Origin of the sequence: Campylobacter concisus, assembly GCF_003048905.1 — a bacterium.
In the GTDB taxonomy this organism is placed as follows: domain Bacteria; phylum Campylobacterota; class Campylobacteria; order Campylobacterales; family Campylobacteraceae; genus Campylobacter_A; species Campylobacter_A concisus_V.
The window spans coordinates 919,561-1,034,903 of the sequence record NZ_PIRO01000001.1 but is presented as its reverse complement, the minus strand read 5'-3'; the positions used below and the strand labels follow the sequence as shown (position 1 = coordinate 1,034,903).

Below are 115,343 nucleotides of genomic sequence, written 5' to 3'. Positions count from 1 at the left end.
AAACTGCGGTCTTAGGGCATATGCTAGTTGTTGCGATACTTAGCTATTTTTACTCGCTAAAAGCAAAAGCTTGCAAAAAACGGCTAGAAAATAACTTCTTTTGTGCACTATTTCACGACCTACCAGAGAGCCTCACAAGAGATATCATAAGCCCTGTAAAATACGGCGTAAAAGGGCTAAATGAGATCATCATCGAGTATGAGATGAGGCTTATTGATGAGAGGATTTTGCCATTTGTGCCAGAAAAGATCAAAGATGAGTTTAGCTATATCCTTGGTATCAGAAAAGATGGCGAGAAATTTATCAAAGATGAGTTTGAAAATAGGGCTTATGAGCGTAAAATCATCTGCCACGAAGGGACGATGGAAAACGTAAATGAGGATAAATTTAACCCAATCGACGGCAAAGCGCTAAAATACTGCGACAAGCTCTCAGCCTACATTGAAGCTGGAATTTCTATAAGCTACGGTGTCAAATCAAAAGAGCTAACTGATGGCTTTAATAATATGTATAAATTTTTTAGCGAAAAACCTAAGATCGACGGAGTGGATTTTTTAGAAATTTGCGATGATTTTAATGAGCATTTTGGTTTAGAAAGACCCCCTCTCAGATGACTGCGGCACACACTTAATACAAGTGCTCTGCTGTGTTCCCACCCTGAAGCGGTGCTCATAAAAAGCATTGCACAGGTCTAAGAAGGAGCTTCGCAATCATACAAAAACTATACTTAAATTTTGTTTTATAGTTACATTTTTAAAAATTTAGCTTTAAAAGTATATAATCAGCCAAAATTTCACAAAAAGTAGAGTAATGTCTGGAAAGTTTAAGCTTCGTTTTTTATCAGCTTTTAGAGATTTTTTTATCTATCATCACAAATCTTTAGAATTTCGTGCAAAAATTTTTGCCGCTATGATCTCTGCTAAATTTGACCCAGACGAAGATGATTTTTTTGTTTTAAATGACATTACAAATGAAATTTATGAAAATGATCAAACAAGAAAAGACTTTTTAATCCAAACTGTTAAAGAGTATGTAGCAAGAGTTAAAAGAAACGATAGGATCACACTTGATGCACTACTTTTAAGCATTGATAAAGACCTAAAAGATCACAAAAGATACTCCAAAAAGATAGATTTTTCTCACCTTCGTCGCTTGATGAGTGGCTGTGAGGAAGAGATTTTAGTTCAGCAAAGAGTTTATGAGTTTTTAATAAACGAAGTCAAACTCTATTCTTAAGATTATCATTCATTTTAAATTTTTAATCATCAACTAGTATAAAAATTATTTCTTCATCTGAATAGCAGTCTGGATCATCTCATCACTTGTTGTGATACTTTTTGCACTAGCCTCATAAGCCTTTTGTGTGACTATAACCTCACTTAGCGCTTGACCAAGATCGACATTGCTCATTTCAAGTTTATTTGCAAGAATTTGTGAGCCATAAATAGTCTCACCAGCTTTATTTTTATAAAAAAATGCTTCACCTGAATTTGGAGTTGCTTCATAGAGATTGTCACCCACTTTTGATACGCCCTGCTCATTTTGGAAGTGATATAGAGCTATTTTTGCAACTATAAATGAGCGAGAGTTGTCAAAATTTGCCATGATATTTCCACGGTCATCGACGCTATATTTTGTGAGATTTCCTTCGGCGTAGCCATCTGCTTTTATGACAAAATCTTTTTTTGAATTAGCCGAGCTTGTTATGCCATTATAGACATTTGCATCTCCATCGCCAAGAAAATTTAAAGCCACGTTTCCAACGCTTGTTAATGTATTTGTAACAAGCCTGCCGCTACCATCAAAGGTAAGTGTTCCCATAGCTGTATTTTGCACAACACCATTAGCATCGGTTATTGTAGCTGTAGCATTCCAGGTAGTTTGATTGCCACCTTGAGGGATTTGCTTTGTAAAATTTATAGTTACTAAGCTCTTTGTACCATCGCTGTTATATATCTCTGAACTTAGTTTTTCTTTATTGGCCACTTCAACTAGTGACGTAACTTCGGCTTTTACATCTAAGCTAGCAAAATTCATAAATTTTAGGCTTTTATTATTTATATGCCAGCTGCCATCGCTCTCTAGTGTAGTCGAAAACTCACTAAATTTACCATCACCGTCTTTTACTTTTACCACCACGCTGTCACCTGCTTTTGCACCAAAGTTCGTCTGACTTAGTGGGATTTGTCCATTTAGCGAGATAGTTTTGTTTGTATTATCGAGTGTATAGTTAAAATTTGCCGCATCAATGGCTGTTGTTCGCTTATCTGTTATAAGGCTTGAGTCTAGGTTGCCTTTTAAATTTATATTTTTTGTTTGCTTGGCTGGCATATATAAAAAATGAGGTAAATTTATACCTTTTTGTGAGCCAGTATCGCCTAGTTTTAGATCCTCTTCTTTTGCAGTAAATGCCTGCGTGGTACCTTTTGTTTGACCATATTTTCTAAGAGCATTAGCACTTGGGGTGACTGGAGTAAAACTTGTTAACGTACCAAGAAGCAAGTTGCCTTTATTATCTACTAAATTTCCAGCCCCATCTATATCGAAGCTACCTGTTCTTGTGTAGTAGTTTCTACCGTTTTTATCAACGACGCCAAAAAAGCCTTTACCGCCTATGGCTAGGTCAAAGTTATTATCAGTATTTTGAAAACTACCATTTGTCATCTTTAAAGCCGTCGTTTGTTTCGTAGCTCCAAGACCTACTTGATTGTTAGTTGGACCACTTCCAGCAAAAGCCATATGTTGATTGATTAAATTTTTAAACTCAGGGATTGAAGCTTTAAAACCTACGTTGTTGATATTTGAGATATTATTTGCCCAAACATCCATGCCAAAGCTTTGTGTTTTAATGCCACTAATTCCGTTGTAAAAACCTCTCATCATGGCTTTTATCCTTCGTAAAATTCAGATATTTTATCCATTGGGACATATTCGCCTGCGATTTTTATCATAGCTTTGCCGTCTACAAATTTTACTGCCTCGACTGGATAGCTACCTACTTGAGTTTTGTATGAATTACCGTCTTTTCCAGTGTAATTAACAGAGACTGTATATGCGCCATTTGGTAATTGTTTTCCAGAATCATCTTTGCCATCCCAAGATATTCTGCGAACTCCTGACTTTAGATCTTTTATATCGATTGAACGGACGACCTCTCCATTTGCATTTTTAATTTCAAGCTTACCATTTGCAAGATCTGATTTAAAATAAAGTGCAAAATTTACAGTTTTTTGCTCATCTGTTAGTAAAACCGAGTTTGAACCAGTTGAGACCATTTTGCCAAGAGCTGAGATAGCGTAGGCATTTGCATTTGATTTTAATTGATTTACAAGCTCTTTCATAGCTGAGTTTGTATTTTGTTGCATCTCTAGTGAAGCTAGTTGGCTAGTTTGCGTAAGCATCTTTTCAGTATCCATAGGACTTGTTGGATCTTGATACTGAAGCTCTGTTAAAAGTAGCTTCATAAATGCATCTTTATCTAGCTGCGCATTTGGGTTAGTTCCTGTGCCAGCTGCTGCATCTTGCTTTGCTTTTGCCTTTTTCTCGGCGTTTTTTTGTTGAGTTGTTTGTGTAGTTATATCTGAAACTGAAGCCATGATCTCTCCTAAATATATCTTGGTATTACTAGCTCAAGCAAGCTTTGTTCCGCTTGAGTGTTTTCGCTCTCGTCGCTTTGATTTGAGCTATATTTGTTCTTTGCTTGTTCTCTTTTTTCTTGTCTTTGGTTTTGATCTGAGAAATTCATCTCAAGCTCGGTAAACCCCATATTTACAAGGCTATTTTTAAACTCGGCTTGATTTTGTAGAAATAAATTCATTGTAGCCGTGGTTGAGTTAAAATTTACATGTAAGTTATTGCCGCGATTTACCATCGTGATCTCAACCTCGCCTAAATTTAGTGGGTTTAATGTGATGTTAAAACGAGTGATCGGCGCTTTGTAGTTTTGCACCTGCTCTTTTAGTGTAGAAGAGAAGTTACTAAGCGTCTCTTTTATCTCAGCCTTTGTTTGAAGCTGGTGTTTGGCACTACTAGCGATATCTTTTACCATTTGATTTAGCTCCGATTTATTATCGCTGTTAAATGTCTCTTTGCTCTCAAAATTTTCATTTTTTTGCTGTTCTCTTTCAGGGAAGAGTAGCGACTCAAGAGTTGGAGCTTTTTGTGCCTTTTTCTCTTGTAAATTTACCTTTACTTTAGGCTGCTCGTCCGGATCAACATCCACTATCTCATCATCAAGCTTTACTTCACTATCTAGCTTCTTAGGCTCTTCTTTTACTAAATTTTTAACTTCATTAGTTGGATTTGCCACTACCTCTTTTAATAAGGTATCAAGCTTTACGACCTCTTTTGGTTCATTTTTGATGATGGTTTGCTCGACCTCATTTTTTAGCTCTTTTAGGTAAAAAGGCTTCTCTTCGGTCTTTATCGGTGTAAAAAATTCTTTCTTACCTAAATTTTTAAACATCTCATTTAGTTTTGGCACATCTTCATTTGAAATTTCTATATTTTCAAGGCCAAGGTCAAATTTCTTAGCAAGGTCGATAAGATCGCTAACGCTTTTAACGTTGCTAAGCTCTTCAACGTTTTCAGGCACACTTAAAAAATTCGCTATTTTGTCGCTGAAATTTGGAAATTTACTTACTTTTTCATTGCCATTTAGAATTTCTAAAACTTGCAAAAGTTGCATGAAATTTGCATTTTCATAGAGCTCATTTTTTGTATTTTCATCCAAATTTTCTTCAAGTGCAGTTGAAATTTTTGCCGCACTTTCGCTTTGTGCTTTTTGCAGTGTCTCTTTTTGAGTTGTAACCGTTTTTACTATCTCTTTGACATCTTTTTCAGTGATTTTTTGGCCGCTATTTGCCTTGCTCGCAGCTGCATCTAAAACCATCGACAAAAATTCGCCGTTGTTTTGAGATCTTTTAGAAACAGAGGGCTTTTTACCTCCAGCAGGAGCCAGCAAATCTACGTTGTTTTTCGCTGTATAAGCTTGCATTTAAACCTTTCAAATTTTTAAACTTAATGTCAAACATGCAAAATCTATTCCAAAAATTAATTTCTTGATATCAGCTTAAAATTTATAAAAATTTGGCTATAATCTGCCCCTATTTTAAAACTGACAAACGAAAAATAGCAAACTAATAAACGGAGAAAAATTTGGAAAAGATACGAAATATAGCCGTTATCGCACACGTCGACCACGGTAAAACAACAATGGTTGATGAGCTTTTGAAACAGTCAGGAACATTTAACGAGCATCAAAACCTTGGCGAGCGTGTAATGGATAGTAATGACATCGAAAGGGAGCGTGGCATCACGATCCTTTCTAAAAATACTGCCATTCGCTACAAAGATACAAAGATCAACATCATTGACACCCCAGGCCACGCCGACTTTGGTGGTGAGGTTGAGCGTGTTCTTAAGATGGTTGATGGCGTTTTGTTGCTTGTCGATGCGCAAGAAGGCGTTATGCCACAAACTAAATTTGTCGTCAAAAAGGCGCTCTCACTTGGACTTCGCCCAATCGTCGTCGTAAATAAGATAGATAAGCCTGCAGGTGATCCAGACCGCGTTATAAATGAAATTTTTGACCTTTTTGTCGCACTTGACGCAAACGACGAGCAGCTAGAATTTCCAGTCGTTTATGCAGCTGCAAAAAATGGCTACGCAAAGCTAAAACTAAGCGATGAAAACAAAGATATGCAGCCACTTTTTGAGACTATCCTAGCTCACGTACCAGCTCCAAGCGGTAGTGACGAGAACCCACTTCAGCTTCAAGTATTTACTCTTGATTATGACAACTACGTCGGCAAGATCGGTATTGCAAGAATTTTTAACGGCAAGATATCTAAAAACCAAAATGTTATGCTTGCAAAGGCTGATGGTACAAAGACAACTGGTAGAATTTCAAAGTTAATTGGTTTTATGGGTCTTGAAAGAACCGATATTAACGAAGCTGGTACTGGCGACATCGTAGCGATCGCTGGTTTTGATGCGCTTGACGTTGGCGATAGTGTCGTTGATCCAAACAACCCTCATCCGCTTGATCCTCTCCATATCGAAGAGCCGACACTTAGCGTTGTGTTTTCTGTAAATGACGGCCCATTGGCAGGTACTGAGGGCAAACATGTCACATCAAACAAGATCGATGAGCGCCTTGCAAATGAGATGAAGACAAATATCGCGATGAAATACGAAAACATCGGTGAGGGCAAATTTAAAGTAAGTGGCCGTGGAGAGCTTCAGATTACTATTTTGGCTGAAAATATGCGCCGTGAGGGCTATGAGTTTTTACTTGGCAGACCTGAGGTCATCGTAAAAGAGATAAACGGCGTGAAATGCGAACCATACGAGCTTTTGGTTATCGACGCACCTGATGATACGACAGGTACAGTCATAGAAAAACTAGGCAAAAGAAAGGCTGAAATGGTCTCTATGAACCCAACAGGCGACGGACAAACAAGGATCGAGTTTGAGATCCCAGCGCGCGGCCTTATCGGCTTTAGAAGCCAGTTTTTAACTGACACAAAGGGCGAGGGCGTCATGAACCACAGCTTTTTGGAGTTTAGACCACTTAGTGGCACCGTCGAGCACAGAACAAATGGCGCGCTAGTTTCGATGGAAAACGGCGTAACGCTTGCTTATTCGCTATTTAACTTGCAAGATCGTGGTGTGCTTTTCCTTGATCCGCAAGCAAAAGTCTATGTGGGTATGATCATCGGCGAGCACAGCCGTCCAAACGACCTTGACGTAAATCCTATCAAGGGCAAAAACCTAACAAACGTGCGTGCAAGCGGCAGTGACGATGCGATCAAACTAGTGCCGCCTAGAAAGCTAAGCCTTGAGCGTGCTCTTGAGTGGATAGAGGATGATGAGCTAGTCGAGGTTACGCCTATAAATATCCGCGTTCGCAAGCGCTATTTAGATCCAACAGAACGCAAAAGAAAAGCAAAACTCTAATTAAAATTTGTCATCTAGCCCCTTTGTAAAGGGGCTAATAATTAAACTCTAAAAATAGCAAAAAAGATTTAAATAAATTCTTATATCTTTTTATATTATTTATTTAAATTGGCTTTGTTCAAGACGAAATAGAGCCATTCTCTCTCATCTAAAATTTATCAACCTTAAAACTATTTATGCTTTAAAATACCATACTTACTTTTCTATTTTTGCTTTTAATGTAATCAATACAAAAATGTTTAGTTTATGCTAGAATCGGCGAAAATTTAAAGGAAACTGATGAAAAAACTAAAATTTATCTTTGCTCTCGCCGCCGCGTTTATTTTTAGCGGCTGCTACGAGACGACGCTGCTTACTTGCGTGCCGATCTCCGCGCTTATTTCGGATAAAAGCTTGGACGTGAAATCCACGATTGTGCTAACGGATATAACGCCGCAGACGTACGTTACGAAAACGGTAACGGACAACGTGCGGGTTTTCGTCCCGGACGCTAAATTTAAGAACTTCCCGACCGGAGAAACCGCCTATGAGATGAGCGTTAGCGTCGGCAAGGGCGAAAAGGGCGGCAAAAACTCGGATAAGCGCGCCGTGCGGATATATCTAAGCCAAGACGGCGACGTCTACGGTAAGCTTAGCAAAAACATGCTCGAGCAGTACGCGGGCGCGGCGAAACAGAAAATGGAGCCGACACTAAAAGCGGCGATCAAATTTGAAAACGATACGAAGGACGTTTATGAGCTGGTCGTGGGCAACGAGTTTAAGGCGAGCGACGAGGTGCAAACGGGTGGCGTTTATACCTTGGCGCCTGGGCAGGTTACGGGCGCGATCTGGGCGGATAGTGCGGCGGTAAATACGGCGATCGCTGGCAAAGCGGTCAAAATCGGCACTCTAAAAAAGGCGGCGAAATGAAAAGCGTAAAAATCGGCTTCATTGGCGGCGGAAATATGGGCGGCGCGATGATGGAGGCACTTTGGCGAGCGCAACCTGACGAGGCTAACTCGGGACGAAACTCGGCCGAGGGTGAGCGAAAATTTGACGGCGGCAGCGAGACGCAAAGGGCGGAAAATTTAGCGCAAACGGATAAAAACGCGAGTCGGCGCGAATGCGAAAAAGAGGCAAAATTTGAAATCCTAGCCTGCGCCAGAAGCAAAAACGAAGCTTTGCGGCAGAGATTTAGCGTAAAAATAGCTGCGAGCGAAGCGGATCTAGCGCGTGAATCGGACGCGGTCGTACTGGCTACTAAGCCCGCTAGCTACGAGGCTATCTTGCGTCTGATCGCACCCGAGCTTGCGGGCAAAATTTTGCTTCTTTTGGCGCCTAATTTCGACATAAAACGCGCTAGGCAAATCGTAGGCGAGGGCGTTTATATCGCTCGCGCGATGCCAAATATCGCGGCTTACATCGGCACGTCGGCTACGGCTCTTTGCTTTGACGCGGGATTTAGTGAGGCTAAGAAAGAGACCGTGCGCGAAATAATCGCAAAAATCGGTAAAATTTACGAGATAGACGAGGCTGGGTTTGCCGCATTTACGGGTATCGCGGGAAGCTTGCCGGCGTATGCGTGCGCCTTTATCGAGGCTGCAGCCGATGCGGGCGTGCGGGGCGGACTGCCTAGGCGGCTTTGCTACGACGCCGTTGCGGCAGCCGTAGAAGGGACGGCGCGTCTGATCCAAAGCGGCAAGCACCCGGCCGCGCTAAAAGACGAGGTTTGCTCGCCGGCGGGAACCACGATCGAAGGACTTGCCGCGCTTGAAAACGGCGGATTTCGCGGCGCCTTGATGCAGGCCGTCGCCGCTTGCATCGCCAAAGCGCGGGGTTAGCTAAATTTAAAGGATAAAAATGAAAAATTTATTATTTGCGCTACTTGCGGCGATAAATTTATTCGCTAGCGAGCCGGGCCTTTCGCCATTGCTAGCTGCAGATACGCTAGAAAAGGTCAAAAAATGCAAAAATCCCGACCTAAACTCTACCAAAGAGTGCGTGCAAGCGGGCATGGTAGCAGCAAACTTAAAGCAAGACTACGGCGCGGCGGAGGGGCTATTTAGCCTAGCCTGCGCCAAAGGAGACGGCGAGGGCTGCTTTTATCTGGGCGAACTTTATAAAAACAACCTAGTAAAAGCCGCGGATAAGAGCGAGCGCGAGACCAAGATTAGCGCGTATTACAAGGCTAGCTGCGTCCTTTACGAGTATTTGCCCGGTTGCTTGGCGCTAGCTAATTTCATGCAAGAAGAGCTGGGCGACGAGGTGCAGTCGTTTGCGATAAACAATACCCTATGCAACAAAAAATACGCTCCCGGATGCTACAACGTGGGCTGGATGATAGAGCGAACGGGAGGCGATATAGGCGAGATGATGGAATATTACGAGCGCTCGTGTAAGCTAGGCTACGTAGGCGGCTGCGCGCGAGCGGCGTGGCTGTATGAGGGAAATTTCAACGAAAACAGATACGAGCAAGTAAAAAAAGACGCGAAAAGAGCAAAGCAAATGCGAAAAAAAGCGTGTGAGCTAGGTGATAAGCAAAGCTGCTAGATTGATAATAAGGCGTTTTGATAAAAAATTTAAAACGATAAAACTCCAGAAAATCTTAACATAGCTAGCAATGTAGAGTAGTAGTTTTTAGCATATTTATAAATACTGTAAGAAGTTTACTAATTTATATTTTTAAGTTTATAAAAGCTCTGCCATACTTTTTTTATATTAGCCAGTGAAGTAAAGTTAAATTTTTACTTCACTAGACTCAAAAGTAAAATTTTTATAGAGCTTGTGTTTGCTTATATTTTTAGCTATCAAAAACAATCGACAAAACCAATTGATAAATTTTCTGCTAAATCTTATTTCTAATAAAAGTAAATATTAACTTTCTTAAATAAAGCTAAATATAACAATGTAATTTTAAGTTATTAGGTTATAAAATTTTTTTAAATTTTATTTTTAAGGATTGCAACATGAAAATGCTATTTTTAGCCCCTGTCTTAGCATGTAGTCTTGCTTTTAGTGCCGATGTCATCGCAAAAGATGCCAATGTAACGTTAGATGGTAAAAATATTGGAAAGATCGAAGTTCTAACGCCAGTTGAGGTTATAGAAAAAGGTGAAAAGACGAGTAAGATAAAGGTTAATGGTGTGGTTTCAGGAAACTATTTAGCCCAACTTCAAAGAAGTATAGAAGATCCGGAAGTTTTTATTGCTTTTAATGATGAAAGTGGGACAAATTTTAAAAAAGTAAAAGATATTGAAGATGAGTATGGCGAAATATGGTACCAAACAGAGGGCGTTTATGAAGTGCCAAATGACGCACTTGGTGGCGACACAAAAAAGCTTTACGTAAAAGCACAACAAATTTACGAAGAGACTTGTTCCGCATGTCATAGACTTCATGAGCCAAATAGCTTTACAGCGGCTCAGTGGCCAGCAAATTTAGCTGGAATGGTCGATGCAAAATTTGTAGCACTAGATGAAACTGACCTAAATTTAGTGCTCAAATACTTACAACACAATGCCAAAAAAGTAAAATAAATTTTCATAAGGGAGAAAATATGAAAAGACGAGATTTCATAAAATTTTCTGCACTTGCAGCCACTGCGGCACAAGCAAGTAGGATTGAAGGCGTGACAAAAACCATTTTTGACCAAAAGAAAACTTTGGGAGCAAATAGATTTGGTCTATTTTGGGCAAATACCAACTCAAATCAAATCGTCTCCGTTGATCCATTTGAGGGCGATAAATTCCCAAATACCATGAACAACAGCTTGCCAGATCTCATCCAAAATGAAAGCCGCGTGCTCTATCCGTACGTAAGAAAAAGCTACTTAAAGGCAAAAGGTGCAGCAAAAAGTGAGCTTCGTGGCAAAGAGGAATTTGTGCGTGTTAGCTGGGATACGGCACTTGACCTTGCTGCAAAAGCCTTAAAAGAAAATTTTGATAAATATGGCCCTGAGAGCATCTACGGCGAATGCTACTGGTGGGGCGGCAGCGGTAAGATCAGTTGGGGTAGGACTGTTGGCCATAGGATGCTTAAGGTTTTAGGCGGATATGTTGAAGAGAGCGGTGACTACTCAACAGGCGCTGGTCTTGTCATCATGCCTCATGTCCTTGGAAATAGTGCAGTTTATGATGCTCCTACAAAATGGGAAGCTATGGTTAAAAATGCTAAGAACATCGTATTTTGGGGTACTGATCCGCTCGTAACTGGTCAAATTTCATGGCAGCCGCCAACACACGATGGTTATCTTGGCATCAAAAAGATAAAAGATGCTGGCATTAAAACTTATAGTGTTTGCGTCTTTAAAAATGATACCACAAGATACCTTGACTCTGAAACTATCATCGTTCGTCCAAATACCGACGTAGCAATGATGCTTGGTATGTGCCACTATCTATATGAAAACAAGCTTTATGACGAGGAATTTATCAAAAAATACACAGTTGGTTTTAATAAATTTAAAGATTATTTGCTTGGCACCACCGACAAAGTAGTAAAAGATATAAACTGGGCTAGCAAAATTTGTGGTGTAAAAGCCGAAGATATAGCTAAATTTGCAACAGCGCTTGCAAAAGAGCCAAGCACTATCATCGCTGGCAGATCACTTCAAAGACAAGATCACGGCGAGATGGGCTTTTGGGGTATCGTAACACTTAGTGCGATGCTTGGCCACATCGGTAAAGAGGGTCTTGGATTTGAGTTTAACCTCTACTACGGAAACGGCAGCACCGATAAGATAGCACCTGCTCTAAAAGGTATCAGCACTAGGATAAGCGAGAAATATGAAAACGTAGATGGCGCTCCATGGAAGAAATTTAAAAACGTAACCATCCCATCTTCAAGATCAATCGAAGCTTTGCAAAATCCTGGCAAAGAGATAGATTATGATGGCTCTAAGATCAAACTTCCACATATGAGAGTAGCTTATATGGCCTCTGGTTCGATGTTTACAAGACACCAGGACGTAAATAACGCCGTTAAAGCGTGGCGTAAATTTGACACCGTAATAACCGCTGAGCCATACTGGACAAGCACAGCTAAACTAAGCGACATCGTCTTACCAGTGGCACTTGAGGTAGAGAGAAATGACATCAACCAAAGTGTCCCATCAAGCGAATACATCGTGGCTTATAAGCCAGTAGTTGAGCCAATGGGAGAAAGCAGAAGCGACTACTGGATATGCTCACAAATTTGCAAACGCTGGGGCAGAGAAGAGGTCTTTACAGAAGGTAAAGATGAGCTTGGATGGGCAAAAGAATTTTACGCAGATGCGGTGGAACAAGCCAAAGCGCTAGATCTCAAAATGCCAAGCTTTGATGAGTTTTGGAAAGAAGGATATGTTAAATTTGACAAAGACAATGAAGAGACAAAATACTACACAAGGCTTAGTGCATTTAGAGAAAATCCACACAAAAATCGCCTTGGCACGCCATCAGGCAAGATAGAAATTTACTCTCCAACTATCGCTAAATTTGGCTACAAAGACTTTGCCCCACACTTTGCTTGGATCGAGCCTTTTGAGTGGCTTGGTAGTGAAAAAGCTAAGAAATATCCATTTAGCATCACAACCCCACACTCAAGATACCGCTTACACTCTCAGCTAAATAACTCAATAATCAGAAACTACGCTGAAGTTTGTGCTAGAGAGCCGATGCTAATAAATACAAACGACGCTAAGAAAAAAGGCATCGCAACTGGTGATGTAGTGAGAGTCTTTAACGACAGGGGCGAAATTTTAGTAGGAGCGCTTGTTACTGACATCATCCCAGAGCATGTCATCGCTATTTGCGAAGGTGCATGGTACGACCCTGAAGTGCTTGGCGAAAGAAGCCTTTGCAAGCATGGTTGTATCAATGTCCTAACACTCGACAAAGGCACATCTAGTATCGCTCAAAGCAACTGCGGACATACGATACTAGCGGATCTTGAAAAATATAAAGGCGAGATCAAACCAATAACTGCCTTTTCTAAACCAAAAATTTTACAATCTTTGTAGAATTTATATAAATTTAGCCCTCGCATGGGGGCTAAATTATTTTTAGGTCATTTATATCTTCAAATTTGATCCTAGTTTTTACAACCATAAGAGTTTCATTTTTGAAATTTACGTCAGAGATTAGCCCTCTAGCATTTGTATAGGTGTAGCCGTCATAGTAGTTTATATATACTTCATCAGCTGCTCTTAGCTCGCTTATCTTTTTAAAAATTTCATCGACCTTGCTCTCATCAAGCTCTAGTTTTTCGCATTTTTCTCGCTCTTTTTGTCGCAAGGCTCGCTCTAAGGTTGATAGGGGATTAAATGAGCTAAAAATTTTTGCTCTATCTTTACTCGCCACTTTTGTGCCCTCCGATCTTTTTATTTCGGTCTTGCCCAGTGGCTTCTGGTAGTAGATCGATCGCTCTTAAAACCGAGTTTTTACCAAATTTTTCTTTTATGAGATTTAGGGATTTTAAAACTGCCTTTTCTTTAGTATCATCCTCAAAAAGACTAGAGTGAGCTAGGCTCTCTTTTACTACGTCATTTGCACTAATGCTAATTTGCCTAATGAGCCCAACATTTTTTATCTTATTTAAGAGCAACTCTTCGGCTGAACTCATCAGCATGCTTGAAACATTTGTTGGTGTCTTAAACCGAACGCTTGCACGTTGTAGTGGCTCAAATTTATCGGCAAATTTTATATTTATCGTTATTCCACTTGCCATTACTTCTTTGTTGATCATCCTAAGTGCTAGTCTATCCGCCATTTCTTTTAGTACGACTACTGCCTCACAACGTTCGTAGTCTCTTGGTAAAATTTCAGAGCTAAAGTAAGACTTTGTACTTGGTTTATATGCTTTTATGTCAGCTATTGTCGTTGGCTCTATACCATTTGCGTGATCTATCGTTATATATGCATCAACTCCAAAAAATTTCTCAAGCAAGCTTCGCGGAGCATTTGCTATATCTTTCATACAAAAAATTCCATGTTTTTCCAGCTTTAGTCTAGTTTGCTTACCGATACGCCAAAAGTCGTCTAGCGGTTGATGCGTCCAAAGACGCTCTTTATAAAGCTGCTCGTCTAAAAATGCAATCCCATCATCACTGTGCTTAGCCAGAATATCAAGGGCGATTTTTGCAAGGTATAAATTTGTGCCCATGCCACAGGTGGCTGTCACGCCAGTAGTTTTTAAAATTTCATCCATTATCTTTTTGGCTATGGATTTTGCATCGGTATTATAAAATTTAACATAAGAAGTAAGATCGATAAAGGCCTCATCGATAGAATAGACATAGATATCATCTTTTGAGACATATTTTAGGTATATCTCATAAATTTTAGCCGCATAGTCGATGTAAAACTGCATTCTAGGCGGTGCGATGATAAATCTTATAGCCTTTGGTATTTCAAAAAGCCTGCATCTATTTTTCACACCTTTGGCTCTAAGAGCTGGACTAACGGCTAGGCAAACACTTCCGTTGCCACGGCTATCGTCAGCCACGACCAGATCGGCTTTAAACGGATCAAGTCCTCGCTCTACGCACTCAACTGAGGCATAAAAGGACTTTAGATCAATGACGGCATAAAATTTTTGTGCTTTGTTTTTCATGGGGTGATTATAGATGAAAATTAGTAAAAGTTCGTTTTTGAAAAATCGATCTTAAGGCTAAAATTTCTAATAAAAATTTTTTAGAAACAAAATAAGTAAAATGGATAAATTTTACTAGTGGAGCTAGGGTAAATACAATGCATAAAAGAGTTAATATAATTAGCCCTTCTATTGAAAAAAAAGTAGACAATCAGGTATTTATATTGGTTTAACAGATAGAAGTGATGTAAATTTTAGCAAAGTAAAAATAAAAATGGCGAGTCTATGCTTGGGGCTTTTGCTATACCAACATTTGATAACAGCGATGAAGATACCAAAATAGATGGTAGAGTTAGAAATTATGGACTTGGTATTTTTTCAAGACTAAATTTGCCACGTGATTTTTATATCGATCTCATGGCAAAAGCTGGCAGGAGCCAGACTAAGGTTGATGCGAAAGATGTAGATTATAAAATCTCGATGCCATACTACAATGCTAGCTTTGGCGTAGGCAAAAAGATAAAATTTGATAGCTTTATGCTTGATAGTGGGCTAAACTACGCACTCTCTTATGTCGGTAGCGATGAGGCAGATGTCGGACAAAGCACATTAAAATTTAGCAACGTTACATCAAGTAGAGCTAAAATTTACTCAAAAATAGCCTATGATGCTGGTAAATTTAATCCTTATGGAAAAAATTAGTGCCGAGTATAAATTTAATACCAAGTCAAAAAATAGCAGTGATCCAAGAAGACGAGGAGATAAGCCTAACTCAAAAAGGCACAAGCTCAGAGCCAACTTATGCAACACTCATAAATTTTGGCATAGCACAATCTTTTGGTAAAAAAGATCAAAGCAGCGCAAAACTTCAGTTTGCTTATAGATTGTAAATTTATATATTTATTTGGAAGTAGTATATAAGTATAACCAGAAGTAATACAATTATATTTTTTATAAAAGAATACGTTATAATCGTACTCTCATTATACTAAAAAGGAAGTATTAAAAAATGAAAGAAGAAGTAAGTAGTAATATAATAATACCAGAGCCATCTTTTGGAAGTAATTTGACTAATGTTATTTTAGATTTGGAAAAGCTAAGGACCAAAAGGCTTGGTGGTGATGTACCTCCATATATATTTTTTCAGCTTAAAAATATTTTTCAAATTTTAGAAACTTTAGGATCAGCTAGAATCGAAGGAAATAATACAACATTATCTGAATATGTTGAGAAGATTATAGATAAAAATTTTACAGATGAAAGCGATGATGAGATAAAAAGCTTAGAAAATGCCATAGCTTTTATAGAAGACAACACAGATGAAGAAACCATATTTGATCGTGCCTATATTTCAGAAATCCATAAAATTATTACAAAAGGCTTAACACCGCCGCCAAAAGGTGAAGGATCTAACTATCCTGGAGAATTAAGGCGACATGACGTAAGTATAAAAAAATCAGGACATATTCCACCAAAGCACTTTATATTGCCAGATTATTTTAATAAGTTTATAGAATTTATCAACGAAAAACATAAGGAGCAGTACCAGCTCTTAATGGTTGCTATTGCGCACCATAGGTTTGAGTTTATTCATCCATTTGACAATGGAAATGGTAGAATGGGTAGACTTTTAAATTATGCTTTTTTAATTAAGCTCGGATTTAAAGTTAAGCAAGGTAGACTTATAAATCCGTCTTCTGTTTTTTACGCAAATAGAGATCAGTATTACGATATGTTGTCGTGCGCCGATACTTTAGAGCCTAGAGATTTGTTAGCTTGGTGCGAATATTTTTTAATAGGATTAAAAAATGAGATCGAAAAAATAGACCATCTTTTAAAAAAAGAATATGTACAAAAAATTATACTTCTACCAATGCTCAAAATAGCACTAGATAGAGAACATATAACAAAACAAGAATTTGATATATTGACGTATATTGTTAAAAAAGATGATATGTGTATGAAAGCCGAAGAACTTGATAAATTTGGTATACGAAAATCAAAAGAAAAATCAAACATTATGACAAAACTGAAAGATAAAAAAATGGTTAGATCCATAACTGATGGTGGAAGAATTTACACTATCTATTTTGTAAATAATTATCTTTTGCGTAGCATTATGCATGTATTAAAAGATAGTGGTTTTGTCTCTGATTTTTTAAATAATAATATTTAAGGGCTTTTAGAGTCCTACCTAGACAGCTATTATAAAAAGCCAAAAAGGTATTTCTTAAGATTAGGCATTATCTCTAAAGAATATTACTTATACTTTTTTCCACCAGAGTGACAGTTTTTACCACTACCGCAACCGCAGTCTTTTTGCCTAAACTCTTTTGCGTAAACGAAATATCCCGCACCGACTGCCATTACAATCAAAATTGCAGCTTCATACCAAGCCATATTTTTCCTTTTAAAGACGTTTCGCCGCGTCAAATTTAAACATTTCGCGGCGAGTTTATTAATTTATTTTGAAATATCTTTTGACTCTACGATGACCTCGTGGCCTTCGCCCGCAAACATCCTAGCCTTGTATTCACCTTGCGGTTTTTTAAATGTATACATACTGTCCTTGTCAAATTTGCCCTCGATAACGACTTTGCCATCTTGAAGTACTTTAAACTCCACGCCACTAGCACTGCTACCGTCGCTAAATCCCGCCTCGCAAGTAACGGTATCGTCGCCGTTATCTATGCAGCTCATAAGCGCCGTATGCGCAAACGCAGGCAAGCTCACAAGAGCCGCTAAAACAGATGAAAATAAAATTTTCTTCATTTTTTCTCCTTTGATAAAGTTAAATTTACTTTTTGACGCCACCGCTCCAGTTTTGGCGTTTTTGCGGCATAAATCCTAAAACAATCACAAAAAACAAAAGTATAAAATAATATATCCCCATAGCCGTTAGACCGCCTATGCCAAATCTATTTGCGAGAGTGAAAAATAGCGACGAAACTACGAGCGCTAGAGTAAAAGGGAAAAATATCCCAAACGCCATCCATGCGTAGCTGTTCGTCTGCATTTTTACTACGATCATCGTAGCGATACAAGGCGGCGTAAGCAGCATGAAAACGATGATTGAGGCCGCATGAAGCGGAGTATAGCCGCTACTTTGCCTCATTGCTTCTTCAGGCCTCATCTCTTCGCCACTACTTGCTTCGGTGGCTTTACCGCTTTCATATATACTACCAAGCGTCGCCACTGCGGACTCCCTGGCGGCAAACGAGCTTAAAAATGCTACGTTTATCCTCCAGTCAAACCCTGCAAATTTAGACACGGGCTCAAGCGCGCGCCCAGCCATACCAAGAAGCGAGCTTTCTATCTTGTCGTTTTTTTGCTCTCTTAGGATCGTCTTTCTTTGCGTCGATAGCTTTCTAAGTGCTGAATTTATCGCTTTTGCGTCTTGATCGGTTTTTGGCATTATAAATTTGTAAAACTCTGGGTTCTCGGCCTCATATTTTTCGTCTACGCCCTTGCCTCCGCCCATCTTTTTAGCTTTGTATCCGTCGTAAAAATTTAGCAGCCGCGCGACCTTTTCTCTGCTATCTACGCTCGCATAGTAGCTTGATTTTTTCGCGGCCATGTCGAAATTTGCCAAAGCTTTGGCTTCCTCGCTTACATAATGTTCCTGTTTTTCGCTTGAAAGTCCCGGAAACTGTAAAAGCGCAAAGAGTATCACGGCTACGGCGATGACTATCGTACAAACCTTTTTGATATACAGCCACACACGCTCGCACGCTCTTATCACGACACCCTTAAACGTCGGCAGGTGATAAGGCGGTAGCTCCATCACGAAGGGCGCGGTTTCCCTCGTCTTTAAAATCGTCGAAGTTAAAAATTTAGCTATCAAAAGCGCCGATAACATCGTAACGGTCGAGATATAAAACATCATCACGCTCATTTGCGAAGCATCTATGCTTTTGCTCCCGTCTACCGCCACGATCGTAGTCGTATAAAACGCACCCAAAAGCAGCGTGTAAAAAGGCACCTTGGCTAGGCAGTTCATCAAAGGAACAGTGAGAATAGTCGCCATTCTCGCCCTATCGTCGGCGATACCCTTGGTAGACATGACGCCCGGCACCGCACAGCCTCCTACAAATGCCCCGCCAAGTACCAGCGGCAAGGTGCTTTGTCCGTGTAGACCGAATTTTTTAAAAATTTTATCTAAGACAAACGCCATCCTTGGCATATATCCGACATCCTCTAGAATCGCGATCATTGCAAAAAGTATAAAAAATATCGGTAAGTAGTTTAAAAGCGCGACGGCAGAATTTACCAACCATATAGCCGCATCGGTAATGAGCGGCACTTTAGCGATATCTGCCGCAGGCGTAATATCTACCACAAAGTTTTTAATAGCCGCAAGCAGTGGCCAAGTGTAGTTCGTGAGCTTATAACCAAAAACTATACTACTCTCGTAAATCGCAAAAATAATGGTAAAAAGGATCGGAAAACTAAGCCAACGATTTAGGATTATTTTATCTATCTTGTCCGTTAACGTGGCTTGATTTTTCTTGGTCTCTTTTACGCACTCGCTAAAGACTATGCTCGCGTTTTCGTATCTAAGCGCAGCCAAATAGCCCTCGATGCTTTTGCCCGTTTTTTTGCTAAATTTAGTCCTTTGCTCCGCCGTTAAATTTTTTATCTCAGTGTTAGAGTTTTTTAGCAAATTTAAAGCTGCAGCATCATTTTCAAGGGCTTTTACGCAAAGCCATCTCGTACTCACGCCTTTATCTAAAGATACGCTATTTTGTAGCTCTAAAACAAAAGGCTCCAACTCTTCGTAATTTACCTTAAATTCTTCATAGTTTTGTTTTAGATTTTTAGCATTTCTTAAAACGTCTAAAATTTCAGCCTTGCCCTCACCCTTTGACGCGCTAGCGTAGATTACGGGACATTTTAAAATTTTAGCTATTTTGCCGGCATCTATGATTATGCCGCGTCTTTTGGCTACGTCTAGCATATTTAAGACTATGACGACCGGGATGCCGATTTCAAGCAGCTGAAAAGTTAGGTATAAATTTCGCTTTAAATTTGAAGCGTCGATGATATTTAAAATGACGTCAGGTTTTTCTTTTACGATAAATTCTTTCGCGACTTTTTCTTCAAGCGAATACGAACTAAACGAATAAGTACCAGGTAGATCGACCATCTCGACGTCCACGTCTGCGATGCTAAAAAATCCCGATTTTTTATCGACGGTAACGCCTGGGTAGTTTGCGATATGCTGACGTATGCCGCTTATCATATTAAATACGGTGGATTTGCCGCAGTTTGGCTGCCCCGCAAGAGCTACTTTTATTTGCAAATTTCAACCTCCACTAACGCCGCTTCGCTTTTTCTAAGCGAAATAAGACAGCCTTGAATTTTAAGCTCTATGGGATCAAGAAGCGGAGCGAGTCTTACCGCCTCAACGACGGCTCCGTTTATAAAGCCCATATCAAGCAGCTTTTGAAGTAGTTTGCCTTCGGCTTTGAGCTCTTTTATCTTATATAAAATTCCAGCCTGTGCAGAGCTAAGATTCATACGCTTTTCCTTAAATATATAAATTTGACCGCCTCTATTTTGCTAAAGCGGTCAAATTTAATAAAACTTATTTTATCTCAAAAGCAAAAGAGGCTATAGCTGTCTCTTCGTCGCATTTTTTAGCGTCTGCATAAGGGAATTTATGTACTACTTTTAGTACCCATTTTCCAGGCCTAAGCGCTAAAACCTCGGTTTCTCCTTTTAGATCGGTTGTTGCATGAAACGCACTTTTATCTTTCAAAAATCCGTCAAAGGTGCCGTCAATCGTCGCGACCTTTAGCGGCTTGCCCTCAAATAATACTTTAACCTTAAACGGCTCGCCGACTTTAAATTTGGCCGGATTTGTTAGAGGTACGATTTCTAGGCGTTGTCCAGTTGATTTGGTTATAAAGTCGTCTTCTGTGCCGACATTTATGACGCTTTTTGCACTCATTGTAGCGCGGCGGCAAAATTTAGCATTTTTTATTGTTTCTTTAGTACCGCCCATGTGCCATTTGCCATCAGCATCTTCCGTCCAAAACGTAGGCTTGTATTCGCCGGTAATCGCGTACGTACCGTCTTTTAGCTTAGCGCCCTCATAGTGATAGTTCTCTCCGCTTTGTTTTAACGTGATTTTGCCCTCTTTACCAAGGATCACGGGCGCTTCAAAGTTATTTACGCGCTCAGCATCTATTGGTTCTGATTTCGGAAAATCATGCCCGAAACCTATATTTACGCTAGCTTTTTCACCGTTTTCACCAAATAACCAAAAATCATGAGCACTTACTACACTAAATGCACCTAAAATAGCTAGTAGAGCTAAACTCTTTTTCATTTTTTATCCTTTTAATAAAAATTTATTAGATTTAAAAACTATATTTTACGCCTATGCCAAAAGTTCTGCCTTTGCCGTAAGTAACAAGGGCGTTGCTACCTCTAGCTCTAGCATGCGTAAAGTACTCTTTGTCAGTTAAATTTTTGACATAAAGATATACATCAAAGCTATCTTTTAGATAGCCAACTTTTGCATCTGCTGTAAAGTAGCTCTTTTGAGCAAGCGTATTTTGCTCATCAAAATATGTCTTACCTATCATGTTTCCATCAAGTCTGGCATAAATTCCCATCGGAGCGTAATATGAGGCACCAAGAGAAATTTTATACTCTGGGTTTTTCTCGATTCTATTGCCTTTATTATTTGAGCCGTCTTTATTGATATAGTTGCCATATTTAGTTTTAAGTAGGCTTGCAGCCAAATTTATATCAATCTCCTTGCTGGCTTTTAGAGTGCCTTCAAATTCTACGCCCATAGATGTTGATTTATCGGCATTTGATATATAGTATATGTTAGAGTTGTTAGGGTCGGTATAGAATATGTGAGTACCTTTAATGGCCATATAAAATAACGCTGTAGAAAATCTGAAACTATCATATGTGCCTTTTAAGCCGATTTCGTAATCATCACTTGTCTGAGCGTCAAATTTATTATCTTTTCTACTACCACCAGTTGTATAAAAGTTAAAACCACCTGCTAAGTAACCTTTTGAATACATCGCGTAGATATTTAGCTCGTTGGTAAGATCGTATCCAAGTGCAAATTTAGGCAAAAATGTTCTAAAAGTCTCTTTTTCATCCATAGAAAACGCTGGTGTACCAGGAGTATGTCCTAGCGGATAAGAGAAATAATCAACCTTGGTATGCTTTTTGATCTGTTGTAGCCTACCGCCTAGTGTCACGTCAAATCTACTAGTAACTGGATAGATAATCTGACCAAACGTTGATATTGTCTGCGCACGATTTACAGACGGCCAATCCTCTACTATCGTGTTACCATGATAGCCATATTGATCTCCGATAGGGCCAAAAACTTGCTTTTCCTTTTCAAAGTATAATCCACCGACCCACTTAAAACTTTGCTCATCTGTACTGCTAAATCTAAGCTCCTGCGATAAAGTATCGTTTTTAGAGTTTAAAAAAGTAACTAGCCCGTAGTGGTCGGGATGTAGATAAGTTGCCTTGCTACCAAAGTCCTCGTCGTAAAGTCCATCTTTTTTAGCTCTACGAAAAGTCGTAGCCGATGTTACATCAAATTTATCAAATTCATATTTTAGATCTATCGCACCAGAGGTTGAAGTCTGCTTTACACGAGCTGGAGTTTCTAAATTTATATGCTTAGCTTCGCTTTTTGAGATATCATAAAATCTACTCTTTGGGATAAAAAGCTCATCAAGTGAGTCGTCTTGTCGGTGAAAAACGTCGCCACGAATTTTAACGGTAAGACGGTCAGTTGGAACAATCTTTAAATTTAAACCAAAGTTATAATTTTTCTTATCGTTGGCTTTATCTCCGTTTAGATCGTTTATGATCCAGCCATCTTCTTTGGATGCCGAGCCATTTAAGCCTAAAAATAGCTTATCATCTATTAGCGCACCGTTTGTTTCAAAAAGGCCCATCATGTATTTGTTCGATCCATATTCGGTACCAACACTACCTCTCCATTCATTTTCGGGCTCTTTTAAGACGATATTGATTATGCCACCGATAGAGTCTTTGCCATAAATCGCACTACTAGGACCTCGTAAAATTTCTACATGGTCAATGTTGGTTACTGGAATGTAGGCTACATCTTTGTTACTCTGTGCCACACCGCCTATGTAGACAGTTACTGGGTTTGAGCTAGTGTATATAGATGGGTTTAGTCCTCTAGTGCTGATACCCTCATACATTCCGCCTACACCGCTGATATTTGGTATAGTTTTTACCAGCTCTTCTACATTTTTTACGCCTCGCTCCTCTAAATCAACATCGCTAATTACACTGATGCTTTGAGGCACGTCTTTTAAATTCTCACTAATTTTGTTTGCGGTAACCGAAACTTCACCAAGCACTATATCTTCTGCGGCTACGGCTGAATTTGTAAGAATCAATAAAGCAGCCGTTAGTCTAGATAGAGAAATTCTTTCATATTTGCTCCCTAAACTTAAAAATTAATTGTAGAATTATAGGGAATTAGATAATCATTGTCAATACTATAATAATAAAAAATTTATATAAAAATAATACTCAGCTAATGTATAATTATCGTAAATTAGGGGATTATTTATCATATAATAAATTTATATTAAAAATACGTAATACTATATATAGTAGGATATTTTCATATATCATCATATAATTTATAATCATTTTCTAAAAAATTAACATTTGAATATAAAAATTTAATATTATAATAGTAAGTTTATATAAAATTAATAATTAGTTAATTTTATGCTCGCTATTTCTTTAGAATTTAGCGTATAAGCAAAACATACTTCAAAATTTAAGATATTTTCATAAGTCCATATTGTTAAATTAAGTGGGCTATGTCCAATTTTAGATTTAGCTTATTTTAATATCTTGGTTTGAAATCTTAGATATTGGCTAAATACAATAAAGAAAGATAGTATGAATTTTTTAAAAGAATCAAAATAAAAAGACTTTTTGTAGTATTGTTTTTTAAATGTTAAAGCCCTTATAGATCATCTTTTTGGTTACTTAAATTTAGCCATAAATTTTCTTTAAATTTTCAAGCTTTGTGCTAGCATTTAGTAGTAACATATCGGCGATAACTAGCCTTATCATCGCGGTTGCAACGACACTACCACGTATGCCTATGCATGGATCATGTCTGCCCCTTAGCTCAAAGTCTACCACTTCGCCAGCTAAATTTAGCGTCTTTTGTTCTTTAAATATCGAAGGTGTTGGCTTAAAATGGCTCTTTAACACGATCTCAGCGCCGCTACTTATGCCCCCAAGTATCCCGCCAGCGTTATTGCTCAAAAAGCCAAGCTCGTCCATCTCGTCGTTGTTTGCTGAGCCAAGCATAGAGCCTACATTCACGCCAGCACCTATCTCGACAGCTTTTACACCATTTATACCCATTAAAGCCGCTGCTAAGGCACTATCAAGCTTATCATAAAGTGGCTCTCCAAGACCAGCTGGGGCATTTTTAACTACGCTTAAAACAACTGCACCGACACTATCGTGGTCATTTCTAGCTTTATTTACCGCTTCTTTCATCGCTTCTTCGTTGCCAAGGGCGTAAATTTGAGAATTTTTAGCAAAGGTAAAGTCTATTTTGTCGCTAAAAACTTTACCGATGCCAAGTACTCCACTTAAAATTTCTATATTAAACTCATTTAAAAGCAGCTGCGCAAAAGCCCCACCAGCTACTCTAACGGCTGTTTCTCTTGCGCTTGATCGTCCGCCGCCTCTGTAATCTCTAAAGCCATATTTTTTGAAATATGTAAAATCAGCATGACCAGGACGGAAAATTTCACGTAAATTTTCATAGTCGTTTGACTTTTGGTTGTTGTTAAAAATGGCAAAACCTATCGGCGCTCCAGTACTCATGCCATCAAAGACGCCGCTAAAAATTTCTATCTTATCGGCTTCATCTCTTGCGGTTGTAAAATTGCTTTGTCCAGGACGACGCTTATCAAGCTCACTTTGGATAAGATCTGTATCGATCTTTAGCCCAGCTGGAAGTCCATCTATCACACCACCGATCGCCACCCCGTGGCTCTCACCAAAGGTTGTTAAGGTTAGTTTTTTGCCAAATGTATTCAAAATTTTTCCTATTTTTTGATTTTTTCTAGTGCGATTTTTGCTGCGAGCTGTTGGGCTTGCTTTTTAGAGCTGCCAACGGCACGTGAAATTTCTTTACCATTTAGTAGCAAGGCTATCTCAAATTCTTTCTTGTGATCAGGACCTGACGTGCCGATGAGTTCGTATGTTGGGATGACACCAAGACTGGCCTGAGTGACCTCTTGAAGAGCGGTTTTGTAGTCCTTTTCGAGGTGTGCAAAGTCGATCTGTGGATAGCAAAGTTCAAGCAGAGCGATCGAAATTTCTCGCACTTTATCAAGTCCAGCCTCAAGGTAGATAGCGCCCATCACTGCCTCAAACGCATCGCTTAAAATGCTATCTTTCTCGCGTCCGCCATTGTTCTCTTCAGCCGTGCTTAGCCTTAAAAATTTACCCATTTTTAGATGCCTTGCCATATTTGCAAAGCTTTTTTCATTTACAAGCGCAGCTCTTAGCTTACTCATGTCGCCCTCTGCGATCTTGCTAAATTTCTTAAAAAGATACTCAGCCACCAGCAGATCCATCACCGCATCGCCCAAAAACTCGAGCCTTTCGTTATTTAGGGCCTGCTTGGTACTCTTGTGGGTCAGCGCCTCTTCTAAAAGTTCAGTTTTTTTAAATTTATATCTAAGATCCTCTTCAAATTCTTCTAAAATTTTCATCTTTCATTCTCATCTTTTATTTTTAATGCCTCATCTCTTGCCATCTGGTCGCACTCCTCGTTTTCAGGGTGTCCAGCGTGCCCCTTAACCCAGCTTGCCACGACTTTGTGAGGCTTTGAAATTTTCAAATACTCCTGCCAAAGTTCTACATTTTTTACATTTTTAAAATTTCTCTTTTGCCAGTTTGCAAGCCACTCATTTATGCTATTTACTACGTATGAGCTATCGGTAAATAGTCTCACTTCGCAAGGCTCTTTTAACGCTTTTAGCCCCATTATCGCAGCTTTTAACTCCATTTGATTATTTGTCGTATATGCCTCTCCGCCGCTTGCTTTTTTCTGCGCTTCGTTAAATCTCAATATATATGCCCAGCCGCCAGCTCCAGGGTTTCCAAGGCACGAGCCGTCGCTAAAAAGTGTTACTATCTTCACTTGGTTTTTCTGTGATGTTGGATAAAATTTTGACACTTCCTAGCTCGTGACAGACTGGACATCGGTAAAAATGCATAGGAAATGAGTTTTTGCAGCTTTTGCAAACGTAGTTAAAGCTTAGCCCAGCCGCATCAAATTTAGCATCTTTTAGTTTTTTGATGACGTTTAGCTCAAAGCCATAAATTTCACATGACTCATCTATATCGCCCTTTGCATAAAAGAGTGATTTGTACTTTGGATTGCTTAAATTTATAGGCGTTTTTAGGTTGTAAAGCAGATCGATTACATCTTCAAAACGAGCAAAATCTTTTAAATTTTCTAAATTTTCATTGTGCCTTATGAAAAGTGCTAAGATCATACGTTTTAAAAGCTCAAAATTTTGGCTAAGGTGGGAGAGAATTTCTACCTTTTCATTAAAGCTTAAATTTCTATCATCAAGCGTGCTGATCGCCTTTATATAGGCCTTTTGATCTTTTACATTTACACCAAGCTCTTCAAGAGAATTTAGTGCGTAAAGAGCTTCTTTGTAGTTTTTAAGTTTTTCATCTATCATCGTTAAAAAGCGAAGTGCAAGCACATTTCTTGGGCTTAGTTCAAGCACTTTTTCAAAGACTTCGCTAGCTTTTTTTAAAAATCCAGCCTTAAAATAGACCTCTCCAAGCTCGTTTAGGATAAATTCTTTTTCATTTTTATCTCTAACTTTACCAAGTGCGATGAGATAAACACTAATTGATTTTTCAAAATCACCATTTTTAGCAAAAGTTTGCCCTAGCATGCAAAGGCTTTGAGCGTCTATCTCTGGGCTTTGTAGCATCTGTTTATGCTCGCTACTTATGCCATCTTTGCTATCAAATTTTCTTATAAATTTTTCAATGCGTTTTTTCTCATCTTTGCTTGAAAAGATACCCCAAGCGTAGCTTAGTGCGGCTATCATCAATATAATGCTAAATAAAATAATAAGGCTAAATATAGGATCTCTGTGCCCAATGAAAAAAATATCCACGCTCATACTTTGTAATAAAATTTTACTTTAATTATAACAAAGCGGTTGTATAATTTTGCTTATGATAGATCCAAAATCCATAGAAAAACTCAAAAATCAAATCGATATCGTTGACATTATAGAGCACTATTTGCCAGTCAAAAAAATGGGTGCAAACTACAAATGCGTCTGCCCATTTCACGATGATAGAAATCCTAGCATGAGCATAAGTCAAAGCAAACAAATTTTTCACTGTTTTGCTTGCAAGGCCGGTGGAGATGCGATCAAATTTGTAATGGATTATGAGAAATTAACCTATCCAGAAGCTATCGAAAGAATAGCTAGTCTTGTAAATTTTAGCCTCGAATATACAAGCGACAAAGCCCCAACACAAAAAGAAAATAAGCACATTTTAGAAAAGGCAAATGCCTTTTATAGGAGCGAATTTTTCAAGCATGAATCCGCTGTGAGATATATCTATTCTCGTGGCATAAATGATGCGATGATCGAGAAATTTGAGCTTGGCTGGGCAGGGGAGAGCGCTAGTACCATTAGACTTTTGCAAAATGAAAATATCGAGCCAAAAGAAGCACTTGAGGTAGGTATCATAAAACAAAACGAGAAGGGAATTTATGCTAGTTTTATCGAGCGTATTACATTTCCTATATATGCACATACAGCAAAGCTAGTCGGCTTTGGTGGCAGAACGATCTCAGATCATCCTGCAAAATATGTAAATTCTCCACAAAGCATGGTTTTTGACAAGTCAAAGCTGCTTTACGGCTATCATTTAGCTAGGCAAAGCATTTTTGAAAAGAAGCAGATCATCATCACAGAGGGATATTTAGATGTTATCATGCTGCACTTTGCTGGCTTTACAAACGCTGTTGCCGTGCTTGGGACTGCGCTTACGACCAATCACTTACCACTTTTAAAAAGAGGCGAGATAAGTGTAGTCCTTTGTTTTGATGGTGATGGAGCTGGCATAGGTGCAGCTATAAAATCATCTCGTCTTTTGGCTCAAAACGAGATAGATGGAAGCGTTGTAATCATAAAAGATGGTGCAGATCCTGCAGATATGGTATTTGCCGGCAGAAGTGACGAGTTAAAAGAGATGTTTGGCTCCGGGACTGAGCTTGGCGAGTTTTATATCGAGCAAATCGCTAAAAAATATGACATATCACGCCCAGTACAAAAGCAAAAATGCTTAGAAGAGATAGTGGAATTTACAAATTCTCTAAAGCCAATAATCGCAAAAAGTTACGAATTACTGGTCTCAAATTTACTCAAAATAGAGCTAAATACTTTTAGTCTTCACGGACAAAGATATATAAACAGACAAGATCAAAATTTTACAAATGCTACAACGACAAATAAACAAACGGCTCAAAAAAAAGATAAAACTGATATTTTAGAATTTAGTGTTTTAAAGAGCATGCTTGCAAATAAAAATTACGAAACTATTGTTTTAAACGAGCTTGAGGAGAAATTTTTCTTGCATCATAAAGATTATTTTCAGGCTGTTTTATTGCCAAATATTGAAGATAACGCGGTGCTTGTTAGAGAAATTTATGTTGATGAAAGCTCAAACGTAGCTTCGAGCGAAGATAGCCTTAAAGAGGCCATTTTAAAGCTAAAACTAAAATACTATGAGAAGTTTCGTGAAGATACCAGAAAATCACAAAAGCCAAATAAAATCGAAATAATGCAAAAAATTTCAGAGATCATTAAAGGCTTACACAACAAACTACAAAAAAATTAGATTTCAAAATTTAACACTTATTCAGCTTTAAATCATAAAACTAAATGTAAAATGTTCAAAGTAATAAATGTTTTTAAGATTAGTTTTATTTTTAAGGATTTATTATGATAAATTTTAAAAGATTTGAGGCGAATTTTAATGCTATAAGCAGATTTGGAGCATTAAAAGGTGGAGGGCTAACAAGGCTTGCATTTAGCAAAGAAGACTTGGAAGCTAGAAATTTTCTTATAAATTTAATAGAAGAAAATGGCTTTAAACTTAAAATTGACAATGTTGGCAATATCTATGCTGTATATGACGATGGCTGTAAGCCAGGCGAAAAGCCGGTTTGTGTGGGCTCTCATATCGATAGTGTGCCAAATGGCGGCTTTTATGATGGCACGCTTGGTGTCATGGCAGGACTTGAAGCACTAACCTCGATAAAAGAAGCTGGCATTAAACTAAAGCGCCCGCTTTGGTTAATTAACTTTTGCTGTGAAGAGTCAAGTAGGTTCAAGACAGCGACCATTGGTAGCAAGATAATAAGCGGCAAACTTGGTTTGCAAAGGCTTCATGAGCTAAAAGACGAAGATGGTATCTCACTCTTTGAAGCGATGAGTAAATTTGGACTTGAACCACAAAATTTAAATGATTCTATTTTAAAAGAACACTCACTTCATTCATATTTAGAACTTCATATTGAACAAGGTCCGGTGCTTGAACGAAGTGGTATAAGCGTTGGCATAGTAAGCGGTATTGCCGCTCCTATTAGATTTGAAATTATTATCCATGGCAAGGCAGATCACAGCGGTGCAACTCCGATGAATATGCGTAGTGACGCGCTGCTAGCTGCTTCACACATCATAATCACTGCCAATAAATTTGCTAAAAATAAAAAAACAGCTGTGGCTACTATTGGTTACGCACATGCAAAGCCAGGCGTTTTAAACGTCGTACCAGGCGAGGCGAGGCTTGGAGTTGATCTAAGAGATATTGATAAGGTAAGCTTAGAAGAGCTAAATTTAGAGCTTAGAAATTTTATAAAAGAGCTAAGTGGTGAGCTAAATTTTAGTTATGAGATAAGAGAACTAAGTAGTGACGAGCCAGTAAAACTAAGCGAGCATGCTATAAATTTACTAAGCAAAGAGGCTGCTAAACTGGGCATAAAAACGCTTACTTTGCCAAGCGGAGCTGGACATGATGCGATGAATCTAACAAAACTTGCAAGTAGCGTTGGCATGCTTTTTATACCTTGTGTCGGCGGTATCAGTCACAATACAGCAGAAGCTATAAATTTTGATGATGCTTTCAAAGCTACACAAATTTTAACAAATGCACTAATTAAACTATCAAATGAATAAGGAGAAACCTATGGATAAGATAGCAAATTTGGCTCTTTCTTTAAAAGATGAGCTGATCAAGGATCGCAGGTATTTTCACTCGCATCCAGAGACTGGCTGGTTTACATTTTTTACAACCGCCGTACTAGCAAAGAGACTTAGCGATCTTGGTTATGAAATAAGCCTTGGTGACAAAGTCGTTAAAGCTGATGCAAGACTTGGCCTTGGCTCAAAAGAGCAATGCGAAAAAGCAATAGAAAGAGCCAAAACGCTCCTAAGTCCTGAAGAGGCAAAATATCTTCCTTATATGAAAGACGGCTTAACTGGACTAACTGCCTTTATAGATACGAAAAGGCCTGGTAAATTTACAGCATTTAGATTTGACATTGATAGTGTTGATGTGACAGAGAGTGATGAGCCTACTCACAGACCTTATAAAGAGGGTTTTGGCGCAGATATCGCTGGTATCATGCACGCTTGCGGACACGACGGACATGCATCTATCGGTCTTGGTGTGGCAAAACTTATAGCTGAAAATTTAGATGAATTTAACGGCAAATTTAAATTTATATTCCAAACAGCAGAAGAAGGTACAAGAGGAGCTGTTGCTATGGAGGCTGCTGGTGTGCTTGATGGTATAGAGTACCTATTAGGCGGACATATCGGCTTTCAAGCAAAAACCAATAGAGGCATCATATGTGGAACAAACAAGCTACTTGCAACTTCAAAATTTGATGTGCATATCACGGGTCGTTCGGCTCACGCAGCTGGAGCACCACAAGACGGCGCAAACGCTCTTTTGGCTGCAGCACAAATGGCTTTAAATATGCATGGCATCACAAGACATGCAAAAGGTGTAACTAGGATAAATGTGGGCATTTTAAAAGCGGGTGAAGGCAGAAATGTCATCGCTCCAAATGGCTATCTAGCTTGCGAAACAAGAGGCGAAGATACAAATTTAAATGATTTTATGTATGAAAGATGCATGGATATCGTTAAAGGTGTGAGTGAAATTTATGGCGTAGAGAGTAAAGTCGTAAAAACTGGCGGCACAAACGGAGCCGATAGCGACAAAGAAGTAACTGAAATTTTCTATGAAGCTGCAAAGCAAAGTCCTTTTATAGATGATGATAAGATCGTAAAAGAACTTGATTTTGGTGCTTGCGAAGATTTTGCTCACTTTATGAGAGCTTTGCAAGATAGGGGCGCAAAGAGTGGCTATATGATGATAGGAACAAATTTAAAAGCAGGCCATCACAACTGCAAATTTGACTTTGATGAGGAGTGTTTGGTGGCTGGAGTCGATGTCTATCTAAGATCTGCTTACAAATTAAATGGAGTAAAAAAATGAAAAATGCTTTACTAATCAGTGCTTCAAGCTATCAAGATACTGGCTATTTAAGGCACTGCAAAAACTGGGTTAAGGAATTTTTAGGTGAATGCGGCAAGGAAGAAATTTTATTTATCCCTTACGCTGGAGTTAGGCGAACAAATGACGAGTATGAGCAAAAAGTAATTGATAGATTAAAAAATAGCAATATAAAATCAATCCATCACTACGAGGATAAAATTTCAGCTATCAAAAATGCTAGCAGTATCGCAGTTGGTGGCGGAAATACCTTTATGCTGCTTTACACGCTTTATAAGCTAAATTTAGTCGAGCCTATAAAAGAAGCTGTGGCAAATGGCGCAAAATATTTTGGCTGGTCAGCTGGTGCAAATATCGCTGGCAAGACGATGATGACGACAAATGATATGCCTATCATCATGCCAAAGTCCTTTGATAGCTTAAATATCTTCCCATATCAGATCAATCCGCACTTCATAAGTGGCAAGCTAGCAGGTCATAACGGTGAGAGCAGGGAGGAGAGGCTGGAGGAGTTTTTAATAGCTAATCCAAAAGAGACTATCTACGCTTTGCCTGAAGGCACGGCTTTGCTCATAGAGGGTAGCGAGGCCCAGGTCATAGGACACAGCGAAATTTTAAAATTTGAGTATCAAAAAGAGATAGAAAAAATAGAAGTTGGAACTAAATTTAAAATCTAAGCAAGGAGAGAGGTATGGAAACATTTAAGCTAATTGCTGCCATTCTTGGCATCGCAGCTGTTGTAGCACTTCTAGTCTTAAAAAAAGAGACAAGAACGGTGCTAATAGGTGTTGGTTTGGTGCTTTGTATAATCGCACTAAAACCGATGGGGGCACTAAGTGCTTTTACTGACTATATGACTAAAGCAGGGCTTATAAAAGCGATTTGTGCTAGTATGGGTTTTGCATTTGTTATGAAATATACAATGTGCGATAAGCACCTTGTTGCGCTTCTTACAAAGCCGCTTAAAAATGTGGGTTTTATATTGATCCCCGCAACAACCGTGCTAACTTACTTTATAAATATCGCTATCCCTTCAGCTGCAGGATGCTCCGCTGCTGTTGGTGCGACACTTATACCGCTTCTAATGGCCTCAGGTATCCGCCCAGCTATGGCTGGCGCTGCTGTTTTTGCGGGGACATTTGGTGGAGTTTTAAGCCCAGGATCGGCTCACAACGTCTATGTGGCTGACCTTGTTAAAAAGACGGTTGAGGGCTACACAGTTCAAGATGTCATAAAAGTGCAAATTCCAAGTGCATTTACTGCTCTTGTTATCGTAGTGATCGCATTAGTTATTGTTGCGATACTACTTAAAGACTATCAAAAAAATACAAATTTCACTCTTGAAAGTAGTGCTGCTAGCGAAGAGAAACCGCTATTTAAAGTAAATTTCATCTACGCCATTATGCCTCTAGTCCCACTTGTTATCTTGGTTATTGGCGGAACAAGCCTTGCGAAAGATTATAGCTTTCTTGCATGGACAAAAATGGGCGTTGCTGAGGCGATGATACTAGGTGCCATAATAGCTATCTTTGCTACGCTTACAAATCCGCAAAAGATCACAAAAGAATTTTTTAACGGAATGGGTCACGCTTATGCTGATGTCATGGGTATCATCATCGCAGCTGGTGTCTTTGTCGCTGGTTTAAAGGCATGTGGAGCCGTTGATGTGGTCATCGCATGGCTAAAAACAGATCAAAGTTACGTTAAATTTGGCGGAACATTTGTGCCATTTATCATGGGTATAGTTACAGGTTCAGGTGATGCTGCTACATTTGCATTTAATGAAGCCGTCACAACAAACGCCGCTGCACTTGGCTTTGAGCAAGATAAGCTTGGTATGGCAGCAGCTATTGCTGGTGCTTTAGGTAGATCAGCTTCTCCAATTGCCGGTGCTGCTATCGTTTGTGCAGGCATTGCGATGGTTAGTCCAGTTGAAATCGCTAAAAGAACATTTTTAGGTATGTTTATCTCTGTTGTGGCGATCGCATTTTTTGTCATCTAAAAGGATAAAAAATGGATATCGTAGAGAGATTTTTAAACTACACAAAATTTAACACAACAACAAATAAAGAAAATGGGTTAAAAGGCGTCATGCCTTCTAACCCAACCGAGTATGAGCTGGCTCTTTTTTTAAAAGATGAGCTTAGCTTGCTTGGTATCAAAGACATCATTCTGCAAGACAATGCTATCTTGATAGCAAAAATTCCTGCAAACTGCGAAAATGCTCCAAGTATCGCCTTTTTTGGGCATTTAGATACAAGTAGCGAGCAAAAAAACGACACAAAAGCTAAAATCGTAAAATACACAGGCGGCGACATCTGCCTAAACGAAGAGCAGGGAATTTATCTAAAATTTAGCGACAATCCAGAGCTTAAAAAGTACATGGGCGACGACATAGTCGTGACTGACGGCACTAGCTTGCTTGGGGCTGATGATAAGGCTGCGATCGCAAGTATCGTAAATATGGCTAGCTATTTTATGCAAAATCCTGATGTAAAGCACGGCAAGATCGTGATCTGCTTCGTACCTGATGAGGAGCAGGGCTTGCTTGGGGCAAAAGCACTTGATGTAAATTTGCTCGGAGCTGATTTTGGCTACTGCCTAGACTGCTGCGAGATAGGCGAGCTAATATATGAAAACTGGAACGCGGCTGACTGCATGATGGTCTTTAAAGGCGTTTCGGCTCACCCGATGAATGCAAAAGGCAAGCTTGTAAATTCACTACTTCTTGCGCATAAATTTATCTCGCTTTTGCCAGGCGGCGAAGTGCCAGAGTGCACCGAGGGTAAAGAGGGCTATTTCTGGGTAAAAGAGCTTAGCGGAAACAGCGCAAAAACGACGCTCAAGATCGACATAAGAGAATTTGATGAAGTGAAATTTCAAAAAAGGCTTGAGTTTTTAAGTGATATGGCAAATTCATTTAACAAAATTTATGGAGATCGTTGCGAAATCACGCTAAAAACACGCTATGAAAATGTCTTTAAATTTTTAAAAGATGAAAACTCACTGCCTATAAAATTAGCAAAAGATGCCTTTAGCGAGCTAAATATCACGCCAAATATAAAGCCAATGCGTGGCGGATATGATGGCGCTGTGATATCTGCAAAAGGTGTGCCAACGCTAAATTTATTCACAGGGGCAAATAACTTTCACTCCATCTACGAGTACTTGCCAGTTAGCAGTCTAAAAACTGCGAGTGAAGTCATTAAAAAAATCGTAATTAACGCTGCTAAATAAACTTCATAAAAGCCTAGATTTAGTAAATTTAGGCTTTAAATTTTACTTTCAGGATAAAAATGAAGGCTTTAGCTTTGTTTAGTGGAGGGCTTGATAGCATGCTCTCAATGAAATTAATAAGCGATCAAAACATCGAAGTGGTCGCACTTTATATGGATACTGGATTTGGAGTAGATGAAGAAAAACATGAAATTTTAAGACGCCGTGCAGCTTTGGCTGGAGCTAGCTTAAAAGTGGTTGATATGAGAAATGAGTATCTTCGTGATGTGCTTTTTAAGCCAAAATACGGCTATGGCAAGCAGTTTAATCCATGCATCGACTGCCACGGCTATATGTTTAAAACAGCTCTAAATATGCTAAAAAGTGAAAATGCAAATTTCATCATCACAGGCGAAGTTTTGGGTCAAAGACCGATGAGTCAGCGAAGAGATGCACTCTTTCAGGTTAAGCGCCTAGCTGATGACGAGGATGATCTAGTGCTTCGTCCGATGTGCGCTAAACTCTTGCCACCAACTAAGCCAGAGCGTGAGGGTTGGATCGATAGAGAGAAGCTGCTTGATATAAGCGGACGTGATAGAAAGCCGCAGCTTGCTTTGGCAAAGGAATTTGGCTTTGAGGACTTTGCAACGCCTGGGGGCGGATGTTTGCTAACGATCGAGAGCTTTGCTGTGAAGATAAAGGATTATCTAAATTTTGATAAAGAGATGCGAGATATCGATGTGACGTGGCTAAAGCTTGGTAGACATCTGCGCTTGCCAGATGGTGCAAAAATGATAATAGGTCGTGACGAAATCGATAATAACGCTCTTTTAGCACATCCAAATGATAAATTTGATCAAGTAAAATTTAAAGAGAGTGATGACATAGTAGGAGCTGTTAGTTTTATAAGTAAAAATGCTAGTAAAGCCGACAAAGAGCTGGCCGCAAGGCTTGCGCTTGCTTATACAAAAGCAAGCAGAGAAAATAAATTTGAAGTTAGTATCGCTGGAGAGAAATTTAGTATCACACCTGAGGATAAATCTCTAGCTCAAAATTATTTCATAAAATAGACGTTTTATTGATTCTTGGTGCTTTTACTTTGTGTTTGTAGATAAAGATGGTTTTTATCTACAAATAAGTTTAAAAATTATATAATCCGAAACTTATTTTAAAGTGTCACGGTAGCTCAGCTGGTTAGAGCGCTGGTCTCATAAGCCGGAGGTCGGGAGTTCAAGTCTCCCCCGTGACACCATAAATACCTAAACTACGATGTTTCTACAATATTATATTGCAGTTACCTTTCATTAAATATAGCTTAATGTTTGTAGCAAAACAAAATTTTATGTAGCAAATTTTTAAGCTTGCAGTAATTTTAACACGTTTTTTGTAAAATTTTAAAAAACAAGTAAAATTTTTTAACGAATCATCTACTATGATATAATCTGTCACTCTACTGGGTTAAATTTTTACCATAACTTAAATAAAATGAGTATAGATGTGTAGTAAAAATGGCGTTTATAGCTATTGAATATGGGCTAAAAAATATTTTTGATGATTATGATTTATTCATATTTCCTAGCAATAAAACACAAAATAGAGATAGGCTGCATAAGCATCACGAGATCCTGCGCGTGGTCAAATACCGGCTCACATTTATTAAAGGCTCAAGATAAGTTAAAAACTTTCAAAGGAGTTTTAACTATGATCCTGCCGATGAAAAATAAGTATATAGTCCGTTCCCGAATTTCGCAGAAGAAATTTAGAGAAATTCTCAAGTATTTTGCAGAGGATATAGAGGCTACTAAAATAGCAAATTTAACCGGGATTTCTAGAATTTCCATCAACAAAATTCTAAAAAACATCAGAATTTTAATGGCTAGTGAGTGTGAAAAAATAAGTAAGTTTTCAGGTGAGATAGAGATTGACGAAAGCTACTTCGGAGCTAAAAGAGTAAGAGGTAAGAGAGGTAGAGGAGCAGCAAATAAAACTCCGGTGTTCGGTATGCTTAAAAGAGATGGCAAAGTCTATACCCAAATAGTTAAGAACTGCTCTGCTAGTGAACTAATACCAATACTATCGCAATATAGCGAGCTTGATAGCTCTACTATATACTCTGATTGTTGGAAAGCTTATGATGGATTAGTAGATTATGCAGCTTTAGCTCATTATAGAGTAAAGCATTCTAAGAATGAATTTGCTAATGGTAAAAACCATATAAATGGCATAGAAAATTTCTGGGGATACGCTAAACATAGACTAGCTAAATTTAAAGGCATCAAGAAAGAGAATTTTTTACTTCATCTAAAGGAGTGTGAATTTAGATATAATACTAAAACTACACAGGAAAACTTATATCAGAAACTGTTGAAATTGATAAGAGAGAATCCGCCTAACTTATCTTGAGCCATAAATTTTATCAAGAGTGCGTAATAAAAAATGAAAAAGCCTAAAATCGGCGTGATAATAGCTTCATCTTTAAATAGAAACGATTTGCTTTTCTTGCGTTCATTGTATTCTGTTCTTAATCAAAACCGAAGTCCTGATTATGTCTTGATCGTTGACGATAATCAAAACGAGACAATAAGTAAAGATATACAGCGGAGAATTTTAGACCTAGAAAATAATAAAATTCACTACATAAAAAACCTACGAACTCCAAATATGAGTGGAACCGGAGCTTGGAACTCCGGGATTAAATGGTATGAAAAAATTTTTACTGAAGATGATTATATAGCTATTTTAGACGATGATGATAGCTGGTACGAAGAGTATATCGCTAGTTGTTATCGTGTGGTTACGTCATCGTCTAAAACACTTGATGCTGTGTTTGGTTTTATAAAACGAAGCGATTGCGAAATGTGTAATATTTTTGAAGTTAAAGACATAAACATTAATAACTTTTTAAAAGGCAATCCAGGCATTCAAGGTAGCAATATGTTTTTTCGTCTTGGCGCATTAAGAGCCATAGGCGGTTTTGATGAAACACTTGCAAGCTGTACGGACAGAGATTTGATGATTCGTTTTTTACAAAAGCACTCAAATGAAAATATAAAGATTATTCCAAAAATACTTGTCAATCACTTTGTTTCAAAAGATAGCGTTACTTCAAATTTTACAGCTAAAACAAATGGCTTAAATAGCTTTCACATAAAATATATTAGATTCTACTCTGAAGACTTGCTTGATCGAGCCTTGCAAAGAGCTAAAAGGCTTTTTAATTACCAAGAAACAGATAATATCAAGAAAATTTTTAACCTTACCCATAAATATGCCAAAACAGAAAAGATAGTAATTGGCGTTGCCATTCATAATAATAAAAGTACGATACGTCGTTGCTTGGAGTCGATCCTAGCGCAAAATGACCTAAAACGAGATGTTTGGATTTTGATAGTAGATGATGATTCCGGTGATGGTTGGAAAAATAGCGTTAGCGATATCCTTAAAAACGAAAAGGTTGTGGTGATAGATGTAAAAAATCACCACGCAGCCAAAACTAGAAATGATATAAACCGTCACATAAGAACACTTTTTGAAAATGTAGCATTTGTCGGTCGGTTAGATGCAGATGATGAATATGCTAGCCAAAATGTTCTTTCAAAGATAGAGCGTAAATTTGATAATATAAAGCCCGATGTTTTGGTAGCGGGAAACTACCTAAGGCTCGATGAAAAAGTTATTGATCGAGTTAATAAAGCAATGCCAAAGCTAGCTAATATGTCATATCTTTTAAATCGTTTAAAGCACATGAGTGATGGTATTGCCGAGGCAGAGCTTCCCTCTTGCAATCTTTTTATAACACCAAATAGTTTGCAAGACTATCCTGAAATTGCGAGCGCGGAAGATCATTTTTTACTTGTGCGGCTTTTACTCAATGATAAAAATTTAAAAATAGAATTTGCCGAGGATATTTTGCTTACGATTTATAATCTAAGCGGAACCAAAACAGCAGACAACAAGCAAACAGAAAAATACCTAAGTGCCAGGAAACAACTATATGAGGAAGCGTTACGGCTATGCAAAATGAAGCAAGAAAAATAAAAGCTAAAGATATCTTAGATGATATGGGGATAAAAGATATTCATTATCTCGGACAAGGCTTTGAAGGTGTCGTGTTTCATGATAATACGCATGTGTATAAAGTAATCATGCCGTTTTTTAAGGGTAAGAATAAATGGAATACCTATAGACATCTAACTTTTTTCTTTGAAAAAGAAGACTTTAAGTCATTTTATCATCTTGAAGAAGTAATAGAACACAAAAAGGTATTTATTCAAAAATATAAATACGAGCCGTCTACTCCAGTGGATAAATTTACGCAAAAAGATATTATTTTATTTTTGACTGAGTGCTGGCAAAAAAAGATTATAGTACAGGATTGCAAAAAAGAGAATTTTATTCGAGTAGGCGAAAATTTAAAACTAGTCGATATGGACGCTAGCGTATATTATAGCGATAATCTATTTTTAAATGCATGCATTAGAATGTATCTATTTTTACATGAGCAGGATAATCCGCAATTAAAAAAACTGCAAAGAAGCGCGGTTAATAATTTTGACCTACCCCAACTAGAGGGTGCGCGTGAATTTATAAACGAAGTGTTTTCTAGTATAATATTTGCAGAGTCGAAAATAGCATTTCAAGATATGCTAATAAATAAATTTTCAAATTTAGAGTATGAAATTTATAATGCAAAAACGCTCCCGCATCTTGAGGACTTATTTTTTTCAAAAATAAAAGAAAATCTCTATCTTTGCGATATTCAAATTTCGGATATTATTTTAAACGAAAACAATGATTTTGAACTACAGTCGATCGCTATCGGCTATAAAAGTTTGTTGCCGTTGAAAGAGAAGATTTCTCTACTTATAAAAACATGCGCGCAAGATGTTCAGACGATAGAAGCAAATATTAAACACATCGTCAAGCAACTCTCTTGCCCAAACGGTTTTTATGAAGTCGTAGTTTCTATCGATACGAAACAGAGTGATTTTGCTAGGCAGTTTACAGACAATGCCGACCTTCAAAAACTTATAAATATCGTTGAAAATTTACGTCAAAAACGCATAATTGATAGGTTTGTGATCTATGATACTAGCCAAACGGCCAGGATAAACAAAGAGTGGTTTAATATTGAAACTAATCAAACACACTCTGTAACAAATATCCCTATAAGCTCACAGCTTTACGCCTTTGAAAAATGCGAAGGTGATTATGTTTTACAGATGGATAGCGATGTGCTTATCGGTAGGTTAGATATCAACCACTCATTTTTAACCGATATGATAAGCGAAATTCAAAAAAATAAAAGTGTCTTATTTGTCGGTTTTAATATCTATAATCAAGAATCCAAGGCTTATTTTGGCTTTGAAAACGGCGGTTTTGTGCCAGAAGTTAGAATGGGGCTTTTTGATAAAAGGCGACTTTTTAGCGTTAGGCCTCTGCCAAATGAGATTGATGAAAATTTAAAATTACAACTTACTTGGTACCGTTCATTAGAAAAACTGCAAAAAGATACTGGATTTTGCTCTATAAGAGGCGGAGATAGGCGCAGCTACTATATCCATCCGCAAAATTACCGAAAAACAAACGCTTATAGCTGGATGAATATCTTAGATAGAGTGGAGCAGGGCTGTATACCGAATTTACAGTTTGGCGAGTTTGATTGCAATGGGTCGTTTTATGAGTGGTGTGCACCTAAGCGTAGTGAAAAGATGATAGTGCTCTCTTGTTTTAAGGATTTGTCTATCCATAAATTTTTACGCATGTGGTTTTCTTTGATTAGTCAAACATTTCAAGAATTCGGAGTTATTTTTTATGACGATTGCTCAAACTCCGGTATTTCAATATTTATCGAGCAAATCATTAAGCCCTATAAAGATAGGGTAACTTTCATCAAAGGTCGCACCTTGCAAACAAAAATGCAGTGCGAATATCTAGCAATTCATTATTATTGCGATAACCCAGAATCGATCATAGTATGTGTTGATACTGATGATGCGCTAATAGGCAAAGAAGCTCTTTTTGATATTTATAAAAAGTACGATATGTGGGGCGTAGATGTGACTTGCGGTCGCGTTCATCAGACGTATAGGCTTGAGCCGCACTATCGTTATCCGGTAAATTTTATAGAGCCGCGAAAAACTGGTGGTAATGTATGGCAACATCTAAAAACATTTAAAAAATATCTTTTTGACTCGGTTCCGCTTTCTTATTTTATGTACGAGGACAAAGAAGCAAAGTTAAGTAAGCGAAAATGGATAGAAAAGTGCGATGACTACGCCATGATGGTTCCTATAGTTGAAATGAGTTCGTCACCATTGCAGATGGATTTTATTAACTACTATTACGAGCGTGATTATGATAAAAAAGACGCAAATAGAGAAATTAAAGAGCAATCCATAAAAGAGATTCTTGAAAAACCGCCGCTATCGTCAAAAGATATAGTCAAAGGGCGAAAAAAGTTTCTTTCTAATTTGGATATGATCGAAATCGATATAACATTCGAGTGCAATCTAAAATGCAAGGGGTGCAATAGATCTTGCGGACACGCACCCTCGGCTGAGGCCATGACGATCGATGATATAAGGCATTTTGTTAGCGAGAGCAAATTTTTAGATAAAAAATGGAAGCTTATTAATATTTTGGGTGGCGAGCCTACTTTGCATAAAGATTTTTTGTGTATTGTTGAAATTTTACAAATAGAGTATGCGGATAGTTTTTATTCTGATGTTATTATTCAGGTTGTTTCAAATGGCTTTACAAAACAAGCAAAAGAGCTTTGTAAACAAGCCGAGCTATTTAAAAATGTTAGGATCGATTATGGTTCGTTTAAAACTAAAAATTTGGTTGATTATTTTACTCCTTTTAACGATGCGCCGATTGATGATATAAATTTTAAAGATGCCGACTACTCTACAGCTTGCTGGGTTGCTTCTTATTGTGGTATAGGCCTAAATAAAAACGGCTATTACGGTTGCTCTGTTTGTGGTAGTATTGATAGGGTTTTGGAAGGCAACAAGGGGGTAAAAAGTCTAAAAGAAGTAACAGCCGAAAAGCTACAAGAGCATTTTAAGGAGTTTTGTAAATATTGCGGGAATTTTAAAGATTACGCACCAAACCGAGGCGACTTTATCCCAAGATGTGAAAAGGCACCATTTAAAGAGAAAATTTCTAGCTCATGGAAACAAATATACGATAAATACAAGAGGCGTTATGAATAAAACTATTTTAGTTACCGGCGGGGCCGGCTTTATCGGGTCTCATTTATGCACAAGGTTTGTAAAAGAGTATCATAATGTGCTATGTCTTGATGACTTAAGTACTGGAGCGAGCGAGAATATAGCCCATCTAAAAAATTATCCAAATTTTACTCTTATAGAGCATGATATTACTAAGCCGTTTGATTATTTTATCGATGAAATTTATAATCTAGCATGTCCGGCTTCGCCCGTAAAATATCAAGCAGATCCTGTGAAGACTATTGAAACTTGTGTGTTTGGCGCAACAAATTGTTTGCGTCTTGCAAAAAAATACGGAGCGAAGATATTGCAAGCCTCAACCAGTGAAGTATACGGCGACCCAAAGCAGCATCCACAAAAAGAGGACTACTGGGGGAATGTAAATCCTATCGGTATTAGAGCTTGTTATGACGAGGGAAAAAGAGCTGCCGAGGCCTTGTGCAGTAGTTACAAGCAACAATATTATGTCGATGTAAAAATTGTGCGTCTTTTTAACTGCTATGGTCCAAATATGGCTAAAAACGATGGACGAGTAATCAGTAATTTTATAGTGCAAGCTCTTAAAAATAGCGATATAACGATCTTTGGTGATGGGTCGCAAACGAGAAGCTTTTGTTATATTGACGATACGTTGGATGTGCTTGTGAAATTTATGAACACAGATATAATGGGCCCAGTAAATATCGGCAATCCAGAAGAATATAGCATAAAAGAGATAGCACATATAATTATATCTTTGACGAATTCAAAATCACCCATCATATACAAAGAACTTCCGTCCGATGATCCTAAAAGGAGAAAGCCGGATATTACTCTCGCAAAAGAACTACTTGGTTGGACACCTAAAATAGGTATCAAAGACGGGCTGGAACGCACAATAGCATATTTTAAAAATTTAAACTTGTGTTAAATTTAGACCAAGCGGATTAGCTCCGCTCACGTCAATATAATTAAAGGCTCAAGATAAGTTAAAAACTTTCAAAGGAGTTTTAACTATGATCCTGCCGATGAAAAATAAGTATATAGTCCGTTCCCGAATTTCGCAGAAGAAATTTAGAGAAATTCTCAAGTATTTTGCAGAGGATATAGAGGCTACTAAAATAGCAAATTTAACCGGGATTTCTAGAATTTCCATCAACAAAATTCTAAAAAACATCAGAATTTTAATGGCTAGTGAGTGTGAAAAAATAAGTAAGTTTTCAGGTGAGATAGAGATTGACGAAAGCTACTTCGGAGCTAAAAGAGTAAGAGGTAAGAGAGGTAGAGGAGCAGCAAATAAAACTCCGGTGTTCGGTATGCTTAAAAGAGATGGCAAAGTCTATACCCAAATAGTTAAGAACTGCTCTGCTAGTGAACTAATACCAATACTATCGCAATATAGCGAGCTTGATAGCTCTACTATATACTCTGATTGTTGGAAAGCTTATGATGGATTAGTAGATTATGCAGCTTTAGCTCATTATAGAGTAAAGCATTCTAAGAATGAATTTGCTAATGGTAAAAACCATATAAATGGCATAGAAAATTTCTGGGGATACGCTAAACATAGACTAGCTAAATTTAAAGGCATCAAGAAAGAGAATTTTTTACTTCATCTAAAGGAGTGTGAATTTAGATATAATACTAAAACTACACAGGAAAACTTATATCAGAAACTGTTGAAATTGATAAGAGAGAATCCGCCTAACTTATCTTGAGCCTTATAAAAATAAAAGATCCAAAATATCTAAAGGTAAAATTTGAGAATTTGCTTGGAGAGTATTTGGTACGCAATTGATGATTATGTAATAATTTTTTATTTGGTAATTTAAAAATGTATGTGTTATTAATAATATTTTTATTTTTATACTCAAAAAAAAGTCACTTTTGGTCTGTAATTTTAAGATATTTGTTTCGATTCCTCGTATAAATACGAGCATTAAGTAATTTATAAGTATTTTTATGCTATACAATCAATTATAAGTAAAAACCCCTTGATATATCGTGCTTTTTAAAACATAAAACCATTTTTTTATTCTACTTACTATCAAATTCATTGACTCGACTATAAAAAAAGATTATAATGCTCACAATTTTTAAAAATAAAATATTTTTAACCAAAGGAGATTAAGATGATTAAAATTAGTTAAAAGCAGAGGTTCTATTTAAGTAATTAAAAGAGAACCCCCACATTAAGTTGGTGACACTCTTATTGTAATCGTTCTCTACTTTTAAAATACTTAAATAAAAAACTTCATTAGTACCAACCATATTGAGTTTATTGGGCACACTATAGGTATGTCTATTCGGTGAGATGGCTATTGCTGTCTCTTGATTTTTTAAATGGCAAAAAGGAGAAAAAATGCCAAATAAAAAAATAATTTTAAATGATTTAAAGGCTATTAGAAAAAATAAAACAAAAGAAGAGATTAAACAAGCATGCTTTGAAGCCTTGTTTCCACAACAAGCTACGATCAAAGAGTGCAGATTAGTAATCGAAAATCGTTATAGCGTAAAGCTATCAAACAAGGAATTTTCCAAATGGAGGAAAGAGTATGATGCAAAAAATGCAAATCAACCCTCTGATGCATGTCATATTCCAGAGCCCAAAGAAGACAAGAAAGAAAGTGAGGAGCTAAGCAATGGCGCTAACAATCAAGAGTAGTGATACAGCAGTTGCGGCAAATGCCGTAATTGCACTACAAGAACATGTTGAAATGGGCAATAAGGTTAGTGAAAATATTAGAAATAATATTGAGCTTTTTAATAAAACTGCGGATAGTTTTAATGGAGATTTTAAAGAAAAAATAGAGCTAATAAAGCAAGGAAGTACCGAACTTATAAGTGCAGCAAAAGAGGTCCAAAACAACTTTCAAAATACTCTAAAGAGTGCAGATAAAACTATATCAAAGATTAACTCATCTTTTAGCTCTTTGATGAAAAAGATAGTATATGCATTAATTGCCTTTTTATTTATAGAAGCACTCTTCTTTTTTGGCTACTTGTTTTATGATAGCCATAAGACAAATGAAACCAAAGCTGCACTACAAAATAGGCTAGATAAAGCACTTTATAACGTGTCTAATCTTAAAGGTTTTATCATTCATATCTACAATCAAGATAGCCAAAAAGCTAGCGAAGATTTTACTAAATGGCTAAACACAAATGGTGACAGCAGTGTTCAGTAGTAAGCAAATTTTTCTAATAGCAAGACACATACAAGGTATGACACTTCGTTTTCATACCTTGTATAATCTTGCTCTGCCGAGAGCTACAATGCTAGATGTAAGAAGCGTTAAAACGCTTCTTCTCGCTATCACATTTTATGAAAGGATATCATATGTCAAAAAATGTCAAGGATAAGGTGCTCTCCGCAAGGATCACTTATCAACAATACGATAAGTTATCTAAAATAGCTCTAGAGTTAGATATGTCAAGATCAGAAATCATTTCCTATCTTATAGATAATGGCACTGTAAATTCTGAATCCATAAAAAAGAAAGAGCTATATCCAGCAATCATTGCAAATTTTGCTAGACCTTTTAATAACATTAATCAAATAGCAAAGAAACTAAATATAGCTTATAAGACCAGTGGTAATATAGCTTTAGAAGTGATACTGCGAGCACAAGAAGATTTGTACAAAATTCAATCAGTGCTAACTGAAATTTTAAGCCTAATAAGGAGTAGATATGATAGTTAAGATCTCAAAGGGAGAAAAAGGCATAGCTGATTATCTAAAAACTGGCAAGAAAAGAGATTCAAAGCTAACTAGAGATGAAAAAGATGATAGATTGATACTAGCTGGAAATTTAGATCTTATCGAGATGTCTGAAAAACACCAGAGCAATAAAAAGAATAAGAAACATAACTACTATCATATATCCTTGTCTTTTACTTCAGAGGAGTGGAACAAGCTATATGAAAGTGGCAATATAGATGAGTTTATAATGGATTTTTTGAGGCTAACTTTCCCAAATCACGACATAGATGAGCTACTTTTTTATGCTGAAGCTCATCTGCCTATAATCAAAGAAGAGCCATATATTCCTCGCCCAGAAGGGGCACTAGAAAACAGAGTATTAAATAAAAAACATAAAAATGGCGAACCGTTAAAAAGAGAGCCTCATATTCATCTGATAGTCTCTTTTGAAAATATGAAATTTACTCATAGCGTAAAAACTGGTGGAGTCATATATACAAAAGGTGCAGCCAAGCAACAAGTAAAAGCTGTTATGGCTAAATCAGCAGAGAAATTTAAAAGAGTGGTTAATGACATCTTATCTAACAAGTATGGTCTAAATAATATAGAGCCTTTAGGCATGGATGAAGACCAACTAAATAAACAATATGAAAGCTTTAAAAGTGCAGCACAAAAGGTTAAGAAAGGCAAAGAAAAAGATACACGGATAAAGATAGAAACAGATGTTGTGATCGAGCCAAAAGCCAATACAAAAGAGCAAAATATAAGTGTTGAAGAGCTACTAGCTGATGCTAAAAATTCTACAGCTGATTATCTATTAAGAATGATAGAAGAAGACGAGAGTTTCAAAAAAGACTACTATGATAGGGCAAAGAGACTTAATGCAGTGGATATAAGAGAATTCTTGCCTATGATCAATGCAAAATTTAACATCACCGCAAAACCTGAAATGGTAAATGACAAATATAAAGTAAGAGTGGATGGGTTTAAGGGAACTTATAATCTAACTGATCTAATGTGTAAGATAGTCTATAATGGCAGAAAAGGAGCGTTATTTCACGTAGTTAATGAGCTAGAGCAAATGCTTATAGAACTTCGAGCCAATAAAAATGAGCCAAAGATAACATTAAGCGTAAGCAGTGACTTTGGCGCGCCAAATAAAGACCTAAAGGCTCAAGTGTTAAATAGCTGGAAAACGATACAAATAGAGCCATACAATCTAAAATCAATACTTAAAAACTATTCAGCTATATCAGTGGCAAGTTTCAAAGATAAAAGTGAAGAAGCTAGCGGTATTGATGGCATAACTCCTACGCTTATATATGATATAGATAACTCTAAATTTACTGCAAATGATGCTCAAAATTTACTACAAAGTAAAGGAATAAAAGGCTTCATATACCCAACCACCTATCAAGCACCGGATACAAAATTAGAGAAATTTAAACTCATCATACCCACAACAAAGGCTCCAAGCTTAAATGAATATGATGAATACATAAAAGAGATAACAAGAGAGCTTGGGTTATGTAACATAGTAAATAACTCCAGCCTATATCCTAGTAAATTTCACTACACTCCAGTGCCAGGATCTGAGGTTGTAAGCATTCGTGGAAAAACTTTGGATAATACAAGAGCCATTGAAGATGCTGGCTTAAAAACAGATATTAATAATATGGATATTAAAGCCATATATGAAGATTTACAAAATCAAAGAAAATATGAGCTTAGCCATGAACCAAAAGATACCAACTCACATATTAAAAGAGCAAGCTATCAGGCTATATCATCAAAGATTTCTATAAAAGAGTTAATAGAATACTTTGACGAGAGTACTGTGCTTAAAGAATATAAAAATCATCAAATACTTTCTGGCAATAGTGGCAGATATCTATACTTGCCAGAAGAAAACACAGCCTATTCTTTTAGCCAAAATAGACACTATACTCCATATATCTACATTAGAGATAAATTTTATGAAGCAGCTAGAAAGATAAAAACTGGGTTTTTTAATGATGATCTCATTCAAAAGCTAGGTATTACACAAAATGAATATGAAAGCTTCGTAAAAGGTATTGATGACCATCTAGATATAAATAGATACTATTTGGTATTTATCAATAGAATAGAAAACTTTAAAAAATATCTATCGGATATAGCTAAGATTAACTATAAAGGCTTAATTTATAATATAAAAACATATATGAAAGATTGGCAGGATATGCAAGGTTTTAATAAGCTAAAGGAGCGTTATAAAACAGATAAGATATATCTAACAGAGGATCATATATTATTTGGCTCACTAAAAATAACAAAGCAAGAGCTATACGATCAAGGACTTGATAAGAATTTTGGAGTAGAGCAATCAAAACAACCATCGAATATGATAGAGACTAAAGAACAGAGTGTAAAGTCAGGGTATGATGGTTTGGGAAGGTAGATTATCGTAAGCTGTTATAGAAGCCAAATTATTAGCATTGTATCTTCTTGGCCATCTCTCACCCCATAAATCCAAACGGCAATGCAAACATATCGTCATCTAGCTTTATAGCCGTATCTCCAGCATAAAAAACTATGCCCTTATCAAATTTACTTTGCAAATTCTCTTTTAGATGATGAATGTGCTTAAAGTCATCCTTGCTGATAGTTTTTGAGGACTTGACCTCTATGGCTATGAGTTTGCCTGATATCTCAAGGATAAAGTCTATCTCTTTTTGATCGCTCGTTCTATAATAATATATATTTGCTCTTTTTTTGCTACTTGTATTTGCCTTTAGTAGCTCATCAAATACAAATGTCTCATATATAGCACCTTTATATGAAGAATTTGCAAGCTCTTGTGCTGAAGAAATTTGTAGTAAGTGTGCCAGCACCCCTGTGTCGGTAGCAAAAATTTTAGGTGTTTTTATGAGCCTTTTTAGAGCGTTATTAAAATACGGTTGCAGCTTTTGGATCTGATATGTATGTTCAAGCACGCTAAAATAGCTATCAAATGTCTTATTGTCAAGCCCAGACTCTAGACATAGCTCGTTTTTATTAAAGATATTGCCACTTCTTAGCATACACAAGCGGTACATCGTGATAAATTTATCCATATTTCTTATGTTGCCTATCTCTTTGGCGTCTGATTCTATATATGTTCTTATGTACGAGCTAAACCATAGGTATTTTGATTTCTCTGAGCCTATCTTTGTGATCTCCGGGTAGCCGCCATTTATGATCTTTTCAGATAAGCCGTCGTTGTCATACTTCTTTAGCGCAAGATGGCTTATATCGCCACTTAAAATATCTATCAAATTTTCATCACTATGGCTTAACTCTTTTTGAGAAAGCGGATAGAGTTCCACTATGCCTATCCTACCAGCAAGTGAGTCTGATATATCTTTAAAGCCTTTTAAATTTGCAGAGCCAGTTAGTATAAACTGCCCGTTTGTTCTATCTTTATCTACAAATTCTTTTATTGCTAAAAGCAGTATGGGCACTCTTTGTATCTCATCTATTACTATGGGCTTATCGCAATGCTCTATAAAGCCTTTTGGATCGTTTCTCGCTGCTTCATATATATTTATATCGTCAAGTGTTATGTAGTTTGGTATATCTAAATTTAAAGCAAGGGTTGATTTGCCAACTTGTCTAGCTCCGCTTATCAAAAGCACAGGAAAGCTTTTCATATACTCTTTTATTTCGTCGCTTATGGCTCGTTTGATGTACATAGTATTTTATCCTTAAATATTTAGGAGTATAATACTACAATTTATATAAATTTACAAGGATGGGTTGGTTAAGATAATTGTATATTTAAATTTAATTCGAACTAAAACTGGCAAGATTAAGTCAGTCACTGTGATTTTCTATCATACTGAGTATTTTATTTGTAGAGTTTTAAGCAATATCACCTCAGATTTCCATATTGACAAATGGCAGTCAAATTTTCCCTCAAAAGGAGTAGCACAATAACCATTTTTGGAATATTGCACAAGATCTTTTATACTGCAACCTAACTTCCCAATAAATTTTTTACCTCATAACTTTATCCAGTAGCGATTTATAGCTATCCACAACGTCATAGACCACGCTATCATTACTAATAGCCTTAAAATGCTCCTTTGCACAGTGAATTTTGGACTCTTCTATTTGGCGAAGTTGCATAGAGTTCATAGACCCTTTAGTCTCCGCAACAAAATAAATGTGCTTGATATCACCATCATAAAATGCAATCGCCCTAAAAAGACAAGCCTCTCCAGATACATCAGTCATATATATAGACGAATTTAAAGGAAATATAGAAAAAGAGAAATATCAGCTAGCGATGTATGATAAAAACCGTAAACTAGTAGATATATTAAGAAATAGACATTCACAAACAATAAAAAATATAATAAACGAATTTGAAATACAACCACAAGTAGTTGTAATGGATATGTTTAAGCCATTTAGAAGCGTAAAATAAATAGTAATATAGTTCAGGCCCAAATAGTAGCAGATAAATATCATGTAATAAGACAAGGGATATGGGCATTAAGAGATTTAAGAGTAGAATTATTTAACAAAGACAATGAAAAGTATAAGAAGTTAAAAAAATATTGGAAAATACTAAGTAAAAGCCCAATAAGTCAGTTTAGTCAAAGACAAAAAGAAATATTAAAAGAGATATTAAAAGTAGATAAGACATTGAAAAAGATGTATAGAATAATAAAAGAATTTTACAAGATGTTTGAGAGCAAGACAGTAAAGACAATGAGAAGGAGAATAGAGCAATTAATTGAAAAATTGAGAGTATTTAATATAAAGCAAAGTATAAAACTAGCAGATACAATAACAAGTTGGAAAAAAGAGATAATAAATATAGTAGAATATAAAATAAACAATGGGTTTGTAGAAGGAAATAACAACAAAATAAAAGTAATAAAAAGAGTATCTTATGGACTAAGAAACTATGAAAGATTTAGAAAATTGATATATTTACGTCTTTGCAATAGATAGAGGTGTTTTTACACCCCTACTATTGACAAAGAACCATAATAAATTTTATCCGCTCTATAAATTTAAAAATTGAATACCCTTTTTAAATACATTTAAAAGAAAAATTTATATATAATCCTAAGATAAAAAATTAATAATTATACTTAAGGAACAAACGTGCAAATTCCTATTCGCTACGGCAAAGATGATATCATCGACCTAAGCGTTCCGGAAAAAAATTTACTGGGAGTTTTTAACCCCAACCCCGTGGCTAAATTCGACGAAACGGCACTCATCGCAAAGGCTCTGGCAAATCCGATAAATCAAAAAAGCTTCGATGAGTTTATCGCGGGCGATGAAAAGATCGTCGTCATCGTAAACGACGGCACGAGACCTACGCCGACAGCAAAAGTTTTAAAGCAAATTTACCCGAAAATCCGCGATAAAAATAAAATTTTCATCATCGCCACCGGCTGCCACAGAGAGGGCACGCTCGATGAGTACGAGATGATCTTCGGCAAAGAGATTTACGCGGAGCTTAACGTCAAAGGCGAAGTTCACGATCACGACTCCAAACACGACGAGATGGTCTTTTTAGGCGAGAGCAAAAAGGGTGCGGACGCAAAAATAGCCATCTTGCCGTTTGGTTCTATGACTGTGCCTAAGGTTTAAGTATGGCTAAAATTTTATACTATGATGCTAGCTGCGGTATTAGCGGCGATATGAATTTAGGCGCGCTGGTTGAGCTTGGCGCGGATTTTAGCTATCTTTGCGCCCAGCTTGCTAAGCTAAATTTAGCTAGCGAATTTTACCTACGCAAGCGCAAAGTGCTAAAATGCGGTATCTCCGCAACCAAAATAGACGTCGTTTGCGCGGCAAATCGGGGTCAGCTTCCGCTTGGCCTCTTAGGCGCTAAATTTAGCCCGCGTCAAAATTTAAACGGCAAAATTCACGGCGCCGAATTTAGAGCGGATAAGCCCGCCCAAAACCACCCGCGTCCGCGAAATTTCACGCAAATTTTAGAGCTTATCGAGAGCTCTAGCCTAAGCGCTTTTGTAAAAAAAACGGCAAGCGAAATTTTTAGCGTTATCGCGCGAGCCGAGGCTAAAATCCACGGCACTAGCGTAGAGCAAGTACATTTTCACGAAGTTGGCGCCGCAGACAGCATCGCGGACGTAGTGGGCGCGGCTATCTGCTTGGAGGCTTTGGGCGCGCCGCAAATTTTTGCTTCGCCTATCGAGCTTGGCGGCGGTTTTGCGCATTGCGCTCACGGCAGGCTAGCCGTACCGGCGCCTGCTGTTTGCGAAATTTTAAAAGGCGCGCAAGTAAGCCTAGGGCGGGCAAATTTCGAGACGACTACGCCCACGGGAGCGGCGATTTTAAAGGCCTGCGCGCTAAATTTAAGGGAGCAAGACCGCCGCGAGCCGCCGCAAAATTTTAAAATTTTAAGCACGGGCTACGGCGCGGGCGACAAAGAGGCCGCGGATTTTGCCAACGCGCTTCGCGTGATACTTTGCGAAACGAGCGAGGATTTAGGCTTGAAAGATGAGCCAAATTTGAGCGTGCAGATCGGCTATGGCGAGCTTTGCGAGCGGATTTTAATCTCCACTAATATCGACGACATGGACGCCGAGAGCTTTGCCTTTGCGTGCGATATTTTGCGAGATAGCGGCGCGCTGGACGTATTTAGCAGGTCTATTTTTATGAAAAAGGGGCGCGCGGGCTTTGAGCTAAACGCGCTGTGCCGCAAGCAGGACGCCGCGCGGATAAAGGGGCTAATTTTCGCGCATACGACGGCGATCGGAGTTAGAGAGTGCGCCGTGAGGAAAACGGAGCTTGCGCGCGAGTTTTGCGAGGTAGAGACTAAATACGGCAAAATAAGGCTTAAAATTTCGCGCGGCCGAGTTTGCGGTTTTAACGCCGAACAAAATTCGGCGGATGAAAATTTAGCCCGAAATTACCCCGAAATTTTAAAAATCAAGCCCGAATTCGAGGACTGCAAAAAAGCCGCGCAGAGATTTCAAACGACGATCCGCGAGGTTAGAAACGAGACTTTAAAAAAATATGACGAAACTAGAAATTCTAAAAAATGATATAAAAAAACTGGAAAATTTAGCCGTAGCGTTTAGCGGCGGCGTGGATAGCTCGCTACTGTTGCGCGTTGCCGCCGATACGCTAGGCCGGCGCGCGGTAGCTATCACGCTAAAATCGCCCTATATGTCGGGGCGCGAGATAAAAGAGGCGGTAGAATTTACCCGTACTTACGGCATCAGGCACGAAATTTTAGAGCTAGAAGCGCCCGAAGCGGTAAAAAATAATCCGCAAGATCGCTGCTACGTCTGCAAAAAGGCGGTTTTTACGCGGCTAATCGAGCTGGCAAGGCATCTAGGCTTTACAAACATCGCCGACGGTACGAACTTAGACGACCTTGGCGAATACCGCCCGGGGCTTAAAGCAAAAGACGAGCTTGGCGTGCTTTCGCCGCTTAAAGGCCTCAAAAAATCAGAGATTAGAGAGCTTAGCCACGAGCTTGGACTGCCGACCGCGGACAAACCCAGCTACGCGTGCCTTCTGACGCGCCTGCCGCACGATAGGGAGTTTTCCGCGGAGGAAATTTCGCTCGTGGAGCGAGCCGAAAATCTGCTAATCTCGCACGGATTTTTAAACATTCGCGCGCGATTTGACGGCAAAGCCTTTAAGCTGCAAATGGGTGCGAGCGAGACTAGGCGCTTTTGCGCGGGAGATTTTAGCGCCGTCGTACGCGAGATCGCCGCGCTTGGCGAGTATGATATTTTGCTTGATTTAAAGGGGCTTCGCGGGGAGATTTTAAATGACGAAAGATGAGGCTTTAAATTTCATCCGCGCCGTAAAATCGGGCGAAAAAAGCGAGCGCGAAGCGATAGAGTTTTTACGGGATTTTCCTTTTAGCGACGCGGGCTGCGCCAAAATCGACACCCAGCGCGCATTGCGAAACGGCGCGGGCGAGGTGATCTACGGCGCGGGCAAGACGGATGATGAAATTTTGCGTATCGCAGAGGCGATCGGCGCGAGAGGGCAAAATATCCTAATCACGCGCACGAACGAGCGGGTTTTTGAGCGGCTGCGCGAAATCTTACCGCAGGCGGAGTTTAACGCTCGCGGCCGCATCATCAGCGTCAAATTTAAAGAGCCTGCGCTCACGCAAAGCTACATCGCGATAGTATCTGCCGGCACCGCAGACGGCGCGGTCGTGGAGGAGGCGTACGAGACGGCGCGATTTTTAGGCAACGACGCGCGCAAATTTAGCGACGCGGGCGTGGCCGGGCTGCATAGGCTGATCGCAAATTTAGAGCAAATACGCGGCGCAAAGGTCGTGATCGCGGTGGCGGGCATGGAAGGCGCGCTAGCTAGCGTGCTGGCAGGTCTTGTTAGCGTGCCGGTGATCGCGGTACCCACCAGCGTGGGATACGGAGCGAGTTTCGGCGGGCTGGCGGCTCTGCTAGCGATGCTAAACAGCTGCGCAAACGGCGTCAGCGTCGTAAATATCGACAACGGTTTCGGCGCCGCGTATAACGCGAGCCTGATAAATCATCTCTAAATTTATGTCCGTGCGCTGGTCAAATTTAACGGTTAAATTCGAGTGCGAGAGCCTATCGATCACAGAAGCAAACCGCAACAGCTACCAAGCCGTAATAGCGCAGTGGCACAATAGCAAAGACGGTAAAGATAAACAAGCGAAGATTGGCGGCGGAGAGCAAACCTATAAGCTAAATATCCCCAAGCCAAAATCAGACAATGAAGCCTTAAAAAGGGCGAAGCCAAGCCAAACGAACTACAACGCGGCGGAATAAACGGCTAGCTTACCGCCACTGGTAGAGAGCTAAGGGCCGGCGTAAAACTAAAAATAACCGGCGTAACCAGACTTGAAAATGTAAAATTTAGTATTAAAAGCGTATCGCATAATCTAAACACTACAAGCTATATGATTGATCTGGAGTTTGAGGGGTAGGATTATATCTGATTATAAAAATATTCTTTCTTACCTTTTCTATAGTAGCCATCTATAACATCAGTAAGTTCGAATCTAAAATATTCAAATATGCGCTTAAACTCTACTAATTTTTCTTCCGACACCGTGAGAAATGGTTTTTCTGTTTCTAATTCCATAAAGCTTTGTTTAAAAAGTTTTATTCCGTATCCTTTATTTTTATAAGGGGGCATAACAGATAAGTGGCATAATTTTTTTTCGTTATATTTTAGTATAGCAAGACCCCTTAGATTATTATCATCGCAGGAAGTTATAATTTTTTTTGTTCCGTCTTTTAATGACGGCAGCACATTTGTAAAATACCAAATATCAAAATTGGGGTAGTATGTTTTTGCATCTTTGATATAGTTATATAATGTATATTTATTCTGTATCTCTGCCTTTATAGGCCAAATGTGATTTGATGTTAAGACAATTGAGGGGTCATAGAATATCATTTAAAAAATCACTTTATAAGGCCATAAATAAAATTAGACGCTATGGTTACTAACACCACGAATAACAGGAATTTGTATTTTTCAAATTTTGAACTTTTATGATGAAGGCTTTTTAAAAAGAGTTGATACGATTCTATGCACCCACCACTAAGATTACTCTCCTTAAACTGATAGACCGTCATATTTAAATCGGTATCATAACCTATATATTCACGCCACAAATCATCCTCCAAAACCCTAAAACTTTTTATTGACTTATTTTTTTCTAGTAGTTCCGTAGTAGAATCTAGTATAATAAATGTATTAATTTCCTTAAATTTTATTTTATTATCTATTTGCTTTGTAAAGCGTCTATCCAAATTTATAGATATGCCGGTGATTTTTATAGCTTTAATAAAAGGGTTAGCCATAGTATCTGAGAGCATTGTGTCAGATATTTTATCCTTAATATTTGTAACTCTAAATCTGAAATAACTATTTTTTTGTTGTTCCTTTACGCTCATTGTAATACTTGTATCATTGTTGATGGTGGTATTACAGAGCTCAATATTACCAAGGTCATACTCTTTTAATCTAAAACTTGATTTATTTTTATCCAGATGTGTTTCTTCGTTAAATATCATGTTTATGGTTTTACCATCACACAAGCGATCCTTGATGTCTATAAAATCAGTTTTGTATATTTTAAAAGGGAGTGTGATATTTATGTTAAAGTTTCTACTAATGTTATTGTATTCTTTCCTGGATACCAATACCCCAATTTCAATATATGAGTTTTCGTTATTGTTTGGCAAAAACAGGTTGATGTGAAGTATAGCTTCTATTTTGTCTGCAATATCAGAATCTGCACAAATTGCTATAGGCCATGCGATTGAGTTTTTTTTATTCATAGTTTTTTATCCAATATACATAAACGATTGTGGTGCCACAAAATTTGGGTATTGCAAATAAGGACAAATTGCCTCTTTATATTTATTTGCGGATTTAATCTTAATGGCAAAACCGGTACTCTTGCCATTAAAGTATTTTAGATATCTTTCTTTATCTATACCGGCATCCATACTTGTTTTACTCCATAGTTCTTCTGGGCTTGCCTCCAAAATATTATCAACTATAAATTCTCCTATAATTTTTCCAACTGGCTTTGTGGCATATACTTTAATCTTATTAACGTTTTTTTTAAATTTTACCTTTCTAAACTCAAATTTTTTCGTACCATCAAAAATAGCCTCAGCGAATTCCGGCTTAATGGATAATAATGCTGTCATTTACTAAACCTTCTTTTAAAATTGCAAAAAAAGCCTCATCTGTAAGCTTCACAAAACCCCAGTAGGCTTCTTCGTGACCTATAATTTCTCTAATCTTCTTTAAAATAACACGTCTTTTAAATGATATATTGTATGCCATTTTTATTATTTTTGTGTAACTTTTTTTGATAAATATATTCTCTAATTCATCATCAGTAAATATATTATGAGGCTTGCAGTACTTGATGAAATCATACAAGTCACTAAAACTGGATAAATCTTTATATTCTTCTACAACGCACAAAGAGGTTACGACCGATGAATAGTTCGCGCTTTGGGCATTTTTATCTTTTGTTCTATAAATGAGCAAGCAGTCGCCTCTCTTGAGTTGCTCGACACCTTTCATTTCCGTTATATACACCTTATGAATACTATTTGATTCAGACATGTCTTTTAGTATGTCATAGCTTTCTGTGTTTAGCATAGAGTCCGAGAACATACCAGTATGATATTTTGGGTATATACTTAAAAGATATTTGTCGCTTGTCGCATTAATAGCCGGATAGTCCAGCAGTATATCATTTTTTAGCGCCTGCACATGAGTTGGTATATTTTTTGTTAATACTAGCTCATTGATTTTTTTGCCATGCTGGACAAACCCATATCTTTTTAATAATTTTATTAAAGGTGCTTGTTTTTCAAAAGACGTTACATAGATATTATAAATGTTGTTTGCTACGGCAAAATCAAAAATCTTCTTTATAATACGCTCTCCAAGCTTTGTCCCATGCGCATCTATTTTAAGAGTTCCTATCTTTAGCCATGTCACATTTGTGTCAAGTGCCGGACTTATATCCGTATTATCTATTGGGCTTTCTATTTTTAGATACAAAAAAGCCACTATCTTGGTATTATCAAAGAGTATATATGCTTTTTCGCCAGCGTCCGCTTTTTTCGCTATCCATGTATCAAAACCTTTATAGTCTTGCCTTAAAGAGTCGAAAAAGGAATCAGATGTGTTAATTTCACGTATATATTTCTCTTGGATATTTGACATTTTAACACCTCTTGAAATTTTCCAAGCAATTATATCAAAGATTATCTAATTTTATTCTTTTAAAGCCATCGCCGCAATATCGGCAAGGATCTTTAAAAGTATTTTTTGAATTTAAAACGATAATAAAAAGATTAAAAAATTTACGTTTCAAATCAAAGTGAAAAATGTGATGTTTTGGCCCACTTTTGATTTGAAACGTGGTTTTTGCAGCTAAATTTGAAGGCTAAATTTAAAAGGAAAGCGTTGCGAGAGGAAAATTTAAACGAGCAAAAGGCTGGACGGAGGGACGCAAAACAGCGCGAGCAAAAGGCGCAAACAAGACAAAGCACGCGAACTAGGCTAGCGTTTTTAGCCACGGCGGTTTTGATTTTAGCGGCTGAAATTTACATCGCGATCTGCGTAAAGGGCGGCTTCGTGCGCCACTACGTGGGCGACGTTTTGGCCGTCGTCTTACTTTACGCTTTGGCGCGGGCTGCTTTTAGCGTGCCGCCTTTAAATTTGCCGCTTAAAATTTTCGCGTTCGCAGCGGCTTTGGAGCTAGCGCAGTATTTTGGCGCAGTGCAAATTTTAGGCATAGAAAATAAAATTTTAAAAGTAATGATCGGCGGAACGTTTGATTTCGCCGATCTGCTCTGCTACGCTGCGGGTTGCGCCCTGGCGGGCGCTTATGAAAAATTTGAAAGTAAAATTTCACAAAGGAGAAGCGATGGATAAAGAAAAAGCCGTGCAAAAGATGACCGAGGTCATGGCGAAATTTGTCGGCTACACGGGCAAGGTGCTGCCTGACGACGTGACGGCGAAGCTGCTGGAGCTTAGTGAGCTTGAAACGCAGCCACTGGCAAAGGAGATCTACAAAACGATGTTTGAAAACCAGCGCCTTGCAAAGCAGCTAGACCGCCCGTCCTGTCAGGATACGGGAGTGATCCAGTTTTTCGTGTGCTGCGGCGCAAATTTCCCGCTCATCGGCGAGCTTGAAGAGCTATTGCGCGAAGCCGTACTGCGGGCGACGCGAGAGGCTCCGCTACGCCACAACAGCGTCGAGACCTTTGACGAGTACAACACCAGCAAAAACGTCGGCAAGGGCACGCCTAGCCTGTTTTGGGAGATCGTGCCGGATAGCGGCGAGTGCGAGATCCACACCTATATGGCGGGCGGCGGCTGTAGCCTGCCTGGCAAGGCGACCGTGCTAATGCCCGGCATGGGCTACGAGGGAGTCGTGAAATTTGTGATGGATATAATGACCAGCTACGGCATAAACGCCTGTCCGCCGCTATTAGTGGGCGTTGGCGTGGGCACCTCGATCGACGTGGCGTCCTTGCTATCCAAAAAAGCACTGATGAGGCCGCTTGGCTCGCGCAATCCAAACGACCGCGCGGCTCTAACCGAAAAGCTGCTCGAAGAGGGCATAAATAAAATCGGCCTGGGTCCGCAAGGCATGAGCGGCGCGAGCTCCGTGATGGGCGTGCATATCGAAAACTGCGCCCGCCACCCAAGCGTCATCGCCGTCGCCGTAAACGTGGGCTGCTGGTCGCACCGCAAAGGCCACATCGTCTGGGACGAGCAGCTAAATTTTGCCGTAAAATCGCACAAGGAGTTCGCGCTATGAGTAAGAAAATTTTAACCACGCCGATCGCGCCCGAGGATCTAGCAGATATCAAAATCGGCGACGTGATCTACCTCACGAGGCACATCAGTTTGTAGATTTGGCTAGCACACAAAGAGAGCTAGCAGATGAATTAGGAGCTAAGTTTTTAGAATTTTGTAGTTCATACCTAAATGAAAAATGTGTTATTGCCAAAAGTGAATTTACTTACTAAGAATCTTTTTTGCCAGCAAGCCTAACTATCTAAGCCTACACTAAAAAACCGACTGCTAACACAACAATGGTAGATGCGTACATTGGTAATGTGCATTTTAGGTTAAATTATTATTATGTATATGAAGAGTATGATGATGACCATTTTAAAGATGAATATGCGTATCAATATCCTTGACTTTCAAATATAGCAAGTGCTATAATATAACTATTAATTAGAAAGAGTGGATAAATGGGGAAAGGTTTCTTTAAGAATAAAAAATTATGCATATTGGTTCTCTTTGTATTGCTATTGCTTTTAATACTAACTTTTATTTGTTTAGGAAGATATCCGGTTAGCCCCTATGAAGCATTTATGATTATATACAAAACAATAACCGGAGATGTTAGCGGCTTAGGCGTACATGAAACTAGTGTAGTAATTGACATAAGACTACCTAGAATACTTATGGCAGTTTTAGTAGGTGCAGGGCTATCACTGGCAGGAGCAGCATATCAAACTGTTTTTTCAAACCCTTTAGTTAGCCCGGACTTACTAGGGGTGTCTTCAGGAGCAGGTTTTGGGGCGGCTTTATCTATATTATTATCCCTAGACATGATAGTGACTCAGCATGTTTCTTTGCTTCTGGGGCTTTTAGCAGTTTATATAGTTTTAAACCTATCCAGAGTAAAAAAACGAACAGATTTGTATGTGTTAGTTTTATCCGGAGTAATTGTAAAGTCACTATTTGATGCTTCAATATCATTTATTAAATATATAGCAGATCCGGAAGATAAGCTTCCAACTATCACTATGTGGTTGCTGGGAAGTTTAGCAAGTGTATCCTATAGAGACCTTGTTATTTGTTCAATAATAATAATACCTTGTATTTTCGGCTTCTTTCTATTAAGGTGGAAATTGAATCTTTTATCTCTAGATTCTGATGAGGCTAGGTCTTTAGGAATTAATGTAAAAAAATTACGTATTGTGGTTATCTTACTCTCAACATTGATAACTGCAACTACAGTTTCTGTATGTGGAATTATAGGATGGATAGGTTTAATAATTCCCCATTTGGCGAGAATGGTTATCGGAAATGATAATAGGTACCTTATTCCAACTTGTTGTGTTATGGGAGCAATTTATTTATTACTGATAGATACCCTTTCAAGAGCAGCTACAAGCAATGAAATTCCCATTTCAATATTAACAGCATTTATAGGTGCGCCATTATTCATAACTATACTTAGAAAGAATTCGGGAGAAAGAAGATGATACTCCAAGTTAAAAAAGGTACTTTTTCATATGACAAGAGAAAAATTTTAAAAGATATTTCATTTGATTTAAAAGAAGAAGAAGTAATGTCCATTCTTGGACCCAATGGGGTGGGTAAAACTACTTTCTTAAGGTGTCTTATGGGGTTTTTAAAATGGGACACGGGAAAAGCCTTATTGTTCGGCAAAGATATAAATGAATATGCAGAAAAAGAATTATGGGAAAACTTAAGTTATGTTCCTCAAGTTAAGAAAAGTGTGTTTAGTTATGGGGTTTTAGAAATGGTTGTGATGGGTTTAGACAAGGAAAACAGTTTTTTCCATATCCCTACGAAGGAAGATTATGATAAAGCTTATGAAACTTTAAAAGAATTAGGAGTTGAAAAGCTATCAAATAGATACTGTGATGAGCTATCTGGAGGAGAGCTTCAAATGGTTATGATTGCGAGAGCTCTTGTTTCTAATCCAAAACTTCTTATTTTAGATGAACCGGAATCAAACCTGGATATGAAGAATCAAATTAGAATCATAGAGGCAATTAAACATATAAATGTAAATAAAAAATCTGCTTGCATAATAAACACTCATTTTCCTAGTCATGCATTGCAGATATCTGACAAAACTTTGTTTATCGGTAGTGACTACAAAACAACCTTTGATGAAAGTTCGAAAGCCATTACTGAAGATAACTTACAAAAGTATTTTCAGATCAAAGCTAAAATTTTAATTTTTCAAGCAGAAGAAGTTGAATACAAAACAGTTGCACCTTATAAAGCCATATAGAACTGTTAGAAGGAGGTTAATGAATGGAATATAGAAAATTAGGATCTACAGGCATACAAATTTCAAGAATATCTATGGGAAGTCATCACTTAAAGAATCCCCAAGATATAGATAAACATGCAGAAAATTTCTTCTATGCATATAAACAAGGAATAAATTTCTTTGAAACCGGCGATACTTATGGAAACAATTGTTCAGAACTTATATTAGGTACAGCCATAAAAGAAATGAAGAAGCATAAAAAACCATTTTATATTATGTCAAAGACACATGCCGGAGATTCTAAAACATTTCGAAAAAATCTTGAAAATTCTTTGAAGAATTTAGGAATAAGTTGTATTGACTCCTTTACTTGTCTTTGGGGTGTAAAATCTTTTGAAGAATGGAGAGGAGCTAAAAACTATGGAGCTATAAGAGAGATGGAAAAAGCAAGAGAAGAAGGACTTATTAAGCATATTACTTTTTCTTCACACTTACAAAATAAAGAACTAATTGAGATGATTGGGGAGTATAAATTTGATTATAGTTTACAGGGCTTTAATATAATTAATTCCAAATACAGATTAAAAGGAATAATGAAGACTCATGAAAAAGATATAGGGACAATAGCTATGAATCCGCTGGCAACAGGAGACTTGTTGCTTTATGAAGATATATTTAACGCTATTCGTATAAAAGAAGACCAAACTTTGGTTCAAGCGGCATATGCATATATTCTGTCCTTTCCTTTTATAGATTCTGTACTGGGAACCTTTAATTCAAAAGATGAAATTAATGAAGCTATTAAAACCCTATATCAAGAACCTTACTCTGCTAAAGAAAGGAGTGAACAAGAAGGAAAATTAAAAGAAAGAATTAATCAAGTTGATTTAGAAAGAAAGATAGAAGTTGGCAAAGCTCTTAGACAAAGACCTCATATATTAAGAGAAGAAGTTGCAGATTTGTTTGGAGTTTATCCACTAAGTGTATAATTTTCAAAGGAGGAAAAATGAAAAGAAGGATTAGTTTATTATTATTTTTAGTACTAGCATTAATTTTAAATGCTTGTGGCGGCAGCGAAAAAGAAGCTAGTCAAGTGCAAGAAGTTAAAGAGGTAAAAGAAAGCGAATACTCGGTTACTGATGTTAGAGGAAAAACGATTAAATTTGAAAAAACACCGGAAAGAATTGCAACGGTGGACAAGCCTCTTCCGTCTATAATATATGCAATTGATGGAAAGACAGATAAAATTGTAGGATGCAACCCATCTTCTATTAAAGCTTTTGAAGAAAGTGTTTTAAAAAACATGTATCCACAACTAGCTAATGCGAATACTAAATGGTGTTCAAAAGACTCAGTTGTTAACGTGGAAGAGTTATTGAAGCTAAAACCGGATGTAGTGTTTATTTATTCGAATATTGAGAAAGAAATTGAAAAAATGGAAGCTGCAGGACTTAAGGTAGTAGCTTTAAAGAGGGCAGAATTTGACAGTATAAAAGAAAATATAAAAATGATATCTGAAGTACTTCAAAAGAAAGAACGTGGCGACTTATTAGTTGAATATATGGACAAAGGAATTAATGAAGTAACATCAAAGTTAGCTGAAATAAAAGATGAAGATAAACCAAAAGTTATAGAGTTTTATAGTGACATGAAAATAGCTGTAAAAACATACGACCATTGGATGAAACCAAGTGGAGCCTATAATCCGGCCCACGAGCTTAAGGGTAAATTGGCTGAAGTGGACATGGAGCAGATGATTGTATGGAACCCTGATATCATTTATTTAGGAAATCATTCAGACTTAATGCCGGAAGACTTTATTGAAAATAAGCAGGAAGGTAGAGACTGGTCAACAATTAAAGCTGTAGCTAACAAACAAGTATACAAAATTCCTATAGGTGTTTATAGGTGGGATCCTCCTGGGGTTGAAACTCCGCTTACAGTTAAATGGGCTGCAAAAATACAGTATCCACAATTGTTTTCAGATATGGACATGGAAGTAGAGTTAAAGAATTTCTTTGAATATGTATATGATTACAAATTATCAGATGATGAAGTTGCTACAATATTGAGGAAGTAGTTTTAACAAGAAAGGAAGAAACATGGATAAAATAAAAGTATTAGAAAAAGGACATGAATTAGAATATAGCTTTGATGATTTACTAAACTATCATGGTGTAGGTTATCCCGGGGGAGTAGCTCATGCATTTCAAGTCATGAGTAGAGCCTTTCCACTTTTAGATGATGGGAAATTATTAGAAAGAAGAGAGATATATCTTATTACAGCATTTCCGGGACCGGGAGGGCTAGATGCTTTTGAAATGGTAACAAGATGCGTAACAGGTGGTAGAATTTCCGTTGATATTAATTTAAAAGAAGCTGAAGAAGTCTTAGAAAGTCCCCATGGAAGATATTATTTTAAATTCAAGTATAGAGATAAAACAGTCGTTATAACCATAAAGCCAGGTTTTGTACTAAAAGAATTTATTGAATTATCAAGAAAAGAAGATAGAAGTGAAGAAGAAGAGACTACTTTGATTCAGATGAAAAAAGATATGGCAGCAAGACTATTGGCCGCTAAGCCCGAAGAAGTATATAACGCAAAAGTTCTATAAAAGAAAAAGAGAAGGGTTTTGATATGTGCCCTCTTTACTGGACAAACCAGTAAGGAGGGTATTTTTTTGAAAATAAAGATGCGTTTGAGTTATTAGTGTTTGGTTCTTATGGAAAAAATACAGTAATTTTTTAGGCTGTATAATAAATATGGGGTTTTAGGGACTATCCCTAACGAGGTATTTTTGTCTGACTTGTCGGACAAAAAGTATCCTCGCCCAGATGAAATACAAGATGGCTTTTTGATAGCAAATACCATATATAGAATATATATGCAAGCTGGTTCAGGTTATGCTTTTCGTTGTTTATTGATCCGTTTAAGATAAATAAAATAACATATAGCAAAATATTAAAAAGTCATAAAATTAAGCATAATTTCAGAATCTTAAATAACCTTAAATTATAAATCAACCTTTACTATTTATGTTAACAATCCCATCATTCTAAATAGTTTACTACGCTCACCCTTCCCCTCCTTGATAAAAATTTACCTCTTCAACTAGATCCTTTAGAATTTTTGGAGTTACTGGCTCTCCATAAGTGTTCATGGTGATCTTGTATTGTTGTTCATGTCCTACAAGAGCAGCTATATGTTCAACCCTTTGACCACTTTGAATGAGCTTGTTTATGAAAGTGTGTCTAAATGAGTGAAATGTCCTTGTCTTATCATCATCTTTTATAACTTTAGTATTGATCTTCTTTCTAAAATACTCAGAAAAGTCTTTATTGTCACAGCTAAATAGCCTAACTGCTTTGCCACATTTCCTAGCTAGCTTCTTTTTACTCTCTATAAATTCAAATAGCCCAATGCTACTTAACTTAGAGTGGATAGGAACTATCCTTACAGAGTTTCTGGTCTTTAAAGTCTTACTCTTGCCTGTTTTTACATCTATTTTTGTATTTAAACTAAAGCATACTATGTTATATTTTTCAACTATGTCATCTGTGTTTAACTGGATTATCTCATTTAGTCTCATGCCAGAATAAGCTGCTATATGGGTAACGAAAAATAGCTCATCTTTGCTAATTCTTTGACTTTTAGTATCACCACTTGATCTGATCTTGTTCACAATATCCAAAAGTGCGTTTACATCACTATCTTCATAAGGATTTTTATTTGTAACATCATCTTGGTTTATATTTATTTGCAGATCTATAGCTGGGTTCTTATCTATATAGTCGCTATCGTAGCAGTATTTAAAAAACTCACTAACTCTAACGATATACTTCTTAATGGTTGATTTAGAAATTTTTGGTCTATCCTTTGCTAAAGCTATGATCTCATCTAAGCTTTTATCTTTATAGAGACTATTTTGAGAGAGCTTGGTTGGTAGTTGTAGTAAGACATTCCTAAAATTTAGCAAGTCATCTCTTTTTATCTTTTTAATATCTAGCCCATCACCAAATTTCATAAACATTAGCCGTCCTACATGTCTAACAAGACCAAATGTGCTATCACTCCAGTTGTTTGAAATACTAGTGTTTGATACATAGTTTTCAAGTGCACTCTTTAGCGTGACCATGTCAGCTTTGCTCTCGCTTTTAGTAGATGAGACTAGCTGTGATTTAAAGCTTCTAGCTCTATTTGAGAAGAGCTTTTGAAAGAAATTTATAGCCTCATTGAAAGTCATGCCACTAACATCACTTGTATCATCTATCGTAAGGTCTTTAGCCTCAATGTCACTTAAAACTATGCCCTTATCTTCATATTTATCTGCCTTGTATAGCTTTATCTGACCACCAAAAGTAGGATCATTTAAATTTCCATACCCAAATTTTAGATCACTGCTTAGCTCGTTATCTCCATCTGGTATTAGCTCACAGCCAAATAGCCTCAATATATCATTGTTTGTTAATGCACCCTTTTGTTTAGCTAGCTCATTTATAGCTTCTGTTAGCTCGCAAATAGAGTGCTTTAAGGACTTTTTAGTAAAAGGCAGCACCAAATTCTGCTTCTTTAAAGTCTCTATATCATCTTGATAGCTATTGATATTAGCTTCATTGATGCTCTTTACTATCTTCTCTTTGGTGCTTTCATCTAAATTTGCACTCTTTTGCTTTTTACCAAGTGGTACAAATGTCTGTTGCTTATCATTTAGTAGCTTTTGGTTTTTGCACATCTTATATGATATGTGATTTATGTTATCTATCGTTGCTTCAAGCACTCTTTTGCCAAGAAGCTTTTTGGTGTGAGAGTCAGTGCAAGATAGCTTTTTGCAGATATCATCAACCTCTTTTGATATTACACTGGGCAAGCTATCTTCTTTTAAACTCTGTTTTAAAAACAAATTTAGTGATAGTAGTCCATCTAAATTTATATATCTGCCAAGTATATCATGCTCTTTGATACTTTTGGCCTCCTTGGCTTTTAAAAGCATAAGCACCAAGTGCTCTATAAGTTCGCTGCTCAAATTCATCTTCCATGCCTTTTTGATCGCGTTAAAAATTATAGAGTAGATCTTAGCACGATTTTTTGCTGTATCAAAGCGTTTTGTTAGGAAGGAGGTTATGTATTCGGTTTTATTACCAAAATAAGGCCTCAGATATAGTGGGATGGCTACTCTAAAGTAATATATGCCATTTCGCTTGACCAAATATTGCATCTTTGTTACCTATGCAATATAACTTTGTAGCAAAATGTAGCAGATACCTAGTGTGAAACTGGCTGTGTGCCGTCTTTTTGGTGCTTACACAAGGTTTATTTTTAAACCCTCATAAGCCGGAGGTCGGGAGTTCAAGTCTCCCCCGTGACACCATAAATGTCCTACTTATCGATACTTTAACTGCCCTTTTTGCAGTTTCCCTCTCTTTAAAATTTTCTAAAAGTATGGTACACTTTTTAAAAAAGTGGTACAGTTTTTTAGAATTGTTTTATTTTACAAGATGCTTTCTATAAATTTGCTTTTATTTTTACTGATAGATAAAATTTTTATCTCAAAGCGAGCAAACATAAATTTATCTCGCTTAAATTTTCGGCACAACTTTTGCTTACTCTTTGAAGCTAAATTTCAAGGAGTAAGCTATGAAAGTCTCTTATAACTCCATCTTAACAAAACAGCACTACCAAAAACAGACAAAAAGCGAAGGCTTTGTAAATTTCTTACCTAAAACTCCAAATATAAATTTGATAGACCAAACCATTATCCCCAAAAACGACTTTGTTTCATCTAACGCTATCAGTTCTCTTTACCAGGCCAAATTTACTTCACAAGAGGGCTATGGATATAGTGTAGATGCCAAAGGATTTATGGGAGCTGACTTTAACAAAACAGCAGACTTGCAACAGGACTTTAAACTACACAAAAGCACACTTGATGCGATAGTGCTACACAATCAAAAACATCCAAACTATACAAATACTTCAATGGATACAAGAAAGGATAATATGCTCTTTGGAGAGGATAGTTTTGCAAATATCGACCTAGCAGATACCATAAAGCAATACTATAAAATTTTTGATCAAATTTCAGCTAGAGTTATTAGTAAGGGTAAAGAGTTTTACTCAAATGAAGATCTAGCAAAGATGCCAAAGGGCTACTTTTCAAAAGATAAAAAAATGGATCATTTCGAATATCTAATGGGTAGGATGACAAGCGATGAGCTAGATGGACTAACTGATAGGAGCAATGAAAAGGTAACTCATATCTTTAGGACAGTGCAGGACGTAAACGATGCACGCAAGCTAATAAATGATCTAAGTGATATAAATGTAGAAGTCAATGGAAATTTCCTTGACTTTTCTCCAGAAGTAATGACAACTGAGCATACTAACCCTTATATGTGGGTTAGTAGTGCTGGATATGACTTCAAGCCTGATATGTCTGTGTATGATAATAAACAAGGCTATACAAAGGAGCAAATCTTTGTTGCATTTTTAAAAAACGAGCAAGGTCTTGTGCTACAAGGTGGCACAACAAGGATAACAGACGAGGCTCTTAATGTGTATAAAAGTTCATTAATACTTACAAAGCAAGATAGAAGTGAGATAGGCATACCAAAGGCTTATTATGATGAGATACTATCTGGCAAGAAAGATCTAAAAGATATACTAGCTAGGATTTTAAAGCTTAGAAATTTAAAGCTTAGAAAAGATCACACGCTTGAGGGACTAGCTAGTAAGATAATGGATGTTTTAAAAGAATTTGATGAGAGGACGAAGACAAGAGAGCTTTAAAAAATATAACATAGAAGGCATTCGCTCTAAGCCCTTTTAGCTCCCATACTACTAAACATTTTTTATATTTGCCGATATAAGATATATATTTTAAAAGGATTTAAAATGAATATATCACCAAATTTAGAGCCCATAAATATAAATTTACCCAAAGATATGATCTATTCAAGGGTCCTTCTTGGCGTAGATAGAGTGCAAACTTTAGACAACACAAATTTAAAGTCTGAGCTTAAAGACATCGCTACTAAGCTTATCTCAAATAGCACTTACTCTATCATCCAAAGCGCCAGCACCAGTGGCGTGAAGTCAGACTACTCTAAAACAGATATTGGGCTAAATCAAGCTTTTTCTTATAGAGACATCGAGAGGAGAAACTGGGACAAAAAGGACTTTGAAAACAAATATCTCTTTGGCGAAGATGCCTCAGCACTAAGGAAAGTGGATCAAACTAGAACCTATTTCTCATCTATAAATTCAAAAACTCCCATTAAGCCCATTGCTGTAGCAGATACTAAATTTACAAATTTAAATGACTATGCCTATGAAAAAACGATAAAAACCTCACTGGGTGATGTGGAGGTCTTTTTGGATCTTTATGACGATAATGACAAGCTAGGTATAGGCAAGCTAGATGCAAATGGATTTTTATTTAACTTTGATAGTAACAAGGACGGAGTGATAAATTCTGGCGATAAATACTTTGATAAGTTAAAGGTTAGAGGCTACGACAAAGACGGAAATGAGAAAATTTTTAAACTAAGCGAAGTTGTAAGCGAGATAAACCTTAACGACTTTATCAAAAAGGATATTAGAAATTTAAGCCATGAGGCTATGGACTTTGCTAGCAAAAACACGGTTGATTACAGAGTTAGTTTAAACAACTCAAACCCTTATACTCTTTTCTCGGCCGAGTATCGCTACCAAAAGATAGGCAAAGAAGAGACTAATAAATTTTTCAAAGACCATGCAGACCAAGACGGCTGGGTAGATCTTAGGGATAATAAGATATTTAACGAAGAGAGTGGCTTAAGCAACTTTGCCTATGAGAAATTTGGCTTTGACGGCAAGAAAAGGCTTAGCGAGTTTAACCCTATCATAAAACCATCTGGATCTAAACAAGATAAGAGCTTTTCATACGCAGGCTATCAAAAAGATAGCTTTATGAAATTTTATAACGACTACCAAAAAGAGTCTAGCGCTCACAGCAAAGACGTAGAGTGGGTAAGCAAAAATTTAAAAGAAAATGATGTAGAAGACGCAGATGATCTCATCTCAAAGCTAAAAGCCATAAAGTCATCTTATATGATCGCTATGGAGAGTGAATTTGAAAAAGCAACTGGGCTTGAGTTTAGCCTAGAAAATTTAGAAAAAGTAAAGCATGCTTTTGAGAGTGATACGAGCAAGGCTGCAGCTGCTCTAAAGGACACAGATAGTGTAATAGCTATGAAGCTAAACAAAAATGGCACTATCACGCTTAAATTTGATAGTGGAAGAGAGCTAGAGGTAAAAGAAATTTATAACGACACTGGCAAGCTAATAAGCAAAGATGACAAAGATAGTAAAAGAGCAAGTATAAATTTAGATGCTAAGAGCATGAATGATGTAGATCTAAATAGACTTGACTTTAAAGATATAGGCATAAAGCAAGACGAGAAGATATCTAGTCTAAAAGAGCTTGGAACAAAGCTAGTTAAAAACCTCTCTGATAAATTTACAAGCAAATTCCTGATCGGACTTGAAAACGGCAAAAGTATCACCACTAAAGAAATTTACAACATTACCTACCTTGAAAATGACCTAAAATTTAAAGAACTATCTAGCAAAGATAGGCTTTACAAAAAGGTAGATACAAGAGTTTAGGAGTAAATTTATGCATACTAGAAAGCCTTGGCGAAATAAATCTTTTCATAAAAAAGACGATATCTTTGGTGTGAGTTTGAGCTAAAAGGATCTAAGATGATAAACGCACTTGGTAGCTACCCCTTGAATTTAGAGCAGAACATAAAGGTATCAACCAAAGTTTCTACAAACCAAACTAGCTCTAAGGTTTTAGGCTACAAGGTAGATAAAGATGGCTACTTTACAGATGAGTTTAACAAGCAAGCTGGCATACCAAGCGAATATAAAATTCACTCAAGCACACTGGAATCTTTAGTCAGGATAGAGACGCAGCCTAACTATATGCAAAGGACTTTTGACAGCATCGATATACTAAAAACTGTAAATAATGCCTACAAAGTTCTCTCCCAAGTAGTTGGCGAAGACAAGCTAAACTCAAAAGATAGCTTTAGCTTAGATGAGATAAGAAATTTCCCACAAGGCTTTGAGTATAACCGCCAAAGCATGCAAGTAACAAAAATTCATAACTCCATTCATAAATTTGGCTCAGCTGCAGCTGATTTTAACGGCAAAGATAGTAGCAAATCAATGGTATATACACTCTTTTTCAACCCAAGCTTTAATGGCGGAGATGGCAGGCAGCCACTAAAGCCAACAACAGATATCTTTAACAACAACAATGGTGGCAAAGAAAACACGATCATCGGTGTATTTATGGATCCACACGGAGAGAAATATACAAATAAAGACGGCTCTATAACTAAAGGTGGTCTCATAGCAGCCGTTATAAACAACAACCTTGATGTAAGAGAGGGCGAGACAACAGTAAAAGGCAAAAGAGAAGGCTATGACAAGAGCGTAGATAGCAAGGAATTTAATAGGGCATTTGAGCTGTTCGAGCTTATGGGCGAGATGAAATTTGGACCTGGCTTTATAAATGCTACTGATAACGATATAGCAGGCATGCCTAAATATATGCAAGATCACATTAGATCCAAAAGAGACTTTGTCTATATCGACTTGCAAAGTGGCTTTGTCAGCACTCCTGAAGATAGACGTAGGGGATATGAAGAAGACGAACTCTCATTTAAAAAGATGATGGAGCGCAATCTAAAAATGTTAAAGCTACTTTTTGGCGAGATAGACAAAGATGGCAAGAAGAGTAAGGACTTTATGGATAACTTTTTGAAATTTAGTATGCCACCTTTAAATTTAGTAAAAGAGCTAAATGAAAACCCAGCTGGAAAATACCTAGTAGATATGCTTGGTATAAAAAGAGAAGTTGATATAAAGGCGTAGGGGGAGCTGAAATGTTTATTACTACCTATAATGGATCGATGCAATATAAAGAAATTTTAGATGACTACATAGCTCACGGCAATAAAAATTTACCTGCCGAAGAGGAGAAAGCTAAAGTTGATGCTTATATGCAAGGACCATTTGGTGTTGGACTAGATAAGATAATCGGTATAGAAGAAGGAACAGAAGACTGGATAACAAAAACCATAGATAAAATAGATAGTATGCTATCAAACAAATACTCTCCAGAAGAGCGAAGAGCTCTATACGGAAAATATCCAGAAACCATAGAAAAAGCGATAGATTGGGAACTTCAAGGCTATATGGATTTTCTGAGGGATAACTCTATAGACGGCAAACCAACAATAGAAGGTAAGATGATAGGTCTTGGCACAAAAGAAGAGGAGGCTGGCCTAAGAGCATTTATGGATAGCATGTCTTCTCTATATCCAAACTATAACGATGAATCTCTTAACCTTTTAAAAAGGACTGATCTAGGCATAGATGAATTTAAGACTTTATTTGCCAAAGCAAGAGAAAAAGCAACAAAGGATGTTGAAGAACAAAGAAAGCAGATAATCAAAGAAGAACAAGAATACAATGCAAATTTTGCTAAAGAGCAGGCTGAGAAGAAATTTAAACCTATGCAGGTTAAGAAGAAGTATGAGACCTATGATATAAACAAGGATCAGAAATTTCTCTATGCAAGAGAGCTTTTAAATTTCAAAGAAAAAAGAGGTATAGATGTCTTAGAGCTTATGCAAAAGATAGATAAGAAGCAAATTTTAAATAAGATGGCTTAATAAATAAAGCAGAACAGATCATTCTCTACCTTGTCATAGGGTAACTTAGTAGCAGCTTGTGCTAGATATAAAGCTAAACCTTTTTATCGACAACCTTTTTACCATTTTCTTCAAGTTTTTGCATGATACGAAGCACATCGATACCTCGTTCTCTCTCAAGTTCTTGAAGCTTGAGTAAATATGAAAATTTCTCATCCTTAGTAATGTCATAAGTTTCAGTGTTTTTGCTTTCAGCTTGGATAGGAGTAAATTTTTTCTCTTTGGTGTCGTCTTTTTCTTCTTCAACGCTCTCTATATCCTGAAGACCTTTTTCATTCATCTCTTTTAGTATATTGACAGCATTTTTAGCATCTTCGCCAGATAAAGTTATATTAAACCGCTCTTTTAGTGCATATTTAGCCCACTCCTCTTTAAACTCATCAACGCTCATATCGCTATCAAGTAGATCAACAGTCCTTGAGTTTTGCATAAATAGCAGCTGGCGATTGCCACGATATTCATTTAAAAAATCATTTACAGTATATGCGGTATCTCTTAAAATTTTTGGCTTATCATTGTCTGGTTTTGCTTGCTGACCTTGTATGTATTCTACAAATAAACCTTTGCTTTCATTTATGAAATTTTTAAGATCTGATAGCTGCTCGCTTGTAAAATCAGGATCATAGCCTCTAAGCTTTCCTATGATAGTGACTTTTGCTTCATTGCCTTTTGTAAAGCCAGATAGCGGATATATATGTCTATCATAAGCCTCGGCTTGAGCTTTTCTATCTAGCCTTGCATATTTAGGAAAGCTCATACCATATCCCATATTGTTATCAAGGATCTCGTTTATATCGTTAAATTTAAACCCCATCTCACTGGCTATGTGCTCTCTAGACAGATAAGGATACGGCGAGTTAGAAATTTGCATTTTACTATCCTTAATAAGTTTTAAACTACCTAGTGACTTCTCAAAAATTTATTTGAGTGAAAATCTCTTTTGTTTAAATCGACCTTTCAACAATTTAGTTTATATATGACTTATCTCTACACAAAAGTCTTGCTAATAGAGCCTATCCTCTCACTCCAAGAATTTGCTAGAGAATTTAAATCCTCTCTAGTTGGCTTAAATTTCTCATATTCGTTTGAGGAAACACTTTCTACATTAGTGTTCTTTGATCTTGCATACATCAAAAGTGTTAGCTCTTTAAGTCTCTCTTTTATGAGTGCTTTTATACTCTCATTGTCTTTGCCAACCTTTTCAAAGTCCACAAAGTACTCTTTATACTCTCCAGTACTTGAGATATCATTTAAGGCAGCGCTACTTAGCTTAGTCTTCGCACTATCGCTGGGTAGCGGTCTAGAACTACGTAAAAATCCCATAAAAAGAGCCTCTTTGCTATAACCTTCATCTAACTTATAAAAAGAGATATCAGGATTAAAACTAAACTCATCACCTGCCTCGCTCATCGTAAAATCAACCCCTTTTACTATGAGCCTAACGCCTGCACTTGATAGCTCTTTGCTAAGAGTTTTGGCGCTATTTAGCTCATCGGCGCTAGAGTAGATGTTTGAGATAGTAGAGTTTGATAGATCTTTTAGCAAGTGTCCTTTGGCATCATAGTGAGTGCCTTTTGTGCTGTAACCTTTTGGTAGTTTGCCTATATCTGCAAGGGTGTAGCTCTTTTTATCATCACCTAAAGCGCTAGACGTCATTTGGTCAAATAGTCTGTAGTAGTGCTTTATAGTGTCGGCCATATCGATGTTATCAAAGATCTTTATCTGCTCGTCCTTGCTCCTGATACGGTTTAGCACATGGTTGCGCTCGGCAAATCGGCTAAGCTCATCAAGCGTGCTTTTATGGATTTTAAAGTCTTGCGGCAAGCCTGCAGCTTTGTTAAAGTCAGCTCCCATAAAGCCAGCCTTATCTACTGTGTAGCCATAAGCTTGAAGGTCGTTAAAATTTAAAGAGGTGAGACTATTTTGTGAAGAAGTGGTATAAGTAAATTTAGCTGGCTCTTGGCTTGGCTCGCTAATCTTTTCTTTGGTCTTTTGGTTAAAGAGATCACTAAAATTTAAAGTCCTATCTTGTTTGTGTTGTTGCTTAGTGTATGAATTTACATTGGTGCTTAAGATGCTAATATCATTCATGATTTGCCTCCTAGCTTCTTGTATGATACCAAGCAAAACATATTCCAACCCACAAAAATAAAAAATCAATCAATATAAATAATATCTATGGGCTAAATTTATTAATTTAAAGCCTAATATCAAAAATCAATAAAAGATGCAAAATTACTTTTTTAGATTCTTATTTTTTAAGTTTTAATTAAAGTAACCATAAAATAATTGACTATCCAAATTTATCAGCCGAGATAGGCAAGTGACAAATATACCAACCGCAAGAATTACAAATTTTACTTTTTTAAGTCATTCTTTGGTGGGACTGGTTTAATTCTAGTATGCGCCAAAATTCAATTCAGATATTAGGGCGAGCATACTCTATGTAGCTACAAAATGTTACCATTCGCAGCTCCATAGAGGCTCGCAAGGAGAGCTTGCCGCTCCCTTGACCCACGCTAAAAAATATTTTCTTAATTAAAAATGGCCATGCAGGATAGGCTATTTTTAATAAAATATTAAGTTTACTAAGGTAGCCATAAGTATAAAAAATAATTAGACTAAATTATTTTTTTGTGGTCTCCAAAATATATTTTAGTAGATTTTTAAAATGGCAGTGTAATAAATATAGTTTTGGAAGTGATAAATGAGATGATTATGCAATAAACTTAATAGAGTCTCTATATTTAAAACATATCTAGACTTTGAGTCTTTTCATTGCATACATCACCCATATGGTGATTTATGCTGGCTTTCTGGGTATATTCACGCTCCTCTATAAATTCTCTACATATTCTTGCAGCCTCTTGTACTCTATCTGTAAGCTCTCGTATTCTTCTCTCAAATTTTGGAATTCTCTTTCTGAATTTTCTAATTTTTCTTTCAAACGAGATATTGAACTCTCGTACATATCTCTTTGTTGTTGCAAAGATTCCGTTAAGGCGTCGTTGCAATCTTTGTTCAAGCTCTTGACTTTCTTTGTTAGCTCTGTCACATTTGTCCGTAATATCACAAGCTCCTTCTCGCAGTCTTGTTGCAAATTCATTATTTCTAATTCGTGCTTGCTCCTTTCGTCTTCGATCCTCTTCGTCAAGCGCTCGTTCTCTTCTAGTAATGCTTTCTCTAATGCTGTCATCCTCTACTCCATTTTCATTAGTATAAATTTCCTGCTCTCGTTCTCTATTATCTCTTCGTCTTTTGGAATCGATATGTAATACTCTCTCTGGGTCTTGTCCGCAGCAGGTCGGCTGTATCTCCATTGTTTTGGTATCGTCCAAACCATTTCGTTCTCTAACTTCTTCTCTTTTACCATCCAGCCAGCCACTGCTCCCAATATTAGTGCGATAGCCGTTGATAGTAAGATTATCACCAATCTGTCCTTGCGGTGTAGGGATATTGCTTTTTGAAGTTCTTTCGACATATCTTTTTTGATTAAATCTATCTCTTTTAGCAATAAGCTCCTCAAGTTTTCGCCTATTTTCTCTACACTCTTTTTGTGTATTTCTATCATGGAATTCTCTAATTCTTCTGCTTGAGCTTTGGCTGAGTTCTCCAAGTCTTTGAGTGCTTGTGAAATTTGCATCGTATATTCCTCCTTTGAGACGATTTTTTGTTTTTTTATTAGGCAGTATGATCGTCATGCCTTTTTTGTTGATTCTAGTTATTTCGATACCACTTTGTGTAAGAAGCTCAATTACATGATCTCTATTTTTAATAGAACCTTGCTTAACTAGATCGTGCAACTTTTGATCCAGCTCTTCTAAATTTTTATAATGATTGATGTTTTTCTTGCTAGATAATATAGTTTGTTCTTTTGCTGGATCATCTGGACTTGATAGTCCATACTCATCGTTAATGATCTTTTTAATTAGATCTATTCTAGTTTGATCATATTTGGCAAAATATGGATTAAATGATTTTCCTGTTTTAAGATCAATCTTGGAAACCAGGAAATTTAACTCAAGCCTACCATCCTTGTCTGAGTGTTCTACCCATAATACATTTGTACGTTCAAGCATATACTCACCCAAAAGAGCATATTCAAAATCCTTGATAATTTTTAATTTCTGCTCTTCAGTCAGAAAGTCGTGCTTCTCTTCAAATGATAAAACACCAAAACAGGTCTTTTGTTTATAAGTGATGCCTTTTATAATGGCTCTAGTTAAATTTTCATCACCTTTTATAACTCTTGCTGTTCCAGCAGCCTTTCTTTCATTTAAAAGGTAATTTATGCTCCCAAGGCCACCACCAGTATAAGTACGAAGAAATTTAACTAGCATCACTAGCGCCTTTATTTGTATTGGTACAAGGCAAATCAAGCAACATATTATTTACCCAATGCTTCATAAACTTTATGTAAAATATCATTATCGTCTGCTATGATCTCAATACCAACTCTATCCAGGCTTTGTCCACTATTTAATTTGGCGGCTATTTGGTTTATGTTTTGTCCATGTCTAGACAGTTCAGTTAAAAGCTCCCTCTTGATTGGTGCATGAATCTGCTTAGATAACATAGCTCTTAGAGCAAATTTTGAGAAAGTTAGGCCACTTTCTTGTAATTTATCATTAATTGCCGACCATTCTGTGTTGCTTAGCCTAAGTCTTTTAGTTATGACTTTGGTTACCTTGCGCTTTTTTGTCTTTTCAGAACTCACGTAAATTTTCTCCTAATCTAAAAAAGAAGCCACTCAAAAAATCCTATGTTATAAATTTTTTGGCAGACTTACTCTTTAAATATCTTTTAAGGTTATTTTATAAAAATTTACAGTCTAAAACAAGGAATTTGGTAGGCTTCAGCCCCCTAAAATGCGTATTTTTTAAAAATACTATGAAATATATAATATAATTTTTGTAGCTTTTAAATTTTCTCTTAGAAATTTAGTCCAGTATGAGATTAAGAAAATAAAATAATAAATTTATAGGGGTTATGCTCATAACAAAATAGCGCTTTAAATAGGACAAGCTAGTAACATGAAATTAGTTACTAGCAAATCACAGATGACTAAAAGTCTAGCTTTATGCTTGGTTAAATTTATCCTTTAGTATCTCGTATACTTCGTTGTTCTCTCTTTTGCCAACAACTAGCACAAGCACTACGATCTCGCTATCTTTTACTTGATATGCCAAGCGGTAGCCGACATCTCTTAGCTTGATCTTATAGACATCTCCATAGCCTCGTAGCTTGTCCTTTGCAACCTTTGGGTTTTCTAGACGCTCACTTAGCTTCTTTTTAAACTGCACTTTTATGCTATTGTCAAGCTTTTGCCACTCTTTTAAAGCACTTGGCAAGAACTCTAACTCATAGCTCATCTAGGCTTACTTTTACTGGTTTTTCACCACTTGCTAAAGCAGCGTCTACTGCTTTACTTAGATGATACTCTTCTATTATCTCTGCCATTTTTTCATAGACAGCACTAGGTACTAGATATGCGCTAGGGACATTGTGGTTTAGTATAGCTACGACATTATCTCCAGCTTGTTTTAAAATTTGAGCTGGAGACTTTTTTAGCTCGCTTATACTAGCTGTAAAATTTGCTTGTATGGTTTGCATTTTTATCCTTTATTTAATACCTAAAATAATACTAAATAAGATATAAATATAGTCTTAAAGCTCATTCTTCGAAATTTGACCCTATTCATTTTCATACGACACCATCTCTACTTTAGCCTTTAGCGTGTTAGCGTTAATAGGCTTAGCATAATCAAAATAAGATAAACCTTATTTTGATTTTTTACCATAAGATATAAATGGTTTCATTATAATCACAATAAATCTATTACACCAATAAAATTATTGGGTATATATAGATTAACACCACCGGACAGAGCGATTAGTATAATTTTATAAATCAAATAAGCTAATATACAAATAAAGACTTTCAAAATCTAAGACAATATTTCTAGGGTTACAAGCCCTCGGTACATCCTGACGCAAGATCCTAAATTTAACATACCATGAACTTGATATCTTGAAGCACGACACTTAAAAAGGAATACCAAAAATTCTCTTCTATTTAATTTTATACATTTTTAATATTCAGTTAAGATTCATTTTTATCTACAATCAAAGAAGTATAGCTTCCAAAATAGTTTTAACACTATACATACAATTACTGAAGTATATCCTTATTGACTGGTATAAAATATAGCCATTATATCAAAAAACCTTCTTTTATAGCATTCTCATAAAGATCATATAAAATAATAGCTTGCTTTATAGAAGGAAGTCCTATACTTCCATTTGCAATTTTTGCCAATATATCCATTTGCTTCATAGATATTTGGTGTCTTATTTCATCTTTTTCATAATATTTTAAAATCTTGTCCCAATCTTTAAATTTAACGACAAACGATTGAACTTCTATATTGTCATCAAGTTTCTTGTCTTTTCTTGCTTCTTTTTTTATATACTTTTCTTCTTCTGCACTACTTAATATCTCATCATCAAATTCTAAACTCAATTCAATATCTTTTATACTATCCCAGCATAACTTCTTTTTACACCATTGACCTATATTTGCATTGCCTTCCGGCGGGTTAGTTATGTTAGTATATATTTTGCTAGCAACTATAGAGATTATATTCTCTAAATTATTAGATATTTTTTGTTCATCCCATATTTTAGAAAAATTTAAAAATAATCTATTTTTTTCTAAATAATACGATAAGTACGATAGGGTATAGGCTACGCATTGTGCCCTATAACCACCATTGTACCAAGTGGCGTAAGAAACAAGTTTTTCAACTTGTTTAAACATTATAATTCTAGATACTGCTTCTTTAAAATAGTTGCTCGTTATACAAAGCTCATCTTTTTCTAACATTTGAGTAATATGTTTTGCAAAAGCCATAAAGCTATATTGTGCGCCTTTTGATACAATATCCGGCGATTGTAGCCAAGCGATTTCGCTTTTAGCTAAAAATGTTTTATCTATAAGTTGTGACTTGGGGTTTTCTATTTGAAATTTCTTTTTATCTGTGCCACTTAAATATGCTTGTTCATTTAAGTATTCGCCCCTTACCCTCTCATAAAACCAATGAGTTCTTACTTGTATTCCATCAACAGCTGGTGCCAAATTTCTTCTTGAGCATTCTTTGAAATCTTTATGGAAAGGACTATTTGAAAAGAAATCCGATTGATTTATCTTGTTTTGGGTATTTGCGTATTCGCTAACTTTTGAGACAAATTCATCTTGTTTTTCGGCGTCAGCAACTACAGATAGTTTCATCTGAACATAAATTTTTGATACGTCTAGCTTTGAATTTTTACTTGAAGCATATATGGCCGATACGGTCTGACCTCCATTGACAATCTGAAAATTTGATATTTTTATAATTTTGCCATCTTGTAAAATAACATCATTAGCTGTTGCAGTTATGCCATTATTGTATGCGAAAAACATCTCTGGCTTATATTCTATAGTGTTTCGCAACCCCTTATTGACGTTGCCTCTAAACTGCAAAAAAGTTCTGACGTTTTGTTCTAAAAGTCTAGAGCCAAATGTATCATAAATTTCAACTATTGTCCTACCATCTATTACGCTTAAATAAGATCTGTAGTCTTTCGCCGGCGTGTCTACTACAAGCGCCGGCAAATCAACCTCAACGTCAAAGTTGTTTTTTGAGTTATTTATAGTATAGATTTTATATAAAAACTCAATATCTATGATGCGATATTCCGCATCAATGCCAGATAGTACTTTATTTGGGATGCTTGCTAAATTTTTAGTAATTTTTCCATCTGTTATAATGATAAGGCGGATTTTTTTAATTTCATTTTTAATTAAATACGAATATATATTATAGGCCATTGAGTAATGCTCAAAACCCTCCTCCATAGTATCATAAAGTTTTTGGAAACTCCTTAAAAGGAAATTTTCCAGCTTTTTAAATTTTGATTCTATCTGCGCTTTTATGAGAGTTTGTATATCATCACTTTGAAAAAAACAATGCACTAGAAGGCTAAGCTTACCACGCTCTACATCAAAGTCATATCCACTTACTTCCATATCTCTTTTATTGTATTCAGCAATCATGTAGTCTTGCGATAGCTCTCCTTCGTCAACAAGAGAGTCACAGACCGACTCAAAAAATGCTTCTTGTTTGCTTATACCTCGGCTTTGGGCTTGACTCACGATATCCTGCATAAAATCTTGATGAAAGTCATATAAACTAACCATTTTTTGCCTTTAAAGTTTTATTCTCTCCAACAAAAATTCATTGCATTTTAATAAATCTACTGTATATTTTACGTTATGAATTCTGGAATCTATATCTATGGAAGTAATTTTTGGAAATTTATTATCTACATTAAAAAATAAAATTTTATCTATTTTAAATTTTAATAGTTCTACTTGGAAATTTGATTTATAGCCATACGAAAAAAGCTTTTTATAAAATGATTCTACGTCAGCGACCTTTACTTCTATACTCTTTATGATATCCTCAACACTAAGTCCTTGCGAATTTATAGATAAAGAGTATACTGCGAGATATAATTTTTCTTTAGTTGTATAAAGTTGATAAGCAGATGAAATTATAATATGTGGTGACTTTGAAGCTTTATACGTTTTAATCTCAACAGCGCAGTCATTAAATAAAAAGTCTTGTTTATCAAAATCTGCCCCAACCCAAGAACTTAATGCCTCTTCAAAACCAACTTGTTTAGCTGCAATATTATTTAAAAAACTAAGTTCACCAAATAGCCCCATTTGCCTTTCTGTCCCAAAATCATCATCATTTGAAATAAAAAATTTTTTCCATTTTAGGAGTCTTGCTTCTATATTGTCTAAAACATTTTCATTATTATTGCAAGTATTTAAAAGAGAAATAATATCGTTGCAAACCAATACAAATAGTTGCCAATTGGAATTATCGTTTAGTGCTATATAAAATTTGGTAGCATCTTTAAAATCTTTTCTTAGTGTATTTAAACCAATAAATTTTATACTCTTTTTACTAGTTTTTATACAAAAATCTAGTTCAATGCCAAAAGTATATCTTCCATCCAAATCCACTATCCAAAAAATATCATATCTATTGTCACCATTAACCCTTCTTCTGGTATTATTTTTCATATCATTCCAAGGATTAATCATCTTGCTCTTCTAATTCTTCAAATTCAAAAAGTATCTCTTCTTGATATACCTTATTGATTAAATATTTAATAGTTTGAGAGCTACTACAAACACCATCATTAGGAAAACAAACGCCATAGGCTGGTAATATATCGCAACCAAAGCCGATTTGATTGTTTTTAGTGTCTAGTATATGTAACATTAAAATTGGATTTTTCAAATTTTTTCTTAAAAATGAAGACCTGTCGCCCCTTTTTTCTTTCTTGCTTTGTTCATAAATTTCATCATCTAGTAATGCTTTCTCAGGATCTCCTGCCGATAGTTTTCTATTCCCAAGTTCTATATAATCACCTCTGTCTTGCAATTTTGAGCGCTCTTCCATATTTATCCCAAATTTTTCTAAAAACACACCCTTTCCTCCATAAAGAACAACATCCCACAGTGTATTCTTATCTTCCAGATACGTCCTTATAAAATCTAAATGCATATGTGCTTTTATAACATTAAAGCTATCTATAAAATTTAATATTTTCATTTTATCTATACTGTTATATATAGTGGCACTTCCTTTTTTACTACCTCTATTAAGTGATTCTATAAACTTTTTTAAAATATTTAAATTATTATCGTGTAGTTGTGGGTTTTTAGCAAATCTTACGGTTTCTATTAGCTTTCCACTTAAATCCAATGAAATACATTTTTCTTCTGCGTTTTTCATCTTATTTTTGGCTGTAATTTGTAATTGACTATTTGGATCTTGTCTGACAGCTAGTCCAAAATTATAAGGAGTTAGACCGTCTTCCGCCATCTCTTTAAATTTATACATAAGCTCATTCGTAGCCTCAATAATAAATTTAAAATAGTTTTGAATATCTTTTGGCATATAAATTTTACATAAATCCTCATAGTCTTGTCTATACCCAAACCATCTACCCATCTGCATAAGCGTATCATAGAATATTGTACTTCTTATAAAATAACTAACACTGAGTCCTTCTAGAGTAAAGCCACGTGACAGGCTAAGTCCTCCAACCGCAATGACATTTATTCTTTCGCCAGTATTATATTTAAGTGGCTTCTTACTCTTTTGGTGAACCTCTATTACTAGAATACTAGTTGCAATTTCAGATAATTTTTTTGAAATCTCTAACCATGAGAATTCAATATCAAATTTTGTCTCAAAAATATTCTTTAAGTTTAGTATCAAGCTACTTTGTTTTACCGAATTTGGAAGTAAAATAAAAGCATTAATATCATTTTTTAACGCTTTTAAATATTCATCTATCAAACATGCAATTTTTTCGTGTACATCAGAAAAGCGACTAATATTAACGAGCATACTATTGTGCTTAACTTGTCCCCTTAAATCCCTTATTGCAACATTCAGTATAAACATATTTATAGCCTCAAGTAAGCTTTTCGGCAATTCAGATATAAGGTGATCTTTTTTGTGGTTTAAAGGAATTTTTTCATTATAATCATTAATATCTATTAAATACTTACCAGGATTATCTATAAAAATCTTTTCAGCACCGAAATAATTAGTTGGTGCATCAAGGGCATATATGAAATCTCTTGGAAATAAATCTTTAGAAATCTGCTCATTCATATTTTTAATTTTTACGCTTTGCTCATCTTCTATTGTGTGATCTATAAAAATATTTGCATAAGGTGTAGCAGTATATGCAACATAGGAGCTTTTTTCAAAAAGTTCCAAAAGGGCTCTCAGCTCTTTATTTATGGTAGTTGGATCGCTTTGTTCTTTTGTATTTATGGAGGCATAGTCAGACTCGTCGTCTATCAGCAACATGGCATGTTTTGAAATTTTATTATTATAATGAGATTTGATCCATGTTATGACATTAGAAAGAGTGCTCGCATTTTTCTTAATAACCAAAAGTACGGGTGTATTGATATTATCAAAATTTATACCTTGTGAATTTTTATGTGCGTCTCTTGTATTAAAATCGCTCACTTCCGTAGTTAAGCTAATAGGTTGCATTCTATTTGCATTAGGCAGATCATCAAGTCCAACCCCGACTATTTTTGAGTCATTTTTACCAACAAAAGCCTCATTTATACGAATTTGGGTCTGGTTTCTAAGATTGTTTTTATCTCCAGCAACAATAACTATAAATTTATAACCAATATCGGCAGCCTTACATATCAATGAAGCGTAATTTGAAGTTTTACCAGATTGAACATGCCCCACAACCATACCGTATACACTAAATTTATTCTCTCTCGGATCTCCAATTTGATTCATTATCATATCAGTATCATCATCTACAGTTTTAATGACTTGCGGAGGTAAGAAGCCTTTATAAAATTTTTCCAATCTATCCCAGTAAAAATTACTATTATTGGCTTTTGTGTTTATACTATACCAAGACGTATTGCGTAGTTTTTGTTCATCACCTTTTATTACCAAACCTACACTCATCTTGATATTAAAATATTTTTCTAAGTTCTCTTTTAGTTTTTTATAATCATTAATTGAAAGATTGCCGTCTTCGTTAAATATATCAACTTTTATGTCGGACTCAATAACTTTTCTTGCTCGAAATACTTCATTGTCAATATCTTCCTCTTGCAAAACCCCATTTTGTTTAGAATACTTGACAATCAAATTATTTTTTGAAAAATTAAAAACCTTTTCATAAAAACTATATTCCATCCAACAGCTCCTTATGTTTTTTAAAAATCTCTATTTTTTTTATTTCATCTTCGCTAAGCCCTATATTTTTTAGATGTTCCAGTATTTTAACCACTTCTGTATTTGAAATAATATCCTCTTGTCTAAAATTATGTGGCTTTTGCTGGACTTGCACCTGTATAGCTTCTAATGGCATGCATGCCTCAAGTGACTTTAGATATAGCTGAAATAGCTCTCTCGTTTGCAAATCCAATAAATCTAATAATTTTTGATGTATCGGATTTTCTTTATTTATTACAAAATAGATTTTGCTATCTTCGCAAACTAAATCCCAAAATCTAATAATATTTTTATCGTTTATTTTGCGACCGCGAGTAGAAAAGGGTTTTACTCCGTCTTTTATGGAGTATAAAGCAACTCTTTTGAGCGCATCTTTCAAGCCGGCAACCGGATTTGCGATAGACTTTTTTACATCAATATTCCACAACTCGTCTTGATCATTTGAAATTTCAATCTTTATACGAACAAGCTTTGTTGTATCGCTAGATTTAAGAAGACCCCACCATTTACCGTAAACAAGTAGCCTGTGGGCTCTGTATAGATAAAAACCTTGGGATTTTATATAGCCGTCTCTTCCACTATATTTTTCCCATTCCGATGAAGTCACTTTTGAATGATGCGGTAAAATAAATGGAGTAATTTTTATTTCTTTTTCGTTGTATTTAATTATTTCTGTAGATTTTATAAAGGTCGCATCGTGAGTTGGATTAAACGGATTAAAAGGCATTAATGGATTATTGTTGATGGATATTTTTATTTTTCTTGCGCCGTCAGCTCCCTCTAAAAATTGATGAAAAACCAAAGACAAATGCTCTCTTAGCGGTTCTAAACATTCTGAAATTTGCTCGATTTTGTCTATATCTTCCCATACAACAAGAGTAGAATTATCGTTTTTATAAAAATCTTTAAAGATTTCAAGATTTTTATACTCGCTCAACTCAGGCGTCAAAAGTAGCCATTTATCGCTTTTAGAGATATAGTCCAAGTCCCATTGTTTAATGTTTATCTGATTACATTTTTTTGATACAACGGTAAGTTTTTTACATTGAGAAAATGAAGCCGTTTTAAGACCTAAACCAAATTTACCAAGTGCGATATCATTTCTTTTCTCATCTGGATTTTTTGATGATAGCCTCATAGCTTCTATTAGTTCATCTTCGTCCATTCCCGCACCATTATCTAGAATGCAAAAAAACGGTTCAGGATGCTGTATGGCATAAATTTTTATATCATTTGCGCCAGCTGATATACTGTTATCAATGATATCTGCAACTGCTACCTCGAAAGTATACCCTATGTCGCGAAGCGATTTGATAAAATTTGCAACATTTGGATTAATTTCTATCGGATCCATCCAACACCGCTACAATCTCTTTTGCAATTTTTTCAACCATTGGCACAACAACAGAATTTCCAGCCTGCTTATACAACTGTGCTCTTGATATGTTTGATGGGAGTATAAAGTCCCTTGAAAAGCCTTGTAAATTAAAACATTCTTTTGGGGTTAATCTTCTTATTACACCATCATCTAATATAATTGGTATATTGTGTCCACCTGCACCCATATTTGCAGTTAGAGTAGGGCACACATTTGATTTATTAGGGCGAACATAATAGCGTCTATACTGATAAACAATATTTTCATCCACTACACTCTCTATCACTTTACGGTGAATTTTATTATTTTTGTCGTTATAAATATCAGTCAAGGTAACGCACGAGTTATCTAGAAAGAATTTTATACTTTTTGGTTTCTTATTTGTTTCTTTAGGAATTTTAAACTTGCTAGATAGTAGATTGGATTGTTCCGTTTCTTTTATATTTTCTTTTATAGGTTTTTCAAATAAATAGTCGTCTTCATCCTTAAAGCCTACAATATAAATTCTTTCCCTTCCCTGTGGTATGTCTGTATACTTTGCAGCGTTTAATATAAATGGTATAAAAGAATATCCAGCTCTTTTTATCTCATTTCTAATGGTTTTAAAAGTTTCACCGTTATTATGAGAAGCTATGGTTTTAACATTCTCTAAAAAAAAGGCTTTCGGCCTTAATTCTTTTAGTAATCTTGATACTTCAAAAAAAAGCTTACCACGTTCATCTTCAAACCCTCTGCCATGTCCAGCAAGTGAAAAGGGCTGACAAGGAAAACCTGCTGTTAATATATCTATATCACTTAAATTTTTACCATTTAACTTTTTAACATCTCCTTCAATGAGGTTGGTGCTGACGTGATTCAATCTGTAAGTTTTACAAGCATCTTTATCAATTTCATTTGCCCATACAACATTACAATTTGAATTTTTAAATGCTTGGCACACACCACCAACTCCAGCAAATAAACTTCCTACTCTGTAAGTCACAAAAAAACCTTTTTAATTTTTATGAATTATATAACAATACTTATAAAATATAAAAGCATTTAGTTTTAGAGTAGTTAGCCTCAAAATTCAACTTCTTTTCCTTAAGTGCTGTGCCATATGATATTGCTTTGCGTATGGTTTGCATTTTTATCCTTTATTTAATACCTAAAATAATACTAAATAAGATATAAGAATAGTCTTAAATCTCATGCTTTGAAATTTGGCCCTATTCATTTTCATACGATACCATCTCTACTTTACTCTTTAGTGTGTTTGCATTAATAGGCTTGGCATAAGTGTTTAGCAAAATTTTATACTGCTTTTCATGTCCTACTATCTGAGCTATAAGGTTAGCTTCTACCTCGCGCTGCACTAGATAGTCTATAAAGTAGTGCCTAAAAGAGTAGAAGGTCTTTTTAGAGTCTTTGTCTATAAACTTTCTTTGGATCTGGCTTCTAAAAATTTCAGAGAAGTCCTTATTGCTTACCTTAAATATATTTCCGCTTTTCTTGCTATTAACATATTCTAGCAGGCCTAGATCTATGAGCTTACTATGGATAGGCACAAACCTAATGCTGTTTTTAGTCTTGGTGGTTTTGCCATCATTTGTGTTTATGTTAAAGCAGTAAATTCCATCTTTTAAGGTTATATCTTCCTTATGAAGCTGTGTGATCTCTTTTATCCTCATGCCACTATAGGCAGCTATCATTGTAACATAGTAGAGCTCACTCGCCTCTATCCTTGAGCTTGGCGATTTACCACTTTGTTTGATACTAGTTACTATCTCAAAGATCTTCCTAGCTTCTGATACATCGTATGGAAGCACCGCCCTTTCGCTAGGGTCTATGTCTATCTTGACATTCATTTTTGCAGTTATGCTTTTACCTATATAGCCGCTATCAAAGCAGTAGTTAAAAAACTGAATAACCCTTATCATATATTTTTGGATAGTAGGCTCAGAGAGTTTATCGTCCTTTTCTCCTAGCTTAAGTATCTGAGATAAACTTTTATCTTTATACCTACTCTTTTGAGCTAGCTTAGTTGGAATTTTATAAAGAAGATCTCTAAATTCAAGCAAGTTATCTCTTGTGATCTTATGAACTGGTGTATCTTCGTTAAAGTATAAAAATAAGAGCTTTTTTACGCCAGTAACTAATCTTTGCGTATCTGGCGACCACTTGTCAGCTCTTTTAGTGTTTGTCTCAAATATCTCGAATGCATCTTTTAAGCTCTTTTGATCTTCTAAATTTAAAGTTGAGAATTGATTGCTAGAGCCAGATGCCACTTGCAATGTTTTTCTAATCTCATACTCTTGTGTTACTTGGGCGCTAGGATTAAAAATACTAAAGCTACTATCGTCATCTAATTTTATCTTGATATTTTTTGGTGGATTTGGATCCATTATGATATCTTCTATGCTTCTATCACACCTCTTTGTTTTTACTAGCTTTAAATTTGAGGTCGAGCCATACTTTTGATCTAGTATGGCATAAACCGTTTCGCTAATCCTCTGAGCCATAGCCTTAAGCTGTCCATCTGTAATAGGCAAACAGCCACTATCTTCAAGCTCTTTTATATTTTCTTGAAATGAAGCTATGTCCTTAGCGTCAAACGAACTAGGTTTGGCATGTTTGGCTAAGTTATCACTAGAATCATCTTCGAGAAAACAGTGCTCACGCTTGTCATTAAAGAGCACGCTGCTCTTCTCAAGCTTTGATACAAGATAGTTAAGCGTTAGTATATTCTTCTCTAAAAGAGTTTGCCCTATGTTCTCTTTATCCTTACCACCAAGAGCGCCAGCAGTGTTAGTGATATTGCTTATATCCTTAATTAAAATTTGAGGTAGATCACCATCTATCAAACTTTGTTTAAAGTAGTCATTGAGCGCATTTAGAAATTCTACATCCATCTTCTTATTAAGAAGAGAGTGCTCTTTAATGCTCTTGCTAAGCTTTACTTTCATAAACGAATTTACAAAAGATTGGATTATGTTATCACTAAGATTCATGTGAACCGCCCTTTTTATCAGGTAAAGATTATTATCTAGAATTTTAGCCCTTTTTCTGGCTTTTTCCAAGAGATTAGTGGATGTGGAGAAGCAAATTTCTCGTTTTTCGTTAAAAAATTTTCTAATGCTTGGAGCAAGTGTGGCTCGGTAGTAATATATACCGTTTCGCTCTCTTAAGTGTTGTCCCATATTTAATAATCAACCGGTCAATAATGGAACAGTTTTATGTAATGACTAAGTAAAAAATCGTCTAAAGTGCGTATTTCAGGCTTTTGTGAGCTCATATAAAAAATCCTCATAAGCCGGAGGTCGGGAGTTCAAGTCTCCCCCGTGACACCAGAACACACTATTTTAGGCACTAGCAGTGATACTTTTGTTCTTTCCTTTCTTTAAAATTTCCTTTAAGAGTGGAACGCTTAGTTACTAAAGTGGAACAGCCTCTTAAAAATTCCAACGATTATAAAGCCATCACCATTTTAATACCATAAAAATAAATTTGTTTTAAATTCTTGTTTCTATCTTTTATTTTAGGTTACCTTTAAAATACCCCAAGGAATATCCAGCTACTGCCATTAAGCTTCAGTAAGCTTAACAGTAAAGATGAAGAGCTTCATAGTAGAGCCTTTGTAAAGAATTTTCTTAAAGGCTTTCAAGAAAGCTTTGAGAAAGACTATACCGCACAGCCTTATGTACAAAAAATGAAAGAGGATATAATGACGAAGAAATAAAAGGTTATACGAGTTTGCAAACCAGTGCTAGCTATATAAATTTCAAAAACATAACCGATATGAAAGATCTAGTAAAAACCATAACTCATGAAAACCAAAGATCGATGGATATACAAGATCATAGAGATATAAACAAAAATAGAGATGATGATACTAAGTATGCATCAAATTTCTCAAATTTTGCGAGAAGTAAAGCATTCAATTGGGGCAATATCAAAACAATGGAGAGATTTTTTAAATACAAAATCAATAAATAGGGAAGATAAATTATTAAATAATATGATAGAAAATGGTGGAAATATTTTTAGGTATACAATTTTTCAAGGAGCAAATTATGAACTTCGCAATACGATAAAAGGCAATACTATCGGCGGTAGTGGTAATGAATGATTTTTTTAATGCTTTCTGGCGAGAATTTCAATATAAAATCGTAGATTTAATCGTATATTTAGCCAATCATTACCCATTAGTTGCTTGGATTATCTTATATTTTTTGGGTTTGCTTGTACTATATTTTTGTTTTAAGTTTATTCGCCATTGTTATATAATTTATAATAAATCTAAAAATATAAAAATTTTAAAAATAGGTATATTATTTTTTATTCCTATTGTTATTGTTTTTTACTTTCTTGTTAAATTCATAATTTACAAATCAAATGGATATTTAGTTTATTTTTGCATCTTTTCATTGATTTCTACTATTAGCGTGTTTTTTTGGGCCTTTCGACCTGAAAAATTTATATCAGATAAACCACAAAATAGAAACCCTAAAAAACAAAAGAAGCAAAAAGTTAAATTTGAAAAAAGTAAGAATTCGTTAAATTTTACAAATGTAAAATTAAAAAATAAACAAAGCAGCGGTGATAAATAGAAATTTTAAAAATATCTCTAAAATAGGAATGACTGAAAGAATAAACGAAAAACTATTAGCCAATACCCCAAAGGGAGGAAAGTTCGGTAGTGATGGTATATTAAGACATAACGGTAAAGAGTATGTAGTTCGTAGTATGGATATAACGGGGAATAAAGTGATATACGAACAAATAATGAACAGCAAAGGTACTGGAAATTTTAAAATGATGCAAGGCGGTAGGTTTGTATCTACTGGCAAGCCAGTACAAGTAACAGAAGGTATTAATTATAAGTTTGGAAATTTTGTTTATGATCCAAGAGTAATAACAATCGGGACAGGTGCTTTAACAATAGGTGTTGATATGTTTAATGATTCAACGGTGCCAGAAACAAAAACAGGTATAATATTTAATACAATAAAAAACTTAGATGATATCAATAAAAATATGGAAATGGTATGGAAAAAAGTCAGAGAATAGCTGTGGGTTGTATATCATTTGTAGAGCTTGTTTTGTGTATGATCTATGGGGAGTACTATATTAGGGGTTGGAGTGAGGCCGATCTTCTCTCGGTCTCCTTTTTTATTTGTATTTTTGTATATTGTGTTATGCCTTTTTTCATCAAAGGTAATATTGCAAATTCATTAATTAAATTTGATATTTTATCAACAATTACACTTTTTTAATATATTTGCTCGGTTTTAAATTTATCTATGATAGTTTTGAAGGGTACATACGGTATATTGTTATTTTTATACTTGTTATTGTAGTTGTAAAGACATCGCTTAAAATATTTAATAAGAATGAGTAAAAATAGGGTTTTAATGAAAGATGTGCATAATTGGTGCTGGAAAGATAGGTGGGAAGATACAAAGAGGCAAAGATGGTAACTATAAGACTATATTTGAAGTAGGTACTGGACTAGTAGGCGGCGTAATACAGTCAGATATGGATAATAAACAATGAAGAAAATTGCGATAGTATTCAGCGGCGTTATAGCAATATGCATAGTAGCGCTACTATTTGTAAAGCTATTAAAATACTTTTTCGGAGAAATTTATTATATAGATGCGATATATGCTATGTGTATATGCGTATCTTTATTTTTTATAGCAAAAAACGGTATCAAAAAAAGTGATCTCACTAGCGATAACATTAAACACATGGAGATAAAGTACGGTAGCGTAGCTTTATTCTATGTAGTTATCGAGTCTATCTTATGGATATTATTAATATACTTAAGAAAATAAATTTACAAGGCAAATTTGGTACAGGTATGGTAATAGGTGCTGGTAATTTACTATCAGCAATAGTCAGAGGCGCTTTTGTTAACTCATCTACCGAGCTATACTCTCAGCTTAAAGATAGATCAAAAGATCTAGATGCAGAGAGAGTGGTCGGAAAAGGTTTTGCTGGCGGAACTTTTGGTACATTCGGCAATATAGTAGGAAATTTTGGTAAAAACATAAAAATAGGCAATGGGGATTTAAAGACTGCGGCCGAAGCTGGAGCAAGTATATTTTACCGGAATAATACAGGTGGCTGTAGATAGTATGAGTAGCAAAGATAATAAAAATAATAAAGACGATAAAAAAGAATGAGAACTGATATAAAAGTTTTGTTTAAGAACATTAATTTTAAAATGAGCATCATCTAAATTTTTAGATATAATTACGCAAAAGTTATATTATTAAAATCAGGTAAAGGAACTCATGAAAAAAATATTTAAATTTCTATCTTTTTTAGTATTTATGCTATTTCTTGCAGGATGTGCAAAAGATCTTATTATAAGCAATATGCCAAATTCAAATTTAAACTATCATGGCGATAATGTTCCTATAACTATCATAGCTTATAAATTAAGAGATGTGGCTAAATTTCAAGAAGCTAGCATTATCGATCTAGCCGAGAGAAATGGTGAAATACTAGGTTATGATAAGATTGACTCTATAAAAACACAAATTCAGCCAAATACAAATAGATATGCTTTTACAAATGTATATCCTGATGAAGTTCCGTATGTTGGTATTTTGGTACTTTATGCTGATCAGAGCAAGACAAATATCAAGGCTTACAAGGCTACAAAAGAGATAAAAGAAAAAAATATAGTTTTTGAAATAACAAAAAATGGCGTAAATGTTTTAGACGCTAGTAGCTCTAAAATACAAGCAAGCAAATAAAATGTCTGAAAAGCTAAAAGTCGTTTGGTATAACGGAATGAACGTTGATAAGGTTCATTTCGAGCAACAAGAAAGATATTTTGAGAGAAATTTAAACTTAAAAACCATCTCTTCTTTTTCAAATTTATACGGTGTTTTAGATTTAGAAATTTCAAGCGATCTTTTGCTTCAAGGCAAAATAGGACTAACTAAAATTTCTTGTATCTCTCAAGATGGTACGATTTTTAACGCGCCAGATCAAGATGAATTACCAGAACCACTTGAGATAAGTCCAAGTGAGCTAAACTCAGCCATTATAGTGCTAAAACTACCTATTAGCTCAGGTTTGGTCGATATTAGCTTGCAAAATAATTTACCAAATTTAAAATTTATAGCCAAGCAAGCACTTATTAGCTCAAGAGTGCATGATGAAGCTAGCAACGATATATTAAACGAGCTAGATGATAAAGATGATTTTGAGCTATCTTCTGCCTTTACACAAGATAAAGAAAATCTAATCCTAGCGAGCCAAAGATCGTCTCTTGGAGTATTTGGCTCAAAGATGCCTTACGAGCTTAGCATACCAATTTGTAAAATAAAAAATATAGACCTAAACAAACAAATAACACTTGACGAAAAATTTATTCCAACTTGTATTGACATCAGTAAAAACACCTTTATAACAAATTTTATAGAGGAGCTTAGCTTTGCTACAAAGCAACATCAAGAGAGTTATTTTGGGTTGCTAGGAGGTGTTGATCAAGCTAAAAATAGACTTGATTTTTCAACGTATTTAACACTAAATATGCTAAAAAAATGGTATTTAATATTCTCTTATTTGTTAAAGAAAGATAAATTTCACCCAGAGTATTTGTATGAAAAATTAGTTGATTTTCAGGCTGATCTGCTGGCACTTAGTCACGATAATAGTTTTAGTGAATTTATAGCCTACGATCACAATAATCTAACTCAAACTTTTGTGCCTTTGATAAATAATCTAAGACTTTTATTCTCACATATCTTATCTCCAAAATATATAATGGCACAGATTGTTAAAAATAATCACGGTTTTTATGACTGTATTTTTGATAATCCAAGTATTATTGAAAACTCAGAAATTTATTTTGCTATTCACAGCGATACGAAAAATGAGTATCTTCTTAAAAATTTCAAAGAGCAATGCAAAATCCATACTCAATCAAATATAAAAGGCATAGTTTCTTCACAGCTAAGAGGTATAAACGTAGAGCAAATTTCTGTTGTTCCTAGTACTTTACCGAAGTTAAACGATTATATCTATTACAAGATAGACAAAAAAGATGAAATTTTTAAAAGCTTTGCAAATCAAAATGTGATTAGCGTTTATATAACGGCAAATTTACCAAATGCTGACATTAAAATGTGGGCTTTATTATAAGGATAAAAATGAACGAAAATCAAAATGAAACCTCAGTTTTAAGTCAAACAAATCTTTTAGGTCTTGGCACAAATCTTGCACTAGATCACGTATTGCCATTACTTCTTTTGGCAAATAGGGTTTCAAAATTACAAAATTTTTCACAAAGCGAAATGGCAAATTTACGTGAAAAATTGATAAATGATATCTTAAGCACTACTTCAAAGATATCAAATCTAGGTATTTACGAGGAAGACGATATTATTAGGCTTAGATATTGCCTTTGTGTTTTTATAGATGAGAGCTTGCTAAAAAATGAAATTTTTATGAACAGCTTTTGGGCCAATAATACCCTGACAACAAGATTTTTTAATGAAAATCTAGGTGGAAATAAATTCTTTGGCATTATGGATAAGTGGTTTGAAAATGTTGGCAAAAATAAAGATTTCTTAGAATTTATATATGCTTGTTTGGTGCTTGGTTATAAAGGAAAATATGAAACCCAAGAAGATTGCAATGAAAAAATTTCTTATCTTTGTGAAAATATAGCTGCAGCCGTTTCTCCGCTCATAAAGGCCGATGAAAATGTATTTGAAAAGAGTTACTTAAAACAGACAAAGAAAAGCTTTCTTGAGGTATTTTCGCTAAAGCGTTTAAAATTTTATTTCATTTTGCTAGCCATTGCTATGATCGCAGCCGCGTTTTTATATAGTACATATTCTATGGATCAAAACAATATCAGAAACGATAGTGTCCTAAATAATAAGATAGAGAATTTTATGGATAACAAGTAAGTGCAAGATAATTTTTGTAATCAATTTAACGAAGATTTTTTAGAGAATGAGCTTTATATTAGTTTAACTGATGAAATGTCAAAGTATAAAACTTTGATGCATGATAGCATAAAGTGGGATTACGTATTTAGCTCATCTTTAAAAGCCCTAAGTGAGTTTAGCCTTGATGCTAAGCTTTTAAATTTCTTAGCGATTTCTGCTATAAATTTAAATGACAAAGAGGCTTTTAAGACACTTATAAAAGCTTTTGCCTTTTTTCTATCTATTTTAAAAAAAGAGTCAAATTTACTTGCGAAAAATGAAAAACAACTACCTGCTAAAAAAAAGATAATAGCTCAAACAATAGAGCTTTTTACGCAAGCTAATGATAAAGCTTTGGATCAAGCTGACGCAAAAGCGTTTAATGATCTTGTGCCTGAGCTTTCGCAAGAGCTTGGCACACATTTTGATACACTTTATATAGAAGAAAAAAAAGAAGAAATTTTAAAAGCTAAAGAGCCAAAAGTCGTCACTAAAACTGAGCCAACTTACCATCAAAGCGTTTCATTTAGTAGCAATGACATTAGTACATTTAATGATAGAGAATTTAGAGAATATTTTATAAATTTATCACTAATGCTTTTAAAGAGTGATATTAAAAATTTTACCGCTTATGCTTTAATTTTTGAAGCAATGTGGGGCAGAATAAAGACGCTTCCATCAAGTAGCGATCAAATAACGCAGATACGTTATCCTGATGAAAATCTAATTATGCTTTTTAAAAAAAGTAACGAACTAAATCTTGACAATTTAGAAAAATTTATAAGAAATTTAGCACTTAACCCATTTTGGATAGAAGGCATTAAGATATTTTGTGAGTTTTTAAATAGTGCTGGACTTGCAAGGCAAAGTGATCTTATTTGTGATATGGTTTTAAATTTTATTGATAAATTTCCAGATATAAAAAAGCTCAAATTTCAAAGCGGAGAAGCTTTTTTTAGTGAAGATGTAAATAAATTTTTTATTAAAAGCAACTCTTTGGAATTTACTTCCAGTAGTGATAGTAAAAAAGATATGAGTTTTGAAGATCTAATAAAAGAACTAGACAAAAGCAAGCATGCTTCAAGTGCTCAAGGCGAGCTTAATTTTATGCTTGAATTATCAAAAATTTTTACTGCTCAAGGTATGAATAATAATGCAAAAGCTACCTATGCACAAATAGTTAATTTCATAGAAAATACCGAGCTTAAAGATTATTTATCAGACATATATATAAAGGCAAAAACATTTGTGTGATAAAATATGTTTTTTTAAATCACCTTTAATTTTATTTAAATATAATTCTTAAATCATTTACGAAAAAAGGATGTTACTATGGCAGATAATCTAATCCCACCAAAAGAACGCATAAATATAGTTTATAAAACTAAGACAAATGACCAAGAGGCTGATGTAGAGCTTCCATTAAAACTTATGGTAGTTGCAAATTTAACTGGTGAAAACCAAACTCCACTTGAAGATCGTGAAGTGATTTCTATCAATAAAATAAATTTTGATCAGGTTATGAAAAGCTTAGATATTCATACAAATTTCTCTGTAAAAAATAAGCTAAATTCTAATAATGAAGACTTAAATGTTGATCTTGATTTTGAAAGCATCCATGATTTTAATCCAGATAATATTATAAATCAAATTCCTGAGCTAAAAAAACTTTTGCAGCTTAGAAAAGCTTTAGTTGCGCTAAAAGGTCCTATGGGTAATATGCCTGATTTTAGAAAAGCGGTTTTAGAAGCTATAAAAGATGAAGATAGTAGAAAACAACTTCTTTTAGAGATTAAAGACGAACAAGATAAGGAATAAAAATGTCTGAAACTAAAGTTAAAACTCCTATCATTGAAAGCATAATGCAAAGGAGTAAATATTCAAAAGATGACGAGAGTTATAGTGTTGTAAAGCAAGGAGTTGCTGAGTTTATTTCAAATATAATAACAACAAATAATGCTGAAGATAAAATAAATAAGCTCGCACTTGATGAGATGATAGCTCACATTGATACCCTTTTATCTGCTCAAATGGATGAAATTTTACATAATAAATCTTTCCAAGAGCTAGAATCAACTTGGCGTGGAATTAGGTTTTTGGTCGAGAGAACAAATTTTAATGAAAATGTAAAAATTGATCTTTTAGACGCTACAAAAGAAGAAATTTTAGATGATTTTGAAAATAATCTAGATATAACTCAAAGTACACTTTATAAACAAATTTATTCAGCTGAATATGGACAATTTGGTGGTGAGCCAGTTGGTGCGATAGTGGCTGATTATGAGTTAGATAAATCAAATCAAGATATGACTTTTTTAAATAAAATGTCATCAATTGCTGCCATGAGCCATTCACCGCTTCTTACATCTCTTTCTGCTAAATTTTTCGGACTTGATAATTTTGGTGAGCTTGAAAATATAAAAGATCTAAAAAGCATGCTAGAAGGCCCACAATATACAAGATGGAGAACTTTTAGAGAAAATGAAGATGCAAAATACACAGGTTGTATGGTAAATAGATTTCTTACAAGATCTCCTTATGTGCCAGAGGATAATCCTATAAAGAGCTTTAATTATAGAGAAACTGTAAATAGTCACGATGATATGCTTTGGGGCAATGGAGCTTATGCGTTTGCTACAAGGCTTACAGATAGTTTTGCTGATTATAGATGGTGCGGCAATATCATTGGACCAAAAGGTGGCGGTGCCGTAAAAGATCTTCCAACTTATACTTATGAAAATTATGGAAGCGTTCAAACAAAAATTCCAACCGAAGTTTTGATTACAGATAGAAGAGAATTTGAACTTTCAGAAAATGGATTTATCGCTCTTATTTTAAGAAGAGATAGCAATAACGCTGCATTTTTCTCAGCAAACTCTGCGTTAAAGCCTAAAATTTTCCCAAATACTCCAGAAGGTAAAGCTGCTGAGACAAATTTCAGGCTCGGAACTCAACTGCCTTATGTGTTCTTGATCTCTCGTTTGGCTCATTATCTAAAAGTGCTTCAAAGAGAAGAGATAGGTACATGGAAAGAGCGTAGCGATGTTGAGCGCGGCTTAAATGAATGGCTAAGACAATACATCTCAGATCAGGAAAACCCACCAGCAGATGTTAGAAGTAGAAGACCATTTAGAAGTGCAAAAGTAATCGTCAGTGATATAGCTGGTGAGCCTGGTTGGTATAAAATAGAGCTTTTGGCTAGACCTCACTTTAAATTTATGGGAGCAAATTTCGAGCTTTCTTTGGTCGGAAAACTAGACAAAGAGTAAGCTTACTATGTCGCTGATAGATAAAATTTTATATGAATTTAGTGACGAATCAAAACTACGTCCATATTTTAAAGATCTAGACAGCGACATAAAAGACCATATAGACACAATTTTAAACTCAAGACTTGGTAATTATGGTCGCTTAAATGATAGTATTATCGATCTTTGGTCGATGGGTATTGAAATAAATGAGCTTGGTCATAAACTTGGCATGGCGATATATGAACTAATCAGCTCAAATGAGAATAGAATAGAAGTAACATCTATCGGATACGATGACTCATTAAAGCCTTGGCGTATCATCTTTAATATAAACTACAAGCATAAAAACGATAATTTCAAAGAGTATTTGCTAAAAGTTATTTTTAAAAACAATAGATATTGTGAGATTTTATAATGGATTATAATGAAAATAATCTAGCTTATTTTCAAAAAGAGATGGCATATCTTGATGAAACAAGAGCCCTTTTTATTAAAAATTTTCCAAAAGTAGCACCATTTTTAGATACTAAAAGCAAAGATCCTGATGTTGAGAGCATAATAGAAAATATGGCTATTTTAACATCTAGAATCAGGCAAGAATTAGATGAAAATATCCCACTAATCGCTGAGTCTTTAGTAAATATCTTAATGCCAAGCTATACAAATCCTTTTCCATCAGTTTGTATGCAAGAATTTACCTTAAGAGATGACTTCTCGGGGGTAAGAGAATTTATACCAAAAGGAAGTATAGTCGAGTCAAAGCAGATCAATGGCATAACGTGCAAATTTCAAACGATCTTTGACATAAATTTGCTTCCATTAAAGATAACAAAAGCTTTTATATCAAACAATAAGAGTGATTATCTTCTAAATTTAAATATAAGCGTTACAAAGGAGGAGCTTAGCACTAAAGAACTTGATATAGATTTTTTAAATTTATATCTTGGAGATAATGTTTATTTCTCTTCTACGCTCTTAATGTGGCTAAAAAATTACTTAAAATTTATTACAATAAGTTTTGAAGATAGCGATCAAGAGATAAAGTTAAGCCCTGATAAACTTAGTTTAGATGAGTTTGATGAGCGTTTGATAAAGAGTGATGAGTTTGGATTTGAAGCATTTGAGCTTTTAAAAGAGCTATCATTTTTCCCTTCAAAGTTAAATTTTGTGCGATTAAACGGTCTTAGCTTTCTTAAAAATTTTTCTACAAAAAGCTTTAATATTAAATTCATATTTTCAAAAGATATGCCAAGTGGATATGTGCCAAGGCTAGAGTATTTTTCTCTTTTTGCTACGCCCGCAATAAATTTATTTGCAATGAGTACTGAGCCTATTTTGAATAATAATAGGCGAAGCGAATATAGAATTTTTCTAGATCGCTCAAATATCGATGCTTATGAAATCGTTTCAATCAGTAAGGTGGTCGCTCATAGTAGTAATAATGAAAAAAGGATATTGAAAAACTATAAAAGTTTTGAGAGATTTGAATTTTTAAATGATGAGCGAGCAAAAGATTATTATTTTGTCAGCAATAAAACAGATATAAAACTAAACTCTTATAAAGAAATTTCCTTTTTTAAAAGCGACACTAAAGATCAGACCATTAGCATAGATGTACTTTGTTGCAATGGTGATTTACCTTGCAAGCTAAAACTTGGCGAGATAGATAGAGTTTTGTCCCACCAAGGTGTAACAACTAAAAATTTAACCATTCCAACTAGTGTAAAGCGAGTAAAAATAGATGGAAATCTTCTTTGGAAACTGGTTAGCATATTATCTTTTAGCTATCAAAGTATACTAGAGAAGGGCTCTTTTTTAGCACTTCTTAATACCTTTAGCGCGCCAGATGATGAGTTTTTTAAAAAATTTGCAAACTCGCTTTATGATATAAAAACAAAGCAAATTTATAGAGTTGACCAAGGCTTTGCAAAAAGGGGGTTGCTTTGTATATTCTATATAGATGAAAGCGAATTTGAGAGTATCGGAAATGTCTATGTTTTAGGTATAAATTTGGCTAAATTTTTATCAAAATTTGCATCAATTAATTCATTTTGCGAGCTTAAAATAAAGTGTATAAAGAGTAAAATTTTGCTTAATTATGACTTTTTAGGTGGTACAAAAAAGTTAATATGAACAAAGAACTAAATCAAGCTTCTTTTTTTAAGTTAGTAAAAAACTGCCTAAAGCACCACGATAGAAGAGATATTTTTTTAAAAAATAGCCCAAGTTTTGCTTATCCGATTAATGAGCTTGAAAGCTTAAATAAAGAGGAAGTAGTAAAAATTGTCGTAAATTTTATGGGTCTTTTGGGAAGTGGCTCGCATCTTACAAGCTATATTTTAGAAAAGATCTCAAAGAGTAGCGATAATAATTTCGAGAAATTTTTTGACTTTTTTGACAATTACTTGCTTTGGCTTTTCTTTGATAGCATTAGTCTAAAAAATTATACAAGATCCTTTGAAAAAGAGCTTGATGATAAAATTTCAAATATTTTATTGGATATATTAAACATAAACAATAAAAAATTAGCAAAAAAATTCTTACCATTTTCTCCGCTTATCATTAGCCAAAGAAGGCCTAAAAGAGAGATTGAGTTTGCCTTGCAGCGTCATTTTAATTTAAAAAATAAACTATTTTTGCTGGAAAATTTATCAAATCAAATTTTCATAGCGCCTTCAAATTTAAATTCGCTTGGCATCAAAAATAGGGCTTTAGGCAGAAATTTTATACTTGGTAAAAAGCTTTTTGAGAAACAAACTAAAATAGCAGTTTATATAAATGGCATAGATTATGAAGAAGCTATTGATTTTTTCCCAAAAAGAAGAAAATTTAAAGAGCTTCAAGATACTCTTATCTTTTTTACGAACAATGAATTTGTTGCCGATTTATACATAAAAATAAACTATTCTCCAAAGATGCAATTAAAGCTTGGGATAGATGAAGGTTATAGTAAAATAGGCCTTGGTGCAAGGCTTAAAAGTAATAAAAATATGTCAAATTTTATAAAATTTAGGCTCTGCTCTTAAATTTTCAGATATAAAATCTAAAATATTTGTTATTATTACATTAAAGAAATATATTTATTTGTAAAAGGATGTGCATCAATGGCATTTATCGATTACCTAAGAAGATTTTTTGTCTTTTTTAGATTTAAACACAGTACCATTTTGGTAGCTTCTATTGCATTAAGCATCTTATTTTGGCTTTACGCTCCACTTATAGCTTTTAACGATGTATATAGCTTTGCTAGTATAAGTTCAAGAGTCACTATATTAATTGCATTTTGGGCAGTTATTTTATTTTTTGTTTTAATCAAGCCATTAATGCACTATTTAGCATCTCAAAAAGATGAAAAAAATAATAAGCTAAAAGAGATAAAAAAAGAGTCTATGGATAGCTTTGGTAAGGCAAAAAGAAATTTTATGCTTTCTTTGAAAGATGCCAAAACAACATGGAAAAAAGATATAAATTTTAAAAAATTGCCTTTAATAATGATAATGGGTAATGAAGGTGCTGGAAAGAGCGCGTTTATAAACTACTCAAATATCGAATTTCCACTATCTGATAGTTTAGATACTTATAAAAAAATACATAAAAGTACAACAAACTTTAATCTTTACATTTCAAAATTTGGTGCACTTTTAGATACTGAGGGTATACATTTTGCACAAGAGAGCTTGTACCAGCCAACAGCTACTGAAGAGCTTCCTGAAGATGATGTGGATAAAAATAGGGATTACTTGCTTAAAAAAAGTATCTGGAGTGAATTTTTACACTTTTTAAAACGAAATGATTTTAACGCTAGATTAAGTGGTGCGGTTTTAATCATAGATACTAAAAAATTCCTTGAAGGCACGCAAGAATATTTTGATGAATTAATTAGATATATGATAAAAAGGGTTAATGATTGTGAGAAACATCTAAATATTAAATTCCCTATTTATATTGTTTTTAGCAAACTTGACTTAATAGATGGTATGGGAGATTATTTCAGGCTTTTCAATGAAGATGTGGCAAATAAAGCTCTAGGAATAAACTTAGATCCAAATTTCTCAAAACAATCACTAGAAACTGAACTAAAAAACCTAAGCGAGTCACTATTTAAACATCTCATGAGTAAGAACTCGATTTCGCATTTATTGGAAGATAAAAAACGTTCATATCTCTTTTTAAAACAACTTGACAATTTTTTTGCTTTGGTGAAAGATTTTGTAACAAAGTTAAGCTCTCAAAATGTACTTAAAAATAGCTCAACCATTAATGGAATTTATTTCGTCAGTGCTTATCAAGAAAATATACCTATAAACTACCTTACAAACACTATTTGCGATAAATATAACATTAAAAAACCACTTTTAAGAGCAGTAAACAACTATAGTAAACAAAGCTATTTTGTAAAATCATTTTTAAAAGAGATAGTTTTTAAAGCTAACTTAAATAAATTTGGTGCTCAAAATAGATTTACAAAATTTGTAAATTTTGTTTTAGTAGCCATACTTTGTGCTGGAGTATATTTGGGTTCTAGTTTTATTCTAGACACCAAAAACATAAAAGAGCAAAATGCTATAAATAATGCAAATAAAATTTCTTCATACCTTGATGGCAAAAAATATAAGGATCTCTCTCCAACACAAAAGATTGAGCTTCTAAATTTACTAAAACAAAGTCTAAATGACTATCCAAGAATCTTTAGCGGCGATACTAAATTTGAGTATATAACACTAGATACTTCGTATAAAGGCTTTACTCCAGTTAAAGCACTTTACTATGATTTGAATGCTGATTTTTTCAAAAATACAGTTTTAACTGAAATGGAAAATATACTAAAAAATGAAAGCGATCCAGATAAGCTAATAAAAGCATTTTATATGTATGATTCGCTCTTTGATAAAGACTACACAAATGTGGATTTATTTAAAATTTGGATTAGTACAAACTGGGATAAATTTGAAAAATATGGTGTTGCAAAAGATGAATTTTTAGCTCATATTGAGGCTATCTTAAAGGCAGAAAATTTAAATATAACCGCAGATACAGTTGCTCAAAGTATAGCAAATACGAGACTATCACCTGTTCAAAGAGCACAAAGACTCTACTACATACTTGAGTTCATATCATTCAAAGACGATAAATCTTTTTACGATATTAAAAAAGATGTTGAAAATTTATACACAGTAGTCCAAGAAAAAGAAGCATTTAAGCCATTTAATAAAATTTATACAAAAGAAAATTTAAGAGATTTCTTATCAAAGCTTAGCTCAAACATAGATCAAACAGCTGGAATAGAGTCTTGGCTAATGGAGACAAATTCTTCTTTAAAAGATATTAGCTCAAATGATAAGAAAGAGTTAAGTATTGCTGTAATAGAGCTTTATTTGCAAAACTATGCTGATAAGTGGAGCCAAATTTTAAGAGAAATAGAACCAAATGAATTTAGCACAAAAAAAGAGGTCATAGAAGAGCTCGACATCTTGTCAAAGAGAGAAAATCCTTTAAATTCTTTAATAAAATTAACTAATCAAAATACAAATTTAAATGATGAGAATTTACTAAAATATATCTATTCTCTAGGATTTGCTTCAAGTGAGATAAAGCGTGTTTTCAGTGATTTTAGTGCTAAATTTACTAACTATCATACGTTAAATTCTAATGACTTGCTAGATATTATAAGCAACGATGTAACAAGCGTTTATAAAAAAGTTAGTGACTATAACTTCGAAATGCTTCAAAGTAACGATGATAAAATAGTTTATGCAATAAATGGTATAAAAAATGAAAACGACCCATTCGTTGTCTTAAATAATGATGCTAAGAAGCTTCCAGATGAGTTAAATGAATATTATCAAAAGTTATCGACACTTGCGTGGAAACAAGTAGAAAATGGCGCTTCAGCGCTTTTATCAACAGCATATAGAGATGATGTTTTTGATGATTTTGAAAGTCTTATCAAGCCATTTTATCCATTTAACGAACAATCTCCAAAGGCTGTCAGTATAGAAGAATTTAAAAGATTCTTTGGCAAAAATGGAACTTGGAATAGCTTTTATGATAGATATCTAAAACAAATCTTAAGTAAAACCGCTGATGGTTACAAAATAAGACCAAAATACGTAAAAGAGCTAAGATTTAGTAGGGATTTCCTTAAAAATATTGCCTATATAGACAGAATTTCAAATTTAATGCTTGATTCAAATGATGAGCTAAAATTAAATTATAATTTAAAAGCTGTCGACTTATCGGCAAATTTTAGCCATATAAATATTAGCTATTCTAATAACTCTTTGACTTACGATCATACAATTGCCTCAAATTTGATAGTTTCAAGCAAAAATTTTGATATATCAACACAGTTTAAATTCAACGCAGTTTCAAGTACTGGAAGTGAGAGAAAAGAACTAAGCTTTGATGGAGAATGGGGCTGGTATAAGATATTAAAAGCTTCAAATTTTAGTAGCGTTGGCGTTAGTACGCTTAATTTTGATGGTAGAAGAGATTCGTATTTTGGCTTTGAAGTAACACCAAATGGAGGAGAGCTTTTAGAGCTTATGGATATCATACCAACGATAAATTTACCAAAGAAGATGCTTTATTAAGGAAAAAAATATGCAACAAATAGCAGCAGTTATACAAAATTACGATAAAGCGTCAAGCTTTTCAGCTCAATTTATCATTTTTGATGAAAATGGTGGCGATATAGGCTCGTTAGATACTACAAAATTTTCTTGTAATGATATGAGCGATTCAATCGCACCAAAACACGCTCATGTTGGATTTGAAGAGGGGGTTTTCACAATTTGTGGCTATAAAGATTGTGAAATTTTTTATAGTGATTCATATTCAAAGCTTCCAGATGACTATGAGAGCGTCATAAATTTGGGCGATGTCTTTAGAATAGGGGAGTTAAAATTTATATTTATAGACCCTTCTAGGATTGATGAATATATAGGAAAAGCTCATAAGATAATAGAAAATACGAAAAATTTTGACAAGCTTGATGATAAACGTTTTGAGCCAGTTGGTAAAATTTCAAATGTTGATTTTAAAGAAGAGCCAAAGATAAACTCATTAATAAATGATAAAAAAGATATCACTTTAAATGAAAATGCGCACGATGCAGTTTTAAATTTAAATGAGATAGCTCAAAATTTTGACGAAGAAGAAAATGCAAATAGTCAAAATATGCTTACTGCAAAAAGCATGGATGAGCTTTTAGCAAAGATAGTTGAGAGTATAAAATTGCAACCAAATATGAGCCCTATAAGTGAGCAGACTAGGACTTTAAATACAAAAGATATGGAAACAATCATGAAAACTCTTCCTCTTAGTGACTCGACAGAACTAATAAATACTGTTTTGGTTAAGCTTATCTGCAAAGAGCTATATAGCCAAATGTATGATATAGTCGAGAATAACTCATTTTTTAAATATCTTTCAGGAGCCGTACTAAAAAGCACTAAGGAAGATAAGGAAGCGTTTAATTATTTATTGCATAAAGCCCTTCAAAGCTATATGTTAAAAAAGTAATGTTTTTAATAAAACAGAAAGTAAATAAAAGATAGAATAATCCAAACTTTTTAATAGGAGTAAATATGTCACAACCAGTGTATATTAAAGTGAAAGGTTCTACACAAGGACTTATTTCAAGCGGTGCTTCAACAGAAGCTAGTATAGGTAATCGCTATCAGTCAGGTCACGAAGATGAGATTATGGCTCAAGAGGTTTCTCATATAGTAACAGTTCCAACTGATCCACAAAGTGGCCAACCATCAGGTCAAAGAGTCCATAAGCCATTTAGTTTTACTACATCACTAAATAAAGCTGTTCCACTTCTTTACAATGCCTTAACACAAGGTGAAAGACTTCCAGAGGTTGAGATCTATTGGTATAGAACATCAACTAGTGGTGGTGCGGAGCATTTCTTTACTACAAAACTAGAAGATGCAACTATAACAGATATTACTCTAGTAAGTCCAAATGCTCAAGATAAGCTAAACAGCGACAAAACAGAGCTTTTCAAAGTTTCAATGAACTATAGAAAGATAGTTTGGGAACACGTAGCTGCAGGTACAAGCGGAAGCGATGACTGGAGAGAAGCTACTAAAAAAGCTTAAAACCAACCTAGGGTTTACCCCTAGGGTTAATAAAATCATCTTCTAGCTAGAAGGACACAGATGAGCCCTTTTTATCTTTATCTTTTAAATTAACATGATATGTGAAATGCGATATGAAACACCTAGTTATAATCATATTTCTCATAACATCTTTATATTCACGCGAAGTAAATTGTACGGATATGTTCGCTGCTATATTTGATAAAAATGTAAGTGATGAAAATACCACTAAAATCATAGATTACTATATAGACAAGTTTAATTGTGATGCGAATATAACTTTAAAAAGTAATGAACTTAGATATGAGCCAAATTTATTAGAAATCGCATTTTTAATGAAAAAATTTAAGACTTTTGATAACCTTTTAGATAAAGGCACAAAGCCAAATGGTAGATTAGCTTTTTCTATGGGATCAGAATTTTTATTCTTTTTTCAAAATAATGGAGTTGGATTTGAGAATAAAACACCTAGCAAGGAGCTACTAGAATTTATAAAAACTCAAAAGTATAAAGAATTTAAAGAAGAGAAATTTAAATTAATTAAAAAGCAACTACAATACGGACAAGACCCTAAGGACTACAAATATTTAAAATACATTTTGAAACTCATAAATGATGAAAAAGATCTAGATAATTTATTAAAGAATAGAACCCAAAAGGAATTAGCGCAATGAAGCAATTGGCAATAATCATATTTCTCATAACATCTTTATATTCGCACGAAGCAAATTGTACGGATATGTTTGGGCTCATTTTTAATAAAAATTTAAGTGACACTGAAACGGCTAAGTATATAAAATACTACATAGATGATTTCGGATGCGATGCTAATGCTAGTATAAATTTACCGAATTTCACAATGAAGGCCAGTTTATTAGAATTTGCATATAGCGCGAATAAGCCTAAAAGTATTGACGAGATTTTAGAAAAAGGTGCAGTACCTAATGTATGGTTGGCTGGTTCAATAGGATTAGACTTTTTGCTTTTTTTCGAAGAAAATGGTGTTAAGCTAGAAGGACAGTCTCCAAGTCCTGAACTATTAGAATTTATTAAAACTCAAAAATATAAAGAATTTAAAGAAGAGAAATTTAAGCTAATTAAAAAACTCTTAGAACATGGACAAGACCCAAGAGGCTATATTCTTTTACAGAAAGTACTAACGCTTATAAATGATGAAAAAGACTTATTGAAATTGTTAAAAAAAGAGAATAAATAATGGATTTATTTAATATAAGCAAGAAGAAACTAGATATAAAAGATAAAATTTCTGAGCCGATAGAAATAGGCGATGAAACTACGGCAAAAAAGGCTAAAAAAGCCATGGATGATTTTAATAGTTTTTATCCTAAACCTCCAATAGTAGGGAAGATTTTTGATACAGTAACAGAAGTAGCCAAAACTGGGGTTGATACTGATGAAGAAAGAAAATTTAGAATTTACAAGGAAATTAAAGATAAAGGAATATTAGAGGAAACAAAATCGGTATACAAAATTACCGATGCTGATATTAGAGAATTTGAAAAAAGATTGAAAGAAGAAGAAAACGAAAAAAGATTGAAAGAGCAACAAATGGACAAAAATTTAACATCACCAACATCATCACTGACTAAGCCTGTCATGCTAGCATCCGGTAACTCAGTGGCAACAGACGGCTTTGTGGACTACGGCGTATCTAACGATACTTTCTCGACTCTTCAGATAGCAAACGATTCAAACGATAAATTTATCGTTACACGTGCAGATATTTATGAAAATTTAGAAAGTATATTTAGCATAGAGTGCTTTGCTTATATAAATTTGGTAAAAAACCCGCTTTATGAAAATTTAGACACCATCTACAATAACGATAAAAGCTACTCAAGCATATATAAATATCTTGATAAAAGTATAAAGCTAAGCATAAAAAGGCCTTCTTCAACAAATAAAAACATCATCCCAGATGGTAGCTCAAACGATATGCACTTTAGTGGAATAGTAAGCGATGTAGAGTATCTTGGTGTAGATGATGAGACTAGTACAAATATAGATAAAAAATACTTCTTTAAATTTAAGCTAACTTCGCCACTATATAGACTAAGCATAAATAGAGCAAATAGAATTTATACAGACCAGAGCATTTTAGAAGTAGTAAAAGATATTTTGGCTTTTAATAAACAAAGACTAACCAAAGAGCTAGACTTCTCAAATATCAAAAATAACTACAACAAGAGAGAATTTATAGCCCAGTACAATGAGAGCGACCTGGCTTTCATAACAAGGCTTTGTCATGATAGTGGTATATATTTTTATGAAGACAATGAAAAAATTTATTTTCATGATACATTTATACTAGCTTATAGCAATCAAAATGAAAATTTTACTTCAAGTGACATAAGTAACGGCAAGGAAGCTAGAAAAGTAAGCTTTAATGTAAATTTGAATAATAATCTAGCAACCGAACACATAAATAAAATAACAAAGAGTGAGACACTAAAGGCAAATAGCTTTACACACTCTTTTCAAAATACAGCCTATCCAAATGTGCTAGAGAGTAAAAATGAAAAGATATTTGACGAGCAGGTAAATATCTATGACAAGCATATAAATTTAGATGAGTATTCATTTAGTGACACTAGCTTGCTTGAAGTTAGCACCTACCTTAAGAAACTAAGAAGCGATATGCTTTTAAAAGAATTTACCGCTAGCTCAAATGTATTTGCACTAAATTTAAATGACAATATCTCGGTAGCTATTGATGCTAGCAAGGGTGAATATGAGTTTAAAATAATAGCCTTAAAGCATACTTATATTGATGAGAGCGTTTTAGAAAATACCTTAAATTTAGGCGATAATGTCCCATTTAAAGATAAAAAATTTATAAGCTCATATACAAATGAGATAAGTATCATTCCAAGTAGTGTGAAATTTGTCCCAAGCTACAAACAAAAGCCAAAAGCACCAGACATCACGCTAGGTCTTGTAGTCGGTCAAGATGGACTAAACAGCCAAAATAACACAATCCATACTGATAGCTATGGTAGGGTAAAGGTGAGGTTAAATGCTTTTAGTACGCAAGAGATAATCGATAAAGACGATGCCATCAACGCAAGCTATCACAAGAGTGCTTATCTAAGGGTGATAACGCCTATTGCTAGCAATAGCTCAGGATTTTTTGCCATACCAAGGATCGGCGATGAGGTTATCATCTCGTTTTTACAAAATGACATAGATAACCCAGTAGTAAGCGGTAGCCTATATAATGCTTCAAATACGCCACTTGTAAATGTAGATAGTAACTATCACCAAACATCTCTTAGCTCAAAAACAATTGGTGCAAATGAGACCGGTATAAACGAGATCACTTTATCAAATTTAAAAAATAAAGAGCAAATTTATGTAAAAGCAGAAAAGGACTATGACGAGCTTGTAAATAACGACTTTTCTCAAATAATACTAAATGACAAAAGCTCACAAGTGCATGGAAGTTATACTGAACGAGTAAAAAAAGCCCACATTCAGACGATAGATCTAGCAAAAAATGTAAATGTCGGAGGCGAGTATCTAACAACAGTTGGACTTTCAAAAGATACAGTAGTTGGTGTCTCAAATACGCTAAATGTAGCTGTTGATAATAACACAAGAGTAGGTCAAGATAGTCATGAATTTGTAGGACATGATAAATTTGTAGAAGTAAAATCAAATCTTAATACGACCATACATAACGATGAGATGAAAGAGGTAAAAGGCACAAAAGAGCAGAACATAGATGGTGGCTATAAACTAAATTCACAAAAAGGTATAAATGAATTTAGTAATGAGCATATCGTGCTTCAGGCAAATAGCTACATTGATATAAATGCTAAGTCAAATTTTACAACAAAAACAGCTGCCCAGCACACGGAGATTGCTGATTCAAAATTTAGCAACATAGAGACGACTTATGAGGTAAATGCCAAAGATAAGATAATCCATCAAGTAGGTAGCACAAAAGTAACGATAGAAGGATCAAGCGTCGTGATAGAAGTAGCTGGCGTAAAGGCGATATTTGATAGTAGAGGGCTAAGAGTTATCGGTGGAGATATAAAGGCTTTATAAGATCATATTTAAAGACTTACTTTGTATTTTAGTAGGTCTTTAAATTTTTAAATAAAATCATCTCTGCTAAAACTAAAACTAAGAATTTTAAAGGCAAAGGCTAAATTTAGAGCTAATATAAAAGCTAGCCACACAAATTTTTCAACATTGTACCCCAGTACAATAGACAAGCCCTTCTAAAATTTATATAATTCATTCAAAATTTCAAATACTATAAACAATAAGGAGAACATGATGGCTAAAGAAGCCGGAGTAGTTAAAAGTATAAACGGAGGAATAGCAAGAGCACTTAATGACTTAACAGGAGAGGTAAGACAATTAAGTGTAGGAGATATTGTATACCAAGGTGAAAAGATAGTTACAGAGGGTTCTAACTCTAAAGTAACAATAACTCAAACTGATGGTAAAGATATAACTTTAATAGGTAAAGATACTCTAACTCTAGATCAAGACTCTAACAATAACGAAACAGTAGCTGATATCTCAGCTTTACAACAAGCCATCTTAAAAGGAACAGATCTTAATGCTCTAGAAGAAACTGCTGCAGGTGGTCCACAAGCAGGTGGTAATGGTGGAGATGGCGTAAGTTTATCTTCTACTAGCTTTGCAGAAGGAGGCCACATTAGTAACATCAATGCTAATGTAGGAAGCATAGATGCTTTAGCTCTAGCAGCAGGTGGAGATAATAGCTTTGGTGTAAGTGGTGGAAGTGCTGTTGGAGCTGGAGCTGAAGCAACAGGACCTGCTTTACCAGCAGGAAGTATAAAAATTCCATTGTCGGCGTATAAAGGAGAAAGTGTATCTTCTGCACTATTAGACTCGTTTGCCTCTTCTATACCTAACGGATATCACGTATATAGACATACCGACGGTAGAGATTATCTAACTCCTAACGATCCTACCGCTCCTAGCGCATTTGATTATAAAGACGGTTGGTATGTAAGTAACGATGGCAAGCTAGCTATAGGACAAGATAATGCTAAAGATTTAGCTGTGACTAGCACGGCAAAAGCTTCAAACTATCCGGATGATGGATCAGTAGCTAAGATAGTAGATCCTAGCCAAAATTTAAAAGTATTTGGCTCAGACACTCCTAACAACATAACAGTAGACAATACAAAAATAACATCTGTACGTGCGGGAGTTGGAGAAGATAATATTGATGTTAAGAATGGGGCTAAATTGTTGGAAATTTTTGGTGGCTCTGGAAGTGATGATATAACTGTAGAAAGCGGCTCTTTTGTAAATAAGTTATATGGTGATAATAAAACTCAAAACGATATACACGAGAAGCGTGTTCACCCGGATTTGGATATAGAAGATAAAGGTGCTGCAGCCGATACCATAAAAGTAACTGGAAATGGAACTAAAGTTAATTTTATAGGTGCTGGTGATGGAGATGATAATATAACTGTAGACAAAGGTGCTCAAGTAAAGCTTGTTTTAGCGGACGAAGGAAACGATAATGTAACCGTAAGTGATAGTGGAACTTACGTCAGTGCGATAAACGGTAGAGGTGGCGATGATACGATATTGGTAGAAAAAGGTGCAAAAGTCGATGGTATAGTTGGAAGATGGGGTAATGATAATATAACTATAACCGGAGCTGGCACTGTTGTAACAGAAAATGTAGAAGGCAACGAAGACGGTGATACGATTAAAATTTTAGACGGTGCAAGAGTAAAAGGATACGTTAGCGGCGGACGCGGCGAAAACCCTAGCATATACGGCGGAGCTTCAGATTCCGATAAGGATAACGTTACTGTCGAAAACTCTACTGTTGAGGGAGTCGTAGAAGGCGGCGTATGGGGCGGTAATGACGGAATAAAAATTAAAAATTCTTATATAGGCGGAATATCCGGCGGAAACGGCGAAAATAAGATAGATATTTCAAATGTTACTAATTTAGATTCAAAGACTATTTTGGGCAATAAATTTAAAGATACCGTAAATATCGACGGAACCCTAAAAAATTCTACCATTATAACGGTCGATGGCGAGGATACAGTTAATATTAATGCCGGTGCGACAATAAATAATATTAATATAAATACTGGAGCCGACAAAGACACCGTAAATATCAATGCCAATATTACTGCTGATGTTGGCAAGCAATCAAATATTATGACCGAGGGCGGCATAGATAAAGTAAATATCGCTAGCGGCGTAACGCTTACCGGCACCGTTATTGATACCGGTGCCGGCGAAGAAACCATAAAGATTAACGACGGCAAAACGGCTAACGGCGATCGTATAGTATTTGATAGCTCCTCTTTAAAAACCGGAGCAGACAACGATATAGTAGAGGTTACCAATACTACGTTTATGAATAGCAACAATAGAGGTTTATCTGAGTTAAGAACAGAAGATGGAGACGATAAAATCACTATAAAAGAGGGAACTATATTCCAAGATAATTCAGTCATTACAGCTGGACGAGGCAACGATAAAGTATATCTGGAAAGCGGCGTTCAATTTAATAAAGCTGCCGTTTGGGCTGATGACGGAGATGACGAGATACATGTTAACGGAGCAGAATTTAACGGTCCTAGAGGTATAGGCGGCGTATCCGGCGGAGCTGGAAACGATAAAATTTTCATTAATGACGGAACTAAATTTACCGGCGGCTCTATACTAGGCGACGGTGGAGCTACGCTTGATCCTATAAATGGACCGGGAAATGACCAGATAACTATTTCAGGTACAAATACCGTTCTAGATAACGTAAATATAGATACCGGTGATGCTAATGCAGTTGGCGGAGCTAAAGATACCGTAAAAATCGAGGATGCACAACTTAAGTACACTAATATTAGATCTGGTAATGGTAATGACGAGATAACCATAACTGGAAACGCAAATTTAACCGGCGGATATAACAGGAGCGGAAGCGGTGATGATACTATAACAGTAAGCGGCAATGCAATCTTAAATAACACGTATCTTCAAGGGGAACAAGGTAGTGATACTATAACTATAAGCGGCAACGTTAAGGCTAAAGGTGGTAATTTTAACACCGGAGCTGGAGCGGATGATAAGATAGAAATCAAAGATAATGCCGAGTTGGATGGCACTACATTGCAGTTTGAAGGCGGTAAATCAACAGATAAAGCTACTCTAAACGTAACCGGAAACGCCGTACTAAAAGATGTATCTATACAGGCATCTTCATCTCTAGGCGAGCAATATATGAATTTCCATCAAAGCGGCGAAGCTAAAGTAAAAAGCCTTATGGGTAGCCAAAATAAAGACGTTATAGATATAGCGGGCGACTTTACTTATACTAACGTCAATCATCTTCAAACTCACGGCGGAGACGATGAGATAAAGATGCACGGCGGAGCTACGGTAAAAGTTAGTGTAGATATGGGTGATGGTAAAGATACTTTAACAATAGATAATGCTACATTTAAAGATTCTCTTGTGAATATGGATGGCGGTAACGACGAAGTAAATATAAATGCCGGAGCAAATTTAACCGGCACAAGAATTTATACCGGCGACGGTAATGATACGGTGAATGTAAGAGGCGGTACGTTTAGCGAAGCAGAGATCGGACTAGACAAGGGTAAAAATGAAGTAAATATAGAGTCTGGCGCGGTATTTGGCGACCGAGATGCTGGTCTTAACGGCTTTGGCGAGCATAAAACTTATATAAGATCAGATCATAGGGCTAGTCAAAATTCAGAAGACACCATAAACGTTAAAGCCGGCGCTACAGTCAAAAACGCCGAAATACAAACTTACGGTGGAGAAGATACTTTAAATATAGACGGTACGGTTATAAATTCGAACATAAAGTTAGGCTCAGGCAATGACACCGTCTCTATCGGTAAAAACGCAAGCATAGACGGTAGCTCTACTATCGACGGCGGAGCCGGATTTGATACGTTAAAAGTCGCTGACGGCAGTATAGATTTTAGCAGAGTTAAAAATTTCGAAAAACTAGATTTAACCCAAGGCAATAACAATGTAAATCTATCAGCTAAAGACGTTTTAGATATGACTGATAGTAATAACAAGTTAAGAATAGATGGTAATGGTGACGATCACGTAACGCTACAAGGAGGTATAGGTACATGGAATAAATCTGCTATCCCTAATAGCGATGGTTATACAGTCTATACAAAAACAGAAGGAAGTCACACCGTAACCTTAGAAATTAAAGACGTAGTAGTACACGAGATTTAAAATTTAACTAATTACTTTAATCCCAAAGGAAATTCCTTTGGGATATTCTTTCTTGTCATTAAATTTTTATAATTGTTTGTCTTTTTAATCTATATAAAATAACCTTTTGTCTATTTTTGTATAAATTTATAAATGCTTAATAATAGTTTTATGGCTTATGGTCTGGTAAAAGCTATTATAAAGGCCTAAGCACTCTATAATTAATTGATGTTCCACCTAACCAGCAACCTTCTTTTATCTTCGACGTTTAAATTTATAAAATCGATACCGAAAAGTTTCGTTAAATTTTCGCCCTTTAAAATTTGATCGGTTGCGCCGAATTCATATCCTAAGGGGCCGTTTAAAAGCAAGGTTTTATCCGCCGCCGCAAGCGCGTGATCGGGGTGATGCGAGGTAAAGATCACGCAGGTTTTTCGCTCGCTATTTAGTTTTTTGATTAGGCTTAAAACGGCGTTTTGATGAAAAACGTCGAGGTATGACGTAGGCTCGTCCATGATTAGAATTTTGGGCCGTAGTACTAGAGAGCGAGCTATAAGTACCAGCTGCATCATGCCGCCGCTTAGCTCGTCTACGTTTAAATTTAAATACTCGCTAACGCCCGCAATTTGTGCAGCTTCCTCGGCCATCGCCCTATCCTCTGCGCTCGGCCTTGAAAACATACCAACGTTTGCGTTTACGCCCATTAAAATCAGATCTTTTACTTTAAAGCTAAAAGCGATATTTTCGCTTTGGGGCACGTATCCTACGAGCTTGGCGCGCTCTTTACCGCCAAGAGAGACATGATCGCGACCATCAATCAAAATTTGACCGCTTTTTGCTTTTAGAAGTCCCAAAACAATCTTTAAAAACGTAGATTTGCCTATACCGTTTGGACCCAAAATCGCAAGCGTTTCGCCGCTTTTTAGGCTAAGGCTCAAATTTTGCAAGATTTGCTTCGCCCCGTAAGAAAAGCTTAAATTTTCTACGTTTAAGACCATCTTTTGCCCTTTTTAACGATGATTACGCCGATCATCGGAGCTCCTATAAGCGCGGTTAGGATACTTAGCGGGATTTCAGCCGAGCTCACGCTTCTAGCCGCGACGTCGGTTAGCATCAAAAATATCCCGCCTAAAATCGCAGAAATCGGAACTAGCTGTGAGTTATCGGAGCCGTAAATCAGCCTCGTAACATGCGGCATCAAAAGCCCGACCCAGCCGATGATACCGGCGATGGCTACGCTTGCGGCCGTTATCAGCGTAGCAAGTACGATAAAGATAAAGCCTAAAAATTTGCTCTCGCCCAAAATGCTTGCGTGTTCGCCGCCTAGGGATAAAATGTTTAGCTTCCAACCCATTAGGCTCAAAAGCACAAGTCCGCTAACGCAAACGGGGGCAAGCGCTGCTACGTCGCTCCATGAGATGGCGCTTAGACTTCCCATCAGCCAATATACGATACTAGGCAGCTTTTCTTGAGTATCGGCAACGTATTTGATGACGGAGATCAGCGCCTCGAATATCGCGCCCGTGATGATACCCGCAAGCACCAGCATGAGCTTTGAGTTTTTGTTTGCCAAAACACCCAACGCGTAAGCTATCATGACGGCTAAAAAGCCAAAAACGAAAGCGCCTATTTGCGTGGCTACGGGGCTACCGAAGGCTAAAATGCAAACCACTGCGCCAAATCCAGCCCCACTGCCGACGCCTAAGATATTTGGGCTCACCAAAGGATTTGCAAACATTGCCTGAAATATCACGCCCGCTGCACTAAGGCTGGCGCCTATCAAAAATGCCGCTATCAGCCTAGGTAAGCGCAGGTCCAATATCAAAGCGTAAAGCGTCTCTTTGTCGTTTTGATAATAATCAATTAGCCCGTCAATAGAAATCCTACCCGCAAGCAACGAAAAAACAACCGCAAAGATTAGCAAAAGCGATAAAAACAGATA

General features: G+C 35.7%; 102 protein-coding genes, 1 tRNA gene, 1 other RNA gene and 1 pseudogene (2 of these 105 only partly in view). 68 read left to right on the top strand and 37 right to left on the bottom strand.

Going from position 1 to position 115,343, the window contains the following annotated elements; genetic code table 11:
- On the top strand, positions 1 to 614 hold the 3' portion of the coding sequence (locus CVS95_RS05245; RefSeq protein WP_107695808.1) for an HD domain-containing protein. 622 nt of this gene lie to the left of the window's left edge; 614 of the gene's 1,236 nt are visible here — the last part of the coding sequence; the start codon falls outside the window, past its left edge; the stop codon is at positions 612 to 614.
- On the opposite strand, the gene ffs is transcribed toward CVS95_RS05245, so the two are convergent.
- An RNA gene (gene ffs / locus CVS95_RS05240) (signal recognition particle sRNA small type) lies at positions 601 to 698 on the bottom strand. The two genes, CVS95_RS05245 and ffs, sit on opposite strands and share 14 nt — an antisense overlap.
- Before the next feature lie 112 nt (positions 699 to 810).
- Here ffs and CVS95_RS05235 point away from each other — a divergent pair.
- Positions 811 to 1,236 carry a hypothetical protein gene (locus CVS95_RS05235; RefSeq protein ID WP_087578100.1) on the top strand — a complete coding sequence of 142 codons (426 nt, stop codon included), beginning with the start codon at positions 811 to 813 and terminating at the stop codon, positions 1,234 to 1,236.
- A 45-nt stretch (positions 1,237 to 1,281) separates the two neighbouring features.
- Here the strand turns inward: CVS95_RS05235 and CVS95_RS05230 are convergent, their stop codons facing one another.
- From CVS95_RS05230 to CVS95_RS05220, 3 genes are read right to left on the bottom strand one after another with little or no spacing between them, the layout of a single operon-like run.
- Positions 1,282 to 2,883, bottom strand: coding sequence for a flagellar hook protein FlgE (locus CVS95_RS05230; RefSeq protein WP_199906333.1), 1,602 nt, complete (start codon positions 2,881 to 2,883; stop codon positions 1,282 to 1,284).
- Between the two features lie 5 nt (positions 2,884 to 2,888).
- A complete protein-coding gene (locus CVS95_RS05225; RefSeq protein WP_021090228.1) occupies positions 2,889 to 3,596 on the bottom strand; it encodes a flagellar basal body rod modification protein in 708 nt (235 codons plus the stop codon).
- An 8-nt stretch (positions 3,597 to 3,604) separates the two neighbouring features.
- A complete protein-coding gene (locus CVS95_RS05220) occupies positions 3,605 to 4,996 on the bottom strand; it encodes a flagellar hook-length control protein FliK (RefSeq protein WP_107695807.1) in 1,392 nt (463 codons plus the stop codon).
- A gap of 161 nt (positions 4,997 to 5,157) precedes the next feature.
- Between CVS95_RS05220 and typA the strand changes: the two genes are divergently transcribed.
- From typA to CVS95_RS05190, 6 genes are all read left to right on the top strand, one after another.
- Positions 5,158 to 6,960 (top strand): translational GTPase TypA, encoded by a 1,803-nt coding sequence (gene typA / locus CVS95_RS05215; RefSeq protein WP_072595308.1) that lies wholly within the window; start codon positions 5,158 to 5,160, stop codon positions 6,958 to 6,960.
- Between the two features lie 468 nt (positions 6,961 to 7,428).
- Positions 7,429 to 7,869 (top strand): hypothetical protein, encoded by a 441-nt coding sequence (locus CVS95_RS05210; protein WP_234400013.1) that lies wholly within the window; start codon positions 7,429 to 7,431, stop codon positions 7,867 to 7,869.
- Entirely contained in the window at positions 7,866 to 8,780 is a 915-nt protein-coding gene (gene proC / locus CVS95_RS05205; protein WP_107695805.1) for a pyrroline-5-carboxylate reductase, read from the top strand. The genes CVS95_RS05210 and proC overlap by 4 nt, the downstream gene beginning before the upstream one ends.
- A gap of 19 nt (positions 8,781 to 8,799) precedes the next feature.
- Complete coding sequence (locus CVS95_RS05200; RefSeq protein WP_107695804.1) at positions 8,800 to 9,489, top strand: tetratricopeptide repeat protein; 690 nt, start codon at positions 8,800 to 8,802, stop codon at positions 9,487 to 9,489.
- Between the two features lie 416 nt (positions 9,490 to 9,905).
- Entirely contained in the window at positions 9,906 to 10,475 is a 570-nt protein-coding gene (locus CVS95_RS05195) for a hypothetical protein (protein WP_107695803.1), read from the top strand.
- A gap of 20 nt (positions 10,476 to 10,495) precedes the next feature.
- Positions 10,496 to 12,937 carry a molybdopterin-dependent oxidoreductase gene (locus tag CVS95_RS05190; protein WP_107695802.1) on the top strand — a complete coding sequence of 814 codons (2,442 nt, stop codon included), beginning with the start codon at positions 10,496 to 10,498 and terminating at the stop codon, positions 12,935 to 12,937.
- A gap of 31 nt (positions 12,938 to 12,968) precedes the next feature.
- Here CVS95_RS05190 and CVS95_RS05185 read toward each other — a convergent pair whose 3' ends face one another.
- Together CVS95_RS05185 and CVS95_RS05180 are read right to left on the bottom strand one after the other, a co-directional pair.
- Complete coding sequence (locus tag CVS95_RS05185) at positions 12,969 to 13,277, bottom strand: YolD-like family protein (protein WP_234400012.1); 309 nt, start codon at positions 13,275 to 13,277, stop codon at positions 12,969 to 12,971.
- A complete protein-coding gene (locus CVS95_RS05180) occupies positions 13,267 to 14,529 on the bottom strand; it encodes a DNA repair protein (protein WP_107695801.1) in 1,263 nt (420 codons plus the stop codon). Before CVS95_RS05180 ends, CVS95_RS05185 begins: the two co-directional genes overlap by 11 nt.
- Positions 14,530 to 14,793: 264 nt before the next feature.
- Between CVS95_RS05180 and CVS95_RS05175 the strand changes: the two genes are divergently transcribed.
- From CVS95_RS05175 to CVS95_RS05165, 3 genes are all read left to right on the top strand, one after another.
- On the top strand, positions 14,794 to 15,210 hold the full coding sequence (locus CVS95_RS05175; RefSeq protein WP_107695800.1) for an autotransporter domain-containing protein: 417 nt from the start codon (positions 14,794 to 14,796) through the stop codon (positions 15,208 to 15,210).
- A complete protein-coding gene (locus CVS95_RS05170; protein ID WP_107695799.1) occupies positions 15,210 to 15,398 on the top strand; it encodes a hypothetical protein in 189 nt (62 codons plus the stop codon). Before CVS95_RS05175 ends, CVS95_RS05170 begins: the two co-directional genes overlap by 1 nt.
- A gap of 119 nt (positions 15,399 to 15,517) precedes the next feature.
- Positions 15,518 to 16,684 (top strand): Fic family protein, encoded by a 1,167-nt coding sequence (locus CVS95_RS05165; RefSeq protein WP_103605062.1) that lies wholly within the window; start codon positions 15,518 to 15,520, stop codon positions 16,682 to 16,684.
- 83 nt (positions 16,685 to 16,767) lie between these two features.
- Here the strand turns inward: CVS95_RS05165 and CVS95_RS09560 are convergent, their stop codons facing one another.
- The 10 genes from CVS95_RS09560 to CVS95_RS05120 all read right to left on the bottom strand — a co-directional run bounded on the left by CVS95_RS09560 (position 16,768) and on the right by CVS95_RS05120 (position 26,732).
- Positions 16,768 to 16,908, bottom strand: coding sequence for a hypothetical protein (locus tag CVS95_RS09560; protein WP_159070072.1), 141 nt, complete (start codon positions 16,906 to 16,908; stop codon positions 16,768 to 16,770).
- Positions 16,909 to 16,971: 63 nt separating this feature from the next.
- Positions 16,972 to 17,280, bottom strand: a complete 309-nt coding sequence (locus CVS95_RS05160) for a hypothetical protein (protein ID WP_103559536.1) — start codon at positions 17,278 to 17,280, stop codon at positions 16,972 to 16,974.
- 25 nt (positions 17,281 to 17,305) lie between these two features.
- Positions 17,306 to 19,810 carry a ferrous iron transport protein B gene (gene feoB / locus CVS95_RS05155; RefSeq protein WP_107695798.1) on the bottom strand — a complete coding sequence of 835 codons (2,505 nt, stop codon included), beginning with the start codon at positions 19,808 to 19,810 and terminating at the stop codon, positions 17,306 to 17,308.
- Positions 19,801 to 20,028 carry a FeoA family protein gene (locus CVS95_RS05150; RefSeq protein ID WP_107695797.1) on the bottom strand — a complete coding sequence of 76 codons (228 nt, stop codon included), beginning with the start codon at positions 20,026 to 20,028 and terminating at the stop codon, positions 19,801 to 19,803. Before CVS95_RS05150 ends, feoB begins: the two co-directional genes overlap by 10 nt.
- Positions 20,029 to 20,095: 67 nt before the next feature.
- Positions 20,096 to 20,842: a DUF4198 domain-containing protein gene (locus CVS95_RS05145; RefSeq protein WP_107695796.1), complete on the bottom strand. Its 747-nt coding sequence runs from the start codon at positions 20,840 to 20,842 to the stop codon at positions 20,096 to 20,098.
- A gap of 31 nt (positions 20,843 to 20,873) precedes the next feature.
- The gene (locus CVS95_RS05140; RefSeq protein WP_107695795.1) at positions 20,874 to 22,931 is read right to left on the bottom strand and encodes a TonB-dependent receptor; all 2,058 of its coding nucleotides are present in this window, start codon (positions 22,929 to 22,931) and stop codon (positions 20,874 to 20,876) included.
- Positions 22,932 to 23,544: 613 nt separating this feature from the next.
- Complete coding sequence (gene aroC / locus CVS95_RS05135; protein WP_107695794.1) at positions 23,545 to 24,612, bottom strand: chorismate synthase; 1,068 nt, start codon at positions 24,610 to 24,612, stop codon at positions 23,545 to 23,547.
- A gap of 8 nt (positions 24,613 to 24,620) precedes the next feature.
- Entirely contained in the window at positions 24,621 to 25,292 is a 672-nt protein-coding gene (gene rnc / locus CVS95_RS05130) for a ribonuclease III (RefSeq protein WP_107695793.1), read from the bottom strand.
- Positions 25,289 to 25,723: a ribonuclease HI gene (rnhA, locus tag CVS95_RS05125; RefSeq protein WP_107695792.1), complete on the bottom strand. Its 435-nt coding sequence runs from the start codon at positions 25,721 to 25,723 to the stop codon at positions 25,289 to 25,291. The genes rnc and rnhA overlap by 4 nt, the downstream gene beginning before the upstream one ends.
- On the bottom strand, positions 25,701 to 26,732 hold the full coding sequence (locus CVS95_RS05120) for a tetratricopeptide repeat protein (RefSeq protein WP_234400011.1): 1,032 nt from the start codon (positions 26,730 to 26,732) through the stop codon (positions 25,701 to 25,703). Before CVS95_RS05120 ends, rnhA begins: the two co-directional genes overlap by 23 nt.
- Before the next feature lie 55 nt (positions 26,733 to 26,787).
- Between CVS95_RS05120 and dnaG the strand changes: the two genes are divergently transcribed.
- The 17 genes from dnaG (at position 26,788) to CVS95_RS05035 (ending at position 47,731) form a co-directional block, all read left to right on the top strand.
- The gene (gene dnaG, locus CVS95_RS05115; protein WP_107695790.1) at positions 26,788 to 28,467 is read left to right on the top strand and encodes a DNA primase; all 1,680 of its coding nucleotides are present in this window, start codon (positions 26,788 to 26,790) and stop codon (positions 28,465 to 28,467) included.
- 104 nt (positions 28,468 to 28,571) lie between these two features.
- Complete coding sequence (locus CVS95_RS05110) at positions 28,572 to 29,807, top strand: M20 family metallo-hydrolase (protein WP_107695789.1); 1,236 nt, start codon at positions 28,572 to 28,574, stop codon at positions 29,805 to 29,807.
- A 10-nt stretch (positions 29,808 to 29,817) separates the two neighbouring features.
- Entirely contained in the window at positions 29,818 to 31,137 is a 1,320-nt protein-coding gene (locus tag CVS95_RS05105; protein WP_107695788.1) for an amidohydrolase, read from the top strand.
- The gene (gene pepE, locus CVS95_RS05100) at positions 31,134 to 31,832 is read left to right on the top strand and encodes a dipeptidase PepE (RefSeq protein WP_107695787.1); all 699 of its coding nucleotides are present in this window, start codon (positions 31,134 to 31,136) and stop codon (positions 31,830 to 31,832) included. The genes CVS95_RS05105 and pepE overlap by 4 nt, the downstream gene beginning before the upstream one ends.
- Before the next feature lie 14 nt (positions 31,833 to 31,846).
- Complete coding sequence (gene dcuC, locus CVS95_RS05095; protein WP_103582118.1) at positions 31,847 to 33,157, top strand: C4-dicarboxylate transporter DcuC; 1,311 nt, start codon at positions 31,847 to 31,849, stop codon at positions 33,155 to 33,157.
- 11 nt (positions 33,158 to 33,168) lie between these two features.
- Positions 33,169 to 34,392, top strand: a complete 1,224-nt coding sequence (pepT, locus tag CVS95_RS05090) for a peptidase T (protein WP_107695786.1) — start codon at positions 33,169 to 33,171, stop codon at positions 34,390 to 34,392.
- A 59-nt stretch (positions 34,393 to 34,451) separates the two neighbouring features.
- On the top strand, positions 34,452 to 35,441 hold the full coding sequence (locus tag CVS95_RS05085; RefSeq protein WP_107695785.1) for an argininosuccinate synthase domain-containing protein: 990 nt from the start codon (positions 34,452 to 34,454) through the stop codon (positions 35,439 to 35,441).
- A gap of 105 nt (positions 35,442 to 35,546) precedes the next feature.
- Positions 35,547 to 35,623: transfer RNA gene (locus tag CVS95_RS05080), tRNA-Met, on the top strand.
- A gap of 449 nt (positions 35,624 to 36,072) precedes the next feature.
- On the top strand, positions 36,073 to 36,774 hold the full coding sequence (locus tag CVS95_RS05075; protein ID WP_107695784.1) for an IS1595-like element ISCamsp1 family transposase: 702 nt from the start codon (positions 36,073 to 36,075) through the stop codon (positions 36,772 to 36,774).
- Between the two features lie 33 nt (positions 36,775 to 36,807).
- The gene (locus tag CVS95_RS05070; RefSeq protein ID WP_103647100.1) at positions 36,808 to 38,409 is read left to right on the top strand and encodes a glycosyltransferase family 2 protein; all 1,602 of its coding nucleotides are present in this window, start codon (positions 36,808 to 36,810) and stop codon (positions 38,407 to 38,409) included.
- Positions 38,385 to 41,591 carry a radical SAM protein gene (locus CVS95_RS05065; RefSeq protein WP_103647099.1) on the top strand — a complete coding sequence of 1,069 codons (3,207 nt, stop codon included), beginning with the start codon at positions 38,385 to 38,387 and terminating at the stop codon, positions 41,589 to 41,591. Before CVS95_RS05070 ends, CVS95_RS05065 begins: the two co-directional genes overlap by 25 nt.
- The gene (locus CVS95_RS05060; protein ID WP_103647098.1) at positions 41,584 to 42,519 is read left to right on the top strand and encodes a UDP-glucuronic acid decarboxylase family protein; all 936 of its coding nucleotides are present in this window, start codon (positions 41,584 to 41,586) and stop codon (positions 42,517 to 42,519) included. Before CVS95_RS05065 ends, CVS95_RS05060 begins: the two co-directional genes overlap by 8 nt.
- A gap of 85 nt (positions 42,520 to 42,604) precedes the next feature.
- The gene (locus tag CVS95_RS05055; protein ID WP_107695784.1) at positions 42,605 to 43,306 is read left to right on the top strand and encodes an IS1595-like element ISCamsp1 family transposase; all 702 of its coding nucleotides are present in this window, start codon (positions 42,605 to 42,607) and stop codon (positions 43,304 to 43,306) included.
- Positions 43,307 to 43,950: 644 nt separating this feature from the next.
- A complete protein-coding gene (locus CVS95_RS05050) occupies positions 43,951 to 44,253 on the top strand; it encodes a hypothetical protein (RefSeq protein WP_087584838.1) in 303 nt (100 codons plus the stop codon).
- Positions 44,231 to 44,776 (top strand): hypothetical protein, encoded by a 546-nt coding sequence (locus CVS95_RS05045; RefSeq protein ID WP_103618894.1) that lies wholly within the window; start codon positions 44,231 to 44,233, stop codon positions 44,774 to 44,776. The genes CVS95_RS05050 and CVS95_RS05045 overlap by 23 nt, the downstream gene beginning before the upstream one ends.
- A gap of 152 nt (positions 44,777 to 44,928) precedes the next feature.
- On the top strand, positions 44,929 to 45,291 hold the full coding sequence (gene mobC / locus CVS95_RS05040) for a plasmid mobilization relaxosome protein MobC (protein ID WP_084109992.1): 363 nt from the start codon (positions 44,929 to 44,931) through the stop codon (positions 45,289 to 45,291).
- Entirely contained in the window at positions 45,281 to 47,731 is a 2,451-nt protein-coding gene (locus CVS95_RS05035; protein ID WP_107695783.1) for an aminotransferase, read from the top strand. Before mobC ends, CVS95_RS05035 begins: the two co-directional genes overlap by 11 nt.
- Positions 47,732 to 47,789: 58 nt before the next feature.
- Here CVS95_RS05035 and CVS95_RS05030 read toward each other — a convergent pair whose 3' ends face one another.
- Positions 47,790 to 49,004 (bottom strand): ATP-binding protein, encoded by a 1,215-nt coding sequence (locus CVS95_RS05030; protein ID WP_103618892.1) that lies wholly within the window; start codon positions 49,002 to 49,004, stop codon positions 47,790 to 47,792.
- A gap of 304 nt (positions 49,005 to 49,308) precedes the next feature.
- Complete coding sequence (locus CVS95_RS05025; RefSeq protein ID WP_103618891.1) at positions 49,309 to 49,548, bottom strand: hypothetical protein; 240 nt, start codon at positions 49,546 to 49,548, stop codon at positions 49,309 to 49,311.
- Between the two features lie 52 nt (positions 49,549 to 49,600).
- Between CVS95_RS05025 and CVS95_RS09980 the strand changes: the two genes are divergently transcribed.
- From CVS95_RS09980 to CVS95_RS04990, 7 genes are all read left to right on the top strand, one after another.
- Entirely contained in the window at positions 49,601 to 49,741 is a 141-nt protein-coding gene (locus tag CVS95_RS09980) for a hypothetical protein (protein WP_413784119.1), read from the top strand.
- Positions 49,738 to 50,274 (top strand): DUF1722 domain-containing protein, encoded by a 537-nt coding sequence (locus tag CVS95_RS05015; protein ID WP_103618890.1) that lies wholly within the window; start codon positions 49,738 to 49,740, stop codon positions 50,272 to 50,274. The genes CVS95_RS09980 and CVS95_RS05015 overlap by 4 nt, the downstream gene beginning before the upstream one ends.
- Positions 50,275 to 50,430: 156 nt before the next feature.
- On the top strand, positions 50,431 to 50,925 hold the full coding sequence (locus CVS95_RS05010; protein ID WP_230862241.1) for a lactate racemase domain-containing protein: 495 nt from the start codon (positions 50,431 to 50,433) through the stop codon (positions 50,923 to 50,925).
- 2 nt (positions 50,926 to 50,927) lie between these two features.
- Entirely contained in the window at positions 50,928 to 52,346 is a 1,419-nt protein-coding gene (larC, locus tag CVS95_RS05005; RefSeq protein ID WP_103618889.1) for a nickel pincer cofactor biosynthesis protein LarC, read from the top strand.
- Positions 52,318 to 53,097 carry an ATP-dependent sacrificial sulfur transferase LarE gene (gene larE / locus CVS95_RS05000; protein ID WP_107695781.1) on the top strand — a complete coding sequence of 260 codons (780 nt, stop codon included), beginning with the start codon at positions 52,318 to 52,320 and terminating at the stop codon, positions 53,095 to 53,097. The genes larC and larE overlap by 29 nt, the downstream gene beginning before the upstream one ends.
- On the top strand, positions 53,084 to 53,830 hold the full coding sequence (gene larB / locus CVS95_RS04995) for a nickel pincer cofactor biosynthesis protein LarB (protein WP_103618888.1): 747 nt from the start codon (positions 53,084 to 53,086) through the stop codon (positions 53,828 to 53,830). The genes larE and larB overlap by 14 nt, the downstream gene beginning before the upstream one ends.
- A 4-nt stretch (positions 53,831 to 53,834) precedes the next feature.
- Positions 53,835 to 54,083 carry a hypothetical protein gene (locus CVS95_RS04990; protein WP_009295498.1) on the top strand — a complete coding sequence of 83 codons (249 nt, stop codon included), beginning with the start codon at positions 53,835 to 53,837 and terminating at the stop codon, positions 54,081 to 54,083.
- Positions 54,084 to 54,243: 160 nt separating this feature from the next.
- Here CVS95_RS04990 and CVS95_RS04985 read toward each other — a convergent pair whose 3' ends face one another.
- Genes CVS95_RS04985 through CVS95_RS04970 form a run of 4 tightly spaced genes read right to left on the bottom strand, consistent with a single transcriptional unit; the run spans position 54,244 to position 57,021 of the window.
- Positions 54,244 to 54,717, bottom strand: a complete 474-nt coding sequence (locus CVS95_RS04985) for an N-acetyltransferase (protein ID WP_103574089.1) — start codon at positions 54,715 to 54,717, stop codon at positions 54,244 to 54,246.
- 8 nt (positions 54,718 to 54,725) lie between these two features.
- Positions 54,726 to 55,607, bottom strand: coding sequence for a hypothetical protein (locus CVS95_RS04980; protein WP_234400010.1), 882 nt, complete (start codon positions 55,605 to 55,607; stop codon positions 54,726 to 54,728).
- Between the two features lie 6 nt (positions 55,608 to 55,613).
- Positions 55,614 to 55,985, bottom strand: coding sequence for an ASCH domain-containing protein (locus CVS95_RS04975; protein ID WP_103574087.1), 372 nt, complete (start codon positions 55,983 to 55,985; stop codon positions 55,614 to 55,616).
- Positions 55,963 to 57,021 (bottom strand): GNAT family N-acetyltransferase, encoded by a 1,059-nt coding sequence (locus tag CVS95_RS04970; RefSeq protein ID WP_009295492.1) that lies wholly within the window; start codon positions 57,019 to 57,021, stop codon positions 55,963 to 55,965. The genes CVS95_RS04975 and CVS95_RS04970 overlap by 23 nt, the downstream gene beginning before the upstream one ends.
- A gap of 243 nt (positions 57,022 to 57,264) precedes the next feature.
- On the opposite strand from CVS95_RS04970, the gene CVS95_RS04965 reads away from it, so the two are divergent.
- The 8 genes and pseudogenes from CVS95_RS04965 to CVS95_RS09975 all read left to right on the top strand — a co-directional run.
- The gene (locus CVS95_RS04965) at positions 57,265 to 57,735 is read left to right on the top strand and encodes a DUF2809 domain-containing protein (RefSeq protein ID WP_107695780.1); all 471 of its coding nucleotides are present in this window, start codon (positions 57,265 to 57,267) and stop codon (positions 57,733 to 57,735) included.
- Entirely contained in the window at positions 57,728 to 58,627 is a 900-nt protein-coding gene (gene ttdA, locus CVS95_RS04960) for a L(+)-tartrate dehydratase subunit alpha (RefSeq protein ID WP_103574086.1), read from the top strand. The genes CVS95_RS04965 and ttdA overlap by 8 nt, the downstream gene beginning before the upstream one ends.
- Before the next feature lie 442 nt (positions 58,628 to 59,069).
- The gene (locus CVS95_RS04950) at positions 59,070 to 60,092 is read left to right on the top strand and encodes a FecCD family ABC transporter permease (RefSeq protein WP_103574085.1); all 1,023 of its coding nucleotides are present in this window, start codon (positions 59,070 to 59,072) and stop codon (positions 60,090 to 60,092) included.
- The gene (locus CVS95_RS04945) at positions 60,089 to 60,874 is read left to right on the top strand and encodes an ABC transporter ATP-binding protein (protein WP_009295486.1); all 786 of its coding nucleotides are present in this window, start codon (positions 60,089 to 60,091) and stop codon (positions 60,872 to 60,874) included. The genes CVS95_RS04950 and CVS95_RS04945 overlap by 4 nt, the downstream gene beginning before the upstream one ends.
- A gap of 23 nt (positions 60,875 to 60,897) precedes the next feature.
- On the top strand, positions 60,898 to 61,845 hold the full coding sequence (locus CVS95_RS04940) for an aldo/keto reductase (RefSeq protein ID WP_009649659.1): 948 nt from the start codon (positions 60,898 to 60,900) through the stop codon (positions 61,843 to 61,845).
- 17 nt (positions 61,846 to 61,862) lie between these two features.
- Positions 61,863 to 62,936: an ABC transporter substrate-binding protein gene (locus tag CVS95_RS04935; RefSeq protein WP_009649437.1), complete on the top strand. Its 1,074-nt coding sequence runs from the start codon at positions 61,863 to 61,865 to the stop codon at positions 62,934 to 62,936.
- A gap of 22 nt (positions 62,937 to 62,958) precedes the next feature.
- On the top strand, positions 62,959 to 63,471 hold the full coding sequence (locus CVS95_RS04930; RefSeq protein ID WP_034965947.1) for a hypothetical protein: 513 nt from the start codon (positions 62,959 to 62,961) through the stop codon (positions 63,469 to 63,471).
- A gap of 59 nt (positions 63,472 to 63,530) precedes the next feature.
- Positions 63,531 to 63,616, top strand: a pseudogene (locus CVS95_RS09975) (TetR/AcrR family transcriptional regulator); the annotation flags it as partial.
- Between the two features lie 314 nt (positions 63,617 to 63,930).
- Here CVS95_RS09975 and CVS95_RS04920 read toward each other — a convergent pair.
- Complete coding sequence (locus CVS95_RS04920; RefSeq protein WP_107695779.1) at positions 63,931 to 66,072, bottom strand: site-specific integrase; 2,142 nt, start codon at positions 66,070 to 66,072, stop codon at positions 63,931 to 63,933.
- A 419-nt stretch (positions 66,073 to 66,491) separates the two neighbouring features.
- Between CVS95_RS04920 and CVS95_RS04915 the strand changes: the two genes are divergently transcribed.
- The 4 genes from CVS95_RS04915 to CVS95_RS04900 all read left to right on the top strand — a co-directional run bounded on the left by CVS95_RS04915 (position 66,492) and on the right by CVS95_RS04900 (position 71,584).
- Positions 66,492 to 67,643, top strand: a complete 1,152-nt coding sequence (locus tag CVS95_RS04915) for a Cj0814 family flagellar-dependent secreted protein (RefSeq protein WP_107695778.1) — start codon at positions 66,492 to 66,494, stop codon at positions 67,641 to 67,643.
- Between the two features lie 105 nt (positions 67,644 to 67,748).
- Positions 67,749 to 69,503 (top strand): response regulator, encoded by a 1,755-nt coding sequence (locus CVS95_RS04910; RefSeq protein ID WP_107695777.1) that lies wholly within the window; start codon positions 67,749 to 67,751, stop codon positions 69,501 to 69,503.
- 96 nt (positions 69,504 to 69,599) lie between these two features.
- A complete protein-coding gene (locus CVS95_RS04905; RefSeq protein ID WP_107695776.1) occupies positions 69,600 to 70,781 on the top strand; it encodes a Cj0814 family flagellar-dependent secreted protein in 1,182 nt (393 codons plus the stop codon).
- 11 nt (positions 70,782 to 70,792) lie between these two features.
- A complete protein-coding gene (locus tag CVS95_RS04900) occupies positions 70,793 to 71,584 on the top strand; it encodes a cell surface protein (RefSeq protein ID WP_413784118.1) in 792 nt (263 codons plus the stop codon).
- 73 nt (positions 71,585 to 71,657) lie between these two features.
- On the opposite strand, the gene CVS95_RS04895 is transcribed toward CVS95_RS04900, so the two are convergent.
- From CVS95_RS04895 to CVS95_RS04840, 12 genes are all read right to left on the bottom strand, one after another.
- Entirely contained in the window at positions 71,658 to 72,494 is an 837-nt protein-coding gene (locus tag CVS95_RS04895; protein WP_107695775.1) for a polyribonucleotide nucleotidyltransferase, read from the bottom strand.
- 116 nt (positions 72,495 to 72,610) lie between these two features.
- Positions 72,611 to 73,714, bottom strand: coding sequence for a Cj0814 family flagellar-dependent secreted protein (locus CVS95_RS04890; protein WP_234400009.1), 1,104 nt, complete (start codon positions 73,712 to 73,714; stop codon positions 72,611 to 72,613).
- 656 nt (positions 73,715 to 74,370) lie between these two features.
- Positions 74,371 to 75,963: a relaxase/mobilization nuclease domain-containing protein gene (locus tag CVS95_RS04885; RefSeq protein ID WP_107695774.1), complete on the bottom strand. Its 1,593-nt coding sequence runs from the start codon at positions 75,961 to 75,963 to the stop codon at positions 74,371 to 74,373.
- 47 nt (positions 75,964 to 76,010) lie between these two features.
- Positions 76,011 to 76,340, bottom strand: coding sequence for a plasmid mobilization protein (locus CVS95_RS04880; RefSeq protein ID WP_107695773.1), 330 nt, complete (start codon positions 76,338 to 76,340; stop codon positions 76,011 to 76,013).
- A 361-nt stretch (positions 76,341 to 76,701) separates the two neighbouring features.
- The gene (locus CVS95_RS04875) at positions 76,702 to 76,995 is read right to left on the bottom strand and encodes a type II toxin-antitoxin system RelE family toxin (protein WP_103576526.1); all 294 of its coding nucleotides are present in this window, start codon (positions 76,993 to 76,995) and stop codon (positions 76,702 to 76,704) included.
- Positions 76,985 to 77,236 (bottom strand): type II toxin-antitoxin system Phd/YefM family antitoxin, encoded by a 252-nt coding sequence (locus CVS95_RS04870; RefSeq protein ID WP_009295321.1) that lies wholly within the window; start codon positions 77,234 to 77,236, stop codon positions 76,985 to 76,987. The genes CVS95_RS04875 and CVS95_RS04870 overlap by 11 nt, the downstream gene beginning before the upstream one ends.
- A gap of 601 nt (positions 77,237 to 77,837) precedes the next feature.
- The gene (locus CVS95_RS04865) at positions 77,838 to 79,865 is read right to left on the bottom strand and encodes an AIPR family protein (RefSeq protein ID WP_107695772.1); all 2,028 of its coding nucleotides are present in this window, start codon (positions 79,863 to 79,865) and stop codon (positions 77,838 to 77,840) included.
- A gap of 9 nt (positions 79,866 to 79,874) precedes the next feature.
- On the bottom strand, positions 79,875 to 80,783 hold the full coding sequence (locus CVS95_RS04860) for a PD-(D/E)XK motif protein (protein WP_107695771.1): 909 nt from the start codon (positions 80,781 to 80,783) through the stop codon (positions 79,875 to 79,877).
- Positions 80,776 to 83,439 (bottom strand): Z1 domain-containing protein, encoded by a 2,664-nt coding sequence (locus CVS95_RS04855; RefSeq protein ID WP_107695770.1) that lies wholly within the window; start codon positions 83,437 to 83,439, stop codon positions 80,776 to 80,778. The genes CVS95_RS04860 and CVS95_RS04855 overlap by 8 nt, the downstream gene beginning before the upstream one ends.
- Positions 83,429 to 84,832 (bottom strand): ATP-binding protein, encoded by a 1,404-nt coding sequence (locus CVS95_RS04850; protein ID WP_107695769.1) that lies wholly within the window; start codon positions 84,830 to 84,832, stop codon positions 83,429 to 83,431. Before CVS95_RS04850 ends, CVS95_RS04855 begins: the two co-directional genes overlap by 11 nt.
- Complete coding sequence (locus CVS95_RS04845; protein WP_084042020.1) at positions 84,813 to 85,838, bottom strand: DNA cytosine methyltransferase; 1,026 nt, start codon at positions 85,836 to 85,838, stop codon at positions 84,813 to 84,815. Before CVS95_RS04845 ends, CVS95_RS04850 begins: the two co-directional genes overlap by 20 nt.
- Before the next feature lie 226 nt (positions 85,839 to 86,064).
- Complete coding sequence (locus tag CVS95_RS04840) at positions 86,065 to 87,846, bottom strand: site-specific integrase (protein ID WP_107695768.1); 1,782 nt, start codon at positions 87,844 to 87,846, stop codon at positions 86,065 to 86,067.
- An 875-nt stretch (positions 87,847 to 88,721) separates the two neighbouring features.
- Here CVS95_RS04840 and CVS95_RS09555 point away from each other — a divergent pair.
- The 21 genes from CVS95_RS09555 to CVS95_RS04730 all read left to right on the top strand — a co-directional run bounded on the left by CVS95_RS09555 (position 88,722) and on the right by CVS95_RS04730 (position 113,422).
- Complete coding sequence (locus CVS95_RS09555; RefSeq protein ID WP_159071258.1) at positions 88,722 to 88,964, top strand: hypothetical protein; 243 nt, start codon at positions 88,722 to 88,724, stop codon at positions 88,962 to 88,964.
- Positions 88,957 to 89,445: a hypothetical protein gene (locus tag CVS95_RS04830; RefSeq protein ID WP_107695766.1), complete on the top strand. Its 489-nt coding sequence runs from the start codon at positions 88,957 to 88,959 to the stop codon at positions 89,443 to 89,445. Before CVS95_RS09555 ends, CVS95_RS04830 begins: the two co-directional genes overlap by 8 nt.
- The gene (locus CVS95_RS04825) at positions 89,435 to 89,905 is read left to right on the top strand and encodes a hypothetical protein (RefSeq protein ID WP_107695765.1); all 471 of its coding nucleotides are present in this window, start codon (positions 89,435 to 89,437) and stop codon (positions 89,903 to 89,905) included. Before CVS95_RS04830 ends, CVS95_RS04825 begins: the two co-directional genes overlap by 11 nt.
- Positions 89,906 to 90,256: 351 nt before the next feature.
- Positions 90,257 to 90,391 (top strand): hypothetical protein, encoded by a 135-nt coding sequence (locus CVS95_RS09855; RefSeq protein ID WP_265094515.1) that lies wholly within the window; start codon positions 90,257 to 90,259, stop codon positions 90,389 to 90,391.
- Between the two features lie 253 nt (positions 90,392 to 90,644).
- Positions 90,645 to 90,977 (top strand): hypothetical protein, encoded by a 333-nt coding sequence (locus tag CVS95_RS04810; protein ID WP_107695762.1) that lies wholly within the window; start codon positions 90,645 to 90,647, stop codon positions 90,975 to 90,977.
- A 160-nt stretch (positions 90,978 to 91,137) separates the two neighbouring features.
- The gene (gene tssJ, locus CVS95_RS04805) at positions 91,138 to 91,605 is read left to right on the top strand and encodes a type VI secretion system lipoprotein TssJ (RefSeq protein WP_103593801.1); all 468 of its coding nucleotides are present in this window, start codon (positions 91,138 to 91,140) and stop codon (positions 91,603 to 91,605) included.
- A 1-nt stretch (position 91,606) separates the two neighbouring features.
- On the top strand, positions 91,607 to 93,001 hold the full coding sequence (gene tssK / locus CVS95_RS04800) for a type VI secretion system baseplate subunit TssK (protein ID WP_107695761.1): 1,395 nt from the start codon (positions 91,607 to 91,609) through the stop codon (positions 92,999 to 93,001).
- 8 nt (positions 93,002 to 93,009) lie between these two features.
- Entirely contained in the window at positions 93,010 to 93,774 is a 765-nt protein-coding gene (icmH, locus tag CVS95_RS04795; RefSeq protein WP_085658354.1) for a type IVB secretion system protein IcmH/DotU, read from the top strand.
- Positions 93,775 to 95,049, top strand: coding sequence for a type VI secretion system domain-containing protein (locus CVS95_RS04790; RefSeq protein WP_107695760.1), 1,275 nt, complete (start codon positions 93,775 to 93,777; stop codon positions 95,047 to 95,049). It begins immediately after the preceding gene.
- A gap of 78 nt (positions 95,050 to 95,127) precedes the next feature.
- On the top strand, positions 95,128 to 95,613 hold the full coding sequence (gene tssB, locus CVS95_RS04785) for a type VI secretion system contractile sheath small subunit (protein ID WP_103604109.1): 486 nt from the start codon (positions 95,128 to 95,130) through the stop codon (positions 95,611 to 95,613).
- A gap of 2 nt (positions 95,614 to 95,615) precedes the next feature.
- A complete protein-coding gene (gene tssC / locus CVS95_RS04780; protein ID WP_107695759.1) occupies positions 95,616 to 97,064 on the top strand; it encodes a type VI secretion system contractile sheath large subunit in 1,449 nt (482 codons plus the stop codon).
- Positions 97,065 to 97,071: 7 nt separating this feature from the next.
- The gene (locus tag CVS95_RS04775) at positions 97,072 to 97,461 is read left to right on the top strand and encodes a type VI secretion system baseplate subunit TssE (RefSeq protein ID WP_107695758.1); all 390 of its coding nucleotides are present in this window, start codon (positions 97,072 to 97,074) and stop codon (positions 97,459 to 97,461) included.
- Positions 97,461 to 99,179, top strand: a complete 1,719-nt coding sequence (tssF, locus tag CVS95_RS04770) for a type VI secretion system baseplate subunit TssF (RefSeq protein ID WP_107695757.1) — start codon at positions 97,461 to 97,463, stop codon at positions 99,177 to 99,179. The genes CVS95_RS04775 and tssF overlap by 1 nt, the downstream gene beginning before the upstream one ends.
- Entirely contained in the window at positions 99,176 to 100,072 is an 897-nt protein-coding gene (locus CVS95_RS04765; RefSeq protein WP_107695756.1) for a type VI secretion system baseplate subunit TssG, read from the top strand. Before tssF ends, CVS95_RS04765 begins: the two co-directional genes overlap by 4 nt.
- 78 nt (positions 100,073 to 100,150) lie before the next feature.
- Positions 100,151 to 103,639 carry a type VI secretion system membrane subunit TssM gene (gene tssM / locus CVS95_RS04760; protein ID WP_107695755.1) on the top strand — a complete coding sequence of 1,163 codons (3,489 nt, stop codon included), beginning with the start codon at positions 100,151 to 100,153 and terminating at the stop codon, positions 103,637 to 103,639.
- 10 nt (positions 103,640 to 103,649) lie between these two features.
- Positions 103,650 to 104,570 (top strand): hypothetical protein, encoded by a 921-nt coding sequence (locus tag CVS95_RS04755; RefSeq protein ID WP_107695754.1) that lies wholly within the window; start codon positions 103,650 to 103,652, stop codon positions 104,568 to 104,570.
- Positions 104,571 to 104,635: 65 nt separating this feature from the next.
- Entirely contained in the window at positions 104,636 to 105,157 is a 522-nt protein-coding gene (locus CVS95_RS04750; protein WP_054195925.1) for an Hcp family type VI secretion system effector, read from the top strand.
- Between the two features lie 182 nt (positions 105,158 to 105,339).
- Positions 105,340 to 105,831, top strand: coding sequence for a hypothetical protein (locus CVS95_RS04745; protein ID WP_107695753.1), 492 nt, complete (start codon positions 105,340 to 105,342; stop codon positions 105,829 to 105,831).
- Positions 105,828 to 106,373 (top strand): hypothetical protein, encoded by a 546-nt coding sequence (locus CVS95_RS04740; RefSeq protein ID WP_234400008.1) that lies wholly within the window; start codon positions 105,828 to 105,830, stop codon positions 106,371 to 106,373. The genes CVS95_RS04745 and CVS95_RS04740 overlap by 4 nt, the downstream gene beginning before the upstream one ends.
- A complete protein-coding gene (locus CVS95_RS04735) occupies positions 106,373 to 109,231 on the top strand; it encodes a type VI secretion system Vgr family protein (RefSeq protein ID WP_199906332.1) in 2,859 nt (952 codons plus the stop codon). Before CVS95_RS04740 ends, CVS95_RS04735 begins: the two co-directional genes overlap by 1 nt.
- Positions 109,232 to 109,465: 234 nt before the next feature.
- Positions 109,466 to 113,422 carry a beta strand repeat-containing protein gene (locus CVS95_RS04730; RefSeq protein WP_107695752.1) on the top strand — a complete coding sequence of 1,319 codons (3,957 nt, stop codon included), beginning with the start codon at positions 109,466 to 109,468 and terminating at the stop codon, positions 113,420 to 113,422.
- A 200-nt stretch (positions 113,423 to 113,622) separates the two neighbouring features.
- Here the strand turns inward: CVS95_RS04730 and CVS95_RS04725 are convergent, their stop codons facing one another.
- Together CVS95_RS04725 and CVS95_RS04720 are read right to left on the bottom strand one after the other, a co-directional pair.
- Positions 113,623 to 114,399 carry an ABC transporter ATP-binding protein gene (locus tag CVS95_RS04725; RefSeq protein WP_107695751.1) on the bottom strand — a complete coding sequence of 259 codons (777 nt, stop codon included), beginning with the start codon at positions 114,397 to 114,399 and terminating at the stop codon, positions 113,623 to 113,625.
- Positions 114,390 to 115,343 carry the 3' portion of a FecCD family ABC transporter permease gene (locus tag CVS95_RS04720; protein WP_107695750.1) on the bottom strand. Its footprint extends 9 nt past the window's final position, so the window shows 954 of its 963 coding nt (coding positions 10–963); the start codon falls outside the window, past its right edge; its stop codon occupies positions 114,390 to 114,392. Before CVS95_RS04720 ends, CVS95_RS04725 begins: the two co-directional genes overlap by 10 nt.

Excerpts from the sequence above, each read along its gene's own strand:
- CVS95_RS05235 (WP_087578100.1), top strand. The coding sequence starts at position 811 with ATGTCTGGAAAGTTTAAGCTTCGTTTTTTATCAGCTTTTAGAGATTTT.
- CVS95_RS05230 (WP_199906333.1), bottom strand. The coding sequence starts at position 2,883 with ATGATGAGAGGTTTTTACAACGGAATTAGTGGCATTAAAACACAAAGC.
- CVS95_RS05225 (WP_021090228.1), bottom strand. The coding sequence starts at position 3,596 with ATGGCTTCAGTTTCAGATATAACTACACAAACAACTCAACAAAAAAAC.
- CVS95_RS05220 (WP_107695807.1), bottom strand. The coding sequence starts at position 4,996 with ATGCAAGCTTATACAGCGAAAAACAACGTAGATTTGCTGGCTCCTGCT.
- proC (WP_107695805.1), top strand. The coding sequence starts at position 7,866 with ATGAAAAGCGTAAAAATCGGCTTCATTGGCGGCGGAAATATGGGCGGC.
- CVS95_RS05200 (WP_107695804.1), top strand. The coding sequence starts at position 8,800 with ATGAAAAATTTATTATTTGCGCTACTTGCGGCGATAAATTTATTCGCT.
- CVS95_RS05195 (WP_107695803.1), top strand. The coding sequence starts at position 9,906 with ATGAAAATGCTATTTTTAGCCCCTGTCTTAGCATGTAGTCTTGCTTTT.
- CVS95_RS05190 (WP_107695802.1), top strand. The coding sequence starts at position 10,496 with ATGAAAAGACGAGATTTCATAAAATTTTCTGCACTTGCAGCCACTGCG.
- CVS95_RS05180 (WP_107695801.1), bottom strand. The coding sequence starts at position 14,529 with ATGAAAAACAAAGCACAAAAATTTTATGCCGTCATTGATCTAAAGTCC.
- CVS95_RS05175 (WP_107695800.1), top strand. The coding sequence starts at position 14,794 with ATGCTTGGGGCTTTTGCTATACCAACATTTGATAACAGCGATGAAGAT.
- CVS95_RS05165 (WP_103605062.1), top strand. The coding sequence starts at position 15,518 with ATGAAAGAAGAAGTAAGTAGTAATATAATAATACCAGAGCCATCTTTT.
- CVS95_RS09560 (WP_159070072.1), bottom strand. The coding sequence starts at position 16,908 with ATGGCTTGGTATGAAGCTGCAATTTTGATTGTAATGGCAGTCGGTGCG.
- CVS95_RS05160 (WP_103559536.1), bottom strand. The coding sequence starts at position 17,280 with ATGAAGAAAATTTTATTTTCATCTGTTTTAGCGGCTCTTGTGAGCTTG.
- CVS95_RS05150 (WP_107695797.1), bottom strand. The coding sequence starts at position 20,028 with ATGAATCTTAGCTCTGCACAGGCTGGAATTTTATATAAGATAAAAGAG.
- CVS95_RS05145 (WP_107695796.1), bottom strand. The coding sequence starts at position 20,842 with ATGAAAAAGAGTTTAGCTCTACTAGCTATTTTAGGTGCATTTAGTGTA.
- rnc (WP_107695793.1), bottom strand. The coding sequence starts at position 25,292 with ATGAAAATTTTAGAAGAATTTGAAGAGGATCTTAGATATAAATTTAAA.
- CVS95_RS05120 (WP_234400011.1), bottom strand. The coding sequence starts at position 26,732 with ATGAGCGTGGATATTTTTTTCATTGGGCACAGAGATCCTATATTTAGC.
- dnaG (WP_107695790.1), top strand. The coding sequence starts at position 26,788 with ATGATAGATCCAAAATCCATAGAAAAACTCAAAAATCAAATCGATATC.
- CVS95_RS05110 (WP_107695789.1), top strand. The coding sequence starts at position 28,572 with ATGATAAATTTTAAAAGATTTGAGGCGAATTTTAATGCTATAAGCAGA.
- CVS95_RS05105 (WP_107695788.1), top strand. The coding sequence starts at position 29,818 with ATGGATAAGATAGCAAATTTGGCTCTTTCTTTAAAAGATGAGCTGATC.
- pepE (WP_107695787.1), top strand. The coding sequence starts at position 31,134 with ATGAAAAATGCTTTACTAATCAGTGCTTCAAGCTATCAAGATACTGGC.
- dcuC (WP_103582118.1), top strand. The coding sequence starts at position 31,847 with ATGGAAACATTTAAGCTAATTGCTGCCATTCTTGGCATCGCAGCTGTT.
- pepT (WP_107695786.1), top strand. The coding sequence starts at position 33,169 with ATGGATATCGTAGAGAGATTTTTAAACTACACAAAATTTAACACAACA.
- CVS95_RS05085 (WP_107695785.1), top strand. The coding sequence starts at position 34,452 with ATGAAGGCTTTAGCTTTGTTTAGTGGAGGGCTTGATAGCATGCTCTCA.
- CVS95_RS05075 (WP_107695784.1), top strand. The coding sequence starts at position 36,073 with ATGATCCTGCCGATGAAAAATAAGTATATAGTCCGTTCCCGAATTTCG.
- CVS95_RS05070 (WP_103647100.1), top strand. The coding sequence starts at position 36,808 with ATGAAAAAGCCTAAAATCGGCGTGATAATAGCTTCATCTTTAAATAGA.
- CVS95_RS05065 (WP_103647099.1), top strand. The coding sequence starts at position 38,385 with ATGCAAAATGAAGCAAGAAAAATAAAAGCTAAAGATATCTTAGATGAT.
- CVS95_RS05060 (WP_103647098.1), top strand. The coding sequence starts at position 41,584 with ATGAATAAAACTATTTTAGTTACCGGCGGGGCCGGCTTTATCGGGTCT.
- CVS95_RS05055 (WP_107695784.1), top strand. The coding sequence starts at position 42,605 with ATGATCCTGCCGATGAAAAATAAGTATATAGTCCGTTCCCGAATTTCG.
- CVS95_RS05050 (WP_087584838.1), top strand. The coding sequence starts at position 43,951 with ATGCCAAATAAAAAAATAATTTTAAATGATTTAAAGGCTATTAGAAAA.
- CVS95_RS05045 (WP_103618894.1), top strand. The coding sequence starts at position 44,231 with ATGGCGCTAACAATCAAGAGTAGTGATACAGCAGTTGCGGCAAATGCC.
- mobC (WP_084109992.1), top strand. The coding sequence starts at position 44,929 with ATGTCAAAAAATGTCAAGGATAAGGTGCTCTCCGCAAGGATCACTTAT.
- CVS95_RS05035 (WP_107695783.1), top strand. The coding sequence starts at position 45,281 with ATGATAGTTAAGATCTCAAAGGGAGAAAAAGGCATAGCTGATTATCTA.
- CVS95_RS05030 (WP_103618892.1), bottom strand. The coding sequence starts at position 49,004 with ATGTACATCAAACGAGCCATAAGCGACGAAATAAAAGAGTATATGAAA.
- CVS95_RS05025 (WP_103618891.1), bottom strand. The coding sequence starts at position 49,548 with ATGACTGATGTATCTGGAGAGGCTTGTCTTTTTAGGGCGATTGCATTT.
- CVS95_RS09980 (WP_413784119.1), top strand. The coding sequence starts at position 49,601 with ATGTATGATAAAAACCGTAAACTAGTAGATATATTAAGAAATAGACAT.
- larC (WP_103618889.1), top strand. The coding sequence starts at position 50,928 with ATGGCTAAAATTTTATACTATGATGCTAGCTGCGGTATTAGCGGCGAT.
- larE (WP_107695781.1), top strand. The coding sequence starts at position 52,318 with ATGACGAAACTAGAAATTCTAAAAAATGATATAAAAAAACTGGAAAAT.
- larB (WP_103618888.1), top strand. The coding sequence starts at position 53,084 with ATGACGAAAGATGAGGCTTTAAATTTCATCCGCGCCGTAAAATCGGGC.
- CVS95_RS04990 (WP_009295498.1), top strand. The coding sequence starts at position 53,835 with ATGTCCGTGCGCTGGTCAAATTTAACGGTTAAATTCGAGTGCGAGAGC.
- CVS95_RS04985 (WP_103574089.1), bottom strand. The coding sequence starts at position 54,717 with ATGATATTCTATGACCCCTCAATTGTCTTAACATCAAATCACATTTGG.
- CVS95_RS04980 (WP_234400010.1), bottom strand. The coding sequence starts at position 55,607 with ATGAATAAAAAAAACTCAATCGCATGGCCTATAGCAATTTGTGCAGAT.
- CVS95_RS04975 (WP_103574087.1), bottom strand. The coding sequence starts at position 55,985 with ATGACAGCATTATTATCCATTAAGCCGGAATTCGCTGAGGCTATTTTT.
- CVS95_RS04970 (WP_009295492.1), bottom strand. The coding sequence starts at position 57,021 with ATGTCAAATATCCAAGAGAAATATATACGTGAAATTAACACATCTGAT.
- ttdA (WP_103574086.1), top strand. The coding sequence starts at position 57,728 with ATGGATAAAGAAAAAGCCGTGCAAAAGATGACCGAGGTCATGGCGAAA.
- CVS95_RS04950 (WP_103574085.1), top strand. The coding sequence starts at position 59,070 with ATGGGGAAAGGTTTCTTTAAGAATAAAAAATTATGCATATTGGTTCTC.
- CVS95_RS04945 (WP_009295486.1), top strand. The coding sequence starts at position 60,089 with ATGATACTCCAAGTTAAAAAAGGTACTTTTTCATATGACAAGAGAAAA.
- CVS95_RS04940 (WP_009649659.1), top strand. The coding sequence starts at position 60,898 with ATGGAATATAGAAAATTAGGATCTACAGGCATACAAATTTCAAGAATA.
- CVS95_RS04935 (WP_009649437.1), top strand. The coding sequence starts at position 61,863 with ATGAAAAGAAGGATTAGTTTATTATTATTTTTAGTACTAGCATTAATT.
- CVS95_RS04930 (WP_034965947.1), top strand. The coding sequence starts at position 62,959 with ATGGATAAAATAAAAGTATTAGAAAAAGGACATGAATTAGAATATAGC.
- CVS95_RS04920 (WP_107695779.1), bottom strand. The coding sequence starts at position 66,072 with ATGCAATATTTGGTCAAGCGAAATGGCATATATTACTTTAGAGTAGCC.
- CVS95_RS04915 (WP_107695778.1), top strand. The coding sequence starts at position 66,492 with ATGAAAGTCTCTTATAACTCCATCTTAACAAAACAGCACTACCAAAAA.
- CVS95_RS04910 (WP_107695777.1), top strand. The coding sequence starts at position 67,749 with ATGAATATATCACCAAATTTAGAGCCCATAAATATAAATTTACCCAAA.
- CVS95_RS04905 (WP_107695776.1), top strand. The coding sequence starts at position 69,600 with ATGATAAACGCACTTGGTAGCTACCCCTTGAATTTAGAGCAGAACATA.
- CVS95_RS04900 (WP_413784118.1), top strand. The coding sequence starts at position 70,793 with ATGTTTATTACTACCTATAATGGATCGATGCAATATAAAGAAATTTTA.
- CVS95_RS04895 (WP_107695775.1), bottom strand. The coding sequence starts at position 72,494 with ATGCAAATTTCTAACTCGCCGTATCCTTATCTGTCTAGAGAGCACATA.
- CVS95_RS04890 (WP_234400009.1), bottom strand. The coding sequence starts at position 73,714 with ATGAATGATATTAGCATCTTAAGCACCAATGTAAATTCATACACTAAG.
- CVS95_RS04885 (WP_107695774.1), bottom strand. The coding sequence starts at position 75,963 with ATGCTAGTTAAATTTCTTCGTACTTATACTGGTGGTGGCCTTGGGAGC.
- CVS95_RS04875 (WP_103576526.1), bottom strand. The coding sequence starts at position 76,995 with ATGAGCTATGAGTTAGAGTTCTTGCCAAGTGCTTTAAAAGAGTGGCAA.
- CVS95_RS04870 (WP_009295321.1), bottom strand. The coding sequence starts at position 77,236 with ATGCAAACCATACAAGCAAATTTTACAGCTAGTATAAGCGAGCTAAAA.
- CVS95_RS04865 (WP_107695772.1), bottom strand. The coding sequence starts at position 79,865 with ATGGTTAGTTTATATGACTTTCATCAAGATTTTATGCAGGATATCGTG.
- CVS95_RS04860 (WP_107695771.1), bottom strand. The coding sequence starts at position 80,783 with ATGATTAATCCTTGGAATGATATGAAAAATAATACCAGAAGAAGGGTT.
- CVS95_RS04855 (WP_107695770.1), bottom strand. The coding sequence starts at position 83,439 with ATGGAATATAGTTTTTATGAAAAGGTTTTTAATTTTTCAAAAAATAAT.
- CVS95_RS04850 (WP_107695769.1), bottom strand. The coding sequence starts at position 84,832 with ATGGATCCGATAGAAATTAATCCAAATGTTGCAAATTTTATCAAATCG.
- CVS95_RS04840 (WP_107695768.1), bottom strand. The coding sequence starts at position 87,846 with ATGAATCTTAGTGATAACATAATCCAATCTTTTGTAAATTCGTTTATG.
- CVS95_RS09555 (WP_159071258.1), top strand. The coding sequence starts at position 88,722 with ATGATACTAAGTATGCATCAAATTTCTCAAATTTTGCGAGAAGTAAAG.
- CVS95_RS04830 (WP_107695766.1), top strand. The coding sequence starts at position 88,957 with ATGAATGATTTTTTTAATGCTTTCTGGCGAGAATTTCAATATAAAATC.
- CVS95_RS09855 (WP_265094515.1), top strand. The coding sequence starts at position 90,257 with ATGTGCATAATTGGTGCTGGAAAGATAGGTGGGAAGATACAAAGAGGC.
- CVS95_RS04810 (WP_107695762.1), top strand. The coding sequence starts at position 90,645 with ATGGATATTATTAATATACTTAAGAAAATAAATTTACAAGGCAAATTT.
- tssJ (WP_103593801.1), top strand. The coding sequence starts at position 91,138 with ATGAAAAAAATATTTAAATTTCTATCTTTTTTAGTATTTATGCTATTT.
- tssK (WP_107695761.1), top strand. The coding sequence starts at position 91,607 with ATGTCTGAAAAGCTAAAAGTCGTTTGGTATAACGGAATGAACGTTGAT.
- icmH (WP_085658354.1), top strand. The coding sequence starts at position 93,010 with ATGAACGAAAATCAAAATGAAACCTCAGTTTTAAGTCAAACAAATCTT.
- tssB (WP_103604109.1), top strand. The coding sequence starts at position 95,128 with ATGGCAGATAATCTAATCCCACCAAAAGAACGCATAAATATAGTTTAT.
- tssC (WP_107695759.1), top strand. The coding sequence starts at position 95,616 with ATGTCTGAAACTAAAGTTAAAACTCCTATCATTGAAAGCATAATGCAA.
- CVS95_RS04775 (WP_107695758.1), top strand. The coding sequence starts at position 97,072 with ATGTCGCTGATAGATAAAATTTTATATGAATTTAGTGACGAATCAAAA.
- tssF (WP_107695757.1), top strand. The coding sequence starts at position 97,461 with ATGGATTATAATGAAAATAATCTAGCTTATTTTCAAAAAGAGATGGCA.
- CVS95_RS04765 (WP_107695756.1), top strand. The coding sequence starts at position 99,176 with ATGAACAAAGAACTAAATCAAGCTTCTTTTTTTAAGTTAGTAAAAAAC.
- tssM (WP_107695755.1), top strand. The coding sequence starts at position 100,151 with ATGGCATTTATCGATTACCTAAGAAGATTTTTTGTCTTTTTTAGATTT.
- CVS95_RS04755 (WP_107695754.1), top strand. The coding sequence starts at position 103,650 with ATGCAACAAATAGCAGCAGTTATACAAAATTACGATAAAGCGTCAAGC.
- CVS95_RS04750 (WP_054195925.1), top strand. The coding sequence starts at position 104,636 with ATGTCACAACCAGTGTATATTAAAGTGAAAGGTTCTACACAAGGACTT.
- CVS95_RS04745 (WP_107695753.1), top strand. The coding sequence starts at position 105,340 with ATGTTCGCTGCTATATTTGATAAAAATGTAAGTGATGAAAATACCACT.
- CVS95_RS04740 (WP_234400008.1), top strand. The coding sequence starts at position 105,828 with ATGAAGCAATTGGCAATAATCATATTTCTCATAACATCTTTATATTCG.
- CVS95_RS04735 (WP_199906332.1), top strand. The coding sequence starts at position 106,373 with ATGGATTTATTTAATATAAGCAAGAAGAAACTAGATATAAAAGATAAA.
- CVS95_RS04730 (WP_107695752.1), top strand. The coding sequence starts at position 109,466 with ATGGCTAAAGAAGCCGGAGTAGTTAAAAGTATAAACGGAGGAATAGCA.
- CVS95_RS04725 (WP_107695751.1), bottom strand. The coding sequence starts at position 114,399 with ATGGTCTTAAACGTAGAAAATTTAAGCTTTTCTTACGGGGCGAAGCAA.